Source organism: Pseudoduganella lurida (assembly GCF_007830455.1).
Taxonomy (GTDB): domain Bacteria; phylum Pseudomonadota; class Gammaproteobacteria; order Burkholderiales; family Burkholderiaceae_D; genus Rugamonas; species Rugamonas lurida.
On record NZ_VLLB01000014.1, the window covers coordinates 1 to 82,616 of the forward strand.

General features: G+C 65.0%; 91 protein-coding genes and 1 tRNA gene. 73 read left to right on the forward strand and 19 right to left on the reverse strand.

Annotated elements, in window-relative coordinates:
* Both IP91_RS24640 and rpsJ read left to right on the forward strand, forming a co-directional pair.
* Positions 1–346: EF-Tu C-terminal domain-related protein (locus IP91_RS24640; RefSeq protein WP_145653039.1), on the forward strand; the 346-nt coding region annotated here is incomplete at its 5' end.
* Between the two features lie 204 nt (positions 347–550).
* Positions 551–868, forward strand: a complete 318-nt coding sequence (gene rpsJ / locus IP91_RS24645) for a 30S ribosomal protein S10 (protein ID WP_130186563.1) — start codon at positions 551–553, stop codon at positions 866–868.
* A 105-nt stretch (positions 869–973) separates the two neighbouring features.
* Here the strand turns inward: rpsJ and IP91_RS24650 are convergent, their stop codons facing one another.
* A complete protein-coding gene (locus IP91_RS24650) occupies positions 974–1,786 on the reverse strand; it encodes a hypothetical protein (protein ID WP_145653041.1) in 813 nt (270 codons plus the stop codon).
* Between the two features lie 220 nt (positions 1,787–2,006).
* Positions 2,007–2,804, reverse strand: a complete 798-nt coding sequence (locus tag IP91_RS26575) for a PEP-CTERM sorting domain-containing protein (protein WP_229474950.1) — start codon at positions 2,802–2,804, stop codon at positions 2,007–2,009.
* Between the two features lie 390 nt (positions 2,805–3,194).
* On the opposite strand from IP91_RS26575, the gene rplC reads away from it, so the two are divergent.
* The 29 genes from rplC to IP91_RS24800 all read left to right on the forward strand — a co-directional run bounded on the left by rplC (position 3,195) and on the right by IP91_RS24800 (position 17,844).
* A complete protein-coding gene (gene rplC / locus IP91_RS24660; protein ID WP_145653043.1) occupies positions 3,195–3,851 on the forward strand; it encodes a 50S ribosomal protein L3 in 657 nt (218 codons plus the stop codon).
* Positions 3,852–3,854: 3 nt separating this feature from the next.
* Positions 3,855–4,475: a 50S ribosomal protein L4 gene (gene rplD / locus IP91_RS24665; RefSeq protein WP_145653045.1), complete on the forward strand. Its 621-nt coding sequence runs from the start codon at positions 3,855–3,857 to the stop codon at positions 4,473–4,475.
* Entirely contained in the window at positions 4,472–4,786 is a 315-nt protein-coding gene (gene rplW / locus IP91_RS24670; RefSeq protein ID WP_145653047.1) for a 50S ribosomal protein L23, read from the forward strand. The genes rplD and rplW overlap by 4 nt, the downstream gene beginning before the upstream one ends.
* Positions 4,786–5,613, forward strand: coding sequence for a 50S ribosomal protein L2 (gene rplB / locus IP91_RS24675; protein WP_145653049.1), 828 nt, complete (start codon positions 4,786–4,788; stop codon positions 5,611–5,613). Before rplW ends, rplB begins: the two co-directional genes overlap by 1 nt.
* Positions 5,614–5,622: 9 nt before the next feature.
* Complete coding sequence (rpsS, locus tag IP91_RS24680; RefSeq protein ID WP_093556914.1) at positions 5,623–5,898, forward strand: 30S ribosomal protein S19; 276 nt, start codon at positions 5,623–5,625, stop codon at positions 5,896–5,898.
* Positions 5,895–6,227 (forward strand): 50S ribosomal protein L22, encoded by a 333-nt coding sequence (rplV, locus tag IP91_RS24685; RefSeq protein ID WP_188915995.1) that lies wholly within the window; start codon positions 5,895–5,897, stop codon positions 6,225–6,227. Before rpsS ends, rplV begins: the two co-directional genes overlap by 4 nt.
* 9 nt (positions 6,228–6,236) lie before the next feature.
* On the forward strand, positions 6,237–7,025 hold the full coding sequence (gene rpsC / locus IP91_RS24690; RefSeq protein ID WP_145653053.1) for a 30S ribosomal protein S3: 789 nt from the start codon (positions 6,237–6,239) through the stop codon (positions 7,023–7,025).
* A 14-nt stretch (positions 7,026–7,039) separates the two neighbouring features.
* Positions 7,040–7,459 (forward strand): 50S ribosomal protein L16, encoded by a 420-nt coding sequence (rplP, locus tag IP91_RS24695; protein ID WP_145653055.1) that lies wholly within the window; start codon positions 7,040–7,042, stop codon positions 7,457–7,459.
* Between the two features lie 12 nt (positions 7,460–7,471).
* A complete protein-coding gene (gene rpmC / locus IP91_RS24700; protein WP_145653057.1) occupies positions 7,472–7,663 on the forward strand; it encodes a 50S ribosomal protein L29 in 192 nt (63 codons plus the stop codon).
* Complete coding sequence (gene rpsQ / locus IP91_RS24705; protein ID WP_130186549.1) at positions 7,660–7,932, forward strand: 30S ribosomal protein S17; 273 nt, start codon at positions 7,660–7,662, stop codon at positions 7,930–7,932. Before rpmC ends, rpsQ begins: the two co-directional genes overlap by 4 nt.
* A 257-nt stretch (positions 7,933–8,189) precedes the next feature.
* Positions 8,190–8,558, forward strand: a complete 369-nt coding sequence (gene rplN, locus IP91_RS24710) for a 50S ribosomal protein L14 (RefSeq protein WP_145653059.1) — start codon at positions 8,190–8,192, stop codon at positions 8,556–8,558.
* Between the two features lie 9 nt (positions 8,559–8,567).
* Positions 8,568–8,882, forward strand: coding sequence for a 50S ribosomal protein L24 (rplX, locus tag IP91_RS24715; protein WP_145653061.1), 315 nt, complete (start codon positions 8,568–8,570; stop codon positions 8,880–8,882).
* A gap of 6 nt (positions 8,883–8,888) precedes the next feature.
* A complete protein-coding gene (gene rplE, locus IP91_RS24720; protein ID WP_145653064.1) occupies positions 8,889–9,428 on the forward strand; it encodes a 50S ribosomal protein L5 in 540 nt (179 codons plus the stop codon).
* Between the two features lie 6 nt (positions 9,429–9,434).
* Positions 9,435–9,740: a 30S ribosomal protein S14 gene (gene rpsN, locus IP91_RS24725; RefSeq protein WP_145653066.1), complete on the forward strand. Its 306-nt coding sequence runs from the start codon at positions 9,435–9,437 to the stop codon at positions 9,738–9,740.
* A gap of 14 nt (positions 9,741–9,754) precedes the next feature.
* Positions 9,755–10,150, forward strand: a complete 396-nt coding sequence (gene rpsH / locus IP91_RS24730; protein ID WP_145653068.1) for a 30S ribosomal protein S8 — start codon at positions 9,755–9,757, stop codon at positions 10,148–10,150.
* 10 nt (positions 10,151–10,160) lie between these two features.
* Complete coding sequence (gene rplF, locus IP91_RS24735) at positions 10,161–10,694, forward strand: 50S ribosomal protein L6 (protein WP_145653070.1); 534 nt, start codon at positions 10,161–10,163, stop codon at positions 10,692–10,694.
* A gap of 13 nt (positions 10,695–10,707) precedes the next feature.
* Positions 10,708–11,070, forward strand: coding sequence for a 50S ribosomal protein L18 (rplR, locus tag IP91_RS24740; RefSeq protein ID WP_145653072.1), 363 nt, complete (start codon positions 10,708–10,710; stop codon positions 11,068–11,070).
* Positions 11,071–11,080: 10 nt separating this feature from the next.
* Entirely contained in the window at positions 11,081–11,599 is a 519-nt protein-coding gene (rpsE, locus tag IP91_RS24745; protein WP_107144083.1) for a 30S ribosomal protein S5, read from the forward strand.
* A 4-nt stretch (positions 11,600–11,603) separates the two neighbouring features.
* Complete coding sequence (gene rpmD / locus IP91_RS24750; protein ID WP_145653074.1) at positions 11,604–11,786, forward strand: 50S ribosomal protein L30; 183 nt, start codon at positions 11,604–11,606, stop codon at positions 11,784–11,786.
* A 27-nt stretch (positions 11,787–11,813) separates the two neighbouring features.
* A complete protein-coding gene (rplO, locus tag IP91_RS24755) occupies positions 11,814–12,245 on the forward strand; it encodes a 50S ribosomal protein L15 (RefSeq protein WP_145653076.1) in 432 nt (143 codons plus the stop codon).
* 27 nt (positions 12,246–12,272) lie between these two features.
* Positions 12,273–13,607: a preprotein translocase subunit SecY gene (gene secY / locus IP91_RS24760; RefSeq protein WP_145653079.1), complete on the forward strand. Its 1,335-nt coding sequence runs from the start codon at positions 12,273–12,275 to the stop codon at positions 13,605–13,607.
* Positions 13,608–13,621: 14 nt separating this feature from the next.
* Positions 13,622–13,840 carry a translation initiation factor IF-1 gene (gene infA, locus IP91_RS24765; RefSeq protein ID WP_005663428.1) on the forward strand — a complete coding sequence of 73 codons (219 nt, stop codon included), beginning with the start codon at positions 13,622–13,624 and terminating at the stop codon, positions 13,838–13,840.
* 32 nt (positions 13,841–13,872) lie between these two features.
* Positions 13,873–13,986 (forward strand): 50S ribosomal protein L36, encoded by a 114-nt coding sequence (gene rpmJ, locus IP91_RS24770; protein ID WP_145653081.1) that lies wholly within the window; start codon positions 13,873–13,875, stop codon positions 13,984–13,986.
* Between the two features lie 14 nt (positions 13,987–14,000).
* A complete protein-coding gene (gene rpsM / locus IP91_RS24775) occupies positions 14,001–14,366 on the forward strand; it encodes a 30S ribosomal protein S13 (RefSeq protein ID WP_093556901.1) in 366 nt (121 codons plus the stop codon).
* Positions 14,367–14,380: 14 nt separating this feature from the next.
* Complete coding sequence (gene rpsK, locus IP91_RS24780) at positions 14,381–14,785, forward strand: 30S ribosomal protein S11 (RefSeq protein ID WP_028101645.1); 405 nt, start codon at positions 14,381–14,383, stop codon at positions 14,783–14,785.
* Positions 14,786–15,042: 257 nt separating this feature from the next.
* Complete coding sequence (gene rpsD / locus IP91_RS24785; RefSeq protein WP_145653083.1) at positions 15,043–15,666, forward strand: 30S ribosomal protein S4; 624 nt, start codon at positions 15,043–15,045, stop codon at positions 15,664–15,666.
* Between the two features lie 110 nt (positions 15,667–15,776).
* Positions 15,777–16,754, forward strand: coding sequence for a DNA-directed RNA polymerase subunit alpha (locus tag IP91_RS24790; RefSeq protein ID WP_137315746.1), 978 nt, complete (start codon positions 15,777–15,779; stop codon positions 16,752–16,754).
* A gap of 132 nt (positions 16,755–16,886) precedes the next feature.
* Positions 16,887–17,285 carry a 50S ribosomal protein L17 gene (gene rplQ, locus IP91_RS24795; protein ID WP_145653085.1) on the forward strand — a complete coding sequence of 133 codons (399 nt, stop codon included), beginning with the start codon at positions 16,887–16,889 and terminating at the stop codon, positions 17,283–17,285.
* A 94-nt stretch (positions 17,286–17,379) separates the two neighbouring features.
* A complete protein-coding gene (locus tag IP91_RS24800) occupies positions 17,380–17,844 on the forward strand; it encodes a protein-disulfide reductase DsbD N-terminal domain-containing protein (RefSeq protein WP_145653087.1) in 465 nt (154 codons plus the stop codon).
* 63 nt (positions 17,845–17,907) lie between these two features.
* Here IP91_RS24800 and IP91_RS24805 read toward each other — a convergent pair whose 3' ends face one another.
* Positions 17,908–18,363, reverse strand: coding sequence for a Spy/CpxP family protein refolding chaperone (locus tag IP91_RS24805; protein ID WP_145653089.1), 456 nt, complete (start codon positions 18,361–18,363; stop codon positions 17,908–17,910).
* A 204-nt stretch (positions 18,364–18,567) separates the two neighbouring features.
* Here IP91_RS24805 and IP91_RS24810 point away from each other — a divergent pair, with 204 nt between their 5' ends.
* The 5 genes from IP91_RS24810 to IP91_RS24830 all read left to right on the forward strand — a co-directional run bounded on the left by IP91_RS24810 (position 18,568) and on the right by IP91_RS24830 (position 26,312).
* A complete protein-coding gene (locus IP91_RS24810) occupies positions 18,568–19,293 on the forward strand; it encodes a response regulator (RefSeq protein WP_145653091.1) in 726 nt (241 codons plus the stop codon).
* 26 nt (positions 19,294–19,319) lie between these two features.
* The gene (locus tag IP91_RS24815; RefSeq protein ID WP_145653195.1) at positions 19,320–20,654 is read left to right on the forward strand and encodes an ATP-binding protein; all 1,335 of its coding nucleotides are present in this window, start codon (positions 19,320–19,322) and stop codon (positions 20,652–20,654) included.
* Between the two features lie 117 nt (positions 20,655–20,771).
* The gene (locus IP91_RS24820) at positions 20,772–21,929 is read left to right on the forward strand and encodes an efflux RND transporter periplasmic adaptor subunit (protein ID WP_145653093.1); all 1,158 of its coding nucleotides are present in this window, start codon (positions 20,772–20,774) and stop codon (positions 21,927–21,929) included.
* A 13-nt stretch (positions 21,930–21,942) separates the two neighbouring features.
* Positions 21,943–25,071, forward strand: a complete 3,129-nt coding sequence (locus IP91_RS24825; protein ID WP_145653095.1) for an efflux RND transporter permease subunit — start codon at positions 21,943–21,945, stop codon at positions 25,069–25,071.
* A gap of 308 nt (positions 25,072–25,379) precedes the next feature.
* The gene (locus tag IP91_RS24830; RefSeq protein ID WP_229474952.1) at positions 25,380–26,312 is read left to right on the forward strand and encodes a hypothetical protein; all 933 of its coding nucleotides are present in this window, start codon (positions 25,380–25,382) and stop codon (positions 26,310–26,312) included.
* 5 nt (positions 26,313–26,317) lie between these two features.
* On the opposite strand, the gene IP91_RS24835 is transcribed toward IP91_RS24830, so the two are convergent.
* Entirely contained in the window at positions 26,318–27,520 is a 1,203-nt protein-coding gene (locus tag IP91_RS24835; protein ID WP_145653097.1) for an MFS transporter, read from the reverse strand.
* A gap of 123 nt (positions 27,521–27,643) precedes the next feature.
* On the opposite strand from IP91_RS24835, the gene IP91_RS24840 reads away from it, so the two are divergent.
* Positions 27,644–28,561 carry a LysR family transcriptional regulator gene (locus IP91_RS24840; protein WP_145653099.1) on the forward strand — a complete coding sequence of 306 codons (918 nt, stop codon included), beginning with the start codon at positions 27,644–27,646 and terminating at the stop codon, positions 28,559–28,561.
* Between the two features lie 3 nt (positions 28,562–28,564).
* Here IP91_RS24840 and hemB read toward each other — a convergent pair whose 3' ends face one another.
* Together hemB and yihA are read right to left on the reverse strand one after the other, a co-directional pair.
* Positions 28,565–29,578: a porphobilinogen synthase gene (hemB, locus tag IP91_RS24845; protein ID WP_145653101.1), complete on the reverse strand. Its 1,014-nt coding sequence runs from the start codon at positions 29,576–29,578 to the stop codon at positions 28,565–28,567.
* 22 nt (positions 29,579–29,600) lie between these two features.
* Positions 29,601–30,362, reverse strand: coding sequence for a ribosome biogenesis GTP-binding protein YihA/YsxC (yihA, locus tag IP91_RS24850; RefSeq protein WP_145653103.1), 762 nt, complete (start codon positions 30,360–30,362; stop codon positions 29,601–29,603).
* Between the two features lie 183 nt (positions 30,363–30,545).
* Here yihA and IP91_RS24855 point away from each other — a divergent pair, with 183 nt between their 5' ends.
* The 5 genes from IP91_RS24855 to msrQ all read left to right on the forward strand — a co-directional run bounded on the left by IP91_RS24855 (position 30,546) and on the right by msrQ (position 36,482).
* A complete protein-coding gene (locus tag IP91_RS24855; RefSeq protein ID WP_371860649.1) occupies positions 30,546–31,217 on the forward strand; it encodes a c-type cytochrome in 672 nt (223 codons plus the stop codon).
* Between the two features lie 57 nt (positions 31,218–31,274).
* Positions 31,275–33,380, forward strand: a complete 2,106-nt coding sequence (locus IP91_RS24860; protein WP_145653105.1) for a cytochrome c biogenesis protein ResB — start codon at positions 31,275–31,277, stop codon at positions 33,378–33,380.
* A gap of 33 nt (positions 33,381–33,413) precedes the next feature.
* Complete coding sequence (gene ccsB, locus IP91_RS24865) at positions 33,414–34,772, forward strand: c-type cytochrome biogenesis protein CcsB (protein ID WP_145653107.1); 1,359 nt, start codon at positions 33,414–33,416, stop codon at positions 34,770–34,772.
* Positions 34,773–34,872: 100 nt separating this feature from the next.
* Positions 34,873–35,847: a protein-methionine-sulfoxide reductase catalytic subunit MsrP gene (gene msrP, locus IP91_RS24870; RefSeq protein ID WP_145653109.1), complete on the forward strand. Its 975-nt coding sequence runs from the start codon at positions 34,873–34,875 to the stop codon at positions 35,845–35,847.
* Positions 35,847–36,482, forward strand: coding sequence for a protein-methionine-sulfoxide reductase heme-binding subunit MsrQ (msrQ, locus tag IP91_RS24875; protein WP_145653111.1), 636 nt, complete (start codon positions 35,847–35,849; stop codon positions 36,480–36,482). Before msrP ends, msrQ begins: the two co-directional genes overlap by 1 nt.
* Positions 36,483–36,515: 33 nt before the next feature.
* On the opposite strand, the gene lysA is transcribed toward msrQ, so the two are convergent.
* Positions 36,516–37,805, reverse strand: coding sequence for a diaminopimelate decarboxylase (lysA, locus tag IP91_RS24880; RefSeq protein WP_145653113.1), 1,290 nt, complete (start codon positions 37,803–37,805; stop codon positions 36,516–36,518).
* A 4-nt stretch (positions 37,806–37,809) separates the two neighbouring features.
* Entirely contained in the window at positions 37,810–38,007 is a 198-nt protein-coding gene (gene lptM, locus IP91_RS24885) for an LPS translocon maturation chaperone LptM (protein ID WP_199754755.1), read from the reverse strand.
* A 40-nt stretch (positions 38,008–38,047) separates the two neighbouring features.
* Here lptM and cyaY point away from each other — a divergent pair, with 40 nt between their 5' ends.
* Positions 38,048–38,392 (forward strand): iron donor protein CyaY, encoded by a 345-nt coding sequence (cyaY, locus tag IP91_RS24890; protein WP_145653117.1) that lies wholly within the window; start codon positions 38,048–38,050, stop codon positions 38,390–38,392.
* A 65-nt stretch (positions 38,393–38,457) separates the two neighbouring features.
* Here cyaY and IP91_RS24895 read toward each other — a convergent pair whose 3' ends face one another.
* Together IP91_RS24895 and IP91_RS24900 are read right to left on the reverse strand one after the other, a co-directional pair.
* Positions 38,458–39,978: a SulP family inorganic anion transporter gene (locus IP91_RS24895; protein ID WP_145653119.1), complete on the reverse strand. Its 1,521-nt coding sequence runs from the start codon at positions 39,976–39,978 to the stop codon at positions 38,458–38,460.
* Positions 39,979–40,048: 70 nt separating this feature from the next.
* Positions 40,049–42,373, reverse strand: a complete 2,325-nt coding sequence (locus IP91_RS24900; RefSeq protein WP_145653121.1) for a penicillin-binding protein 1A — start codon at positions 42,371–42,373, stop codon at positions 40,049–40,051.
* Positions 42,374–42,715: 342 nt separating this feature from the next.
* On the opposite strand from IP91_RS24900, the gene IP91_RS24905 reads away from it, so the two are divergent.
* The 8 genes from IP91_RS24905 to IP91_RS24940 all read left to right on the forward strand — a co-directional run bounded on the left by IP91_RS24905 (position 42,716) and on the right by IP91_RS24940 (position 51,096).
* Positions 42,716–43,792: a pilus assembly protein PilM gene (locus tag IP91_RS24905; RefSeq protein WP_145653201.1), complete on the forward strand. Its 1,077-nt coding sequence runs from the start codon at positions 42,716–42,718 to the stop codon at positions 43,790–43,792.
* Positions 43,792–44,424, forward strand: coding sequence for a PilN domain-containing protein (locus tag IP91_RS24910; RefSeq protein ID WP_145653123.1), 633 nt, complete (start codon positions 43,792–43,794; stop codon positions 44,422–44,424). The genes IP91_RS24905 and IP91_RS24910 overlap by 1 nt, the downstream gene beginning before the upstream one ends.
* The gene (locus IP91_RS24915) at positions 44,424–45,089 is read left to right on the forward strand and encodes a type IV pilus inner membrane component PilO (RefSeq protein ID WP_199754757.1); all 666 of its coding nucleotides are present in this window, start codon (positions 44,424–44,426) and stop codon (positions 45,087–45,089) included. The genes IP91_RS24910 and IP91_RS24915 overlap by 1 nt, the downstream gene beginning before the upstream one ends.
* Positions 45,086–45,619 carry a pilus assembly protein PilP gene (locus IP91_RS24920; protein ID WP_145653127.1) on the forward strand — a complete coding sequence of 178 codons (534 nt, stop codon included), beginning with the start codon at positions 45,086–45,088 and terminating at the stop codon, positions 45,617–45,619. Before IP91_RS24915 ends, IP91_RS24920 begins: the two co-directional genes overlap by 4 nt.
* On the forward strand, positions 45,616–47,775 hold the full coding sequence (locus IP91_RS24925) for a type IV pilus secretin PilQ (RefSeq protein WP_145653129.1): 2,160 nt from the start codon (positions 45,616–45,618) through the stop codon (positions 47,773–47,775). Before IP91_RS24920 ends, IP91_RS24925 begins: the two co-directional genes overlap by 4 nt.
* A gap of 202 nt (positions 47,776–47,977) precedes the next feature.
* A complete protein-coding gene (aroKB, locus tag IP91_RS24930; RefSeq protein ID WP_371860650.1) occupies positions 47,978–49,597 on the forward strand; it encodes a bifunctional shikimate kinase/3-dehydroquinate synthase AroKB in 1,620 nt (539 codons plus the stop codon).
* A gap of 3 nt (positions 49,598–49,600) precedes the next feature.
* Positions 49,601–50,731 carry a deoxyguanosinetriphosphate triphosphohydrolase gene (locus tag IP91_RS24935; protein WP_145653133.1) on the forward strand — a complete coding sequence of 377 codons (1,131 nt, stop codon included), beginning with the start codon at positions 49,601–49,603 and terminating at the stop codon, positions 50,729–50,731.
* 80 nt (positions 50,732–50,811) lie between these two features.
* Complete coding sequence (locus IP91_RS24940; RefSeq protein WP_145653135.1) at positions 50,812–51,096, forward strand: hypothetical protein; 285 nt, start codon at positions 50,812–50,814, stop codon at positions 51,094–51,096.
* A 143-nt stretch (positions 51,097–51,239) separates the two neighbouring features.
* Here IP91_RS24940 and mutY read toward each other — a convergent pair whose 3' ends face one another.
* From mutY to mutM, 3 genes are read right to left on the reverse strand one after another with little or no spacing between them, the layout of a single operon-like run.
* On the reverse strand, positions 51,240–52,409 hold the full coding sequence (mutY, locus tag IP91_RS24945) for an A/G-specific adenine glycosylase (protein ID WP_145653137.1): 1,170 nt from the start codon (positions 52,407–52,409) through the stop codon (positions 51,240–51,242).
* On the reverse strand, positions 52,375–54,294 hold the full coding sequence (locus IP91_RS24950; protein ID WP_145653139.1) for a dynamin family protein: 1,920 nt from the start codon (positions 54,292–54,294) through the stop codon (positions 52,375–52,377). The genes mutY and IP91_RS24950 overlap by 35 nt, the downstream gene beginning before the upstream one ends.
* Before the next feature lie 12 nt (positions 54,295–54,306).
* Positions 54,307–55,152, reverse strand: a complete 846-nt coding sequence (gene mutM, locus IP91_RS24955; protein ID WP_145653141.1) for a bifunctional DNA-formamidopyrimidine glycosylase/DNA-(apurinic or apyrimidinic site) lyase — start codon at positions 55,150–55,152, stop codon at positions 54,307–54,309.
* 114 nt (positions 55,153–55,266) lie between these two features.
* Between mutM and IP91_RS24960 the strand changes: the two genes are divergently transcribed.
* The 10 genes from IP91_RS24960 to ychF all read left to right on the forward strand — a co-directional run bounded on the left by IP91_RS24960 (position 55,267) and on the right by ychF (position 63,510).
* Complete coding sequence (locus IP91_RS24960) at positions 55,267–57,066, forward strand: tetratricopeptide repeat protein (RefSeq protein ID WP_145653143.1); 1,800 nt, start codon at positions 55,267–55,269, stop codon at positions 57,064–57,066.
* Between the two features lie 95 nt (positions 57,067–57,161).
* Complete coding sequence (locus tag IP91_RS24965; RefSeq protein WP_145653145.1) at positions 57,162–57,779, forward strand: outer membrane lipoprotein LolB; 618 nt, start codon at positions 57,162–57,164, stop codon at positions 57,777–57,779.
* A 2-nt stretch (positions 57,780–57,781) separates the two neighbouring features.
* Positions 57,782–58,696 (forward strand): 4-(cytidine 5'-diphospho)-2-C-methyl-D-erythritol kinase, encoded by a 915-nt coding sequence (ispE, locus tag IP91_RS24970; RefSeq protein ID WP_145653147.1) that lies wholly within the window; start codon positions 57,782–57,784, stop codon positions 58,694–58,696.
* An 86-nt stretch (positions 58,697–58,782) separates the two neighbouring features.
* Positions 58,783–58,859 (forward strand) — tRNA-Gln (locus IP91_RS24975).
* 149 nt (positions 58,860–59,008) lie between these two features.
* Positions 59,009–59,959, forward strand: a complete 951-nt coding sequence (locus IP91_RS24980) for a ribose-phosphate pyrophosphokinase (protein WP_145653148.1) — start codon at positions 59,009–59,011, stop codon at positions 59,957–59,959.
* Positions 59,960–60,119: 160 nt separating this feature from the next.
* Positions 60,120–60,722 (forward strand): 50S ribosomal protein L25/general stress protein Ctc, encoded by a 603-nt coding sequence (locus IP91_RS24985; RefSeq protein ID WP_145653150.1) that lies wholly within the window; start codon positions 60,120–60,122, stop codon positions 60,720–60,722.
* Between the two features lie 87 nt (positions 60,723–60,809).
* A complete protein-coding gene (locus IP91_RS24990) occupies positions 60,810–61,238 on the forward strand; it encodes a YeeE/YedE family protein (RefSeq protein WP_145653152.1) in 429 nt (142 codons plus the stop codon).
* Position 61,239: 1 nt separating this feature from the next.
* Complete coding sequence (locus tag IP91_RS24995; protein WP_145653154.1) at positions 61,240–61,683, forward strand: YeeE/YedE family protein; 444 nt, start codon at positions 61,240–61,242, stop codon at positions 61,681–61,683.
* A 34-nt stretch (positions 61,684–61,717) separates the two neighbouring features.
* Positions 61,718–62,290: an aminoacyl-tRNA hydrolase gene (gene pth / locus IP91_RS25000; protein ID WP_145653155.1), complete on the forward strand. Its 573-nt coding sequence runs from the start codon at positions 61,718–61,720 to the stop codon at positions 62,288–62,290.
* 128 nt (positions 62,291–62,418) lie between these two features.
* Positions 62,419–63,510: a redox-regulated ATPase YchF gene (ychF, locus tag IP91_RS25005; RefSeq protein ID WP_145653157.1), complete on the forward strand. Its 1,092-nt coding sequence runs from the start codon at positions 62,419–62,421 to the stop codon at positions 63,508–63,510.
* A 135-nt stretch (positions 63,511–63,645) separates the two neighbouring features.
* Here ychF and IP91_RS25010 read toward each other — a convergent pair whose 3' ends face one another.
* From IP91_RS25010 to IP91_RS25025, 4 genes are all read right to left on the reverse strand, one after another.
* A complete protein-coding gene (locus tag IP91_RS25010; RefSeq protein ID WP_145653159.1) occupies positions 63,646–64,440 on the reverse strand; it encodes a phosphate/phosphite/phosphonate ABC transporter substrate-binding protein in 795 nt (264 codons plus the stop codon).
* 4 nt (positions 64,441–64,444) lie between these two features.
* Positions 64,445–65,419, reverse strand: a complete 975-nt coding sequence (locus tag IP91_RS25015; protein WP_145653161.1) for a fatty acid desaturase — start codon at positions 65,417–65,419, stop codon at positions 64,445–64,447.
* 54 nt (positions 65,420–65,473) lie between these two features.
* The gene (locus tag IP91_RS25020; protein WP_158643205.1) at positions 65,474–67,786 is read right to left on the reverse strand and encodes a TonB-dependent receptor; all 2,313 of its coding nucleotides are present in this window, start codon (positions 67,784–67,786) and stop codon (positions 65,474–65,476) included.
* Between the two features lie 198 nt (positions 67,787–67,984).
* A complete protein-coding gene (locus IP91_RS25025; protein WP_145653166.1) occupies positions 67,985–68,482 on the reverse strand; it encodes a nuclear transport factor 2 family protein in 498 nt (165 codons plus the stop codon).
* A gap of 122 nt (positions 68,483–68,604) precedes the next feature.
* Here IP91_RS25025 and IP91_RS25030 point away from each other — a divergent pair, with 122 nt between their 5' ends.
* The 4 genes from IP91_RS25030 (at position 68,605) to IP91_RS25045 (ending at position 73,134) form a co-directional block, all read left to right on the forward strand.
* Entirely contained in the window at positions 68,605–70,272 is a 1,668-nt protein-coding gene (locus IP91_RS25030) for an NYN domain-containing protein (protein WP_145653168.1), read from the forward strand.
* 120 nt (positions 70,273–70,392) lie between these two features.
* On the forward strand, positions 70,393–71,244 hold the full coding sequence (locus IP91_RS25035; protein WP_145653170.1) for an MOSC domain-containing protein: 852 nt from the start codon (positions 70,393–70,395) through the stop codon (positions 71,242–71,244).
* Between the two features lie 11 nt (positions 71,245–71,255).
* Positions 71,256–72,410, forward strand: coding sequence for a GGDEF domain-containing protein (locus tag IP91_RS25040; RefSeq protein ID WP_145653172.1), 1,155 nt, complete (start codon positions 71,256–71,258; stop codon positions 72,408–72,410).
* A gap of 25 nt (positions 72,411–72,435) precedes the next feature.
* Complete coding sequence (locus IP91_RS25045) at positions 72,436–73,134, forward strand: energy transducer TonB (protein WP_145653174.1); 699 nt, start codon at positions 72,436–72,438, stop codon at positions 73,132–73,134.
* On the opposite strand, the gene IP91_RS25050 is transcribed toward IP91_RS25045, so the two are convergent.
* Positions 73,109–73,432 (reverse strand): YnfA family protein, encoded by a 324-nt coding sequence (locus tag IP91_RS25050; protein WP_145653203.1) that lies wholly within the window; start codon positions 73,430–73,432, stop codon positions 73,109–73,111. The genes IP91_RS25045 and IP91_RS25050 overlap by 26 nt on opposite strands.
* An 11-nt stretch (positions 73,433–73,443) precedes the next feature.
* Positions 73,444–75,417: a monovalent cation:proton antiporter family protein gene (locus tag IP91_RS25055; protein ID WP_145653176.1), complete on the reverse strand. Its 1,974-nt coding sequence runs from the start codon at positions 75,415–75,417 to the stop codon at positions 73,444–73,446.
* A 133-nt stretch (positions 75,418–75,550) separates the two neighbouring features.
* Here IP91_RS25055 and IP91_RS25060 point away from each other — a divergent pair, with 133 nt between their 5' ends.
* From IP91_RS25060 to IP91_RS25095, 8 genes are all read left to right on the forward strand, one after another.
* The gene (locus tag IP91_RS25060; RefSeq protein WP_145653178.1) at positions 75,551–76,549 is read left to right on the forward strand and encodes a KpsF/GutQ family sugar-phosphate isomerase; all 999 of its coding nucleotides are present in this window, start codon (positions 75,551–75,553) and stop codon (positions 76,547–76,549) included.
* Positions 76,549–77,088, forward strand: a complete 540-nt coding sequence (locus IP91_RS25065; RefSeq protein ID WP_145653180.1) for a KdsC family phosphatase — start codon at positions 76,549–76,551, stop codon at positions 77,086–77,088. Before IP91_RS25060 ends, IP91_RS25065 begins: the two co-directional genes overlap by 1 nt.
* An 11-nt stretch (positions 77,089–77,099) precedes the next feature.
* Positions 77,100–77,693: an LPS export ABC transporter periplasmic protein LptC gene (gene lptC / locus IP91_RS25070; protein WP_145653182.1), complete on the forward strand. Its 594-nt coding sequence runs from the start codon at positions 77,100–77,102 to the stop codon at positions 77,691–77,693.
* Positions 77,694–77,715: 22 nt separating this feature from the next.
* Positions 77,716–78,291, forward strand: coding sequence for a lipopolysaccharide transport periplasmic protein LptA (gene lptA / locus IP91_RS25075; protein ID WP_145653185.1), 576 nt, complete (start codon positions 77,716–77,718; stop codon positions 78,289–78,291).
* A 13-nt stretch (positions 78,292–78,304) separates the two neighbouring features.
* On the forward strand, positions 78,305–79,084 hold the full coding sequence (lptB, locus tag IP91_RS25080; protein ID WP_145653187.1) for an LPS export ABC transporter ATP-binding protein: 780 nt from the start codon (positions 78,305–78,307) through the stop codon (positions 79,082–79,084).
* Positions 79,085–79,101: 17 nt separating this feature from the next.
* Positions 79,102–80,571, forward strand: a complete 1,470-nt coding sequence (locus IP91_RS25085) for an RNA polymerase factor sigma-54 (protein ID WP_145653189.1) — start codon at positions 79,102–79,104, stop codon at positions 80,569–80,571.
* A gap of 76 nt (positions 80,572–80,647) precedes the next feature.
* The gene (gene hpf, locus IP91_RS25090) at positions 80,648–81,004 is read left to right on the forward strand and encodes a ribosome hibernation-promoting factor, HPF/YfiA family (protein ID WP_145653191.1); all 357 of its coding nucleotides are present in this window, start codon (positions 80,648–80,650) and stop codon (positions 81,002–81,004) included.
* A 268-nt stretch (positions 81,005–81,272) separates the two neighbouring features.
* The gene (locus IP91_RS25095; RefSeq protein ID WP_145653193.1) at positions 81,273–82,358 is read left to right on the forward strand and encodes an enoyl-CoA hydratase/isomerase family protein; all 1,086 of its coding nucleotides are present in this window, start codon (positions 81,273–81,275) and stop codon (positions 82,356–82,358) included.
* The last annotated feature ends 258 nt before the right edge of the window (positions 82,359–82,616 follow it).

An 82,616-nucleotide genomic window follows, 5' to 3' on the forward strand; every position in this document is an offset into this window, starting at 1 on the left:
CGGCACCAAGCGTGAAGACGTGCAGCGTGGCCAAGTTCTGGCCAAGCCGGGCTCGATCAAGCCGCACAACCACTTCACGGGCGAGATCTACGTTCTGTCGAAGGATGAAGGCGGCCGTCACACGCCATTCTTCAACAACTACCGTCCTCAGTTCTACTTCCGTACGACGGACGTGACCGGCTCGATCGAGCTGCCAGCGGACAAGGAAATGGTCATGCCAGGCGATAACGTGTCGATCACCGTCAAGCTGATCAACCCGATCGCGATGGAAGAAGGCCTGCGTTTTGCAATCCGCGAAGGCGGCCGTACCGTCGGCGCCGGCGTGGTTGCCAAGATCATCGCTTAATTTTCCAAGCCTGATCTAAAGCGGGACCGGCTGTGCTATCATGCCGGTCCCGCTTTGTTTGAGCGGTAACTGCTTCATCTGCTTTACCTGTTTTGCCTGCTTCACCGTACGGTTTCACGCTGTAGTTTCATTCTATTGTCTGTTCTTACATTGCCGGCGCTGCAGTACCCACTGAGCCCGGTTCGTTCTTTTTAAGGAATCAGAATGTCCACCCCGAATCAAAAGATCCGCATCCGCCTGAAGGCCTTCGACTACAAACTGATCGACCAGTCCGCACTGGAAATCGTTGACACCGCCAAGCGTACCGGCGCCGTCGTCAAGGGCCCGGTCCCACTGCCGACCCGCATCCAGCGTTTCGACGTGCTGCGTTCCCCGCACGTCAACAAGACGTCGCGCGACCAGTTCGAGATCCGTACCCACCAGCGCCTGATGGACATCGTGGATCCGACCGACAAGACCGTCGACGCACTGATGAAGCTGGACCTGCCAGCTGGCGTGGACGTCGAAATCAAGCTGCAGTAATCAGCACAAGCGATTCGCGCCGGTGGCCCAGCCACCGGCGATGAAAACGGGCACTTCGCATTCGCGGGTGCCCGTTTTTTTTATGGCGCCGCCGGTGCCGCGCGCTCATGCGGAGACTGGTGCGGCATCGAACGGGGCACTGCCGCTCCCTGCACGCCGGCCCCGCGCGGCCATGCCGATCACGAGCAGGCCGGCGCACAGCATGGCAGGCACCGTCGGTTCGGGAACGGCCGGCAGCGTGATCACATCCGACCAGGCGGACAGGTACAGCGAGACCAGCAGGTCACTGTCGCTCCCATTCGCATAGGCCAGCGTGAAGTCTTCGTCCAGCGTCTCGCTCGGGTCCGAACCCGGGAAGACATTGCTGGTGCGCCACAGGCTGGTCACGATATTGAAGTTCTCGTCCGCGATCTGCACCACGATTTCGTTGTACGCATCGAAATCGCGCCCCTGCTCGACGGTGCGCTCGGCAAACGTGTCGAAATGGCCGCCCACCGTCAGCACCGTGTGCGGCCGCAGCGTCAGCCAGACCAGCTGGTCCGCGAAGCCGCCCGTAAAGCCGTAGTCGCCCAGGTTGGCATGCGCGCTCGACGAGGTGGACAGGTTGCCGGGCGCGCCGCTGGTAGCGGCCGTGCCACCGGACGGACCGTACTGGACGCTCACGCTGCCGGGCCGGTAGGGATCGGGCTGCAGCTCGTCGCTCAGGCCATCTTCCGGCCAGAACACATACGCACCCAGCGAAGTCGACAGCGTGTCGACGGTGAACCCGGCGGCATGGCCGTCTAAGGGCGTCAGGTCCAGGGCGCCGAGCTGCAGGTTGGAGAGCGTTGCGGTGGCCGTGCCGGCGGCGCCGGCAGCCCCGGACAGGAGCAGAAGCAGGGACAGCAGGGTGGCGGCAAGCCGTGCAAGCGGTTTCATGGGGACCTCCAGAAGGGCGGAAGGGAGCAGGGTGGAATCGGCAATTGCGCCAGCTCATCCTATGCCCGGCGATCCCGCTACGCTTGAGGTGGCTCACCGCGCGCGCCGGAACTTTCGCGTACCGCGCCTGACGCCGCCATGACTGCCCGGCCATGGCGTCCAGTGCGGCCACGAGCCAGTGCTCCCGTGGCCGCCGGCGCCGGCGTGCTCACCGGCGCCCCTATGTGCTGTGCCGATTTCCATCGCGGCGGGTGCGGCGCAGCAGCAGTACGCCGAATCCGGCCGTTAGCATCGCGTACGTCGCAGGCTCCGGCACGGCTGCCACCGTGATGTCCGTGTAGGCCAGGAAGTTCAGGCTCACGTTCATGGCGGCGTCCCCGGGATTGGCAAAGCCCAGCGCGAAGTATTCGGCGTTCTGTGCGAAGGTCGTCGCCTCACCCCAGATCAGCGCGCTCTCGCGCGTCAGGTAGCTGGTGGTGACCATGTCGCTGTCCGTGATGTCGACCGCGGCCCAGGTGAAGACCCGGTAGCCCTCGCCCGCTTCGAGCGTGCGCGAGGCGCGCGTCAGCACGTTGCCCGAGACCGTCAGCAGCGTGTGCGGCGCCAGGGTCAGCCACAGGCGCTGCTCGCTTTCCGCGCTGACCATATTGTCCAGGCCCAGTGCCGCGCCGGTGCTCGCCTGCGCAGCCACGGTGCCGGTCGCTGCCGTCGATGCGTCGGCCACGGCTGCCGGATGGGCATGGTGGGCGGCGCCCGCGGCGAACGGCGGTGGCGTGACGATCGTGCGGTCGAAACTGCCGCCCGTGTTGCGCGTGTCGGTATAGACGATCAGGCGGCTGTCGAACGTGGCGAGGCTGAAGCCGGCAGTGCTGCCGTCGCCCGGGGTCAGGTCGACGGCGCCGAGCGTGACCTGGCCAATGCTGGCAGTGGCGGCAGCGCCCGCATGGGCGGCACCGCAGGCCAGCAGCGCCGCGGCGGAAGCAAGCGCGAACAATGCCGCGCAACGGATCCTTTTCATGAAACCTCCCGGTGAAGTGATGCACCGGCGGACGCCGGCGCCGCTCGATGCTAAGGGCGGTGCGGAAGAGGGCGTTTGATGCGGCGCGGGACGATGCGGCGAAAAAGCCGGGATTGTTTCCGGGTGTCAGGTTGGCCGGCGTACCTCAGGCAAGCGGCGAAGGGCAGGGCTGTTGCGGGTCTGACAGCACGCCTGACGCAGGGTGTTGTTGCTGCGGCGATTTTGTGCAACAGGCATCGACATACCCCGTACGTACTTGTTGCGTCAAGAGGCAAATCACAGTACACTAGCCGGCTTCGGTATAGAACCGTCTTTTTCGTTCTTACCTTTTTTGTAGTTCAATTTGTTTTAACTTAGCCCTGCCCAATCGTAGGTGGGAATGGAGAAAAAATGAGCCTTGGCCTCCTCGGTCGCAAGGTTGGCATGATGCGCATCTTCACGGACGACGGGGATTCGATCCCTGTGACCGTGCTGGACGTGTCGAACAACCGTATTGCGCAAATCAAAACTCCTGAAACGGATGGTTACACCGCTGTTCAGGTCGTATTCGGTCAACGTCGCGCTTCCCGCGTCACGAAAGCCGCTGCGGGTCACTACGCCAAAGCTGGCGTCGAAGCCGGTACTCTGCTGAAAGAGTTCCGCGTCGATGCAGCCAAAGCTGCCGAACTGAAAGCTGGCGAAGTCATCGCCGCTTCGCTGTTCGAAGTCGGTCAGAAGATCGACGTGCAGGGCACCTCGATCGGTAAAGGCTATGCCGGTACCATCAAGCGTCACAACTTCGCATCGGGTCGCCAGACCCACGGTAACTCGCGTTCGCACAACGTACCAGGCTCGATCGGTATGGCGCAGGATCCGGGTCGCGTGTTCCCTGGCAAGCGCATGACGGGTCACATGGGTGACGTCACCGTTACCACGCAAAACCTGGAAATCGCCCGCATCGATGCCGACCGTCAGCTGCTGCTGGTGAAAGGTGCCGTTCCTGGCGCGAAAAACGGTCAGGTGGTCGTCTCGCCAGCCGTTAAAGTCAAAGCTAAGAAGGGAGCTTAATTCATGGAACTCAAGCTCTTGAACGCTGAAGGTCAAGCCACGTCGAACGTTGCTGCTGCTGACACCGTCTTCGGCCGCGATTACAACGAAGCGCTGATCCACCAGATCGTGGTCGCCTATGCAGCGAATGCCCGTAGCGGCAACCGCGCACAGAAAGACCGCGAGCAGGTTCACCACACGACCAAGAAGCCTTGGCGTCAAAAAGGCACGGGCCGCGCCCGCGCCGGTATGTCGTCGTCGCCACTGTGGCGTGGCGGTGGTCGCATCTTCCCGAACTCGCCTGACGAGAACTTCACCCACAAGGTGAACAAGAAGATGTTCCGCGCCGGTCTGTGCTCGATCCTGTCCCAGCTGGCCCGTGAGGAACGCCTGGTCGTGATCGAAGACATCTCGATCGAAGCACCGAAAACCAAGCTGCTGTCGCAGAAGCTGGCCGGCCTGGGTCTCGACTCGGTCCTGATCATCACCGACAACATCGAAGAAAACCTGCTGCTGGCTTCCCGCAACCTGCCGAACGTGCTGGTCGTGGAACCGCGTCACGCAGATCCAATGTCGCTGGTCTTCTACAAGAAGATCCTGGTTACCAAAGCGGCACTGGCCAAGATTGAGGAGTTGCTGGCATGAGCGCCGTCAAATTTAGCGAAGAGCGCCTGATGAAGGTGCTGCTGGCGCCGGTCATTTCCGAGAAGGCCACCCTGGTCGCGGAAAAGAACGAACAGATCGTGTTCCGGGTCTCCCCGGATGCGACCAAGCCGGAAATCAAGGCCGCCGTTGAACTGCTGTTCAAGGTCGAAGTGGAATCGGTGCAGACCGTGAACCGCGAAGGTAAAGTCAAGCGTTCGGGCCGTTTCGTCGGTCGTCGCAACCATACCAAGCGTGCTTTCGTGTGCCTGAAACCCGGCCAGGAAATCAATTTCTCCGAGGAGGCTAAATAATGGCACTCGTTAAGATGAAGCCAACCTCCCCAGGCCGTCGCGGCATGGTGAAAGTTGTCAACGCCGACCTGTACAAAGGTCGTCCGCTGGCAGCCCTGGTTGAGAAAAAATCGAAGACCGCCGGCCGTAACAACAACGGCCACATCACCACCCGTCACATCGGTGGTGGTCACAAGCAGCACTACCGTGTTGTCGACTTCAAGCGCAACAAGGATGGTATCCCGGCGAAAGTGGAACGTATCGAATACGATCCAAACCGCACCGCGAACATCGCCCTGCTGTGCTACGCCGACGGCTCGCGCGCCTACATCATCGCCTCCAAGGGCCTGTCCGTCGGCGATACGCTGATGAACGGTTCGGAAGCGCCGATCAAGGCCGGTAACACGCTGCCAATCCGCAATATCCCGGTCGGTACCGTGATCCACTGCGTCGAAATGCTGCCAGGTAAAGGTGCCCAGATGGCCCGTACCGCCGGCGCCGGCGTCGTGCTGATGGCTCGCGAAGGTACTTACGCCCAGGTGCGTCTGCGCTCCGGCGAAGTGCGCCGTGTGCACATCGAGTGCCGTGCAACCGTGGGTGAAGTCGGCAATGCCGAACACAGCCTGCGCAAGATCGGTAAAGCCGGTGCGATGCGCTGGCGCGGTGTGCGTCCGACCGTCCGTGGTGTCGTCATGAACCCGGTCGATCACCCGCACGGTGGTGGTGAGGGCAAGACGGCCGCTGGTCGTCACCCAGTGTCGCCATGGGGCCAGCAGACCAAGGGCAAGAAGACGCGTTCGAACAAGCGTACTTCTTCGATGATCGTCTCGCGCCGCGGCAAGAAATAAGGATAAATCATGACTCGTTCATTGAAAAAAGGGCCGTTCTGCGACGCCCACCTGGTGAAGAAAGTCGAAGCCGCGCAAGCGACCAAAGACAAGAAGCCAATCAAAACCTGGTCCCGCCGTTCGACGATCATGCCTGACTTCATCGGTCTGACGATTGCCGTGCACAACGGCAAGGTGCACGTGCCGGTGTACGTCTCCGAGAACATGGTCGGTCACAAGCTCGGCGAGTTCGCGCTGACCCGTACGTTCAAGGGCCACGCTGCTGACAAAAAGGCGAAGAAATAATGGAAACCAAAGCAATCCTCAAAGGCGTTCGCCTGTCGGATCAAAAAGGCCGCCTGGTGGCTGACCTGATCCGCGGCAAGAAAGTAGACGCTGCGCTGAACATCCTGCAATTCAGCCCGAAAAAAGGCGCGGCCATCCTGAAGAAAGTGCTGGAGTCCGCCATCGCGAACGCCGAGCACAACGACGGTGCCGACATCGACGAACTGTTCGTGAAAACGATCTACGTCGAAAAGGGCCCGATCCTGAAGCGCTTCACCGCGCGTGCAAAGGGTCGTGGCGACCGTATCTCGAAACAGTCCTGCCACGTCTACCTGACGGTCGGAAACTAAGGAGCCAAGATGGGACAGAAAATTCATCCAACCGGCTTCCGTCTGGCCGTTACCCGTAACTGGGCATCGCGCTGGTACGCGGGCAACGGTAACTTCGCTCAGATGCTGAACGAAGACCTGAAGGCCCGTGTTTACCTGAAGAAGAAGCTGAAGAACGCCTCCGTCGGCCGCATCGTCATCGAGCGCCCGGCGAAGAACGCCCGTTTCACCATTTACAGCTCCCGTCCGGGCGTTGTGATCGGTAAAAAAGGCGAAGACATCGAAGTGCTGAAGTCGGAACTGACCAAGATCATGGGCGTGCCAGTGCACGTCAATATCGAGGAAATCCGCAAGCCGGAAATCGACTCGCAGCTGATCGCCGATTCGATCGCCCAGCAGCTGGAAAAGCGGATCATGTTCCGCCGCGCCATGAAGCGCGCGATGCAGAACGCGATGCGCCTCGGCGCCGTCGGCATCAAGATCATGTCGTCCGGCCGTCTGAACGGCATCGAGATCGCCCGTACCGAATGGTATCGCGAAGGCCGCGTGCCTCTGCATACCCTGAAGGCGGACATCGACTACGGTACCTCCGAAGCATCGACCACCTACGGCATCATCGGTGTCAAGGTGTGGGTGTACAAGGGTGACCGCTCCGCCACCGGCGAAGCACCAGTCATCGACGTCCCGGCCGACGAGAAGAAGCCACGCGGTCCGCGTCGCGACGACGGTAAGCCGGGCGGTCGCCCACGTCCAGGTCCGGGTGCCAAACCAGGCGCCCCAGCCGCCCGCCGCGCTGCGAAGCCGGCTGCAGCTGAATAAGCAGGAGAATAAGCATGCTGCAACCATCCCGCAGGAAGTATCGCAAAGAGCAGAAGGGCCGTAACACCGGCATTTCGCACACGCGCGGCACCGCCGTGTCGTTCGGCGAGTTCGGTCTGAAAGCTGTCGCCCGTGGTCGTATCACGGCACGCCAGATCGAAGCTGCCCGTCGCGCCATGACCCGTCACATCAAACGTGGCGGCCGTATCTGGATCCGTATCTTCCCGGACAAGCCGATTTCGAACAAGCCGGCCGAAGTCCGTATGGGTAACGGTAAGGGTAATCCGGAGTACTACGTGGCTGAAATCCAGCCAGGTAAAGTGCTGTACGAAATGGACGGCGTGGACGAAACGCTGGCACGCGAAGCGTTCCGCCTGGCTGCTGCCAAACTGCCGCTGGCTACCACCTTCGTGGTGCGCCAGGTTGGCCAATAACTGGAGTGAAATATGAAAGCATCTGAACTCCGTGGCAAAGACCAGGCCGGTCTGCAGAAAGAGCTGAACGACCTGCTGAAGGCACAGTTCGGCCTGCGTATGCAAAGCGCCACGCAACAGCTGAGCAACACGTCGCAGCTGAAGAAGGTCCGCCGCGACATCGCACGCGTCAAAACGGTAATGAACACGAAGGAAGCCAAATGAACGAACCAGTGAAACAGTCGCTCAAGCGCACGCTGATCGGTAAAGTGGTGTCCGACAAGATGGACAAGACCGTTACCGTGCTGATCGAGCGTCACGTCAAGCACCCTCTGTACGGCAAGATCATCGTGCGTTCGGCGAAATACCACGCACATGACGAAACCAACCAGGTCAAGGCCGGTGATACGGTCGAGATCGCGGAAGGTCGTCCGATCTCCAAGACGAAGGCGTGGACGGTGACGCGTGTAGTGCAAGCTGCACAAATCGTCTAAGAAGAACCGCGGCCGGGGTGTTGCACACCGGCCCGCTTCCAATTAGTTCTTGCAGGCCCGCAGGTAGTATGTAATACTTGCGGGCTTCGTTCATGTATCGCCGCTAAGTGTCTCTCCGCAGACGCGGTTTCGCGGTCAGTACTGTATGAAGGTCAAGCACCCAAACAGTGAGGCAGCAGCTTTACTGGCGGGACCAAGACTGACCGAGAGGTCCGCATTGTGTGGATTCTTCGGCTTAAGTTGGGAAAGAGAATACTATGATTCAAACTGAAAGCCGGCTCGAAGTGGCCGACAACACCGGTGCGAAAGAAGTTATGTGCATCAAGGTGTTGGGCGGTTCCAAGCGCCGTTACGCTGGCATCGGCGACGTGATCAAGGTCACGGTCAAACAGGCACAGCCTCGCGGCCGTGTCAAAAAAGGTGAAATTTATAACGCCGTGGTTGTGCGCACCGCTAAAGGTGTGCGTCGCCAAGACGGTTCCCTGGTGAAGTTCGATGGCAACGCTGCCGTCCTGCTGAACGCCAAGCTGGAACCGATCGGTACCCGTATCTTCGGACCAGTTACGCGCGAGCTGCGTACCGAGAAGTTCATGAAGATCGTGTCCCTGGCACCGGAAGTCCTGTAAGGAATCACAATGGATAAGATTCGTAAAAACGACGAAGTCGTCGTGCTGACCGGCAAGGACAAGGGCAAGCGCGGCGTAGTCACCCAGCGCGTCGATGCTGAACGCGTCGTGGTGGAAGGCGTGAACGTGGCCAAGAAGGCCGTCAAGCCGAACCCGATGACGGGCGTCACTGGTGGCATCGTCGACAAGACCATGCCGATTCACGTGTCCAACGTTGCTCTGTTCAACGCTGCGACCGGCAAGGCCGATCGCGTGGGCTTCAAGGATGTGGACGGTAAAAAAGTCCGCGTCTTCAAGTCCTCCGGCGAAGTAGTGAAGGGGTAATTGAATATGGCCCGTCTGCAAGCAGTATACAAAGAAAAAGTCGTCGCCGAACTGACCGAGAAATTCGGCTACAAGTCGGTGATGGAAGTGCCTCGCCTGACCAAGATCACCCTGAACATGGGTGTGGGTGAAGCGATCGCCGACAAGAAAGTCCTGGAACACGCCGTGGGCGACCTGACCAAGATCGCCGGCCAGAAGCCAGTGACCACCAAGTCGCGTAAAGCAATCGCCGGTTTCAAGATCCGCGAAGGCTACCCGATCGGTACGATGGTGACCCTGCGCGGCGCCCGTATGTACGAATTCCTGGATCGCTTCATCACCGTGGCCCTGCCGCGCGTGCGTGACTTCCGTGGTGTGTCCGGCCGTTCGTTCGATGGCCGTGGTAACTACAACATCGGCGTCAAAGAGCAGATCATCTTCCCGGAAATCGAGTACGACAAGATCGACGCGCTGCGTGGCATGAACATCTCGATCACCACGACCGCCAAGACCGACGACGAAGCGAAAGCGCTCCTCGCCGCCTTTAAATTCCCGTTCAGGAACTAATCGATCATGGCAAAACTTGCACTGATTAACCGTGAACAGAAGCGTGCCGACCTGGTGGCGAAATTCGCCCCGAAACGCGCCGCTCTGAAGGCCATCATCGCCGACCAGTCTGCATCGGAAGAAGAACGCTACGAAGCCCGCCTGAAACTGCAGGCCCTGCCGCGTAACTCTGCACCGACCCGCCAGCGCAACCGTTGCGCAATGACCGGCCGTCCACGTGGCACCTTCCGTAAATTCGGTCTGGCCCGTATCAAGCTCCGTGAATTCGCCATGCGTGGCGAGATCCCGGGTATGACCAAAGCCAGCTGGTAATAGGAGAACAAGCAATGAGTATGAGCGATCCTATCGCCGATATGCTGACCCGCATTCGCAACGCCCAGGGCGTCCAGAAGACCACGGTAGCAATGCCATCTTCGAAAGTCAAAATCGCGATCGCCAGCGTCCTGAAGGACGAAGGCTACATCGAAGATTTCGCTGTTGCTGAAAACGAAGGCAAGTCGGAACTGAAAATCGGCCTGAAGTATTATGTCGGCCGTCCTGTCATCGAGCGCCTCGAGCGCGTGTCCCGTCCGGGCCTGCGCGTGTACAAGGGCAAAGATGAAATCCCTACCGTGCTGAACGGTCTGGGCGTGGCCATCGTGTCGACTCCGCAAGGCGTCATGACCGACCGCAAAGCGCGCGCTACCGGCGTCGGTGGCGAAGTCATCTGCTTCGTGGCTTAAGGAGTAACACATGTCTCGAGTAGCTAAAATGCCGATCGCTGTGCCAGCTGGCGCCGAAGTCGCCATCTCCGCACAAGCGATCACCGTCAAGGGCCCGCTGGGCACCCTGACCCAGAGCCTGAACGGCCTGGTCAAAGTGGAAAACAACAACGGCACGCTGTCCTTCGACGTGGCCGACGAAAGCCGCGAAGCCAACGCGATGTCCGGTACGCTGCGCGCACTGGTCAACAACATGGTGACCGGCGTGACCAAGGGCTTCGAGAAGAAGCTGTCCCTGGTCGGCGTGGGTTACAAGGCGCAAGCCGCAGGCGAAAAACTGAACCTGTCGCTGGGCTTTTCCCACCCGGTCGTGCACACGATGCCGGCTGGTATTACCGTGACGACCCCGACACCGACCGAAGTCCTGATCAAGGGCATCGATCGTCAGAAGGTCGGCCAGGTTGCCGCCGAAGTTCGTGCTTACCGCTCCCCTGAGCCTTATAAAGGCAAGGGCGTCCGCTATGTGGACGAAGTGGTCAAGATCAAAGAAACCAAGAAGAAGTAATTAGGGGCTGACGATGGATAAAAAAGAATCTCGTCTGCGTCGTGGACGTCAAACCCGCATCAAGATCGCGCAGCTGAAAGTGAACCGCCTGTCGGTCCACCGCACCAACCAGCATATCTACGCGAACCTGATCAGCCCGGACGCTAAAGTTCTGGTGTCGGCATCTACGGTAGAAGCAGAAGTGCGCACGGAACTGGCTGGCCAGTCGGGCAAGGGCGGCAACGCCGCAGCAGCAGCCCTGGTCGGCAAGCGCGTCGCCGAAAAAGCAATCAAGGCAGGCATTACCGAAGTAGCGTTCGACCGTTCCGGTTTCCGCTACCACGGCCGTGTCAAGGCGCTGGCTGAAGCCGCGCGTGAAGCCGGTCTGAAGTTCTAAGGATACGATCATGGCAAAAATGCAAGCAAAAATGCAAAGCGATAAGCCGGATGACGGCATGCGCGAAAAAATGATCGCGATCAACCGCGTGACCAAAGTGGTCAAGGGTGGTCGTATCATGGGCTTCGCGGCGCTGACCGTGGTTGGTGACGGCGATGGCCGCATCGGCATGGGCAAGGGCAAGTCGAAGGAAGTACCGGTCGGTGTGCAGAAGGCAATGGAAGAAGCCCGTCGCAACCTGATCAAGGTGCCTCTGAAGAACGGTACCCTGCAGCACACGGTCACCGGCCGTCACGGCGCCTCGCGCGTCATGATGTCCCCGGCCAAGCCAGGTACCGGCGTCATCGCCGGCGGCGCAATGCGCGCGATCTTCGACGTGATGGGCGTGACGGACGTGGTGGCGAAATCCACCGGTTCGAACAACCCGTACAACCTGGTGCGCGCCACCCTGGACGGCCTGTCGAAAATGAGCACTCCTGCCGATATCGCTGCGAAACGCGGCAAGTCGGTAGAAGACATTCTGGCTTAAGGGGATGACCATGAGCACTATCAAAGTCAAACTGGTGAAGGGCCTGATCGGCACTCGCGAAGACCACCGCGCCACGGTGCGTGGTCTGGGCCTGCGTCGTGTCAACTCGGTCTCCGAGCTGCAGGACACGCCATCGGTACGCGGCATGATCAACAAAGTCGCTTACCTCGTTAAGGTTGTGTCGTAAGCCTCGGCTTGCGACCTGGAGAAAACAATGGAATTGAATACCATTCAACCAGCCGAAGGCGCGAAACACGCCAAGCGTCGCGTTGGTCGCGGTATCGGCTCCGGCCTCGGTAAAACCGCCGGCCGTGGTCACAAGGGTCAGAAATCGCGTTCGGGCGGCTTCCACAAGGTCGGCTTCGAAGGCGGTCAGATGCCTCTGCAGCGCCGTCTGCCAAAGCGCGGCTTCAAGTCCCTGAACGCCACGTTCAAGGCTGAAGTGCGTCTGTCGGACCTGAACAGCCTGGCAGTCGGCGAAGTCGACCTGCTGGTGCTGAAACAGGCCGGCGTGCTGTCCGTGCTGGCCCGCGACGTGCGCGTGATCGCTTCCGGTGAAATCACCAAAGCAGTGTCCATCAAGGGCCTGAAGGTGACTGCCGGCGCGAAAGCGGCGATCGAAGCGGCTGGCGGCTCGGTAGCCTGAGACGCTTAAGCTTGAACGGAGCGAAAATTGGCGACTAATCCGCAGCTTGCTAAAAGTGCCGCAGCCGGGTTCCCCTGGAACCGTCTGTGGTTTTTGCTGGGCGCTCTGGTAGTCTACCGCATCGGGGCACACGTCCCGGTGCCGGGGATCGACCCGGTACAGCTGGCCGCACTGTTCAAGTCGCAAGAGGGTGGCCTGCTGGGCATGTTCAACATGTTTTCCGGCGGCGCCCTGTCGCGCTTCACGGTGTTTGCGCTGGGCATCATGCCCTACATCTCGGCCTCGATCATCATGCAGCTGCTGTCGATCGTGTCACCGCAGATGGAAGCGCTGAAGAAGGAAGGGGAGGCGGGTCGTCGCAAGATCACCCAGTACACCCGTTACGCTACTGTCGGCCTGGCGCTGTTCCAGGCATTCGGCATCTCCGTCGCGCTGGAAGCCCAGCCCGGCCTGGTGATCGATCCTGGCATGGCCTTCCGCTTCACCACCGTGGTAACGCTGCTGACCGGCACCATGTTCCTGATGTGGCTGGGGGAGCAGATTACCGAGCGCGGTCTCGGTAACGGCATCTCCATCATCATCTTTGCCGGTATCGCCGCGGGTCTGCCGAGCGCACTGGGTGGCTTGTTCACCCAGGTGTCGACCGGTTCGATCAGTGCGATCTCCGCCATCATCATCGTGCTGCTCATCGCTGCGGTGACCTATGTGGTGGTGTTTGTGGAACGTGGCCAGCGCAAGATCCTGGTGAACTATGCCAAACGTCAGGTCGGCAACAAGATCTACGGCGGGCAAACCAGCCACCTGCCCCTGAAGCTGAACATGGCAGGCGTGATTCCGCCGATCTTCGCATCGTCGATTATCTTGTTCCCGGCCACTATTGTGGACTGGTTCGCACGTGGTGCGGACAACGCTAACCCCGTTGTGCGCTTCCTGAAAGATCTGGCTGCATCGCTGAGCCCAGGCGAGCCCATCCATGCATTGCTGTATGCCGTCGCAATCGTGTTTTTCTGCTTCTTCTACACCGCACTGGTGTTCAACAGCAAGGAAACAGCGGACAACTTGAAGAAGAGCGGGGCCTTTGTGCCAGGGATTCGTCCCGGTGAGCAGACTGCCCGTTACATCGACAAGATTTTGACCCGGTTGACCCTGGCGGGCGCCGTCTATATCACCCTGGTGTGCTTGTTGCCTGAATTTATGCAAGCGCAGTGGAAAGTGTCCTTTGTCTTTGGTGGCACCTCCCTGCTGATCATCGTGGTCGTGACCATGGACTTCATGGCCCAGGTCCAGAACTATGTGATGTCGCAGCAATATGACTCTCTGCTGCGCAAGGCTAATTTCAAAGGCGGCGTCCCAACCCGCTGAGCGATAAGGTCACCATGGCAAAAGATGACGTTATACAAATGCAGGGTGAGATTCTGGAGAATCTCCCGAATGCAACATTTCGAGTCAAGCTGGAAAATGGCCACGTGGTTCTTGGCCACATTTCGGGTAAAATGCGGATGAACTATATCCGCATTCTCCCTGGCGACAAGGTGACGGTAGAGTTGACGCCGTATGACCTGTCCCGGGCCCGCATCGTGTTCCGGACCAAGTAATTTTAGAAATCGCATCCGAAAGAGAGTGCAAAATGAAAGTTAACGCTTCAGTCAAGCGCATCTGCCGCAACTGCAAGATCATCAAGCGCAAAGGCGTCGTTCGTGTCATCTGCATCGAACCGCGTCACAAACAGCGTCAAGGTTAATCGAGGAATAACGAATGGCACGTATTGCAGGGGTTAACATCCCAAATCATCAGCACACCGTGATCGGCCTGACGGCAATCTACGGCGTGGGCCGCCCACGTGCGCAGTTCATCTGCGCCCAGACGGGTGTTCCTACCAACAAGAAGATCAAGGACCTGGACGACAGCGAGCTGGAAAAGCTGCGTGACGAGATCGGCAAGTTCGTAGTGGAAGGCGACCTGCGCCGCGAACTGTCGATGAACATCAAGCGTCTGATGGACCTGGGCTGCTACCGCGGCATGCGTCACCGCAAGGGCCTGCCGGTCCGCGGCCAGCGCACCCGCACCAATGCGCGTACCCGCAAAGGTCCACGCAAAGCCGCTCAATCGCTGAAGAAATAATCTAGGAAACTACTATGGCTAAGCAACAAAGCAGCGCTGCAGCAGCACGCGTTCGCAAGAAAGTCAAAAAGAACGTCGCTGAAGGCATCGCACACGTGCACGCCTCCTTCAACAACACGATCATCACGATCACCGACCGCCAGGGCAACGCCCTGTCGTGGGCGACTTCGGGCGGCGCCGGCTTCAAGGGCTCCCGTAAATCGACCCCGTTCGCAGCGCAGGTTGCGGCCGAAGCGGCTGGTAAAGTTGCGCAGGAATGCGGCGTGAAGAACCTGGAAGTGCGTATCAAGGGCCCGGGTCCTGGTCGCGAGTCCGCAGTTCGCGCGCTGAACAACCTGGGCATCAAGATCACCGAGATCCAGGACGTGACGCCAGTGCCGCACAACGGCTGCCGTCCACCGAAGCGTCGTCGTATCTAATACGGCACGCGCCAGATGCGACCATGGCCGGTCTTTGCTGACCGGCCACCGTTCTTCTGCATGAAAAATCGCTGGAACAGTTAATCGGAAACGGTTACACTGTCCGGCTATTTTTGCCTGTTCGCTTTCGGCGAGCCGGCATGTTGAGCCACCGTCTGACGGCTTACGCATTGGCGTATTCACATCAGACTAGCGCCTGAGCACGTCGATGCACTCGATGTGATTCCGGGGCGTCATTACTATTCAAGGAAAATACCGTGGCACGTTATATCGGACCAAAAGCAAAACTCTCCCGCCGTGAAGGCACTGACCTGTTCCTGAAGAGCGCGCGTCGCTCGCTCGATTCCAAGTGCAAACTGGACGTCAAGCCAGGCCAGCACGGCGTCAAGTCGGGTGCCCGCACCTCCGACTACGGCAACCAGCTGCGCGAAAAGCAGAAGGTCAAGCGCATGTACGGCATCCTGGAACGCCAGTTCCGCCGCTACTTCGCCGAAGCCGACCGCCGCAAGGGCAACACCGGCGAAACGCTGCTGACCCTGCTGGAAACCCGCCTGGACAACGTTGCCTACCGCATGGGCTTCGGCTCCACGCGCGCTGAAGCACGCCAGCTGGTCTCCCACAAGGCGTTCACCGTGAACGGCAATGTCGTGAACATCGCTTCGTACGCAGTCAAGACCGGCGACGTGATCGCCGTGCGCGAAAAGGCCAAAAAGCAGACCCGTATCGTCGAAGCGCTGTCGCTCGCGGAACAAGTCGGCATGCCGGCCTGGGTGTCGGTCGATTCCAAGAAAATGGAAGGCACCTTCAAGTCGTTCCCGGAACGTAGCGAAATCGCTGCCGACGTCAACGAATCGCTGATCGTCGAACTGTACTCGCGTTAATCGTCGTCAGTAGTCAAGTCGCACCGCCCGCTCTGTCAGAGCGGGCGTTTTCACTAATGCCATCAGCCTTATCGGTGTAACGAGCCGAGGGTAATGAAAAGGACATTGCAATGCAAAACAGTTTGTTGAAGCCACGTATCATCGATGTCGAAGCGCTGGGTGCCGGTCACGCCAAGGTCGTGATGGAACCGTTCGAGCGCGGCTACGGCCACACGCTGGGCAACGCCCTGCGTCGCGTGCTGCTGTCGTCGATGATCGGCTACGCGCCGACCGAAGTCACCATCGCTGGCGTCGTGCATGAATACTCGTCGCTGGACGGCGTGCAGGAAGACGTCGTTGACCTGCTGCTGAACCTGAAGGGTGTGGTCTTCAAGGTCCACAACCGCGACTCCGTCACGCTGACCCTGAAGAAGGAAGGCGAAGGCGCCGTGCTGGCATCGGATATCGACCTGCCGCACGATGTCGAGCTGATCAACCCGGATCACGTGATCGCTCACCTGACCGCCGGTGGCAAGCTGGACATGCAGATCAAGGTCGAAAAAGGCCGTGGCTACGTGCCGGGCAACGTCCGCCGCCTGTCGGAAGACACCAACAAGACGATCGGCCGCATCATCCTGGACGCTTCGTTCTCGCCAGTGCGCCGCGTGTCGTACTCCGTGGAATCGGCCCGCGTCGAACAGCGTACCGACCTGGACAAGCTGATCATCAACATCGAAACGAACGGCGTGATCACGCCGGAAGAAGCGATCCGTCAATCGGCCCGCGTGCTGGTCGACCAGCTGAACGTGTTCGCCGCGCTGGAAGGCACGGAAGCGACTGCCGAAGCACCGTCGCGTGCGCCGCTGGTCGACCCGATCCTGCTGCGTCCGGTCGACGACCTGGAGCTGACGGTGCGTTCGGCAAACTGCCTGAAAGCCGAAAACATCTACTACATCGGCGACCTGATCCAGCGTTCGGAAAACGAGCTGCTGAAGACGCCGAACCTGGGCCGCAAGTCCCTGAACGAGATCAAGGAAGTGCTGGCATCGCGCGGCCTGACCCTCGGCATGAAGCTGGAAAACTGGCCGCCTGCCGGCCTCGAGAAGTAATCCTGTCGTACCCGTCCGGCGCATGTCGTGCCGGACGATTTAACTTTAGTAACCGACCCGCGCCCGGTCCTGTTGATACAGACGCCTGGCGATCGAAGAGTTCGGATTTAAACACCTTTGAAAGGAAGTACCATGCGTCACCGTCACGGCCTTCGTAAACTGAACCGTACCTCGTCCCACCGTCTGGCAATGCTGCGCAACATGACTGTTTCGCTGCTGCGTCACGAAGCGATCAAGACCACCGTCCCGAAGGCAAAGGAACTGCGCCGCGTCGTGGAACCGATCCTGACCCTGGGCAAGACCGACACCCTGGCCAACAAGCGCCTGGCATTCGCCCGCCTGCGTGACCGCGAAATGGTTCTGAAGCTGTTCGCGGAACTGGGCCCGCGTTACGCCAACCGCAACGGCGGCTACCTGCGCATCCTGAAGATGGGCTTCCGCGTTGGCGACAACGCGCCGATGGCCTACATCGAGCTGCTGGACCGTCCGGACCCATCGGATGTCGACGCTGCACCGACCGCCGAAGAGTAATCTTCGCGCTGGATGAAAAAGCCGGGCTTGCCCGGCTTTTTCTTTGCCCCCGTTCCGCTGTACCATGGCGTCCTCCCCACCATCGGACCGCCGCATGTCCTTCCTGTCCCGCACCCTCGTCCTTCCCCTCGTCCTGTGCTCGCTGGCGTCCTCCGCCGGCGCGGTCGACGACTTCCTCGACCCGCAGGCCGCCTTCCGCTTCTCTGCCCGCATGGCCGATGCGAACACGCTGGAAGCCACCTGGACGATCGCCGAGGGCTACTACATGTACCGGGAACGCTTCGCCTTCAAGGCGGACAGCGCGCAGCTGGGTGCCCCGCACATCCCGCCGGGCAAGATGAAGTTCGACGAGACGTTCAACAAGGAAGTGGAGATGTACCGCCACAAGGTGACGATCCGCGTGCCGGTGAAAGCGGGCGGCCAGTACACGCTGGCGGCCACGGGCCAGGGCTGCGCCGACAAGGGCCTGTGCTACGCGCCGCAGACGGTGACGGTGCAGCTGTCGGCAACGGGCGAGAGTGCACCGCGCAACAAGTTCGGACTGCCTGCCGCGCGCTGAGCGACCACGCACGCAAAAAAAGGACGGCAAGCCGTCCTTTTCTAACATCACGCTGCCTGGAGATCAGCCGCGGTGACGGAAACCATGCGGACGGTCGCCGCCGCCGGCCAGGTCGAAGATCTTCTGCTGGTCGGGCGTCAGTGCCGAGTAGAAGGTATTCAGCGCGGCCAGGTGCTTTTCCTGGCGCTCGATGCGCGCCTTCGAGAACGCGATGGATTTCTCCAGCCGCTGCGGCGCCGTCAGTTCCTTGTATGCGACGTGCTCGGCGCGGCCGACGCGCGGCTCACGCTTCGTCGCTGCCAGATAGGTCTGCCATGCGCTTTCCTGCTGCGCGGTCAGCTTCAGCGCGTCATGCAGCTTCTGCTGGCGTGCCTGCATGCGCTGGGCGCCGTCGAACTTGGTGGCGGCGTAGGCATGGGTGCGCGGCTTCGGGGTTTCCTGGGCCTGTGCGGACAGCGCTGCCGCACCCATGCCGATGACGGTCATGCCGATGACGAAAGATTTACGCAGAACGTTCATTTCAGTACTCCTTCAGTGTTGGGGGATGTGCAAAGGCACCGCACGACCACATCCTCTCAACCCGATGTTTCCGCGACGTGTCGGCAGCGGCCCGTTTTGTATCGGCATGTTGGATTGCGTCGCACGTGGTAAGTGCTTACGCGATATACAAGACGATACAAACAGCCGTTGGTCTTCGCGTGGCGAAGTGGGGATAATCGGGGGATGGAGCCTACACCTAGCATTCTGATCGTCGACGACGATCGCGATATCCGCACCTTGCTGGCGGAATACCTGGAAACCAACGGCTACCGCACGCACGGCGCGGCCGATGGCACCGCGATGTGGAAGCTGCTGGACGAAACGAAGCCGGACCTGATCGTGCTTGACCTGAACATGCCGGGCGACGACGGCCTCACGCTGTGCCGCAAGCTGCGCGCCCACTCGAACCTGCCGGTCATCATGCTGACGGCGCGCAGCGAGCCGCTGGACCGCATCCTCGGCCTGGAGATGGGCGCGGACGATTACCTGCCGAAGCCGTTCGAGCCGCGCGAGCTGCTGGCGCGCATCCGCAGCGTCCTGCGGCGCAGCAATGCCATGCCGTCCGGCGGCGTCGACAAGGCCGCGCAGATCCGCTTCTCGAACTGGACGCTGGACCTGACGGCCCGCCACCTGCTCGATCCCGATGGCGTGGTCATCATGCTGTCCGGCGCCGAGTTCCGCCTGCTGAAGGTGTTCCTGGAACACCCGAACCGCGTGCTGAACCGCGACCAGCTGCTGAACCTCACGCAGGGCCGCGATGCCGATCCGTTCGACCGCTCGATCGACATCCAGATCAGCCGCCTGCGCCAGAAGCTGGGCGAGGATGCCCGCGTGCCGCAGATCATCAAGACCGTGCGCAATGGCGGCTACGTGCTGGCCGGCAGCGTGTCCGTCGAACCCCGCGCGTGAACACCTTCAAGACCTTCGTGACATCGATGACGGGGCGGGTGTTCCTCGTCCTGATGATCGGCATCGTCGCCTCCGCCACGCTGACGCAGTGGCTGGCCGTCAACGAACGCCAGCGCACGCTGGAACGGTACCGCCTGTTCCATGTGCTCGAACGCGCCGAGCAGATCATCGAGACGGCCGATGTCGTGCGGCCCGAGTCGCGCGCCCAGTACCTGGCCGTGGCCAGCAAGGGCAGCGTGCAGCTGCAGATTGCCGCGGACGCGAACGACGCGGCGCATCCCGCCACCGAATTCACCACCGCGCTCGTCGGGCGGCTGCCGGCCGATTTCAAGGTGCTGCCGCTGGCCGAGCGTCCCGAGCAGTGCAACCAGCCGCCGCGGCAGATCGGCCTGCTGCGCCCGGTCCAGCTGCGCGGCGTGTGCGAGTCCGCCAAGATCGTCATGACGGACGGCCAGGTGCTGAAGCTGTCGGTGCTGCCATCGCGCTCGGCGCCGCCCCCGGGCCACAACGAATACGCCGTGTTCGTGCCTTTCCTGCTGTGCATCGCCGTGCTGGCCTACCTCGTCACGCGCATGGTGGTGCGGCCGATGCGGCAGCTGGCGCAGGCCGCGAAGGACCTGGGCAACGACATCAACCGTCCGCCGCTGACGCTGGCCGGCGCCGCCGAGATCCGCCAGGCCAGCGCCGCGTTCAATGCGATGCAGGCGCGCATCCGCCAGTACATCGCCCAGCGTACCGAGATGCTGGCCGCCATCACGCACGACCTGCAGACGCCGCTGACCCGCCTGCGCCTGCGCCTGGAAAAGGTGAACGACGCCGACCTGCAGCAGAAGCTGATCGGCGACCTGTCGGCCATGCAGCAGATGATCCGCGAAGGGCTCGACCTGGCGCGCAGCATGGACAAGGGCGGCACGATGCAGAAGCTGGACCTGGATGCGCTGCTCGACAGCGTGTGCGCCGATGCCATCGATGCTGGCCAGAGCGTCGAGCTGAAGGGCCGTGCCGGCATGGCCCTGCTGGGCCGTCCGCTCGATGTGCAGCGCTGCCTGGTGAACCTGATCGACAACGCCGTGAAGTACGGCCAGAAAGCCCACGTGACGGTGGAGCGGCTGGCCGGTGCGGCGCGCATCCGCATCCGCGACGAGGGCCCGGGCATCCCGGCGGACCAGCTGGGCCGCGTGTTCGAGCCGTTCTTCCGGCTGGAGACATCGCGCTCCCGCGCTTCCGGCGGCACGGGACTCGGACTGACGATTGCACGCAACATCGCCGAGCAGCATGGCGCCACCCTCAGCCTGGCCAATGGCGAGGGCGGCGGCCTGGAAGCGGTGCTCACGCTGCCGGAATTTTACGCAGGGAAGTAATCAAGCCGTAGCGATTTGATGAGACAATAATCGGTCAATGCCGCCGGGCAACTGTTCAGCTGGGCTCCGTGCAGCCCAGCTGTTCGACGGAACCACATCAGTCATATAAAAAAGAAAATGAAAAACACCACCAAGGGAGTACTGCTCGTCGCGGCCATCGCCGCGGGAGCCGGCGCATGGCATGTCACGCATGCGCCGCAGGGAGAGAAGCACGCGGAAGGCAAGGGCGGCAACCGGCCGCAGGGGCCGACCACCGTCAACGTGGTGGCGCCGAAGCGGCAGGACGTGCCTGTCACGCTGCAGGCCAACGGTACCGTCAGCCCGATCAGCACCGTCGACCTGCACCCGCAGACCACCAGCACGATCGTCAAGGTGCATGTGAAGGAAGGCCAGTTCGTCCGGGAAGGCGAGTTGATGTTCTCCCTGGATAACCGCAGCGAGTCGGCCAACCTGGAAAAGGCCGAGGCACAGGTGGCGCGCGACCGTGCCAGCCTGGCCGACATCGAACGCCAGTACCAGCGCAGCATGGACCTGCTGGCACAGAAATTCGTCGCCCAGGGCGCCGTCGATACGCTGAAGAGCCAGGTGGACGCGGCGCGCGCGCTGCTCGAATCCGATATCGCCGCCGCGCGCGCCGTGAAGGTGGACCAGAGCTACACGTCGATCCGCGCGCCGCTGACGGGCCGCGTGGGCGCCATCAACGTCTACCCGGGCAGCCTGGTGCAGCTGACCACGTCGCTCACGACCGTCACGCAGCTCGACCCCATCAACGTGGCGTTCACGGTGCCGGAATCACAGCTGGCCGCGCTGCTGGACGCCCAGCGCGCCGGCAAGGTGCCCGTGCAGGCCTTCCAGAACAATTCCACCACGCCGATCGAGGGCCAGCTGTCGTTCATCGACAATACGGTCGATCCGCAGGCCGGCGTCATCCGCGTCAAGGCGCAGTTCTCCAACAAGGACACGCGGCTGTGGCCGGGCCAGTACGTGAACACGGCCCTGACGGTGCAGACGCTGAAGGATGCGGTCGTCGTGCCGCAGAACGCCATCATCAACAACACGCGGGGCACCTTCGTGTACGTGCTGGGCGCCGACAACACGGCCAAGGTGGCCAACGTGGAGCGCGTGCACGGCTTCGGCGCCGATGCCGTGGTGCGTGGCCTGCAGGGCACGGAAAAGATCATCGTCGAAGGCAAGCAGAACCTCCGCCCGGGCGGCAAGGTGCGCGTCGCCGATGCCCGCCTGGCGGGGCAGGAAACGCCCAAGGGCGTGGAATGAACGGGAGTGAACAATGAACGTGTCCGAACTCTCGATCCGGCGCCCCGTGATGGTGGTGCTGCTGTCGCTGTCGCTGATCTTCGCCGGCGTGCTGGCCTACCTGAAGATCCCCGTCGCCGCGCTGCCCAGCTATAACACGCCCGTCATCAACGTCTCGGCCGACCTGGCCGGTGCCAGTCCCGAGACGATGGCATCGTCCGTGGCGCTGCCGCTGGAGAAGCAGTTCTCGACCATCGCCGGCCTGACGCTCATCACCTCCACGAGCACGCAGGGCAATACCTCGCTGACCCTGGAGTTCGACCCCAGCATCAACGTCAACGAGGCCGCCGTGGACGTGCAGGCGGCACTGCTGCGCGCCCAGCGCCAGCTGCCGCAGGAAATGACGGACCTGCCGTCCTACCGCAAGATCAATCCGGCCGATGCGCCGGTGCTGTTCATGGCGATGAATTCGCCGTCGCTGTCGCTCTCCGAACTGAACGACTACGCGGAAAACCTGATCGCGCCGAGCCTGTCCACCTTGCCCGGCGTGGCGCAGGTCACCGTCAACGGCCAGAAGCGTTTTGCCGTGCGCATCCGCGCCAAGTCCGACCTGCTGAACGCCCGCAACCTTACGCTGGCCGACGTGCAGACGGCCGTGAAAAGCGCCAACGCCAACACGCCATTGGGCGTGCTCGATGGCCCGGACCAGACGCTGACCATCCAGGGCAACCCGCAGCTGATGAACGCGGCCGAATACCGCGACCTGATCATCGCCACCCGCAACGGCGAACCGGTGCGCCTGAAGGATGTCGCCACCGTCGAGGACAGCTTCCAGTCGATCAAGTCGTTCGGCAGCTACAACGGCGAACGGGCCATCGTGCTGCTGGTGCAGCGCCAGCCCGATGCGAATACGGTGCAGGTGGTGGACGGCGTGAAGGCGCTGCTGCCGCGCTTCAGGTCGCAGCTGCCGGAGTCGATCAACATCAGCCTCGTCAACGACCGTTCGCTGTCCATCCGCGAAGCGCTGCATGACGTGAACCTGACCCTCGGCCTGACCGTGGTGCTGGTGGTGCTGGTGATCTTCCTGTTCCTGCGCCGCGCGGCCGCCACGTTCATCCCCGCGATCACGATGCCCATCTCGCTGCTGGGCGCCCTGGCGCTGCTGTACGCATTCGGCTACAGCCTGGACAACGTCTCGCTGCTGGGCATCACGCTGGCCGTGGGCCTGGTCGTGGACGATGCCATCGTCGTGCTGGAAAATATCGTGCGCCACATCGAGCATGGCATGAAGCCGCTGCAGGCCGCGCTGGTCGGTTCGCGCGAGATGGGTTTTACGATCGTTTCGATCTCGGTATCGCTGGTGGCCGTGTTCATTCCGATCTTCTTCATGCCCGGCGTGATGGGACTGATGTTCCATGAATTCGCCGTGATCGTGGCGCTGGCCGTGCTGGTGTCGGCCGCCGTGTCGCTCACGCTCGTGCCGATGCTGGCGTCGCGCTTCCTGCCGGCCGATTCGACCGAGCACTCGGGCGACGACACCTTCATCGGCCGCCATTTCGAGCGGGGTTTCCGCGCCGTGCAGAACGGCTATGGACGCACGCTGGACATCGCGCTGCGCCACCGCTACGTGGTGCTGGCCGCGGCGATCGGCACGTTCGCGCTGACGGTCGTGATGTACACGGCCATCCCGAAAGGCTTCTTCCCCGAGGAGGACATCGGCCAGCTGCGCGTGAACACGGAAGCTTCCGAAGACATCTCGACGGCCGCGATGCTGCAGATGCAGGACCGCGTGGCCGCCATCATCAAGGCCGATCCGAACGTGAAAGACGTGGTGTCGTTCACCGGCGGCGGTAACACGGGCCGCATGTTCGTGGTGCTGAAGGAGCGCAGCGAGCGCAAGAAGATGTCCGACGTGCTGGAAGGGCTGCGCAAGTCGACGCGGCAGGTGGCCGGCATGGCCGTCTACATGTCGCCGGTACAGAACCTGCAGCTGGGCGGGCGGCAGTCGAAGAGCCGCTACCAGTACACGCTGCAGTCGGTCAGCGCCGATTCGCTGAACGAATGGGCCGAACGCTACCTGGAGCGCATGCGCGCCGACAGCGACTTCCGCGACGTCACCAGCGATTCGCAGCAGCGCGGCCTGCAGGCGACCTTGAAGGTGGACCGCGACAAGGCCAACAACCTGGGCGTGGCGCTGGGCGACATCCGCTCGGCCCTGTACCTGGCGTTCGGCGAGCGGCAGGTGTCGACGATCTATTCGTCCGCCGCCAGCTACTACGTGATCCTGGAAGCGGCCGACGAGGACCGGCGCTACGAGGATGCGCTCACCAAGGTCTCGGTGCGCAATGCGGCCGGGCAGCTGGTGAAGCTGTCCAGCTTTGCGTCCGTGGAGCGCACCGTCGGCCCGACCGCTGTCAACCACCAGGGGCAATTACAGGCCATCACGCTGGCGTTCAACCTGGCGCCCGGCGTGCCGCTCGGCCAGGCCACGGCAAAGATCGATGCGATGGGCCAGGAGTTCGGCCTGCCGGCATCCATCATCACCAACTATGGCGGCGATGCGGCCGTGTTCCAGAGCTCGCAGAGCAGCCAGGTGGTGCTGATCGTGGCCGCGCTGGCCGTCATCTACGTGCTGCTGGGCGTGCTGTACGAAAGCTTCATCCACCCGCTGACGATCCTGGCCGGCCTGCCATCGGCCGCCGTGGGTGCGCTGCTGACCTTGTGGATCTTCGACATGGACCTGACGATGATCGCCATCATCGGCATCCTGATGCTGATCGGCATCGTCAAGAAGAACGCCATCATGATGATCGACTTCGCCCTGCAGGCGCAGCGCGAGCGGGGCATGGCACCGGCCGCGGCGATCCGCGAGGCCTGCATCCTGCGCTTCCGCCCGATCCTGATGACGACGCTGGCGGCCCTGATGGGTGCGCTGCCCATCGCGCTGGGCCTGGGCGCCGGCGCCGAGCTGCGCCAGCCGCTGGGCCTGGCCGTCTGCGGCGGGCTGATCTTCTCGCAGGTCATCACGCTGTACATCACGCCCGTCATCTACCTGTTCCTCGACAAGTACAGCGGCAGCGGCCCGATGGACGACGCCGAGCTGCACGACCTGCCGCCGGATCCACCGAAGGTCGAGCTGAAGGCCGTCAACGCGGGGCATTGAGGCTGCCAACAGTCGAGCTCGTGTCCATGTCGGGGGGCTGCGCAGGGGTTTCACGGAGCACCGCTCCGCGCCTGCGATGCAGTGATGGCTTGCAAGCCATCACTCCTTCCTGACCCATGGACACGAGCCCGGCGGTAGTCGAATCGCGGGTCGATGCCTTCCGTTCATTAAGCAGGCCTGAAAACGGTGCTGCGCGGAAGTTGCCGGCGCCCAAAACCGGATACATACGGTAACATCCGTTAACCGCGCGCTCGCGTAAGCTTCCCTCGGCCCGGCAATGCCGGTTTGTGCACAGAAAACGGTTTATCTTGCTCCAGTTCAGTCATTCCCACGGTCCCGACGACGTCTGCCCTACCTGCGGCCAGTCCCTTCCGCCGGGCTATGGGCTGCAATACGGCAGCAACAAGCCCAACCGCACCGGCATCGCCATCGCCGTCGGCCTGCACCTGCTGCTGCTGGCGGTGGTGCTGATGAATCCCCAGGTCTACGTCAAGCTCAAGCCGCCCGCCAAGGAAGGCGAGATGGTGTGGATCGCGCCGCCGTCGCCAACCCCCACGCCGGCACCGAAGCAGCCGACACCGACGAAACCGACGCCGCAGAAGACCACCCCGACCAAGTCGCCGCCGAAGGAGGCCGCGAAGACCCGGCCCCGGCCGGCGCCGCAGCCGCGCACCAACCGCGAGGCGGTGACGGAACCGCGCAAGCAGGAAACCTTCACGCCGCCCGTGCAGGCCCAGCTGACGCCGCCGCCGCCCGACGTGACGGACATGTCGCAGATGGTAGCCGAAGCGCGCCGCCGCCGCGGTGCCGTGGAAACCCCGCCGGGCGACACCGCCGAGAGCGAAGACGCGAAAGCCAAGGCACGCGCCGTCGCCAACATCATGGGCGCGCAGGGCCGCAACGCGGCCGGCGAGCTGGACGATTCCGGCGGCATCTTCGACGTGAAGAACGTGTCGTTCAGCGGCGCCGACCTGAAATTCCGCGGCTGGAACGGCAACTTCAAGCGCCGCTGGCTGACCCAGGTGCACGTGGAACTGGGCGGCGAGATCGATATCGAGAATGCCGTCGTCACCAAGATGATCGAGCTGATCCGCAAGGAAAAGCCGGGCGACTTCGAGTGGGAGTCGCACCGGCTGGGCAAGACGGTCAAGATGAGTGCGCGCAAGGAATACGAACCGCAGCTGCGCGCCTTCCTGATCCAGGAGATGTTCCCGAAATACATCCGCCCGGCGGGTCGCTGACCTGATCAGGCGCGTTCCTGTGCCGCGGCGGGCGCCAGCGCCTCGCCGCACCAGTACAGCAGCGCGGCCGCCGGCATCGCCATCCCTGCCAGCAGCGCGGCGTGCCAGCCGTGGCGGGCGTACACATAGGCACCCAGTGCCGAGCCCAGCGCGCCGCCGGCAAAGAACACGGCGAAGTACAGGCCGTTCAGGCGGCTGCGCACGGCCGCGCCCAGGTTGAAGATGGCGCGCTGGCCCAGCACCAGGTTGGCGGCCACGCCCATGTCCAGCACGATCGACGCCAGCACCAGCAGGCCCAGCGCCACCGGCCGCGAACCGGGTGCCAGCAGCGGCAGCGCAAACCCCAGCACACCCAGGCCCAGCGCGACGGCCGTTGCAACCAGGCTGTGACCCGCATCGGCCAGCCTGCCGGCCACCGGCGAGGCCACGGCGCCGGCCATCCCCACCAGCGCGAAGACGGCGATGCCCGTCTGCGACAGGTGGAACAGGGGGCTGGCCAGCACCAGCGGCACGACGGTCCAGAACAGGCTGAACGAACCGAACAGGCCGGCATGGTAGGCGGCGCGGCGGCGCAGCACGGGCGTGGTGGCGAACAGCGACCACAGCGAGCCGATCAGCTTCGGATACGTCGTGTTTTCATGGGGCACGCGCTCCGGCAGCTTCGCCCGCAGCACCAGCGCGAGGCCCGCCACCAACACGGCGGCAATCCCGAACACGGCATGCCAGCCCAGGTGGTCGGCGATCAGGCTGGCCGCCGGCCGCGCCAGCATCACGCCCAGCAGCAGGCCGCTGACGACCTTGCCGACCGTGAGGCCACGCGTCGCCTCGCTGGACAGGTGGGCCGCGAACGGCACCAGGATCTGCGCCGCCACCGACGACAGCCCGATCGCCAGCGCCGCGGCCAGGAACACCCAGCCGGTGGATGCCAGCGCGGCCGCCACCAGCGCCAGCGCCGTCACGGCCAGCAGCGTGACGACCAGCCGGCGGTTCTCCAGCAGGTCGCCCAGCGGCACGATGAACAGCAGGCCCAGCGTATAGCCCACCTGCGTGAGCGTGACGACGAGGCCGGCCGCATCGGCCGACAGCCCGGTGGCCGCGGCAATCGGGCCGACGAGGGTCTGCGCGTAGTACAGGTTGGCGACGATCAGGCCGGCGGCGGCGGCCAGCAGCCGCACCATGCCCGGGGTGATGGAAGAGGTGTTCGTCATGATGAGCCTCGCTAAGATGGAATGAGGCCAGTCTACGGAACCTGCGCTGGAAGATAATCCACCAATAATCGGTCTATACTTTTCACATCATGTGTACAATTAGTCTTGAATAATGGGGCAAGAATGGACAAGATCCGCGCCATGCAGGTGTTCGTGCGCATCGTCGAGGCCAACAGCTTTACCAAGGCGGCCGAAACGCTGGGCCTGCCGCGTGCGGCGCTGACGGCCACCATCCAGAACCTGGAAAGCTATCTCGGCACCACGCTGCTGCAGCGGACCACGCGGCGCCTGTCGCTCACGCCGGATGGCGCCGAGTACCACGCGCACTGCCTGCAGATTCTCGATGCGGTAGAGGCTTCGGAAGAGGCGTTTCGCGGCGGCGCGGCGGCAAAACCGCGCGGCACGCTGCGCGTCGACCTGCCCGGCGCGGTCGGCCAGAACGTGGTCCTGCCGCGGCTGGGCGAGTTCGCGCGCCGCTGGCCCGAGCTGGCGCTGACGGTCAGCGTGACGGACCGCCTGGTCGACCTGACGCAGGAGGGCATCGACTGCACGCTGCGGGTCGGGGACTTGCAGGATTCGTCGCTGGTCGGCAGGCAGGTCGGCAGCATGCGCTTCGTGACCTGCGCCGCGCCTTCGTATCTGGCCGAGCATGGCACGCCGGCCAGCATCGAAGGGCTGGCGCAGCACCAGGGCATCGTGCATTTCTCGGGCCGCACGGGGCGGCCGTTCGACTGGGATTTCGTGGTGAACGGGGAGGTGGTGAACGCCCAGGTAAAAGGGCGCATCGCGATCAACAATGCCGATGCCAACGTGACGTGCGCGCTGCAGGGACTGGGCATCTCGCAGGCCGCCACCTACCAGGTGCGCCGCCACCTGGAGAGCGGCGCGCTGGTGGAGCTGTTCAAAGAGACGCCGCCGGTGCCGATGCCCGTCTCGCTGCTGTACCCGCAGGGACGGATGGCGGCGGCGAAGCTGCGCGTGTTTGCCGAATGGGTCCGGGAAGTGATGGAGGCCGAACCCGACCTCCGGCTGCAGGCCTGAAGCCTACAGACCCTTCAGCTTGCGCGCGATATCGATGGCGAAGTAGGTCAGCACGCCATCGGCGCCGGCGCGCTTGAACGCCATCAGCGATTCCATCATCACCTTGTCGTGATCGAGCCAGCCGTTCTGCGCGGCCGCCTTGATCATCGCGTATTCGCCGCTGACCTGGTAGGCAAAGGTGGGCACCTTGAACTCGTCCTTCACGCGGCGCACGATGTCCAGGTAGGGCATGCCGGGCTTGACCATCACCATGTCCGCGCCTTCCTGCAGGTCGCCGGCCACTTCGCGCAGCGCCTCGTCGCTGTTGGCGGGGTCCATCTGGTACTGGTTCTTGTCGCCCTTGCCCAGGTTGGCGGCGGAGCCCACGGCATCGCGGAACGGACCGTAGAACGCCGAGGCGTACTTGGCCGAGTAGGCCATGATGCGGGTGTGGATGTGGTCGCGGCCTTCCAGCGCCGCGCGGATCGCGCCGATGCGGCCGTCCATCATGTCCGACGGGGCCACGACATCGACGCCGGCATCGGCCTGCGTCAGCGCCTGGCGCACCAGCATGTCGGTGGTGATGTCGTTGATGACGTAGCCCTGCTCGTCGATCAGGCCATCCTGGCCGTGGCTGGTGTACGGGTCGAGCGCCACGTCGGTGAGGATGCCCAGCTCTGGGAAGCGTTGTTTCAGTTCGCGCACGGCGCGCGGCACCAGGCCTGCCGGATTGGTGGCCTCGATGCCGTCCGGTGTTTTCAGCGCCGTGTCGATCACGGGGAACAGCGCCAGCACGGGAATGCCCAGGCCCACGCATTCTTCCGCCACCTTCAGCAGCAGGTCCACGGAGACGCGTTCCACGCCCGGCATCGACAGCACGCTTTCGCGGCGGTTCGTGCCTTCCAGGATGAACACCGGATAGATCAGGTCGGCGGCCGTGACCACGTTCTCGCGCATCAGCGCGCGGGAGAACGGATCGCGGCGCATGCGGCGCATGCGCATCGCGGGAAACTGGGCGGAGAAGTGGGGGCTGTGCATGCTATTCCTTTCGGATCGGAGGTCAGGCGGGCTTGTCGTCCGCGGTATCGTCGCCGGCATTGCGTGAATCCGCTGCCTCGTCGCTGGCCGCATCGGCCGCCGCGGCGGGGGCGGGGCGCTCGACGTTCAGGCCGGCCAGTTCCTCGATCTTCGCCGTGGCTTCCTCGATGCCGATGCGCTTGAGCGCCGAGAACAGCTGCACGGTGAACGGGAAGCCTTCGCCTTCTTCATCCACGTAGCTGTCCAGCCGCGCCTGCGTCTGGCGCAGCACGTTCACGCTCTCGTTGCGCGTGAGCTTGTCCGCCTTCGTCAGGATGCAGTGGATCGGCTTGCCCGTCGGGGCGAACCATTCCAGCATCTGCACGTCCAGGTCCGTGAACGGGCGGCGCACATCCATCATCAGCACCAGCGCGGCGAGCTGCTCGCGCTGCTGCACGTAGTCGCCCAGCAGGCGCTGCCAGTGCAGCTTGGCGTCGCCGGACACTTCCGCGTAACCATAGCCCGGCAAGTCGGCGATCAGGCAGCGCACTTCGTCCATGTTGACGGGATCGTGCCGGTGCATCGCCACGTGCGCGCCACCCACCGAGAAGAAGTTGATGTGCTGGGTGCGGCCCGGCGTCTTCGAGGCGAAGGCCAGGCCCTTCTGGTTGCACAGGATGTTGATCGCGGTGGACTTGCCCGCGTTGGACCGGCCGGCGAACGCGATTTCCGGCACGGTGGTGTCGGGCAGGTTGCGCAGGTGGTTAACGGTCGTGAAAAAACGGGCTTGCCAGATCTTGGACATGAGGAGGGATGAGGAGAAAATTGCAACAGAGACAGGCAGTTATGCCGGGAAGCTATTGTACAATAAGGAGTTACGACCCGTAGTTCGCCGCCTATAAGCTGCACATAGGGATTTGCTGCACTGCACAGGGCGGACCGCACGACATTGCCGACATTTTATTGACTCGCTTCGTAGGGTGGCTGAATGAATCGTATGCAAAACCGCAGGTCCTCGCGCTCGATGTTCATTGCAATGGTGGTCTTCTCCGGCACGGCGTTTGCAGCAACGCCCGATGCCGCCAAGGCGCCCCCGAAAGTCGATCCGGCCAGGGGCGCCACGCTCTATGCCGATGGCGACACGGCGCGCGGCCTGCCCGCCTGCGTGTCCTGCCACGGCGCCGCCGGCAACTCCACGATCGCCGTCAATCCGAAACTGGCCGGCCAGCCTGCCGGCTACCTGTACAAGCAGCTGGTGGACTTCACGCAGCCGGCCCGCAACCAGCCGGTGATGACGCTGTACGCGAAGATGCTGACGGACGAGGAAAAGAAGAACGTGTCGGCCTATCTCGCCGCGCAGGGCCAGAAGCCGGGCGCTGCGAAGAACAAGGCCACGCTCGACCTGGGCAAGAAGATCTACCGGGGCGGCATCGCCGAGAAAAGCGTGCCCGCCTGCGCCAGCTGTCATGGCCCGGCCGGCGCCGGCAATCCCGCCAAGTACCCCCGCATCGGCGGCCAGCACCAGGACTACACGATCGCCCAGCTGGGCCTCTTCAAGGCCCACGGCCGCAACAACAGCGCCGAGATGGCCACGATCGCGCAGCGCATGTCCGACGACGAGATCAAGGCCGTGGCGGATTACGTGGCCGGCCTCAAATGATGCCGCCCGCATGACAACCCCGGCGGCCGCGTCCGCGCGCCGCCCAGCAGACAACGCATGAGCATCACCACCACCGGAATCCGTCTCCATACCCGCCGCCCGGCGCTGAACGAAGCGTTCGAACTGCTGTCCTCGATGCGGTTCGCGATCACCCTGCTGGTGATGATCGCGATCTCCGCCGTCATCGGCACCATCATGCAGCAGAACCAGCCGATGCCGAACTACGTGAACCAGTTCGGGCCGTTCTGGTTCGAGGTGTTCGCGCGCCTCGGCCTGTATTCGGTGTATGCCACCTGGTGGTTCCTGCTGATGATGGCCGTGCTGGTGCTCTCGACCTCCCTGTGCATCGCCCGCAATGCGCCGAAGATGGTGAAGGACATGCGCAGCTGGCGCGAGAACGTGCGCGAACAGTCGCTGCGCAATTTCCATCACAAGGTCGAATGGACCGTGCCGCTGGCGCCGGGCGCACTGGCGCAGCAACTGGCGCAGCGACTTGGCCACGCGGGCTATCGGGCGAAGATCGTGGAAAAGGAGGGCGGCACGCTGGTGGCGGCCAAGCGCGGCGCCGCCAACAAGTTCGGCTACATCTTCGCGCACAGCGCCATCGTCGTCATCTGCATCGGCGCCACGCTGGACTCCGACCTGCCGATCCGCTTCCAGGAAGCCTTCATGGGCAAGGTGCCGTATCCCGGCGACGGCGTGATCGCGGAGATCCCGGCGCAGCACCGCCTCGGCGTTGGCAATCTCACGTTCCGCGGCAACAGCGTGATCGGCGAAGGGCAGACGAGCGGCACCGCCGTCATCACCCGTCCCGACGGCGCCCTGATCCAGGAGCTGCCGTTCACGATCGCGCTGAAGAAATTCACCATCGATTTCTACAGCACCGGCATGCCCAAGCTGTTCGCCAGCGAGGTGGTGGCGCGCGACAACGCCACCGGGGAAACGAAGACGGCCACCATCGAAGTGAACAAGCCGTTCATCTGGCAGGGCATCGCCGTCTACCAGTCCAGCTTTGCCGATGGCGGCAGCCAGTTGAAGGTCAGCGCGTTCCCCATGCAGGGCACGGGTTCCCGCAAGTTCGACCTGGCCGGCGAAGTGAACGGCACCACGAAGCTTTCGGATGCGTACACGATCGAGTGGAGCGACTTCCGCGCCTTCAATGTGGAGAACACGGCAGGACGGGACAAGGCGCAGGATCCCCGCTCGGTGGCGCAGGGCCGGAAGCTGGACGAGACGTTCGCACAGGGCCTCGGCAAGCACCTGGGGTCGGCCGCGAAGAACCCCAACAACAAGGACCTGAAGAACGTCGGCCCCAGCATGCAGTACAAGCTGCGCGACAGGACGGGCCAGGCGCGCGAGTACCAGAACTACATGCAGCCGGTCACGCTGGACGGGGTGCCGATGTACCTGTCCGGCGTGCGTGCCAATCCGGGCGATCCGTTCAGCTACCTGCGCATTCCGGCGGACGACGAACACGGCGTGCGCGACTGGATGCGCCTGCGCGCCGCGCTGCACGATCCGGCGCAGCGCACCCGCGCTGCCAATGCGTATGCGCAGCGCATGACGCCGGCCGCGAAGGGCGCCGACACGATGCAGTCGCAGCTGGCCCTGTCCGCGCAGAAGAGCCTGGAGATCTTTGCCGGCGACAGCGCGGCCGGCGGCTACCTGTCCGTCAGCCGCTTCCTGGAGCAGGTGCCGAAGGCCGAGCAGGAAAAGGCGGCGGACATCTTCATGAAGATCCTGAACGGCGCGTTGTGGGAGCTGTGGCAGGTGGCGCGCAGCGAGGCGAACCTGGCACCGGTGGCGGCCGACGAGTCGCATGCGCGCTGGCTGCAGTTCTCGATGAACGCGCTGTCGGACAGCTTCTTCTACGGCGCGCCCGTCTACCTGCAGCTGGAGGAGTTCACGCAGGTGCAGGCTTCCGTGTTCCAGGTCACGCGCTCGCCGGGCAAGCTGGTGGTCTACTTCGGCTGCCTGCTGCTGGTACTGGGCGTGTTCTCGATGTTCTACATCCGCGAGCGGCGCCTGTGGGTGTGGATCCGCGCGGACGAGGGCAATGGCGCAGGCGCCCACGCGCTGATGGCGATGAGTACCCAGCGCCGCACGCTCGATTTCGACAGGGAATTCAACGAATTGAAGGAAAAGCTGCCGCAACCGGCGTAAGCTGGACGGACCCGGCAGCTTTTGGAGAACATCATGGACATCACGCAGAACCAGCCGGCAGCCCAGCCGCCATCCTCCCCATCCGCAAGCTACGTGGCGGCGCCCGGCTACTTCCGCCGCCTGTCCGCCTTCGACTGGGCGTTCGCGCTGGCGCTGGTGGCGGGCGCCCTGTACGCGTTCAGCCGCTTCGGCAGCTACATGGACGTGTACGAGGAAGCCATCCTGCTGCTCGCGGCCCCCGTGTTCGCGGTGCTGGGCTGGCACTGGAAGCCGGTGCGCTGGGTGATGCCCCTGTCGTTCCTGCTGGCGCTGGGGGCGATTGGCCTGTACGGCGGCGACCTGGCCGCGGCCGAGACGCGCTTCTGGCTGCGCTACATGCTGTCCAGCCAGTCCGCCATCCTGTGGATGAGCGTGTTCTTCTATCTCTCCACCCTGTTCTACTGGATCGGCCTGGTCGGGCGCTCGGCGACCGGCGGCGCGATCGGCTCGCGTCTGTGCTGGGGCGCGCTGGTGCTGGGCCTGACCGGCATGCTGGTGCGCTGGTACGAGTCCTACCTGATCGGTACGGACGTGGGCCACATCCCCATCTCCAACCTGTACGAAGTGTTCATCCTGTTCTGCCTGATCACGGCCATGTTCCACCTGTATTACGAGGAGCGCTACGCCACGCGCCAGCTGGGCCCCTTCGTGCTGCTGATCATCTCGGCGGCCGTCGGCTTCCTGCTGTGGTACACCGTGTCGCGCGGCGCGTCGGACATCCAGCCGCTGGTGCCGGCGCTGCAGAGCTGGTGGATGAAGATCCACGTGCCGGCCAACTTCATCGGCTACGGCACGTTCGCGCTGGCCGCGATGGTGGCCTGGGCCTTCCTCCTCAAATACGAGACGACGCGCACCTTGTGGATCTGGCTCGTCGGCGCGCCGCTGGCCGTCGTCGTCATCGGCAATGCCGGCGTGTACGCCAGCGGCGCGGGCGAGGGCGTGCGCGCCTCGATGTTCGTATCCAGCCGCTTCCTCGTGGTGCTGGCCGTGCTGTTCGCCGCCACCAACCTGCTGCGCCACCGCATCGCCGACCGCCTGCCGGCGGCCGAGCTGCTGGAGGACGTGATGTACAAGTCCATTTCCGCGGGCTTCGCATTCTTCACCATCGCCACCATCCTGGGCGCGCTGTGGGCAGCCGAGGCCTGGGGCGGCTACTGGTCATGGGATCCGAAGGAAACCTGGTCACTGATCGTGTGGCTGAACTACGCGGCGTGGCTGCACATGCGGCTGATGTCCGGCCTGCGCGGCCGCGTGGCGGCGTGGTGGGCCCTGGTCGGCCTGGTCGTGACGACGTTCGCCTTCCTGGGCGTGAACATGTTCCTCTCCGGACTGCATTCCTACGGCAAGCTGTGACTTTTGGAAACTTCCTTGTAAAACCCTTTAAGCCAACCGTCATCTAGCAGTTTCCGGAATCGTGTAAGGTTCGTTTCAACCTACCAATTCCGGAGCTGTCATGCTGATCAAACGTTCGCCCAACGGCATCGACCTGCCGTTTTCTTCCGAAATCACGCCGCGCCATGTGTTCGAGGCGCGCCGCGACTTCATCAAGCAGATCGCCACCGGCTCGATCGCCAGCGGCGCACTGATCGAAATGCTGTCCCGCGAAGCCTTCGCGCAAGGCACCGCGCCCAAGCTCGCGGCCAAGCGCAATCCCGCCTATTCGGTGCAGGAAAACGCCACGTCGCTGAAGGACGCCACGCACTACAACAACTTCTACGAGTTCGGCACGGATAAAAGCGATCCGGCCGAGAACGCGGGCTCGCTGCGCACGCGGCCCTGGACCGTGTCGATCGAAGGCGAAGTGAAAAAGCCGGTGACGCTCGATATCGACGCGCTGCTGAAACTGGCGCCGCTGGAAGAGCGCGTGTACCGCCTGCGCTGCGTGGAAGGCTGGTCGATGGTGATTCCGTGGGTCGGCTATTCGCTGTCCGAGATCATCAAGCGCGTCGAGCCGACGGGGAACGCCAAGTACGTGGAATTCGTCACGCTGGCCGACAAGCGCCAGATGCCGGGCGTGAACAGCCGCGTGCTGGACTGGCCGTACGTGGAAGGCCTGCGCTTGGACGAAGCCAATCACCCGCTCACGCTGCTCACCTTGGGCATGTACGGCGACGTGCTGCCGAACCAGAACGGCGCGCCGGTGCGCATCGTCGTGCCGTGGAAGTACGGCTTCAAGTCGGCCAAGTCGATCGTCAAGATCCGCTTCACCAAGGACCAGCCGCGCACCTCGTGGTACAAGAGCGCGCCGTCCGAATACGGCTTCTATTCGAACGTGAACCCGAACGTGGACCACCCGCGCTGGTCGCAGGCCACCGAGCGCCGCATCGGCGAGGATTCCTTCCTGGCCCGCAAGCGCAAGACGCTGATGTTCAACGGCTATGACGTGGCGTCGCTGTACTCGGGCATGGACCTGAAGCGGTATTTCTGATGAAGAGTGCGACCGCGCCACTGGCCGCCCTCACCGCGAAACAGATCGGCGGCATCAAGGCCGCCGTGTTCGTGCTGGCGCTGGTGCCGCTGGCGAAGCTCGTCTACCTCGTGTTCATGGGCGCGCTGGTGGAACCGCTGCAGTACATCACCCGCAACACGGGCGACTGGACGCTGTACTTCCTGTGCATCACGCTGGCCATCACGCCGCTGCGCCGGCTGGCGAAGTGGAACTGGTTGCTGAAGCTGCGCCGCATGCTGGGCCTGTACGCCTTCTTCTACGGCTTGCTGCACTTCACCACCTTCCTGTGGTTCGACCATTTCTTCGACGTGGCGGAAATGCTGAAGGACGTGGCCAAGCGGCCGTTCATCCTCGTCGGCTTCATTGCCTTCGTGCTGTTGATTCCACTCGCCGTGACCAGCACCAATGCGATGGTCAAGCGGCTGGGCGGGAAGAACTGGCTGTGGCTGCACCGGCTGGTCTACGTGATCGCACCGCTCGGCGTGCTGCATTACTGGTGGATGAAGTCCGCCAAGCACGACCTGGCGCAGCCGATGCTGTTTGCCGGCATCGTGGGCGTGCTGCTCCTGCTGCGCGTGTGGTGGGCCCGGCAGAAAGCCCAAAAGTTGCCCTGAAAATGGGGACAGACCCCATTTTTCAGGCAACATTCAGCCGATCACGCTCTCCAGCGCAAACAGCTCCGCGGGCTTCTCCCGCCGCCGCACCAGGTGTACGCGGTCGCCATCGACGATGACCTCGGCCGCGCGGCCCCGCGTGTTGTAGTTCGACGCCATCGTCATGCCGTAGGCACCGGCCGTCTTCATCACCAGCAGGTCGCCCGCTTCGACCGGCAGCTCGCGGTCGCGCGCCAGCCAGTCGCCGGATTCGCAGATCGGGCCCACCACGTCGAACACCGCGCCGGCCACCTCACCTCGCGCCTCGCGCTGCACCACCGGCTGCATGTCCATCCACGCCTGGTACAGGGCCGGGCGCGCCATGTCGTTCATGGCCGCGTCGACGATGCAGAAATTCTTCTCTTCGCCGTGCTTGATGAATTCCACCTTCGTCAGCAGCAGGCCCGTGTCGCCCACGATCGAGCGGCCCGGCTCGAATATCACCTTGATGCCCTTGCCGCCGTGCTGGCCGGCACGCCATGCGTCGATGCGCTGGAACAGGCGGCCCAGATAGTCGCCGACCGGCACCGGTGCGGCATCGCCGGCCACGCCGTAGTCGATGCCCAGGCCGCCGCCGATGTCGAGGTGGTGCAGGTGGATGCCTTCCGCCGCCAGCGTGTCGATCAGTTCGATCAGGCGGTCCAGCGCTTCCAGCAGCGGCGTGTCGTCCAGCAGCTGCGAGCCGATATGGCAGTCGATGCCGGCCACGTCGATGTTCGGCAGCTGCGCCGCCACGCGGTAGGTGGCGAGCGCATCGTCGAACGCCACGCCGAACTTGCTGGCCTTCAGGCCGGTGGCGATGTACGGGTGCGTCTTGGCATCCACGTTCGGGTTGACGCGCAGCGAGATGCGCGCCTTGCGGCCCAGCGCACCGGCCACGTCGTTCAGGCGGTGCAGCTCGGGAATCGACTCCACGTTGAAGCACAGGATGTCGTGCTCGAGCGCCAGCCGCATCTCGTCCACGCTCTTGCCCACGCCGGAGAAGATCACCTTGTGCGGGTCGCCGCCGGCCGCGATCACGCGCAGCAGTTCGCCGCCGGAGACGATGTCGAAACCGGCACCCCGTCTGGCCAGCAGGTCCAGGATCGCCAGGTTGGAATTGGCCTTCATCGCGTAGCACACGAGCGCGTCGCGGCCCGCGCAGGCGTTGGCGTAAGCGTCGAAGTTCTCCAGCAGCCGGGCCTTCGAGTACACATAGGTGGGCGTGCCGAATTCCTGGGCGATGGCGGAAAGGGCGACGCCCTCGGCGTGCAGCACGCCGTCCTGATAAGCGAAATGGGACATGTGGTTACTGTTGTGATGCGGGTGGGGTCGAAGGAACCGGGGCCGATGGCGGTGCCACGCCGGGCTTGCCGAGATCCGCGTCGGTCTTCTGCGCCTTGGCGGCGGGAGGCTTCGGCAGGTACAGGGCGCCGGTCTGGCCGCAGCCGGTGACCAGCACTGCGAGGGAAACGGCAAGGAGCGGCAACGCCAGAGTGGACTTCACGATTAGAATGGGGGCATGAAAATAACCGTGAGAGTTTAGCATGACCGAAACCGAATTCCTGGACCTGGCCGACAGCACCCTGAACGCCATCGAAGCGGCGCTGGACCGCCTGAACGATGCCGACCACCTGGACGTGGAATGCAGCCGCAGCGGCAATGTGCTCGAGATCGAATTCCTGCACAACAGCTCGAAGGTGATCGTCAACAGCCAGGCCGCGATGCAGGAGCTGTGGGTGGCGGCACGCTCGGGCGGCTTCCACTACCGCTACCTCGACGGCCAATGGATCAACACGCGCGATGGCGGCAGCGAACTGTTCGATGCGCTGTCGCAGATCGCCACCGAGCAGTCGGGCGGCGCGCCGGTGGTGGTCAGCGCGAATCCATAAGCGGCAGAAGTTGCCCGAAAAATGGGGTCTGTCCCCATTTTTCAGGCAACGTTCGGCCGATCTAGTTACCCCAGCCGGTCGTCGGCGATGTGGTAGTGGGGATCCTCGAACGCGTTCACCTCGACCATGTCCTTGGCATTGCCGAGGATTTCCAGGCAGTCCGGGCTCAGGTGGCGCAGGTGCAGCGTCTTGCCGGCCTGGCGGTAGCGCACCGCCAGCGCGTCGATCGCTTCCACGGCGGAGTGGTCCACCACCTTCGATTCGCGGAACTCGATCACCACGTGCTGCGGGTCGTCCTTCGGATCGAACAGGGCGGCAAAGCTGGCCGTCGAGGCAAAGAACAGCGAGCCTTTCAGCGTATAGACCTTCCAGCCCCGTGCATCGGTCGAGATGGCCGCACGGATCTCCTTCGCGTGCTGCCACGCGAACACCAGCGCCGCGAACACCACGCCCGCCAGCACGGCCACCGCCAGGTCCGTCAGCACCGTGATCACGGTGACGCCGACGACGATCACCGCATCCTGCCGGGGAATCCGGCGCAGCGCCTGCAGGCTGCCCCACGCGAAGGTCTTCTCGCACACCACCACCATCACGCCCACCAGCGCGGCCAGCGGGATCATCTCGATCCAGCGCGACAGCAGCACGATGAACCCGAGCAGCACGACGGCCGCGGTGATGCCGGACAGCCGGTGCCTCGCGCCGTTGTCGATGTTGATCATGCTCTGCCCGACGAGGGCGCAGCCGCCCATCGAGGCGAACAGGCCGCTCAGGATGTTGGCCAGTCCCTGCGCCATGCTCTCGCGGTTGGGCCGGCCCCGCGTATCGGTGATGCTGTCGATCAGGTTCAGGGTCAGCAGCGTTTCGATCAGGCCGATGGCGGCCAGGATCAGCGAGTAGGGCAGGATGACTGTGAGGGTTTCAAGCGTCAGGGGCACCTGCGGCAGGTGGAAGGACGGCAGGCCGCCGGCGATCGAGCCCATGTCGCCCACCGTGCGCGTCTCGATGCCCAGCGCCGCCACCAGGCCCGACACGGCCAGGATCGCCACCAGCGAGGCCGGCACCGCCTTCGTCAGCCGGGGCAGCAGGTAGGTCACGGCCATCGTCAGCACCACGAGTCCGAGCATCGTCCACAGCGGCGCGCCCTGCAGCCACTGGCCGTTCACGCGGAAGTGGCCGGACTGGGCGATGAAGACGACGATCGCCAGCCCGTTGACGAAGCCCAGCATGACGGAGTGCGGCACCATGCGGATGAACTTGCCCAGCCTGAACGCGGCAAACAGCAGCTGGAACACGCCCATCAGGATCACGGCCGCGAACAGGTATTCGGCACCGTGCGTGACGACGAGGCCCGTCATCACGACGGCCAGCGCGCCGGCGGCGCCGCAGATCATGCCGGGCCGGCCGCCCAGTGCCGACGTGACGAGGCAGACGATGAAGGCGGCGTACAGGCCCGTCAGCGGTCCCACGTGGGCCAGCAGGGCAAACGCGATGGCCTCCGGCACCAGGGCCAGGGACACGGTGATGCCGGACAGGAGGTCGGTGCGCAGTTGGGCAGGGGAAGCGGGGGAAGCAGGGAGCAGAGGCATTGCAGTCGCAATCATGTAAAAAGGCCGCGCCACCGCAGCAGGTGCGGTGGCGCGGCCCGGTCCGAAAAAATCAGAACAGTTCGTTCTTGACGGCGTCGCGCGCCTTTTCCTCTTCCGGCGTGCCGCGGGTGGCGCCTTCCAGGCTCTCCACGCCCACGCCCGGCGGGTTCTCCGCGTAGTAATAGTCGCCGTTGGCGGCGATGATGCCTTCCGGGACCGCACGCTCCTCGACCGGGATCGATTTCAGGGCCTTCTGCATGTAGCCGATCCAGATCGGCAGGGCGAGGCCGCCGCCCGTTTCGCGGTTGCCCAGGTTCTTCGGCTGGTCGTAGCCGATCCAGGCGATGCCGACCAGCTTCGACTGGTAGCCGGCGAACCAGGCGTCGATCGAGTCGTTCGTGGTGCCCGTCTTGCCCGCCAGGTCGGGGCGCTTGAGCATCTGCTGCGCCTTCGCGGCGGTGCCGTAGCGGGCCACGTCCTTCAGCATCGAGTCCATCAGGAAGGCATTGCGCTCGTCGATCACGCGGTTGCCTTCGGTGCCGGCGCGGTCCGGCGCGGCCTGGGACAGCACGCGGCCGTTCGCATCCGTCACCTTCGAGATCAGGTAGGGCGTGACCTTGAAGCCGCCGTTGGCGAACACGGAGTAGGCGCCGGCCATCTGCAGCGGCGTGACGGCGCCGGAACCCAGCGCCAGCGTCAGGTAGGGCGGGTTCTTGTCGGCCTCGAAGCCGAAGCGCGTGGTGAACTCCTGGCCATATTTCGCGCCGATCTTGTGCAGGATGCGGATCGAGATCATGTTCTTCGATTTCGTCAGGCCGCGGCGCATCGACATCGGGCCTTCGTAGCGGCCGTCGTAGTTCTTCGGCTCCCAGGCCTGGCCGCCCGTCTGGCCGGCGTCGAAGGAGATCGGCGCATCGTTGATGATGGTGGCCGGCGACAGGCCGCGCTCCAGCGACGCCGAATAGATGAATGGCTTGAACGAGGAGCCGGGCTGGCGCCACGCCTGCGTGACGTGGTTGAACTTGTTGCGGTTGTAGTCGAAGCCGCCCACCAGCGCGCGGATCGCGCCGTCTTCCGTGCTGGCCGACACGAAGGCCGACTCGATCTCCGGCATCTGCGTGATTTCCCAGTCCTTCTCGTCCTGCATCACGCGGATCACCGCGCCGCGGCGCACGCGCCGGTTCGGCGCCGCCTTCTCGGACAGCCAGGATTTCGCCATCGCCAGGCCGTTGCCGGTGATGCTGATCTCCTCGCCGGCTGCCGTCATGGCCGTCACCTTGGTCGGCGAGGCGGTGAGCACCATGGCGGCCACGATATCGTCGCTGTCCGGGTGCTCGGCCAGTTCCGTCTCGATCACTTCGTCGGCTTCCGAGCGGTTGCGCGGCAGGTCCACATAGGCTTCCGGGCCGCGGTAGGGATGGCGGCGCTCGTAATCCATCACGCCCTTGCGCAGCGCCAGGTAGGCGGCGTCCTGGTCGGCCTTCGTGATCGTCGTGAACACGTTCAGGCCGCGGGTGTAGGTGTCTTCCTTGAACTGTTCGTAGACCAGCTGGCGTGCCATTTCGGCCACGTATTCGGCATGCACGCCGAACTCGCTGCTGTCCGTTTTCACCTTCAGCTGTTCCGCTTTTGCCTGTTCATACTGCGCCGGCGTGATGTAGCCCAGCTGCGCCATGCGCTGCAGGATGTACTGCTGGCGCGTGCGGGCGCGCTTCGGGTTGACCACCGGGTTGTAGGCCGATGGGGCTTTCGGCAGGCCGGCCAGCATGGCCGATTCGGCGATCGTCAGGTCCTTCAGGGGCTTGCCGAAATAGATCTGCGCGGCGGATGCGAAGCCGTAGGCGCGCTGGCCCAGGTAGATCTGGTTCATGTAGACCTCGAGGATCTGGTCCTTGGTCAGGTTCTGCTCGATCTTCCAGGCCAGCAGCGCTTCATAGGCCTTGCGCTTCAGCGTCTGTTCGCTGGACAGGAAGAAGTTGCGGGCCACCTGCTGCGTGATGGTGGAGGCGCCCTGGCGCGCGCCGCCCGTGGCGTTGTGCACGGCCGCGCGCAGGATGCCCCAGTAATCGACGCCGCCGTGCTCGTAGAAGCGGTCGTCCTCGATCGCCAGCACGGATTTCTTCATCACGTCCGGAATATCCTTGAAGCGCACCAGGTTGCGGCGCTCCTCGCCGAACTCGCCGATGAGCACATTGTCGGCGGAGTAGATCCGCAGCGGCATCTTGGGGCGGTAATCGGTCAGCGTGTCGAGCGACGGCAGGCTGGGGTAGGCCAGCGCCAGGCCGAACACGACCAGCAGCACGACGACGAGCACCAGGCCAACGAGGGAGCCGAGCGCGAGCAGCAGCAGGTTTTTCGGGGACTTGGGCTTCTTGGCGGTGTTCGGGGCAGTCATGCGGGGCGGCTTCCTTAATTTAGTGCAAGCATTATAAGTCAGTGCTCCCCCCGCGCGCGCACCCGCAGGCTGGCAGGGTCATGACACAAAATTGGCCGTGAGTAACGAAACAACTGTCTTGCCGGGCCAGCTATACAGAGTGAAAACTGTGTGGTTTCTGGCGCACATCAATACGGGCGCACGGCACAGAAATACCTTTACAGTTGCTCTGTGGAATTGCTAGCATCCGTCCTGCTGTCGCGCCTTTTGCACCTAAGCGACGGTTTTCAAAGGATTTTTTTCCAAAAATGCAAATCACCATGGTGCGGCCGACGGGCCGCGCCACCCGGGAGCGTTCGAATGATGCCTGACCTGAAGTCCCTGTTTGGCGCTGCCGTGCCCCCGATGGTGGGGCTCGACATCAGCAGCTCCGGCGTGCGCCTGGTCGAACTGACCGATGCGGGCAAGGACGGCATTCGTGTCGAACGTTGCGCGGTCGAGCCCCTGCCGCGCGGCGCCGTTGCGGACGGCAATATCGAAAACCTGGACCAGGTGGTCGATGCCGTGCGCCGGCTGGTCAAGAAGAGCGGCACGCGCGCCCGCAACGCGGCGCTCGGCATGCCGTCCACCGCCGTCATCACGAAGAAGATCGTGCTGCCGGCCGGCCTGTCCGAAGAACAGCTCGAAGTCCAGGTGGAGTCGGAGGCGAGCCAGTACATCCCGTTCGCGCTCGATGAAGTGAGCCTGGACTTCGATGTCATCGGCCCCGTCGCCAGTTCGCAGGACGACATCGAGGTGATGCTGGCCGCCGCGCGCCGCGAGAAGGTCGAGGACCGCGTGGCCGTCGCCGAGGCGTCCGGCCTGAAGGCTTCCGTGATGGACATCGAATCGTATGCGGCGCGCGCCGCGCTCGACCGCGTGACGGCGCAGATGCCCGGCGCCGGCGCGGGCCAGGCGATCGCGCTGTTCCAGGTGGGTGCCTCCGTCACGCAGTTTTCCGTGATGCTCAACGGCGTGACCGTGTACGAGCGCGAGCAGCCGTTCGGCGGCAACTCGCTGACGCAGGACATCGTGCGCGCCCATGGCCTGGCGTTCGAGGAAGCGGAAGCGCGTAAAAAATCGGGCGACCTGCCGGCCACCTATGCCACCGACCTGCTGCAGCCGTTCCTGGAATCGGCCGCGCTGGAAGTCACGCGCGCCATCCAGTTCTTCTTCACCTCCACGCCGTACACCAAGATCGACCAGATCTTCCTGGCCGGCGGCTGCGCGATGCTGCCCGGCCTCCTGGACATGATCGCCAGCCGCACGCGCATTTCCAGCGCCGTGCTGTCGCCGTTCAAGGGCATGCAGCTGGCCCCGGGCGTGCGCGAACAGCAGCTGCGCGCCGACGCGCCCGCCTACCTGGTAGCGTGCGGACTGGCCCTGAGGAGGTTCGGCTGATGGTTCGCATCAATCTGCTGCCGCACCGCGAGGAAAAGCGCAAGCAGCGCAAGAAGGCGTTTGCCGCGTTGATGGTGCTCTCCGGCCTGGCCGGCGTGGCCATCGTGCTGGCGGTGGGCGGCTACAACGCGCGCACCATCGCCGTGCAGGAACAGCGCAACCGTGTGCTGCAGGAAGCGAATGCCGCGCTGGACGTGCGCATCGCCCGCATCGCCACGCTCAAGCAGGAAATCGAGGCGCTGAAGGCGCGCCAGCAGGCCGTGGAAGACCTGCAGGGCGACCGCAACCAGCCCGTCTACCTGCTCGACGAACTGGTGCGCCAGACGCCGGCCGGCGTGTACCTGAAAGGCTTCAAGCAGGATGGCCAGCGCGTGACCGTGGACGGCTACGCGCAGTCGCAGGAGCGCGTGTCCGAGCTGCTGCGCAACCTGGCCGGCGGCTCGCCGTGGCTGGAGCGCCCGGACCTGATCGAGGTGAAGGCCGGGGTGATCGGCCAGGCGAAGAACCCGCGCAAGGTGGTGGAATTCTCGCTGGTGGTCGGCATCAAGCGCCCGCGCGACAAGGACGACTCTTCTGACCAGCGCGAGGAAGCCGGCAAGCCCGGTTCCGCGCCTCCGAGCAAGGCAAGCTGATGGCAACCGACGTGAAGGACCTGACAGCCGGCCTGGCCGCGCAATTTCGCGGCCTGAACGGCGTGCATCCGGGTCAGTGGCCGCTGGCGCCGCGCATCCTGTGCGGCATCGGCGTGGCACTGGCCGTGGTGGTGCTGGGCTATTTCGGCTACTGGAGCGGCCAGTTCGAGGAACAGGATGCCGGCGCCGCCCAGGAGCAGCAGCTGCGCGACCAGTACCGCCTGAAGACGGCGCAGGCGGTCAACCTGGATGCGCTGACGGCGCAGAAGGCGCAGGTGGACCGGTACGTGGTGCGGCTGGAGAAGCAGCTGCCCAGCAAGGCGGAAATGGCGGCGCTGCTGTCGGACATCAACCAGGCCGGCGTGGGCCGCGGCCTGCAGTTCGAGCTGTTCAAGCCGGGCCAGGTGGTGGTGCGCGACTACTACGCCGAACTGCCGATCGACATCAAGGTGACGGGCGACTACCACGACCTGGGCGCGTTTGCGGGCGACATGGCGAACCTGCCACGCATCGTCACGCTCAACAATATGGAGCTGGTGACGAACAAGGATGGCGCGCTGACGCTGAATGCGGTGGCCAAGACGTTCCGCTACCTGGACCAGGAAGAAGTGGCGGCGCAGAAGCAGGCCGCGGCCGAGAAGAAGAAAAAGGAAGGGAAGAAATGAAGAGCTTGAGCGCTGCCGCGCTGTGCTGCGTACTCTTCCTGTCCGGCTGCGGCGACCGCGACGAACAGGAAGTGCGCCAGTGGATGAAGGAAGTCGATGCCACCACGCGCGTGGCCGTCAAGCCGCTGTCCGAACCGAAGACCTTCGTGCCGTTCGCCTATGCGTCGGCCGGCCAGCCCGACCCGTTCAACCCGAACAAGCTGCTGTCGGAGGGCGAACGGGCCCGCCCCGGCACGGGCCTGGCGCCCGACACGGGCCGCCGCAAGGAATTCCTCGAGGGCTTCCCGCTCGACACGATGAAGATGGTGGGCACGCTGCAGAAGGGCAGCGCCATCTTCGCCCTGCTGCAGATCGACCGCGCCGTGTACCAGGTGCGCGCCGGACAGCGTCTTGGCCAGAACTACGGCCGGATCACGGCCGTTACCGACAGCGCCGTCAATGTGACGGAAACCGTACAGGATGCGAGCGGCGAATGGGTCGAACGCGCGGCAAAACTGGAACTGCAGGAAAGCAAGGAGAACACACAATGAGCGCCACCGATACCCTGCGCCGCTGCGGCGCCGCGCTGGCGCTGGCCTGCCTGGCACTACTGCAGACGCCTGCGCGAGCGCAGCAAGGCAACGCGATCGAATCAATCACCGCCAACCAGCAGGGCGCGAACGTGATCGTGCGCATCGCGCTGAACCATGCGCCGGACAAGGCGCCGCTGGGCTTTGCCATCACCAATCCGGCCCGCATCGCGCTCGATTTCGGCAAGACCGCCAATGCCACCGGCAAGACGTCGCAGGAAGTGAACCTGGGCGACCTGCGCAGCGTGAACGTGGTGGAGGCGGGCGACCGCGCGCGCCTCGTGCTGAACCTGAAGCGCACACTGAATTACGCCACCGCCATCGACGGCAGGAACGTGATCGTGACGATCGACGGTTCGGGCGGCACCGCCACGGCCCTCGACAGCCGCGGCCTGCCGGTGACGGCGCCCGCTGCCACTACGGCCGCAGCATCGGTCACCGCACCGGTCAGGGTGGCCGGCAAGCCCTCGCTGAAAGGCATCGACTTCCGCCGCGGCAGCGAAGGCGAAGGCCGCATCATCGTCGACCTGCCGAACAACCAGGTGGCCGTGGATGTGCGCCAGGGCCCGAAAGGCGTGACCGTCGACTTCCTCAGGACGGCCATGCCGGAAGCGCTGCGCCGCCGCCTCGACGTGACCGATTTCGGCACGCCCGTCACGCGCGTCACCACGTCGCCGCAGGGCGACAACGTGCGCATGCAGATCGAGGCGAAGGGCCTGTGGGAGCAGAGCGTGTACCAGAGCGACACGCAGCTGGTGGTGGACGTGAAGCCGATCAAGGAAGACCCGAACCGGCTGGTGCAGGGCACCCAGGGCTACCGCGGCGAGAAGGTGTCGTTCAACTTCCAGAACATCGACGTGCGCGCCGCGCTGCAGGCGATCGCCGACATCTCGGGCCTGAACATCGTCTCGTCCGACAGCGTGACGGGCAGCCTGACGCTGCACCTGAAGGAAGTGCCGTGGGACCAGGCGCTGGACGTGGTGCTGCAGGCCAAGGCGCTGGACATGCGCAAGAACGGCAACGTGATCTGGATCGCGCCGAAGGAAGAGCTGCTGACCAAGGAAAAGCTGGAGCTCGAGCAGCGCGCCCAGATCGCCGACCTGGAGCCGCTCAAGTCCGAGATCTTCCAGCTGAACTACCAGAAGGCCGAGGCGTTCAAGATGGTGTTCGGCCTGGATGGCGGCGGCGACGTGAAGAACCGCATCCTGTCCAAGCGGGGCAGCGCGATCATCGAACCGCGCACCAACCAGCTGTTCGTGACCGACATCCCGTCGCGCCTGGAGGAAGTGCGCAAGCTGATCGCCAAGACGGATATCGCCACCAAGCAGGTGCTGATCGAGGCCCGCATCGTGGAAGCCAACGACGGCTTCACGCGCAACCTGGGCGCCAAGCTGGGCTTCGCCGATTTCAAGGGCACGAACGGCGGCAATCACGCCCTCGTCAGCGGCAACATGACGGGCGCCGGCCAGCTGACCGGCCAGGTGGAGATGACGGATGCGACGAACGACTTCGGCAACACCCAGTTCATCAACCTGCCGGCCGCACCGATCAATGGCGTGGCGGCGGGCAGCCTGGCCGTGTCGCTCTTCAATTCGGCCGCCAACCGTTTCCTGAACCTGGAACTGTCGGCGCTGGAAGCCGATGGCACGGGCAAGATCATCTCCAGCCCGCGCGTGGTCACGGCCGACAAGTCGCCGGCCATGATCGAGCAGGGCCTGGAGCTGCCGTACCAGGTGGCCACCAGCAGCGGCGCGACGTCGATCGTGTTCCGCAAGGCCAACCTGCGCCTCGAGGTGGTGCCGCAGATCACGCCGGACGGCAATGTGGTCATCGACGTGGACGTGAACAAGGACAGCGTGGGCGCCGAAACGCGCGCCGGCTTCGCGATCGACACGAAGCACGTGAAGACCCAGGTGATGGTGGAGAACGGCGGCACCGTGGTGCTGGGCGGGATCTACCAGCAGACCGAACGCACCACCATCTCGAAGGTGCCGCTGCTGGGCGACGTGCCGGTGCTGGGCTACCTGTTCAAGAACACCAGCCGCACCAACGAGAAGACCGAACTGCTGGTGTTCATCACGCCGAAGATCGTGGCCGACAAGCTGTCGTCGCGCTGACCGGCCGGATATCGTCACATCGGGGACAGGCACCTATTTTCGGGCAACACAGGTGTTGCCCGAAAATAGGTGCCTGTCCCCTTTATAGTCCACTTTATACACGCCGGTTCCCTTTCAAAGGCCCCTTCGCGCGCACGGTTTACAATGCTGGCACATGAGCTAATCCGAACACGCGATGCAGAACGTATTTTTGGTAGGACTGATGGGCGCCGGCAAGACGACGATCGGCCGCCTGCTGGCGCGCAAGCTGGGCCTGCGTTTCGTGGATTCCGACCACGAGATCGAGGCGCGCACCGGCGCCACCATCCCGTGGATCTTCGAGATCGAGGGCGAGCCGAGCTTTCGCCGCCGTGAAGCGGAAGTGATCCGCGACCTGTGCGGCCAGCAGGGCATCATCCTGGCCACCGGCGGCGGCGCGATTCTGAATCCGGAGTCGCGCGCGCTGCTGCGCGAACGGGGCACGGTCGTCTACCTGCGTGCCAGCGTGCCGGCCATCCTGTCCCGCACCAGCCACGACAAGAACCGCCCGCTGCTGCAGACGGCCGACCCGCGCGGCAAGCTCGAAGCGCTGCTGGGCGAGCGCGAACCGCTGTACCTGGAGATGGCGCATCTCGTCGTCGATACGGGGCGTCCTAACGTACAATCGATGGTCCAGATCATCATCAACCAGCTGGACGCGCTGGCCTGCCAGGCGGCGCCGAACTGTACCACCCATGCGGAACCCTCGATGAACGAACAAACCAATATCCTGCTGAACGTGGAGCTGGGCGAGCGCAGCTATCCGATCTCGATCGGCCCGGCCGTGCTGGACGATCCGGCGCTGCTGGCGCGCCACGTGGGCGGCCGCAAGGTGGCGATCGTCACCAATACCACGGTCGCGCCGCTGTACCTGGAACGCGTGCAGGCGCCGCTGGTCGCCGCCGGCAAGGAAGTCATCACCGTCGTGCTGGAAGACGGCGAGGAGTTCAAGAACTGGTCCAGCCTGATGCAGATCTTCGATGCGCTGCTGGCCAACAAGTGCGACCGCAAGACCACGCTGGTGGCGCTGGGCGGCGGCGTGATCGGCGACCTGACGGGCTACGCGGCCGCATCGTACATGCGCGGCGTGGACTTCATCCAGGTGCCCACCACCCTGCTGTCGCAGGTCGACTCGTCCGTCGGCGGCAAGACGGGCATCAACCACCCGCTGGGCAAGAACATGATCGGCGCGTTCTACCAGCCGAAGGTGGTGCTGGCCGATACGTCCACCCTGCAGACGCTGCCGCAGCGCGAACTGGCGGCCGGCATCGCCGAGGTGATCAAGTACGGACCCATCATCGACGAAGCGTTCTTCGCATGGACCGAAGCGAACATCGGCAAGCTGGTCGCGCGCGACAAGGTGGCGCTGGCCTACGCGATCGCCCGTTCCTGCGAGATCAAGGCCGATGTGGTGCGCCAGGACGAGCGCGAAGGCGGCCTGCGCGCCATCCTGAATTTCGGCCACACGTTCGGCCACGCCATCGAGGCGGGCATGGGCTACGGCGCCTGGCTGCACGGCGAGGCAGTGGGCTGCGGCATGGTGATGGCGGCCGACCTGTCGCACCGCCTCGGCTACATCGATGCGTCCACGCTGGAGCGCATCCGCAATGTCGTCGCGGCGGCCGGGCTGCCCGTCAAGGCGCCGGACCTGGGCACCGACCGCTGGCTCGAGCTGATGGAGGTGGACAAGAAGAACGAAGGCGGCGCCATCAAGTTCATCCTCGTCAAGCCGCTCGGCACGGCGGTCGTGACGACGGCGCCGCACGAGGCGCTGCTGGCCACGCTGGCCGCCTGCACGGAGTAAGCCATGGAAGAAACGCTCGCGCCCTATGCGGCCCATTCCGACGCGGGGCGTGGCCGCCGCGTCGCCGAGACGCCGCACGCATCGCGCAGCCAGTTCCAGCGCGACCGCGACCGCATCATCCACAGCACGGCGTTCCGCCGGCTCGAATACAAGACCCAGGTGTTCCTGAACCACGAGGGCGACCTGTTCCGCACCCGGCTGACGCACAGCCTGGAAGTGGCGCAGGTGGGCCGTTCGCTGGCGCGCAACCTGCGTTTGAACGAGGACCTGGTGGAAGCGATCGCGCTGGCCCACGACCTGGGCCACACGCCGTTCGGCCATGTGGGCCAGGATGTGCTGAACGAATGCATGGCGGACCACGGCGGCTTCGAGCACAACCTGCAGAGCCTGCGCGTGGTCGACCACCTTGAGGAGCAGTACGGGTCTTTCGATGGCCTGAACCTGATGTTCGAAACGCGCGAAGGCATCCTGAAGCACTGCTCCGTCACCAATGCCCGGCTGCTGGGCGACGTGGCGCAGCGCTTCCTCGACAGGACGCAGCCGTCGCTGGAAGCGCAGCTGACCAACCTGGCCGATGAAATCGCCTACAACAGCCACGACATCGACGACGGCCTGCGCTCCGGCCTGATCACCATCGCGCAACTGGAGCAGGTGGATTTCTTCGGCCGCCTGTGGCGCGACGTGCAGGCCACCTTTCCCGGCCTGACGGGCCGCCGCGCCATCTACGAAACGCTGCGCCGCCTGATCACGGCGCTGGCGGACGACCTGATCGTCACGTCGCAGGCGCGCATCCTCGATGCCAACCCGCAGAGCATCGACGACGTGCGCGCCGCGCCGCCGCTGATCCGGTTCTCGGACCCGCTGCGCAAGGATGCGACGGAACTGAAGCGCTTCCTGCGCGAGAACCTGTACCGCCACTACAAGGTCAACCGCATGCGCCTGAAGGCCAGCCGCATGCTGCGCGAGCTGTACGACGCGTTCACGGCCGACCCGCAGCTGCTGCCGCCGGATTACCGCGATCCGGACGGCGATGGAACGAAGCAGGCACGCCGCATTGCCGACTACATCGCCGGCATGACGGACCGCTATGCGATCCAGGTACACAGCCGCCTGTTTTCCCTCGAAGAACTGTGAGTGCGCGCAAGCCCGGCCAGTGATTCGCTTGACCTTTGCCGCCGCTTGGACAAGGCTGATGAAGGCAAGGAGGAGCGATCATGAGCGAGGAATGCACCATGGAAGAACAGTCCGAAGTTTCCCATCACCACGGCCAGCCGAACGGCAACGAACGCCGGCTGGCCGCCGTCGAGCGCGATGTGGCGGTGATCCGTTCGAACTACGCCACGCGCGAGGATGTGGTGCGGTTCGAATCGAAAGTGCAGGACCGCCTGTCCGGCATCGCCAGCCACGTCAACGAAATGGAAAACCGCCTGGTACGCTGGATCTTCGGCACCTTCGTCGCGCTGGCCGCCGTGGCCTTCACGGCCGGCAAGTTCATGTAGTTCAGCTGATGTCGTCCAGCGCATGCAGTTCGGCGCATGCAGTTCGCGCATGCAGATCAGTTCACGCAGATCAGTTCATGCAGATGAGTTCACGCAGATGAGTTCAGGCAGATGAGTTCAGGCAGGCGGAACCTTCCTGCCTTTCAGAACATCCTGCCCTGCGCAGCCGTCCCCAGCAATTCCACCAGCAGTTTCTTCACCGGCGCCGGCAGCGCCGCCTCGCCGATCTTGCCCACCTCCAGCCAGACGTAGCGCCCGTCCGCCGCCAGCGGTGCGCGCTGCGCCAGCCTGACGAGAAGCGGCACGATCTGCAGCCGGTAATGGGTAAAGCCGTGAACCACCACATTGAGCCGCTCGCGCGACTCCGCCACGCCGAACGGCAGCAGCGCGCGTCCCACGCCTTCCTCGTCCACCTGCGGATATGCGCCATCGTCCGCAGCCACATGGCCGGCCACTTCCGGCAGCGACAGCAGGCCGCCCCAGATGCCTGCACCGGGCCGCTGCTCCAGCAGCACCTGGCCTTCGTGCACCACCAGCAGCATCGTCGCGTGCTTTTCCGGCGTGGCCTTCTTCGGCTTGCGGACCGGCAGTTCGGCGACGCGGCCCGTCGCATATGCCACGCAGCGCGACTGCATCGGGCAGCGCGGGCAGTCCGGGCTGCTGCGCGTGCACAGCGTGGCGCCCAGGTCCATCAGGCCCTGCGTGTACGACTCGATGTCCGCCTCCGGCAGCAGCGCTTCGGCACGCCGCCACATCGCTTCCTCGGTGCGGCGCTCGCCGGGGAAGGTATCGATGCCGAACACGCGGGCAAACACGCGCTTCACGTTGCCGTCCATGATCGCGGCGCGCGTGCCGTAGGAGAAGGCGGTGATGGCCGCCGCCGTCGAGCGGCCGATGCCGGGCAGGTCGGCCAGCAGTGCCGGGTCGGCCGGGAACACGCCGCCGTATTCGGCCACCACGCGCTGTGCGCACTTGTGCAGGTTGCGGGCGCGCGTGTAGTAACCGAGGCCGCTCCACTGCGCCATCACGTCTTCCACCGGCGCCGCGGCCAGGTCGGCCACGGTGGGGAAGCGCTCCAGGAAGCGCGCGTAGTAGGCCAGCACCGCGGCCACCTGCGTCTGCTGCAGCATGATCTCGGAAAGCCAGACGCGGTAGGCGTCGCGGGTGTTCTGCCAAGGCAGCGTGTGCCGGCCGTGCTGCTTCTGCCAGGCGATCAGCGCCGCGGAAAAGGTGGGGTCTGCGTAGGTCGTCAACTCGGTGTGCTGCAAGGTGTTCTTTCTAGGCTGCGGCCGCGAAGTCCGTGTGGATCGCATGGCCGATGGCGTCCGCCAGCGCGGACAGCCGTTGTTTCTGTTGTTCCAGCGCCGCCCCCGAGGCCTCGAACGCGTCGATCTTCTGTTCCAGCGTGTCGGTGGCTTCGTGGATGCGCGCGATCGAGGTCTGGCGGTGCTTGAGCTGCTCGCGGTACTGCCGGATCTGGCTTTCCAGCGGCGCCATGACGACCTTCAGCCAGCCTTCCGTTTCCGCGTTGGCCGCCTTGAAGCAGCGCTTGACCTGCGAGGCGATGGTGTCGAAGAAGCGCTCCATCAGTACCACGCGGCTGGTGGTGAGCAGGGTGGCCGTGCCGAACTGCTTCTGGTAGATGGCTTCCACGCCGGCGATCTCGGCGCGGTACTTGGCCAGCGCGAAGGTGGGCGGCAGCGTGATGGCCAGGCCGTGTTCGGCCGAGAAGCGGCGGTACATCGCATCCATCATGCCGTGGATCTCGGCGATCTTGCGGTCCGATTCCTCCAGCTCGGCCTGCACGCTGGCGAAGAACACGCGCACCGCGTCGCGCAGGCCGCTGGAGAAGTGGCTGCGCGCCATCGCGCCCCGTACCTGCAGCACGTGGTCGCGCAGCACGTCCATGCCCAGGGTGCCGTACAGCTCCGTGGACAGGCGCGTGAACACGGCACGCGTCGCCTGCAGGCGGAACAGGCTCGCATCGAATTCCTTTTTCTCGCCTTCGACGCGGCGCGCCATGTGGGCGATCACATTGCGGTTCTTGCCGCGCAGGCTTTTCAGCTCGTGCAGCTGCTCGACGATGCCGCGCAGGCGGGCCGCCAGCATGGCCTGCTGTGCGCCGTCCAGCGCCTGCAGGTCCTCGGACAACCGCTTGCGCACGATGTCCATCTTTGCGGGAATCAGCTCGCCGAACAGCGCCCGTTCCAGTGCGCCGATGCGGCTGCGCTCCAGCAGGTCCGCGTCGTGCGTGATCTTCGCCAGCAGCGCCTTGTGCGCCGAGACGGGGAACACCTGCCGCTCGGCCACGCCCAGCAGCTGCGCCGCGTGCACCTGCTGGCGCGCGATCTCGGCATCGACTTCGGCGGCCGGGCGCAACGCATCCCACATGCCGTCGATCTTGTTCAGCACCACCATGCGGCCGGCCCCGGCGCCGATGTGCTCGCGCCACACCTCGATATCGCTTTTCGTCACGCCCGTGTCGGCGGCCAGGATGAACAGCACCGCATGTGCATGCGGGATCAGGTTCAGCGTCAGCTCCGGCTCCGTGCCGATCGCGTTCAGGCCCGGCGTATCGAGGATCACGAGGCCCTGCTCCAGCAGCGGATGGGGGAAATTGATGATGGCGTGGCGCCAGCGCGAGATCTCCACCATGCCGTCCGCCGTGACGGTACCGGCCAGGTCCGGGTCCTCCGGGTCATACAGGCCGTAGCGGCGCGCCTCGTCGACCGTGGCCTGCCGCGTTTCGCTCACCTGGCGGAACACGTCGTGCATCGCGCCGGCCGAGGTCACGTCCAGCGGCAGCACGGTCCAGGCGCGCGGGTCGTCACGGTAGTCGCTGGTGGAGAGGTTGGCGGCGCGCGTCTCGATCGGCAGCAGGCGGATCGACGGGGGCCGGGCGGGATCGTACAGCAGCTCCGTCGGGCACATCGTGGTGCGGCCTGCGGCGGAGGGCAGGATGCGCTGGCCATAGCCGGCAAAGAAGATCGCGTTGATCAGTTCCGACTTCCCGCGCGAGAACTCGGCCACGAAGGCCACCGACAGCTTGTCGTCCGCCAGCCGGGCCAGCGTGCGGTCGATGCGCTGCGCCGTGGCCGCGTCCAGCAGGCCGGCCGCATCGACACCGCCGCGGTAGTTGCGCAGGGCCGCCGCCACGCCCTGGCGCCACGTGCTGTACTGTTCGAGATCCCTGACCATATCGGCTGCGCCTTATTTCTGGCAATTCACACAGTAGAAGGTGGACCGCTGTCCCTGCTTGATCTGCCGGACCGGCGCGCCGCACACGCGGCACGGCAGGCCGCCGCGGTTGTACACGAAATACGAATTCTGGAAGTAGCCCGACTGGCCGTTGACGGCGATGAAGTCGCGCAGCGTGCTGCCGCCCTGGACGATGGCTTCGGCCAGCACGTCGCGGATCGCCTGCGCCAGCTTGTCGTAGCGCGCGCGGCTGACGCGGCCGGCCGGCGTCTTCGGATTGATCCCGGCGCGGAACAGGCTTTCCGAACAGTAGATATTGCCCACGCCGACGACGATGTCGCCCGCCAGCAGGGCCTGTTTCACGGCGACGGAGCGCCCGCGCGTCTTCCTGAACAGCAGCTCGCCCGTGAATTCCGGCCCCAGCGGCTCCACACCCAGCCCGCGCAGCAGCAGGTGCGCATCCAGTTCGCCTTCCTCCTTCGGGTGCCACAGCACGGCGCCGAAGCGGCGCGGGTCCGTCATCCGCAGGATCTGTCGTCCATTCGGCTGCCCCTGCGGCCCATCGACCACCAGGTCGAAGTGATCGTGCTTCTGCACCGGCGTATCGGGCGGCAGCACGCGCAGGTGGCCGCTCATGCCCAGGTGGATGATTAGCGTGCCGTGCTCGAACTCCACCAGCAGGTACTTGCCGCGCCGGCCCGTGGTGACCACCGTGCGGCCGGCCAGGATGTCCGGCAGCAGCGCGGGGAACGGCCAGCGCAGGCCGGCGCGGCGCAGCACCACCTCGCGCACCGCGCGGCCTTCCAGATGGGGCGCGACACCGCGCCGGGTAACTTCGACTTCCGGTAGTTCTGGCATAGGACGAATCGGGATAAACGGGGGCACCGGCGATGCCGTGAAACCATACTTCGTTACACCTGCAAACCTGCGCAGGCGATGGGTTGGGCGTAGAATCGGGGTTTCACCACTCGGATGCATCCCTTGAAAAACGCACTCGCCATTGTAACCCTGACGGCCCTGCTGTCCGCGTGCGCTGTCGCGCCACACCACCAGTCACCGGCCGGGCAGGGCGACGGGATGGCGTCCGGTGCGGGAGAGGGCAAGGCGGGCGCCGATTCGATCGCCGCCGCCCTGCCTAAGGAAGACAAGCTGCCGGCGGTGGAACTGACGAGCGACCTGTTCTACAAGCTGACCAAGGCCGAGCTGGACTTCAAGAGCGGCCAGTGGCAGAGCGCCTACGTGTCGATGATGGTGCTGGCGCAGCAGACCCGCGATCCCCGCCTGGCGCGCCGTTCCGCCGAAATGGCGCTGGCCGCCAAGCAGGGCAACGAGGCCCTGGCCGCCATCCGCCTGTGGCGCGAGCTGGCCCCCGAGTCGGACGAAGCGGTGCAGTACTTCCTCGGCTTCGCCGTGCTGGGCGACGACCTGACCGAATCGGAAGCCATCTTCGTGCAGCGCCTGGGGGCGGCGCCGGTGCCGGCCCGTGGCCTGGTGATGTTCCAGATGCAGCAGTACCTGCTGCGCGCCAAGGACAAGACGGCCGCGCTGGCCCTGATGGACCGCGTGCTGAAACCCTATGCGGACATGATGGAAAGCCACCTGGTGCTGGCGCAGGGCGCGTATGCCGCCGAGGACCGCGAGCGCGCGATGCGCGAGGCGAAACGCGCGCTGGAACTCAAGCCAACTTCCGAACTGGCCGCGCTGACGATGGCGCAGGTGATGGGCGACGCGGATGCGGCCGGCCAGCTGTTCGCCAGCTTCCTGAAAGCGAACCCGCAGGCCCGCGAAGTGCGCGCCGCCTATGCCCGCCTGCTGGTGGAGCAGAAGCGCTACGACCAGGCGCGCGCCCAGTTCCAGGCGATGCTGAAGGACCAGCCGGACAATCCTGGCACGCTGTACGCGCTGGGCATCATGTCCCTGCAGGCCGGCGATCCCGCTGCGGCCGAAGCCCATTTCCGCCGCTTCGTCGAGGTGCTGGAGGCCAGCACGGAGGGAGAGCGCGATCCGTCGAAAGGGCTGGTGCTGCTGGCCCAGATCGCCGAGGAGCGGGGCGACTTCGATGGCGCGCTGGCCTGGCTGGACAAGGTGAGCAGCGACGACGAGCGCCTGTACCTGACCTCGCGCCTGAAGCGCGCCTACCTGACGGCGAAGAAGGGCGACCTGGAGCGGGCCCGCACGATGCTGCGCGAGATCGCGGCCGTCGATCCGGCCGAACAGGCGGAGGTGGCGCAGACCGAGGGGCAGCTGCTGCGCGACGCCGGCCGCGGCGAAGAAGCCTACCAGCTGCTGGCCGATGCCGTGCAGCGCTTCCCGGAAAGCCCGGACCTGCTGTACGACTTCGCGCTGGCCGCGGAAAAGCAGGGCAAGCCGGACGAGATGGAAACCGCGCTGCGCAAGGTGATGGCGGCCGTGCCGGAAAACCACCACGCCTACAACGCGCTGGGCTACTCGCTGGCCGACCGCGGCGTGCGTCTCGACGAAGCGCAGGCGCTGATCGGCAAGGCGCTGCAGATGGCGCCGGGCGATCCGTACATCATGGATTCGATGGGCTGGGTGCAGTTCCGGCAGGGCAAACTGAAGGAAGCGGAAACCATCCTGCGCCAGGCCTACGCGCTGCGCAGCGATGCGGAGATCGCCGTGCACCTGGGCGAAGTGCTGTGGCAGCAGGGCCGGCGCGACGAAGCCCAGAAGCTGTGGCGCGAAGCCCGCACCAAGGACCCGAAGAACGACGCGCTGCGCGACACGCTGGCGCGCCTGAACACCAGCCTGTAGAAAATGGGGACAGACCCCATTTTTCAGGAAATTTTTTTGACAGGGACGGACCCTGTTTCCAGGACCCGCTTCATACCACTCACAACAAGGACCGCATGATCAAGGCCCGCGCATTCCGCTTACCGGTATTCCACGTACCCTTCCTTGCCGCCGTGCTGCTGGCCGGCTGCGCTACCGTCCCGTCCACCCCGCCTTCCTCTGCACCCGTGGCAGCCTATGCCGACAGCCTGCAGCTGGAAGGCCGCCTGTCCGTCAACTATGTCCGCGCCGGCAAGCAGGAATCCATCTCCGGCAAGTTCGCCTGGCGCCAGGATGCCACCCGCACCGATGTCACGCTGTCGTCGCCCCTCGGCCAGGCGATCGCCACGATCGCCGTCACGCCAGGCCAGGCCGTGCTGAAGGAAGGGAACAATCCGCCCCGCACGGCGCCGGACGTGGATGCGCTGTCCACCCAGGTGCTGGGCTGGCCGCTGCCGGTGTCCGGCCTGCGCGACTGGCTGCAGGGCTATGCGGTGGCGGAAAACGGCCAGCGCGTGGCCGCCAGCCCGGCGCGGAACACGCTCACCACGCGCGATGGCTGGCAGCTGGAATTCGTGTCGTGGCAGGACGGTGCCACGCCGAAGCCGCGCCGCATCGATGCGCGCCGCGGTGCCGGCGGCGACATCGAGGACATCGCGATCCGCATCGTCATCGACGATTCCGCCGCGAAGTAATCATGGACACTCTGAAGAACTGCCCCGCGCCGGCCAAGCTGAACCTGTTCCTGCACGTGACGGGCCGCCGCGCCGATGGCTACCACCTGCTGCAGACGGCGTTCCAGCTGATCGACCGCGCCGACACGCTCGATTTCACTTTGCGCGAGGACGACGCCATCCGCCGCGTGACGGCGGTGCCGGGCGTGCCGGAGGAGGGCGACCTGATCATCCGGGCCGCGCGCCTGCTGCAGCAGGAAGTGCTGCGCCGCACGGGCGCGCTGCCGCCGGGCGTCGACATCGCCATCCACAAGCTCCTGCCGATGGGCGGCGGTCTCGGTGGCGGCTCGTCCGATGCCGCCACCACGCTGATGGCGCTGAACGCCTTGTGGAAGGCGGGCCTGTCGAAAGACGAGCTGATGGCACTGGGCCTGCCGCTGGGCGCCGACATCCCGTTCTTCATTTTCGGCGCAACGGCGTTCGCGGAAGGCGTGGGCGAGGCGCTGCAGCCGGTCGCCGTGCCGGACGCCTGGTATGTCGTCATCGAACCGGGCGTGCAGGTGCCCACGGCCAGCATTTTTACATCGGACCATTTGACAAGGAACACGCCCGCCGTCATAATGGCGGACTTTTCCGGGCACTATGCCGAGCAGGGCAGTACGCTGCGGCAGTTTGGAAAGAACGATTTGCAACAGGTGGCCACCCGCCTGTTCCCGCCGGTAGCACAGGCGGTCGAATGGCTGGGGGCTTACGGCGATGCCAGGATGACTGGCTCCGGTGCATGCGTGTTCTGCGCGTTCCATAGCGAAGAACAAGCCGACGCGGTACTCGAATCCTTCAATGCCCAGGCATTGAGTGCTACAGTACCTTCTACCTGGAAGGGGTGGAAAGCGAAAGCCCTGCAAGAGCATCCGCTGGGTGTGGTTATTCCACTCTGAAAGTTGCGAAGCGTAAAAAGATTTGGCGTAACGTTGGTTTGCTAGTATAATGCTCGCCATCTGACGGAACGCAGTCAGTCAAGTGTAGGGGAATCGCCAAGCTGGTTAAGGCACCGGATTTTGATTCCGGCATACCAAGGTTCGAATCCTTGTTCCCCTGCCACCAATTTCCTCGGTCTGTCGATGCGCAGGCATCCAGCCGAGAAAAACAAAAAATGCCCCTGCCGAGCCGGGGCTTTTTTATTCCGGCGTTTTATTCACACACTGGCTTCATGCCGGTGGTATTTCAGAGCTTACCTTCCTGGGACTCCCATGGCTTACGAAAACCTGATGGTTTTTACCGGCAACGCTAATCCGGCGTTGGCAGAAGGGGTCGCGAAAAATCTCGGCATCCCTCTCGGCAAAGCGGTCGTTTCGAAGTTCTCCGACGGCGAAGTAATGGTCGAGATCAACGAGAACGTCCGCGGCAAGGACGTCTTCGTACTGCAATCGACCTGCGCGCCCACCAACGACAGCCTGATGGAACTGATCCTGATGGTCGATGCGCTGAAACGCGCCTCCGCTGGCCGGATCACCGCCGCCATCCCGTATTTCGGTTATGCCCGCCAGGATCGCCGTCCGCGTTCCGCCCGCGTGGCCATCTCCGCCAAGGTCGTCGCCAACATGCTGGAAAGCGCCGGTGTCGAGCGCGTCCTGATCATGGACCTGCACGCCGACCAGATCCAGGGCTTCTTCGATATCCCGGTCGACAATATCTACGCTTCGCCGATCCTGCTGGGCGACCTGCAGAAGAAGGATCACCAGGACCTGCTGGTGGTCTCGCCGGACGTGGGCGGCGTGGTCCGCGCCCGCGCGCTGGCCAAGCGCCTCGGCTGCGACCTGGCGATCATCGACAAGCGCCGTCCGAAAGCCAATGTCTCCGAAGTGATGAACATCATCGGCGACGTGGAAGGCCGCAACTGCGTGATCATGGACGACATGGTCGATACCGCCGGCACGCTGGTGAAAGCCGCCGAAGTGCTGAAGGAACGGGGCGCCAAGAAAGTCATCGCGTATTGCACGCACCCCGTGCTGTCCGGCCCGGCCATCGACCGCATCACCAATTCGTCGCTGGACGAACTGGTGGTGACGGACACGATCCCGCTGTCCGAAGCCGGCAAGGCCTGCGGCAAGATCCGTCAGCTGACCTGTGCACCGCTGCTGGCCGAGACGTTCAAGCGCATCATCAAGGGCGATTCCGTGATCTCCCTGTTCGTGGACTAAGCAGCCACGACGTACCGAATCACAGGCGGCGCGACCGGATTTCTGGCGCGCCGCCAAAGTTTTTTCCGGGGGCAGCACAGCGCCGCCGGTTTCCGAGGATTCCTGGTCGCGGGAAGCCTCTTAACATGGGATGCGAATCCCAGCTCTTTTGGAGTATCAAATGAAAGTTGTTGCATTCAAACGCGAACTGCAGGGCACGGGTGCGAGCCGCCGCCTGCGTATTTCCGGCCAGACCCCTGGCATCATCTACGGTGGCGCCGAAGCCCCGGTGACGATCTCCCTGGACCACAACGCGCTGTACCACGCGCTGAAAAAAGAAGCGTTCCACGGCTCCGTGCTGGATCTGGAACTCGACGGCAAGGTACAGAAAGTCCTGCTGCGCGACTTCCAGGTGCACGCATACAAGCAACTGGTGCTGCACGCTGACTTCCAGCGCGTCGACGCGAACCAGCCAGTGCACGTCAAGGTGGCACTGCACTTCGAAAACGCCGACGTGTCGCCAGCCGTCAAGCTGCACGGCGCAACGATCAGCCACGTGCTGAACGAAATCGAGATCTCCTGCCTGCCAGGCCAGCTGCCGGAATTCATCACCGTCGACCTGACGAACATGGATGTTGGCACCTCGCTGCACGCATCGGCCCTGACGCTGCCGGAAGGCGTGACGATCGTGACCCACGGTTCCGATCTGACGATCGCTACCGCATCGATCCCGGCCGGCCAGGTGGCTGCCGAAGCCGCCGCAACGACCGAAGAGAAGAAGTAATCTTCCCTTCGCCGTGATGAAAAAACCCGCTTCGGCGGGTTTTTTTTCGCGCGTAGAATCGTCGATGGACCTTGTCGGGAGATTGCCATGGCCATCGACTGGATACACTTCACGCCGCTCGCTGCACTGGCGGGCGGCCTCCTCATCGGGCTGGGCGCGGCGCTGCTGCTCCTGTGCGACGGCCGCATTGCCGGCGTCAGCGGCATCCTGGGCGGCCTGCTGCGCGCCGCACCGGGCGAGCGCATCTGGCGGCTCGCCTTCCTTGGCGGCCTGCTGCTGGCCGCGCCCCTGTGGCGGCTGTTCACGCCGCTGCCGGCCGCGCTCCCGGTGGCCGATGGCGTGCTGCTCGTCGCGGCGGGGCTGCTGGTCGGCGTCGGCACCCGTGTCGGCAGCGGCTGCACCAGCGGCCACGGCGTGTGCGGCATCGCCCGCGCGTCGCCCAGGTCCATGACGGCCACCGCGCTGTTCGTCGCGGCCGGCGTCGCCACCGTCTTCCTCATCCGGCATGGAGGCTGACATGAACCACTGCATTGCACTGCTGGCCGGCCTGCTGTTCGGCATCGGCCTGATCCTGTCCGGCATGACGAACCCGGCGAAGGTGGCGGCGTTCCTCGACGTGGCCGGCGCCTGGGATCCGTCGCTGCTGCTGGTGATGGCGGGCGCGATCGGGGTGGCCACGCCCGCCTTTCGATGGGCCGCGCGCCACGAACGGACGTGGACGGGCGCGCCCATCCGCCTGCCGCCGGCGCGCCGCATGGATCCGCCGCTGGTATTCGGCAGTCTCGCCTTCGGCATCGGCTGGGGCATCTCCGGCTACTGTCCCGGCCCCGTGCTGGCGTCGCTGACGATCGGCGGTGCCGGGCCATGGATCTTCGTCGCCGCGATGGTGGCGGGCATGAGTGTCTTCGAACTGGTGGAATGGTGGCGGCGCGCTTTTGTTTCGCGTGAAAGTCCGGGATAATCCGCGTCTTTACATGCAGACTGTACAGCGCCCCATGACCATCCGCCTGATCGTCGGCCTCGGCAACCCCGGGGCCGAGTACGAGCAAACCCGCCACAACGCCGGCTTCTGGCTGGTGGACAACCTCGCCGGCGGCCGCCTGCAGCGCGAAACCCGCTTCAACGCGCTGGCCGCGAAGACGTCGATCGGCGGCAGCGAAGTGTGGCTGCTGGAACCGCAGACCTACATGAACCGCTCCGGGCAGTCGGTCGGCGGCCTGGCGCGCTTCTTCAAGATCAATCCGGACGAGATCCTGGTCGTGCACGACGAGCTGGACCTGCCGCCCGGCGTGGCCAAGCTGAAGAAGGGCGGTTCGTCCGGCGGCCATAACGGCCTGAAGGACATCACGGCGGCGCTGGGCACGCAGGACTACTGGCGCCTGCGCATCGGCATCGGCCACCCGCGCACGCTGAACCTGGCGCAGAACGTGGCCGACTTCGTGCTGCACCGCGCGCGCCGCGAGGAGCAGCTGCTGATCGACGAGGCCATCGAGAAAAGCCTCAAGATCATCCCCCTCGCGGTGGCCGGCAAGATGGCTGACGCAACGATGCAACTGCACACGAATTAAGCCCGTCCGGCTTGCCGCGGGACCCGCCGGACGGACCGGCACGGGCCCCGGCGCGCTATAATGGCAGACATTTTCCGCAACGGGCAGGGACCTTCTCCGGCGGGCGTAATCATTCAACAAGGAATTCCATGAGTCTCAAATGCGGCATCGTCGGCCTGCCGAACGTCGGCAAATCCACCCTGTTCAACGCGCTGACCAAGGCCGGCATCCCGGCCGAGAACTACCCGTTCTGCACGATCGAACCGAACGTCGGCGTCGTCGAGGTGCCGGATCCGCGCCTGAAGCAGCTGTCCGAGATCGTCAAGCCGGAGCGTATCGTCAATGCGATCGTCGAGTTCGTCGACATCGCGGGCCTGGTGGCCGGCGCCTCGCAGGGTGAGGGCCTGGGCAACCAGTTCCTGGCCCACATCCGCGAAACGGATGCGATCGTCAACGTGGTGCGCTGCTTCGAAGACGACAACGTGATCCACGTGGCCGGCAAGGTCAGCCCGCTGGACGACATCGCCGTGATCCAGACCGAGCTGGCGCTGGCCGACATGGGCACCGTCGAGAAAGCCATCCACCGCGAGAACAAGAAGGCCCGTTCCGGCGACAAGGATGCCGTCAAGCTGGTGGCCGTGCTGGAGCGCGTGCTGCCGGCGCTGAACGACGCCAAGCCGGTGCGTGCACTGGGCCTCTCGTCGGACGAAATGGAACTGATCAAGCCCCTGTGCCTGATCACGGCGAAGCCGGCGATGTACGTGGCCAACGTGTCCGACACGGGCTTCACCAACAACCCGCTGCTGGACCAGCTGACCGCCTACGCGGCCGAGCAGAATGCGCCGATCGTGGCCATCTGCGCCGCCATCGAAGCGGAAATCGCCGACCTGGACGACGCCGACAAGACGGAATTCCTGGCCGACATGGGCATGGACGAGCCGGGCCTGGACCGCCTGATCCGCGCCGCCTTCAAGCTGCTGGGCCTGCAGACCTACTTCACGGCCGGCGTGAAGGAAGTGCGCGCCTGGACCATCCACATCGGCGACACGGGCCCGCAGGCGGCCGGCGTGATCCACACCGACTTCGAACGGGGTTTCATCCGCGCCCAGACGATCGCCTTCGACGACTTCATCACCTACAAGGGCGAAGCGGGCGCGAAGGAAGCGGGCAAGATGCGCGCCGAGGGCAAGGAATATGTCGTCAAGGATGGCGATGTGCTGAACTTCCTGTTCAACGTCTGATCGATTTCGGGATCCGCTGGATCCCGCCCTCGTGCAAAAGCCCCGGTCTTCGCTGGACCGGGGCTTTTTCGCGTCCGGGAAATGCAATGCCCGTCACAGCCACTCGCGGGATTGTTGTCGAATGGTGTCGCCACGCTAGCGCAGCGCCGGGTATCCCAGCGCTGCCGCTTCCTGTTCCATCCGCCCGATCCGTGCATAGTCCGCGTCATCGCGGTGCACGAAACCCCTAATGCGCAAAGGCGCCAATGCCTCGCACAATGCCGGGCCAGGCGCCAGCAGCGCCGCGCGCAGGCACTGCACGACGGCTTCCGGCACGGCCTTGCTGGCGACCAGCGGCAGGCCGGGCGAGGCCGCAGTAAAGCCGAGCGTAACGACATCTTCGACGCTGGCGGGATCTTCCTCCTGCAAGTACGCGAACGTCACGCAGTCGATGGCTGCGATGTCCGCGGCACCCTCGCGCACCAGGCGCAGGCTGGCCGCATGGCTGCCGGACCATGTCACGTCAGCGAAGAAGCGGCCATCGCGGGCCAGCGGTGCGACGGCGTGGCGCAGCGCGTTCATGCCGCTGTTCGAGTGGACATCGTTGACGGCGGCGGCGCGGCCGCGCGCATCGGCCAAGGTGGCGATGCCGCTGCCGGTGCGCGCCACGATCACGCTTGAATAATCGCTACCCGCGCAGCCGGACACGTCGAAGCAGGGCGTGGCGAGCAGCGTCACATGCGAACGCAGCGCGGTGATGTAGGGATAGCCGCAGGTCTGCGACAACAGCAGGTCGGGTTCGCGCCAGATGTCCGGCAGCGCCGCATCGCGCACGATGTCGACAGGCTCGCCCACATCCGCCTGGACCAGCAGCGCCGCCAGGAACGTCTCGTACGCCAGCCGCAGGCGGGACGAGACGTTGTACATCGGCAGCGCAGCAAGCCAGGTCATCGCGTCACTCCGGCATGTGCGGGTGCACGGGCGCATCGACCGGGCGGAACGCGTGCCTGCGCAGCAGGTGGCCGTAGCCGTGCATGTGGAAGCCGCCGCTGCGCGCGTTGTAGTCGGCGCGGCGTGCGCGGTAGATGCGGGGCAGCAGGTACCACGGCAGCGAAGGCAGGTCGTGGTGCACCAGGTGCAGGTTATTGTTCAGGAACAGCAGGCGCAGCACGGGGCCGGCCTCGTTCAGCACGATGCGCTGCTTGTGCTCGGTGGCCGGGCGGTGCTCGCAATACGAACGGATCATCGTCAGCGATTGCGCCGGATACGAGATCGCCAGCAGGTACCACAGTGGCGGGATGCCGAAGCTGCGTTCGACCCACCACAGCAGCACCGCCAGCATGCCGAAGTGGCCGAGCCACATGGGCACGTTGCGCCAGTCGCCACGCAGCGGCTGGCGCACGGCCTCCACCAGCACGGTGGCGATCGAGATGGCCGGGCCCACCAGCATGCGGCCGATAAAGGTATTGTTGAACCAGTAGAGCTGGCGCAGCGGCCCGCTCATGCCCGCCCACGCTGCCGGCGACACGTAATAGCTTTCCGTGTCCAGCGCCGGCATCGTCAGGTGAAAATCGTTGTGGTGCTTCAGGTGGCTGTCGCGGTACAGGCGGTAGGGATACCAGACCGCCAGCGGCGCCCAGCCGAACAGCCGGTTGACCGCCGGCCAGCGGGTGGGGTGGCCGTGGATCAGCTCGTGCTGCAGCGACATGTACCAGGCACACCACCAGATCATCAGCAGCGTGGCGGCCGGCGTGCCCAGTTCATCCCAGTAGACCAGCGTGGCAACCCAGCCGCCATAGATCGCCGCGATCAGCAGCCAGGTCGGCCATTCGGCACGCCACACGGGCCGGGCACGTTCGGCCGCCACCTGGTGGCGCTGCGCGTCATCCAGGTATTCCGAGCGCCCCTTCGACAGGCGTGCGTCGCTCATCCGGCATCCGCGGGACAAGCGCGTCGCACGTGGCGAAAGGGCGCGTGCGGCATGTCAGAAACGCGCCTTCACGCGCAGGCCCACGGTACGGGGACGCACCATGTACAGCGTGTCGCCCGGCTGGATGGCGATGGTGTTCGGCGTGATGTCGCTCACCTTCGCGCCGTTCGTCAGGTTGGTGCCGAACAGGCCCACTTCGTAGCCGCCCGTGCGGTAGGTCAGCGTGGCATTGACCGTGTTCGACGACGGAATCTCGGCATAGCTGCCCTGTTCCCTGGCGAAGTTGGTGTACGCCTCGCCGCGGTGCGCATAGCTGGCCGACAGGCCGATTTCATCGTTGTTCGGCAGCGGAATGCTGTAGCTGGCGGTGGCGCTGGCGGCGAACTTCGGCGCATACGGCACGCGCGCGCCGGCCGGGATGTTCTGGGCGGCGATGCCCGTCTCCACGCGGTCGGTGGCGGTGGCGTGGTTCAGCGACGCGTTGATGCCGATCGATGCATGGCGCGTGATCTTGAACGCGCTTTCGATCTCCAGGCCTTCGCTGCGGATCTTGCCGGCGTTCTGCGTGAAGTAGTAGGTGCAGGGCAGGCGGTTGAACACCTGCACGTCGTCCCAGTCGATGCGGTAGGCGCTGGCGTTGAACGTCACGCGGCGGTTGAACAGCACGTTCTTCGAGCCGATTTCATAGTTCCACAGGCTGTCCGGCGCAAAGGTGGCCGGGGCATTGATGCCGCAGAAGTTGAACGGCACCGGCTGGTTGTTGCCGCCGTAGCGGAAGCCCTTGCCGGCCGATGCGTAGATCGTGTGGTCGTCGTCGATGCGGTAGGCCGCGGCGAAACGGGGATTGCTGCCGTGCGCGCTGGCGCTGCTGCTCGCCAGCGCGGGCACGCCGGTGGGCGATGCCGGAGTGGCGTTGGCCAGGTTGCCGAACAGGCCGGAGAACTTCAGGTCGAAGTCCTGCGTGCCGCGGAACAGGCGCAGGCCGGCCGTCAGGTCCAGCTTGTCCCACAGCGTGTAGGTGGCTTCGGCAAACACGGCCACCTGGCGCGAATCCACGTACTGGCGGCCGGAGAAGTAGTTGTCCGGCGTGGACGCCAGCTCGTTGACCTGCGAGTCATAGCCTGGGAAGTTGCGGGTGGCCGCGTAGCGCGCATCGAAGCCCGTCGTCGGCTGGTCCTGCAGCGTGTCGCGCGAACCCTTCTCGAAGAAGGCGCCGGCCGTCCACTTCAGCGGGCCACTGGCCTTCGACTGCAGGCGGAACTCCTGGGCGAAATCGGTGACCTTGTTGCCGATCGTGTAGGCCGACTGCATCAGCGGATCCTGGCCGCCGAAGATGAAGGCGGTGGCCGGATACTGGGCGGAGGTGACATACAGCGTGTCGCGGTGCAGGTAGGACGTGGACGAGATCAGCTTCGCCGTGCCCAGCTCGTAGTTGACGGTCACGTTATACAGCTGCAGCTTGTCGTTGCCCACTTCCGGCAGCAGCGCGATGGTGGTGTAGGGCGCCAGGCCGGCGTAGGCATCGTTGATGCCGCCCTTGATGTTCGAGGCGGTCGCGCTGGCGTCGATCAGCAGGTCCGGCGTGGCCTGCAGGCGCAGCGCGGCGCGGCCCTGGTTGGTCGACACGCCATTGGTGGTGCGGCCCGTGAGCTGGTTGCGGATGAAGCCCGAGTCCTTGCCCGTGTAGCCGGTCAGGCGCAACGCCAGCGTGTCGTCCTTGATCGGCACGTTCACGCTGCCGCGCAGGTTGTGGTTGTCGCCGCCGAAGCCGGAGGTGCGCGAGCCCACCGCCTCCACGGTGCCGAACAGGTCGTTGAATTCGGGCTTCTGCGTGATCTGGCGTACCGTGCCGGCCATCGAGCCGGCGCCGAACAGCGTGCCCTGCGGGCCCTGCAGCACCTCCACGCGTTCCAGGTCCAGCACCTTCAGGTCCGGGTTGGCGGATTTGAGCGTGACGGGCATCTCGTCGATGTACACCGCCACCAGCGACGCATCCTGCACCTCCGACGGCACGATGCCGCGCACCACCAGGCCGCGCATCGTGATGTTGTTGACACCCGTGGCCTGCTGCTGCACCGTCATCGCGGGCACCAGGTCGGCGATGTCGTTCAGGTTGCCCAGGCCGTACTTGCTGAGGCTTTCCGGCTTGATGACGGTGATCGCGGCCGGCACCTTCTGCACGTCGACGGCGCCGGTGCGGGTGGCGGTGACTTCCACGCGTTCGATCTGTTCGGATGTGTCGGTGGTTTGCGCGGCAGCTTGCGGGGCGGATTGCGGGACAGGGTCGGCGGCCATCGCCAGTGGCGCCGCGAACGCGCCGGCAACCAGCGCCGCCAGCGTGCGAAGCGCCAGGGGATGCTTGTTCATCAGTTTTCCTTGGATTGTTATCGGTGCGCGTCTTGCAGGGAGGCGAGATCGCCGCCGGCGCATGGTACGCGAGGCGGCTGCCGGATGGCGCCTGTCATGGACGAAGTATAGAGGGGCGGCCTTATGCTGAATACGAAGATTCGGTACTTTCCTTATGCGGAATCTGCGCGAGGTTTTGCATGGCCTGGGTGACGACAGTTACTGCTTGCCTTCCGACTCCCGGATTGCCTTCGCAAAACCGTCCATCAGCGCATTGGGCACGGCCAGCGACAGCTGGTAGTGCTCGATCAGGAAGCCCTGGCCGGTAATGCGCAGCACGCCGCTCGCCTGGCAGATGCCCATCTGCGTATCGAGCTGCTCGTCGAACCACGCATAGCGGCGGTCCGGCGCGAAGTAGACGTTGCGCTGGCGTGCCTTGAAGGCCCAGGCCTTGCCGCTGTCGAAGTATGGTTTCGCCCATGCCTTGAACTGGTCGCGCGTCCATACCTCGCTGCGGTCCGTGCCGATGTACACGCCCTGCGGCGCGATCTTGTCGAAGTAGGCCGGCCGCGTGTGTGCGGCATCGTCGTGCCAGCCGTCCAGGAAGGCATTCACCTGCCGGGTGAGCGCGGCAGTATCGGCGCCGCTCGGCTGCGCGTGGGTGGCGCCGCCAAGCAGCAGCGTGAACAGGGTAACGAGGACAGCCAGTGACTTCATGGGTTTTCTCCGGTGGGGGCGAGCGGCAAGGATAACCCGGCCGTTGCGCGAACAGCCATGCAGTGCGGTGCGGCCCGATGCTGCCTGTATAATCGGCGCCTTCACTTCAACCCAAGAGACTCATGGCTTCTTCCAACGATAATGTCAGCATGGCGCTGTTCTGTGATTTCGAGAACGTGGCGCTCGGTGTGCGCGACGCGAACTACGAAAAATTCGACATCAAGCCCGTGCTGGAACGCCTGCTGCTCAAGGGGAGCATCGTGGTCAAGAAGGCCTACTGCGACTGGGACCGCTACAAGGCGTTCAAGGGTTCCATGCACGAGGCGAACTTCGAGCTGATCGAGATTCCGCACGTGCGCATCTCCGGCAAGAACTCGGCCGACATCCGCATGGTCGTCGATGCGCTCGACCTCTGCTACACGAAGGCGCACGTCAACACCTTCGTCATCATCTCCGGCGACTCCGACTTCTCGCCGCTGGTGTCCAAGCTGCGCGAGAACAACAAGAAGGTGATCGGCGTGGGCGTCAAGGATTCCACGTCAGACCTGCTCGTGGCGAACTGCGACGAATTCATCTTCTATGACGACCTGGTGCGCGAAAGCCGCCGCCAGCGCCGCGACGTGCGCGACCAGCAGCAGGCGCCGAAGCGTTCGCCGGAAGAGGAAAAGAAGAAGCGCGAGGAGGGCGACAAGCGCCGCACCGAAGCCGTCGACATCGCCTTCGAGACCTTCGATGCGCTGATCACCGAGCGCGGCGACAGCGGCAAGATCTGGGCCTCCGTGCTGAAGGAGGCGATCAAGCGCCGCAAGCCGGACTTCAACGAGGCCTACTACGGCTTCCGCACGTTCGGCAACCTGCTCGAGGAAATGAAGGCGCGCGGCCTGCTGGAATTCGGCCGTGACGAGAAGTCGGGCGCCTATGTGTACCGCAGCAGCAGCGCGGCCGCGCAGGCCGCCGCCGCCGAACAGTCCGACAGCGACGTGACGGCTGTCGAGCCGGTGGCAGCCGCTCCCGCACATGCACCGTCGCAGGATGGTGCCGAGAAGGGCCGTCGCGGCCGTGGCAATCGTGGCGGCCGCAATCGCCGCAACGGACCGGAAGCGGTGGAGAACGCCGCGCCGCAGGAAGTGGCGGAAGAGGTCTCCGGGCAGTCGAACGACCGCGAGGAGGATGACGAGCCGAACGTCCGCCCGCAGAACGAACGCGAGCTGGACGACGCCACCCCGGCCACCGCCGACCTGGAAGACGACGAAGTGGCGGTGGCGCTGGAATCGGCCGCGGCCGACTACGCCGCCGAGCTGGCGTCCGCCGAGCAGGCGCTGGAAGAGATGGCCCGCGAAGTGCGCGAAACGCGCCGTGCCCGCGCGGCGGCAGCGCAGCCGACGATCGCCGAACAGCTGGCTGCCCTGCCGCAGGACGACGAGCCGGCAGCCGAGGCGCCAGTGGCCGAAGCAGCCGAGCCGGCAGAGGAAGCCGAACCGGCGGACGCTGCACCCGCGAAGCGCAGCCGCACCGGCGCCCGCAAGACGGCCGCTGCCAAGAAGCCGGCGCGCACCAGCAAGGTGGCGAAGGCGGCCGCCGATGCCGCCGAGGCGGTCGATGCCGTGCTGGCAACGCAGCCGGTGGCAGAAGCCCCGGAGGCCGCAACGGAGGTCGTAACCGAGGCCGCCACCGGAGCCGAGCCGGAAGCCCCTGCCGTACCGGCGAAGAAGGCGCGGGCCAGGACGCCATCGCGCAGCAGCCTGCCACGCAAGCCGAAAGCCAAGCCGCAAGGCGACAGCGAAGGCTGATACCCCCGTTGTAGCCACGTGACGGGCCGGCCGATCGACTGCCGGCCCCGTCGCCGGCAATTTACTGCCGGTCCCTTTGCTGCCATACTGCACGTCACAAGAACATTTGGCGGCACGTCCATGGCTATCCTGTCCGACATCACCCTGTACCCGATCAAGTCCTGCGCCGGCATCGCGCTGCGCGAAGCCACGCTCACGCGGGCGGGCCTGATGACGGAGGGGATCTACGACCGCGAATGGATGGTGGTCGATGCCGATGGCAATTACCTCACGCAGCGCGAGCACCCGAAGCTGGCGCTGGTCACGCCGCGCATCAAGGCGAACACGCTGGAGCTGCGCGCGCCCGGCATGCTGCGCCTGGAAATTCCCCTCGGCCTGCCCGATCCGGAATCCGCGCCCGCACGCACCGTGCTGCTGTGGGACCTGTCCTTGAAAGCCTATGACTGCGACGACCTGACGGCGGCGTGGTTCACCAGCTTCCTGGGCCTGCCATGCCGGCTGGTGCGCTTCCATCCGGAAGCCCAGAACCTGGCGAACATGAAGTGGACGGGCGGCGTGGAAGCGCCCACGCTGTTCTCGGACGGCTATCCGGTACTCGTGATCGGCGCCGAATCGCTGCGCGACCTGAACGAGCGGCTGCACAAGGCCGGCCGCGCGCCGCTGCCGATGAACCGGTTCCGGCCCAATCTCGTGGTCGACGGCCTGGGCGCCTACGAGGAAGACTACATCGATACCTTCGACTTCGATGGCGCCGTGCTCAAGCCCGTCAAGCCCTGTCCGCGCTGCCCGATGCCCTCGGTCGACCAGGCCACCGGCACGTTCGGCCCGGACCCGCTGGAGATCCTGCAGTCCTACCGCGCCAAGCCGGAAGTCGATGGCGGCATCTGCTTCGGCATGAACAATATCCTGCTCGAAGGCGAAGGGCAGCGCGTCCACGTGGGCCAGCAGGTCGGCGCCGAGCTGGCTTTCTGAACGGGCGGCCGATGGCGCACACCCTGTACAAGGCTCCCACCGTGGAAGAACTCGCCGCGGACAACGCGGCGCTGCGCGCGCGCATGGCCTACATGCTCGAACAGGCCGAATGCAACCACGCGATCATGATGCGGCACCAGGCGTTCGACCTGGAGATCGTGGGCGCGGCCAGCTTCCCCGACCTGGTGGGCACCATCTTCCGCGCGCTGCCCGTGATCTCGGAGCTGCAGAGCGTCACGCTGTCGCTGGTGGACGAGGATGCCGATATCCGCACGGTGATGGAGCGCCTGGGTGTCGATTTTGCCGCGTTCCCGGACCTGCTGTTCGTGCGCGGCATCGGCGAGCTGGGTTTCGACCTGGGCACGCGCACCGCGCAGTCGGCGGCGCCGAAGCCGCTGCTCGGCATGTTCGACCCGGCGGGCCACACGCGGCAGTTCCCGCAGGGGCCGGCGACACCCGTGGCGCGCCTGCAGAGCGTGGCGATCGTGCCGCTGCTGCGCAATCGCCGCATCATCGGCAGCCTGAACCTGGGCAGCGCCGATCCCACCCGCTTCACGCCCAGCCTGGGCACCGATTTCGTCGAGCACATGGCGTCGATCATCGCGATCTGCCTCGAGAACGTGATCAGCAACGAGATGCTCAAGTACATCGGGCTGACCGATTCGCTCACCGGCGTGTACAACCGCCGCTACATCGACCGGCGCCTGCTGGAAGAGATCGGGCGGGCGCGGCGCCAGGACTACGACATCTCGTTCATGTACATCGACATCGACCACTTCAAGCGCGTCAACGACACGCTGGGCCACCAGGGCGGCGACGAGGTGCTGCGCGAGGTGGCCCACCGCATCAAGGGCGAGCTGCGCCTGTCCGATGCGCTGGCCCGCTTCGGCGGCGAGGAATTCGTGGTGCTGCTGATCGATGCGGACCTGGACAGCGCCGCCTTCGTGGCCGAGCGCATCCGCATCGCCATCTCGGCCTCGATGATCGCGCTGGCACGCGGGCTGCAGGTGTCGATCACGGCCTCGGTGGGCGTGGCCAGCCTGGCCGGCGCCAGCGACGGCGCGCCCGAAGCGGCGGCCCAGGAACTGATCGCCCATGCGGACGAGGCGCTGTACCAGGCCAAGGCCGGCGGGCGTGACCGGGTGGTGCGCTACAGCGCCCACTGAACCGTATCCAAGGAGGCTGCGCGCCATGGCATCACCCACAACCCTGCGGCTTGCCGCCGCCTCGGCACTGCTTGCCGCCACCGCCCATTGCGCCGCGCAGGACGGGGCGCAGGTGCAGGAAAAGCAGGGGCAGGCGAAACCGGTGCCGGGCAGCTGCGGCAAGCCGGAGTGGCCGAAGGAGGCGCTGCGCTTCGAGCAGGAAGGCGAAGTGACGCTGGGCTTCCTGGTCGGCGAACAGGGGACGGTGCGGGAGTCGAAGGTCGTCACCTCCAGCGGCTTCCCGCTGCTGGACAGCTCCGCGCGCACCGCTTTGGGCAACTGCCGCTTCACGCCGGCCACCGAAGGCGGCAAGGCCGTGGCGGCATGGACGCAGATGAAGTTCGCCTGGACGCTGACCAAGGCCGCACCCACCGCGCTGGAGCGGACCTATGCCACGGGCGGCACGGACATCAAGGAAATGGTGGCCGGCATGGCCGACCGGGGCGAGGCGCCGGCGATCGTGGAACTGACGAAGGCAGCGGTGCGTGGCGACGCGGCGGCGCAGTCATGGATGGGCGCGCGCTACGCGGCGGGCAAGGACGTGCCGCGCGATGCGCTGGCAGCCGCCACCTGGTACGGTAGGGCGGCGGCCGGCGGCGACAGGCGCGCCGCGGCCAGCCTGGCGCGCCTGCAGGAGGCCGAGCCGTCGCTGGTTCCCGCTACCCCCGCGGCTGCAGCGCAATGACGGCCATGCCGGCCAGCGCCAGCACGGCGCCGGCCGCATCCCAGCGCGTCAGCGCGATGCCATCCACGTAGCGCAGCCACAGCAGCGCCACGGCGATGTACATGCCGCCATACGCGGCGTAGGTGCGGCCCGCTGCGGTGGGATGCAGCGTGAGCAGCCAGGCAAACAGGATCAGCGACAGCGCCGCCGGCGCCAGCAGCCAGGCGCTGCGGCCGCCCTTCAGCACCAGCCAGGGCAGGTAGCAGCCCACGATCTCGGCCAGCGCCGTCAGCGCGAACAGGCCCGCCACCCGCAGCATTTCCACCCCGTTCAATCGAGCAGCAGGGCTTCGGCCCTGGCCACCACCTGCGCGCTGCCGCGCAGCACGATCACGTCGCCGGCCGCCAGCAGGGTGTCCGGCGTGATCTCGAGCCGGTTCCTGCCGCGGCGGATGGCCGTGACTTCCGCTTCGTCCGTGTCCACCTCGGCCAGCGGCTTGCCGACGGCGCCGGCGCCTTCCGGCAGCGTGACCGTGTGCAGGCGCGCCATCTCCGCATCGTCGCCCACGTCGCTGATGCCGTGGAAGTAGCCGCGCAGCGAGGCATAGCGCTCCTCGCGCGCGGCCTGTACGCGGTGTACCACGCGGCGCAGCGGCACGCCCAGCATCACCAGCGCGTGCGAGGCCAGCATCAGGCTGCCCTCCATCGATTCCGGCACCACCTCGGCGGCACCGGCGGCGCGCAGGCGGTCCAGGTCCGAATCGTCGTGGCTGCGCACGATCACGGGCAGCGTGGGCGCCAGTTCATGTACCAGGTGCAGCACCTTCAGCGCGGAAGGCGTGCTGGCGAACGTGATCACGATGGCGCTGGCGCGGTAGATGCCCGCCGCCACCAGGCTTTCGCGCCGGCCCGCATCGCCGTAGGAGACATGCGCGCCGCCCGATTGTGCTTCCTGCACGCGCGTGGGATCCATGTCCAGCGCGTGGTAGTCGATGCCTTCCTCGCGCAGCAGCGTGGCCAGGCCCTGGCCGCTGCGGCCGAAGCCGGCCACGATCACGTGCTTCTGCGTGGACATGGTGCGCGCCGCGATCTTGGTCAGGTTCAGCGACTGCATCATCCATTCGTTGCTGGAGAACTTCAGCACCAGCCGGTCGGCATGCTCGATCAGGAAGGGCGCGGCCAGCATCGACAGCACCATCGCCGCCAGCACCACCTGCGTGACGAACGGGTCGACCAGCTGCACGCCGCCGGCCACGTTGAGCAGCACGAAGCCGAATTCGCCGGCCTGCGCCAGCCCCAGGCCGGTGCGCATGGCCACGCCGTCCGAGGCGCCGAACAGCTTGGCCAGGCCGGCGATCAGCGCGAACTTGAGCAGCACGGGCAGCACCAGCAGCACCAGCACGAGCCACCAGTTGTCCAGTACCACGCGCACGTTGAGCAGCATGCCGATGGTGATGAAGAACAGCCCGAGGAGCACGTCGCGGAACGGCTTGATGTCTTCTTCCACCTGGTGGCGGTATTCCGTCTCCGAGATCAGCATGCCGGCCACGAAGGCGCCCAGCGCCAGCGACAGGCCGGCGCGTTCGGTGATCCACGCGGCGCCCAGCGTGATCAGCAGCAGGTTCAGCATGAACAGCTCCTGCGACTGGCGCTTGACGACGATGGTGAACCAGCCGCGCATCAGCTTCTGTCCCAGGAACAGCAGCAGCACGAGCACCAGGATCGCCTTCACGGCGGCCCAGCCGAGCGTGACGAGCAGGTTGTCCGGACTTTTCGCCAGCGCGGGAATCATGATCAGCAGCGGCACCACGGCCAGGTCCTGGAACAGCAGGATGCCGATGATCTTGCGGCCGTGTTCCGCTTCGAGCTCGAGACGCTCGGTGAGCATCTTGACGACGATCGCGGTGGACGACATGGCCAGCGCGCCGCCCAGCGCCAGCGAAGCCTGCCAGGTGATGTGGATGTAGGACGGCAGCAGGTAGGCGATCAGCCAGCCGAACACGATGGTGGCGACGATCGTCAGCACCACCTGCGCGAGCCCGAGGCCGAACACGTCGCCCCGCATCGCCTTGAGCTTGGGCAGCGAGAATTCCAGGCCGATGGAGAACATCAGGAACACCACGCCGAATTCGGCCAGCGCGTGGGTCGAGTGGTTGTCGCTGGCCAGGCCCAGCGCATGAGGGCCGATCAGGATGCCGACGGCCAGGTAGCCGAGCATCGGCGGCAGGTGCAGCATGCGGAAGGCCACCACGCCCAGGACGGCACTGCCAAGCAGCAGCAGGGTCAGTTCAAGCGGGGAAAACACGGGGCTCCGCCGGTGGGTACGGCAGTGGGGAAGACGGCAAGCGCTGGCGGGAGACGGTTCGTAACATCTGGCAAGTTTTTTGCTTTCCCAATTCGGCTATACTTTCGGCATGAGTGTAACATTCGGAAAAACAATGCTGAAAGCCTTTGATACAACAACTGCCGGCCGCGCCCTGCAACTGGCGCGCGAGGCGCTGCAGATCGAGGCCGATGCGCTGGTGGCGCTGCATGCGCGCCTGGCAACCGACGAAAGCGTGGGCAAGGCCGTGTCCCTGCTGCTGAACTGCAAGGGCAGGGTGGTGGTCTCCGGCATCGGCAAGTCCGGCCACATCGGCCGCAAGATCGCCGCCACGCTGGCCTCCACGGGCACGCCGGCCCTGTTCGTGCACCCGGCCGAAGCGGCGCACGGGGACCTGGGCATGGTCACGCCGGATGATGCGTTCATCGCGATCTCCTATTCCGGCGAAAGCACCGAACTGATGGCGATCCTGCCGGTGGTGAAACGCATGGGCGGCCTGGTGATCTCGATGACGGGCAAGCCGGACTCGAGCTTGGCGCGCCTGGCCGATGTGCACCTGGACGTGTCGGTGGCGAAGGAAGCCTGCCCGATGAACCTGGCGCCCACGGCATCGACCACCGTCACGCTGGCGCTGGGCGACGCGATCGCCGTGGCGCTGCTGGACCTGCGCGGCTTCAAGGAAGAAGACTTCGCCCGCTCGCACCCGGGCGGCGCGCTGGGCCGCCGCCTGCTCACGCACGTGCGCGACATCATGCGCACCGGCGACGCCATCCCCGCCGTCACCACGGCCACGCGCCTGCCGGACGCGCTGCTGCAGATCACGCAGAAGGGCATGGGCATGACGGCGGTCGTCGATGACGATTACCACGTGGCCGGCGTGTTCACGGACGGCGACCTGCGCCGCATGATCGACAAGGTGCAGGATTTCAGCCAGGTCGTCATCGGCGACGTGATGCATGCGAACCCGCGCACGATCGGGCCGGACCAGCTGGCCGTCGATGCGGTGGCCGTGATGGAAGAGCACCGCATCAACCAGATGCTGGTCGTCGACGACGGCGGCAAACTGGTGGGCGCGCTGCACATCCACGACCTCACCCGCGCGAAGGTGATCTGATGGCCGCGCAATTTGACGTGCAGAACTTGGAACGGGCCGCGAAAGTGAAGCTGTTCATCTTCGACGTGGACGGCGTGCTGACGGACGGCAGCCTGCACTACGGCGCCGAAGGCGAAGCGTTCAAGACCTTCAACGTTCACGACGGCCTGGGCATCAAGCTGCTGCAGGAATCCGGCGTGCTCACGTCCATCATCAGCGCGCGCCGCTCGCCGCAGGTGACGGCGCGCGCGAAGGACCTGGCGATCGAGTTCGTGCACCAGGGCGGCCACGACAAGCTCACGCCGTTCAAGGCGCTGCTGGCGCAGTTGAACCTCAGCGAAGAGCAGGTGGCGTTCATCGGCGACGATGTCGTCGACATCCCGATCCTGTCGCGCGTGGGCTTCGCCATCGGCGTGCCGAACGGCCGGCCGGAAGTGCTGTCGCGCGTGCACCATGTGACGGCACATGCGGGTGGGCGTGGCGCCGTGCGCGAGGCCTGCGAATTCGTCATGCGCGCCCAGGGCACCTACGACCGCGTGCTGACGCAGTTCCTGGGCTGAAAGGAGACATCATGCGCAACCAACGTGTCGCCCACCGCTACCGCCTGTCCATCGGCATGGTCCTCGCGCTGTTCGCGGCGCTGGGCAGCTTCTGGCTGGTGGAACTCTTGAACCGCTCCGGCGACGAGATGCAGGCCGGGATCAAGATCGACGAGCCCGACTACATCGTCGAGGGCTTCTCGTTCGTGCGCATGACGAAGACGGGCCAGCCCAGCTACATCATTTCCGGCGACCGGCTGACGCACCATCCGGCGGACGACTCGTCGGACATCGACAAGCCGGTGGTGCGCAGCCTGGGCGCCGAGCGCGCGCCGATGGACATCCATGCCGAGAAGGCGCGGGTGGACCAGGACAACACGCGCGTGACGCTGACGGAAAAGGTGCGCATCCACCGCGCCGCGCAGGCCGGGTCGCAGGAGATGCGCCTGAACAGCGAGGCGCTCACCGTGTTCCCGGACGAGGACCGCATCGAGACCGACCAGCCCGTGCAGGTGCAGGTGGGCGATGCGACGGCCACCGGCACCGGCCTGCGGGCCAACAACGCCACCGGACAGATCAACCTGGCGGGGCGCGGTACCCTGGTGGTGCCGCCGCGTGCAAGATAACAGCATCCATATAGGAATCGAGATGAAGAAGATCATATTGTCGGCAGCGCTTCTGCTGGGCGTGGCGGGCTTCGCCGCCGCCGAGAAGGCCGACTCGTACCAGAAGACCGAACTGAAATACGGCAAGCTCGATATCGACGACGTACGCCAGATCTACACGGCGACGGACGACGTGCAGGTCACGCGCGGCACGCTGCTCATGAAGGCCGACAAGGCCGTCGTCAACTACACGCCGGAGGGCTACCAGATCGTGACGCTGACGGGCACCGGCAAGAAGGTCACGTTCCGCCAGAAGCGCGACGGCGAAGGCGACCAGTGGATGGAAGGCGAGGCCGACCGCATCGAATACGACGAGCGGGCCGAACTCGTGAAGCTGTACTCGCGCGCCAAGATCCGCCGCCTGGAAGGCAAGAAGCCGAGCGACGAGGTGGAAGGCGAATTCATTTCCTACGACAGCCGCAAGGAGTTCTTCAGCGTGCGCAACACGAATACGGGCGTCGACAAGCCGGGCGCGGGTCGCGGCACGATGATCATCCAGCCGAAGCGCGTGGAACCTGCCGGCGCCGCACCGGCTCCGGCACCGACGGGCGGGCAATAGGATGGCGGCCACGATGGCAGAGACCAGGCAAGGGGCCGCCCAGGTGGCGGAAGGCAGCACGCTGATCGTGCGCGGCCTGCAGAAGAGCTACGGCAAGCGCCAGGTGGTGCACGACGTGTCGCTGCAGGTGGCGTGCGGCGAGGTGGTGGGCCTGCTCGGGCCGAACGGCGCGGGCAAGACCACGTCGTTCTACATGATCGTGGGGCTGGTCGCCTCCGACGCGGGCACCATCGACATCAGCGGCACGGACATCTCCAGCCTGCCGATCCACCAGCGCGCCACGCTCGGCCTGTCCTACCTGCCGCAGGAAGCCTCCGTGTTCCGCAAGTTGACGGTGCAGGACAATATCCGCGCCGTGCTGGAAATCCAGCGCGACGAGAACGGCAAGCGGCTGTCGAAGGCGCAGATCGACGAGCGGCTGAATGGCCTGCTGGCCGACCTGCAGATCGAGAAGCTGCGCGAGAACACGGCGCTGTCGCTGTCCGGCGGTGAACGGCGGCGCGTGGAGATCGCGCGCGCGCTGGCCACCAATCCCCGCTTCGTGCTGCTCGACGAACCGTTCGCCGGCGTCGATCCCATCGCCGTCATCGAGATCCAGCGGATCGTGCGTTTCCTCAAGGAGCGCGGCATCGGTGTGTTGATCACGGATCATAATGTGCGGGAAACGCTCGGCATCTGCGATCGCGCGTATATCATCAACCAGGGCAGCGTACTGGCTTCCGGCCGGCCCGACGACATCATCGCCGACGAATCGGTACGCCGCGTCTATCTCGGTGAACACTTCCGCATGTAACTTGCAACCAGGCGCCCATGAAACAGTCTTTGCAGCTACGCACCTCGCAGCACCTGGCGCTGACTCCCCAGCTGCAGCAGTCGATCCGGCTGCTGCAGCTCTCCACGCTGGAGCTGCACCAGGAACTCGAACAGCTGCTGACCGATAACCCGCTGCTGGAGCGGCTCGACGATCCGCTCGACCGTTCCGTGCGGCTGCTGGGCGATGGCGCCATCAACCAGGCGCCGGCCACGCCGGACGCACCGGCAGAGAATGCGCCGCCGCAGGAAGGGGCCACGCCGGCCGAACCGGAAGCCTATGATGGTGCCGGCGACAGCAACGAAGGTGGCGCCGACAGCGACTGGAGCAGCGCCGGCAGCGGCAAGGGCCCGGACGATGATGATTCCCGTCCCCAGCTCGAAGCGGGCGGGCGCAGCCTGCGCGAACACCTGATGGAGCAGATGCGCGTCACCGTGCAGCCGCCGCGCGACCGCGCGCTGGTGGAACTCATCATCGATGCGCTGGACGACAACGGCTACCTGGAAGAGAGCCTGGAGGAGATCCACGCGCGCCTGCCGGAAGAGCTGGAGATCGATGCGGACGAGCTGCGCACGGCCCTCAAGCTGCTGCAGAGCTTCGACCCGGTGGGCATCGGCGCGCGCGACGCCTCCGAATGCCTGGCGCTGCAGATCCGGCGCATGCCCGGCGTGCCGCTGGTCACGCGGCGCATGGCGCTGTGCATCGTCGAAAAACACCTGCAATGGTTCGCGCAGCGCGACTTCAATAAGCTGAAAAAGGCGCTCGACTGCGACGACGAAGACCTGCGCGAGGCCCAGGCCGTGATCCGCCAGTGCAATCCGCATCCGGGCGCCGCCTACGCGGCGGACGTGTCAGACTATGTCGTACCCGATGTGGTGGTGAAGAAAGGGCGCAACGGCTGGATCGTCACGCTGAACAATGACGTGATGCCCCGCCTGCGCGTCAACGCGCTGTATGCCAGCCTGCTGAAGCAGGGCAAGGGCGAAACGCAGATGAATGCCCAGCTGCAAGAAGCAAAGTGGCTGATCAAGAATATGCGCCAGCGTTTCGACACGATCCTCCGGGTAGCGCAGGCCATCGTCGAGCGGCAGAAGAACTTTTTCTCGCACGGGGCGGTGGCCATGAGACCCCTTGTACTGCGTGAGATAGCTGATACACTGGGCCTGCACGAGAGCACGATCTCTCGGGTAACCACTCAGAAATACATGCTGACCCCGCATGGCATGTTCGAGTTGAAGTATTTTTTTGGCAGCCACGTCGCCACCGAAGCGGGCGGTGAAGCCTCTTCCACAGCGATCCGTGCGCTGATCGTGCAATTCACAGGAGCCGAAGACCCGAAGAACCCTTTATCCGACAGCAAGATTGCGGACATGCTGGGTGAACAAGGCATGGTGATTGCGCGGCGCACAGTTGCCAAATATCGCGAAGCATTGAAAATTCCCCCTGTCAGCCTCCGCAAGTCTCTGTAAAGACCTGGGTTCCTCTGCGCCGCCCCTCCACGGGCGGACTCCGCATGAACCTGCAATATCTTCTTTAGGAGTGTGTATGAATCTGACCATCAGCGGACACCACATCGACGTCACCCCAGCCATTCGCGAATACGTGCAGAACAAGCTGGAACGCGTGAGGCGCCACTTCGATCAGCTGATCGACGTAAGTGTGATCCTGAGTGTAGATAACCTCACCGAGAAAGAGAAAAGGCAGAAAGCCGAAATCAACCTGCGCATGTCGGGGAAAACGGTGTTCGTCGAAAGCGCCGCACAGGATCTGTATGCAGCCATCGACACGCTGATCGACAAGCTGGACCGCCAGGTCATGAAGCACAAGGACAAAGTGCAGAACCACAACCATGAGTGCCTCAAGCACCTCGCCGAGATCGAGACACCGGCACCGGCCGCATGATGGCCGCCTGATGGGCACATGAGGCAGGCTGCAAGAATACAAGGGCGCGCAAGGCGCCCTTTATTATTGGCGCTGTTCCGCGGCCGTTGGACGTTTTCCGCACCCGTCAGCACGATCGTTCGGCCGCTGCGCCCGCTCTCCGTTCCATGCGGAATGGCACCTCGCGTGCAAAGGCGCGATCCTACGCCGCACTGTCCCTGCCTGTTCGCGGCACCCGGCGCGCCGTGCATGGCCTAGAATGGGGCCATAACAAAGATCCGGAGACACCATGAGCGAACACGTGCACACGAAGGTCCGCAACGGGACCGGCTTCATCACGCTCGACCGTCCGAAGGCGCTCAACTCGCTCACGCTGGAGATGCTGCGCGCGCTCGCCGGCACGCTGCAGCGCTGGCGCGACGACGAGGCCATCGCCGCCGTCGTGCTGCGCAGCGCCACCGACAAGGCCCTGTGCGCGGGCGGCGACATCCGCTTCCTGCATGCCGCCGGCAGTGCCACGCCCCGCAGCGGCAGCGCGCTGCTGGAGGATTTCTTCACCGAGGAATACGCGCTCAATCACCTGGTCCACTGTTTCCCGAAGCCCTATGTGGCGCTGATGGATGGCGTGGTGATGGGCGGCGGCATGGGCATCTCGCAATGCGGGCCGCAGTCCGGCGTGCGCATCGTCACGCACCGCACGCGCATGGCCATGCCGGAGGTGAACATCGGCATGTTTCCGGACGTGGGCGGCAGCTATTTCCTGTCGCGCGTGCCGGGCCGGCTCGGCATGTATCTGGCGCTGACGGCATCGGCGATCGGCGCCGCGGATGCGCTGTATTGCGGGCTCGCCGACCATTACCTGCCCGAAGCCGAACTGCCATTGCTGGCGGACCTGATCGGCTCCACCTCCGGCGCCGGCCTGCGGGAGGCGGTGGGGCTGTTCGCCCGCCCGTCCCGCGAGGATGCCGGCCCTTCCGAACTCGCGCAGCACCGCGAGCTGATCGACCTGCACTTCGGGCAGGACTCCGTGGCCGCGATCGAACGTTCGCTGCGGCGCGACGATCATCCGTTTGCGCAGCGCGCGCTGGCCGCCATGCGGCAGCGTTCCCCCATGATGATGCGCGTGACATTCGAGATGCTGCAGCGTGGCGCCACGCTGGGCATCGCAGACTGCCTGCGCATGGAACGGGGCCTGGTGCGCCGCACGTTCGAGCACGGTGACGTGATCGAGGGCGTGCGCGCGCTGGCGATCGACAAGGACCAGGCGCCGCGCTGGAACCCCGCGTCGCTCGAAGAGGTCACGGACGAAATGGTGGCGCGGTTCTTCGAGCCGGTGTGGCCCGCGTGGGCGCATCCGCTGCGGGACCTGAAGTAAGCCGGCAGATTTACAGTCGATGAAGTACCGCCGACGTTTGCGCACCGGGGGCTGTTCCCGGTAAGTGCTGGCCCAGGCGTCAATCGCTGGCGTTGGCCAGGGGACTGACCCCAGCCTTTCGCTTGCGTGACGACTGCCCCAGCCCTGCTCGCGATGGCGCAGACGGGGTTTCGGCGAGCGCAGCTCGTTGCCGCCGCAGCAGTGCGCGCCTGCCAGCGCGCACTCCTTGCACATCAAGCTTGTTCTCTGTGGCGCAGG

What these genes read in the sequence shown, in the direction of transcription:
- rpsJ (WP_130186563.1), top strand. Translation starts at nt 551, where the DNA reads ATGTCCACCCCGAATCAAAAGATCCGCATCCGCCTGAAGGCCTTCGAC.
- IP91_RS24650 (WP_145653041.1), bottom strand. Translation starts at nt 1,786, where the DNA reads ATGAAACCGCTTGCACGGCTTGCCGCCACCCTGCTGTCCCTGCTTCTG.
- IP91_RS26575 (WP_229474950.1), bottom strand. Translation starts at nt 2,804, where the DNA reads ATGAAAAGGATCCGTTGCGCGGCATTGTTCGCGCTTGCTTCCGCCGCG.
- rplC (WP_145653043.1), top strand. Translation starts at nt 3,195, where the DNA reads ATGAGCCTTGGCCTCCTCGGTCGCAAGGTTGGCATGATGCGCATCTTC.
- rplD (WP_145653045.1), top strand. Translation starts at nt 3,855, where the DNA reads ATGGAACTCAAGCTCTTGAACGCTGAAGGTCAAGCCACGTCGAACGTT.
- rplW (WP_145653047.1), top strand. Translation starts at nt 4,472, where the DNA reads ATGAGCGCCGTCAAATTTAGCGAAGAGCGCCTGATGAAGGTGCTGCTG.
- rplB (WP_145653049.1), top strand. Translation starts at nt 4,786, where the DNA reads ATGGCACTCGTTAAGATGAAGCCAACCTCCCCAGGCCGTCGCGGCATG.
- rpsS (WP_093556914.1), top strand. Translation starts at nt 5,623, where the DNA reads ATGACTCGTTCATTGAAAAAAGGGCCGTTCTGCGACGCCCACCTGGTG.
- rpsC (WP_145653053.1), top strand. Translation starts at nt 6,237, where the DNA reads ATGGGACAGAAAATTCATCCAACCGGCTTCCGTCTGGCCGTTACCCGT.
- rplP (WP_145653055.1), top strand. Translation starts at nt 7,040, where the DNA reads ATGCTGCAACCATCCCGCAGGAAGTATCGCAAAGAGCAGAAGGGCCGT.
- rpmC (WP_145653057.1), top strand. Translation starts at nt 7,472, where the DNA reads ATGAAAGCATCTGAACTCCGTGGCAAAGACCAGGCCGGTCTGCAGAAA.
- rpsQ (WP_130186549.1), top strand. Translation starts at nt 7,660, where the DNA reads ATGAACGAACCAGTGAAACAGTCGCTCAAGCGCACGCTGATCGGTAAA.
- rplN (WP_145653059.1), top strand. Translation starts at nt 8,190, where the DNA reads ATGATTCAAACTGAAAGCCGGCTCGAAGTGGCCGACAACACCGGTGCG.
- rplX (WP_145653061.1), top strand. Translation starts at nt 8,568, where the DNA reads ATGGATAAGATTCGTAAAAACGACGAAGTCGTCGTGCTGACCGGCAAG.
- rplE (WP_145653064.1), top strand. Translation starts at nt 8,889, where the DNA reads ATGGCCCGTCTGCAAGCAGTATACAAAGAAAAAGTCGTCGCCGAACTG.
- rpsN (WP_145653066.1), top strand. Translation starts at nt 9,435, where the DNA reads ATGGCAAAACTTGCACTGATTAACCGTGAACAGAAGCGTGCCGACCTG.
- rpsH (WP_145653068.1), top strand. Translation starts at nt 9,755, where the DNA reads ATGAGTATGAGCGATCCTATCGCCGATATGCTGACCCGCATTCGCAAC.
- rplF (WP_145653070.1), top strand. Translation starts at nt 10,161, where the DNA reads ATGTCTCGAGTAGCTAAAATGCCGATCGCTGTGCCAGCTGGCGCCGAA.
- rplR (WP_145653072.1), top strand. Translation starts at nt 10,708, where the DNA reads ATGGATAAAAAAGAATCTCGTCTGCGTCGTGGACGTCAAACCCGCATC.
- rpsE (WP_107144083.1), top strand. Translation starts at nt 11,081, where the DNA reads ATGGCAAAAATGCAAGCAAAAATGCAAAGCGATAAGCCGGATGACGGC.
- rpmD (WP_145653074.1), top strand. Translation starts at nt 11,604, where the DNA reads ATGACCATGAGCACTATCAAAGTCAAACTGGTGAAGGGCCTGATCGGC.
- rplO (WP_145653076.1), top strand. Translation starts at nt 11,814, where the DNA reads ATGGAATTGAATACCATTCAACCAGCCGAAGGCGCGAAACACGCCAAG.
- infA (WP_005663428.1), top strand. Translation starts at nt 13,622, where the DNA reads ATGGCAAAAGATGACGTTATACAAATGCAGGGTGAGATTCTGGAGAAT.
- rpmJ (WP_145653081.1), top strand. Translation starts at nt 13,873, where the DNA reads ATGAAAGTTAACGCTTCAGTCAAGCGCATCTGCCGCAACTGCAAGATC.
- rpsM (WP_093556901.1), top strand. Translation starts at nt 14,001, where the DNA reads ATGGCACGTATTGCAGGGGTTAACATCCCAAATCATCAGCACACCGTG.
- rpsK (WP_028101645.1), top strand. Translation starts at nt 14,381, where the DNA reads ATGGCTAAGCAACAAAGCAGCGCTGCAGCAGCACGCGTTCGCAAGAAA.
- IP91_RS24790 (WP_137315746.1), top strand. Translation starts at nt 15,777, where the DNA reads ATGCAAAACAGTTTGTTGAAGCCACGTATCATCGATGTCGAAGCGCTG.
- rplQ (WP_145653085.1), top strand. Translation starts at nt 16,887, where the DNA reads ATGCGTCACCGTCACGGCCTTCGTAAACTGAACCGTACCTCGTCCCAC.
- IP91_RS24800 (WP_145653087.1), top strand. Translation starts at nt 17,380, where the DNA reads ATGTCCTTCCTGTCCCGCACCCTCGTCCTTCCCCTCGTCCTGTGCTCG.
- IP91_RS24805 (WP_145653089.1), bottom strand. Translation starts at nt 18,363, where the DNA reads ATGAACGTTCTGCGTAAATCTTTCGTCATCGGCATGACCGTCATCGGC.
- IP91_RS24810 (WP_145653091.1), top strand. Translation starts at nt 18,568, where the DNA reads ATGGAGCCTACACCTAGCATTCTGATCGTCGACGACGATCGCGATATC.
- IP91_RS24815 (WP_145653195.1), top strand. Translation starts at nt 19,320, where the DNA reads ATGACGGGGCGGGTGTTCCTCGTCCTGATGATCGGCATCGTCGCCTCC.
- IP91_RS24820 (WP_145653093.1), top strand. Translation starts at nt 20,772, where the DNA reads ATGAAAAACACCACCAAGGGAGTACTGCTCGTCGCGGCCATCGCCGCG.
- IP91_RS24825 (WP_145653095.1), top strand. Translation starts at nt 21,943, where the DNA reads ATGAACGTGTCCGAACTCTCGATCCGGCGCCCCGTGATGGTGGTGCTG.
- IP91_RS24835 (WP_145653097.1), bottom strand. Translation starts at nt 27,520, where the DNA reads ATGACGAACACCTCTTCCATCACCCCGGGCATGGTGCGGCTGCTGGCC.
- IP91_RS24840 (WP_145653099.1), top strand. Translation starts at nt 27,644, where the DNA reads ATGGACAAGATCCGCGCCATGCAGGTGTTCGTGCGCATCGTCGAGGCC.
- hemB (WP_145653101.1), bottom strand. Translation starts at nt 29,578, where the DNA reads ATGCACAGCCCCCACTTCTCCGCCCAGTTTCCCGCGATGCGCATGCGC.
- yihA (WP_145653103.1), bottom strand. Translation starts at nt 30,362, where the DNA reads ATGTCCAAGATCTGGCAAGCCCGTTTTTTCACGACCGTTAACCACCTG.
- IP91_RS24855 (WP_371860649.1), top strand. Translation starts at nt 30,546, where the DNA reads ATGAATCGTATGCAAAACCGCAGGTCCTCGCGCTCGATGTTCATTGCA.
- IP91_RS24860 (WP_145653105.1), top strand. Translation starts at nt 31,275, where the DNA reads ATGAGCATCACCACCACCGGAATCCGTCTCCATACCCGCCGCCCGGCG.
- ccsB (WP_145653107.1), top strand. Translation starts at nt 33,414, where the DNA reads ATGGACATCACGCAGAACCAGCCGGCAGCCCAGCCGCCATCCTCCCCA.
- msrP (WP_145653109.1), top strand. Translation starts at nt 34,873, where the DNA reads ATGCTGATCAAACGTTCGCCCAACGGCATCGACCTGCCGTTTTCTTCC.
- msrQ (WP_145653111.1), top strand. Translation starts at nt 35,847, where the DNA reads ATGAAGAGTGCGACCGCGCCACTGGCCGCCCTCACCGCGAAACAGATC.
- lysA (WP_145653113.1), bottom strand. Translation starts at nt 37,805, where the DNA reads ATGTCCCATTTCGCTTATCAGGACGGCGTGCTGCACGCCGAGGGCGTC.
- cyaY (WP_145653117.1), top strand. Translation starts at nt 38,048, where the DNA reads ATGACCGAAACCGAATTCCTGGACCTGGCCGACAGCACCCTGAACGCC.
- IP91_RS24895 (WP_145653119.1), bottom strand. Translation starts at nt 39,978, where the DNA reads ATGCCTCTGCTCCCTGCTTCCCCCGCTTCCCCTGCCCAACTGCGCACC.
- IP91_RS24900 (WP_145653121.1), bottom strand. Translation starts at nt 42,373, where the DNA reads ATGACTGCCCCGAACACCGCCAAGAAGCCCAAGTCCCCGAAAAACCTG.
- IP91_RS24905 (WP_145653201.1), top strand. Translation starts at nt 42,716, where the DNA reads ATGCCTGACCTGAAGTCCCTGTTTGGCGCTGCCGTGCCCCCGATGGTG.
- IP91_RS24910 (WP_145653123.1), top strand. Translation starts at nt 43,792, where the DNA reads ATGGTTCGCATCAATCTGCTGCCGCACCGCGAGGAAAAGCGCAAGCAG.
- IP91_RS24915 (WP_199754757.1), top strand. Translation starts at nt 44,424, where the DNA reads ATGGCAACCGACGTGAAGGACCTGACAGCCGGCCTGGCCGCGCAATTT.
- IP91_RS24920 (WP_145653127.1), top strand. Translation starts at nt 45,086, where the DNA reads ATGAAGAGCTTGAGCGCTGCCGCGCTGTGCTGCGTACTCTTCCTGTCC.
- IP91_RS24925 (WP_145653129.1), top strand. Translation starts at nt 45,616, where the DNA reads ATGAGCGCCACCGATACCCTGCGCCGCTGCGGCGCCGCGCTGGCGCTG.
- aroKB (WP_371860650.1), top strand. Translation starts at nt 47,978, where the DNA reads ATGGGCGCCGGCAAGACGACGATCGGCCGCCTGCTGGCGCGCAAGCTG.
- IP91_RS24935 (WP_145653133.1), top strand. Translation starts at nt 49,601, where the DNA reads ATGGAAGAAACGCTCGCGCCCTATGCGGCCCATTCCGACGCGGGGCGT.
- IP91_RS24940 (WP_145653135.1), top strand. Translation starts at nt 50,812, where the DNA reads ATGAGCGAGGAATGCACCATGGAAGAACAGTCCGAAGTTTCCCATCAC.
- mutY (WP_145653137.1), bottom strand. Translation starts at nt 52,409, where the DNA reads ATGCGATCCACACGGACTTCGCGGCCGCAGCCTAGAAAGAACACCTTG.
- IP91_RS24950 (WP_145653139.1), bottom strand. Translation starts at nt 54,294, where the DNA reads ATGGTCAGGGATCTCGAACAGTACAGCACGTGGCGCCAGGGCGTGGCG.
- mutM (WP_145653141.1), bottom strand. Translation starts at nt 55,152, where the DNA reads ATGCCAGAACTACCGGAAGTCGAAGTTACCCGGCGCGGTGTCGCGCCC.
- IP91_RS24960 (WP_145653143.1), top strand. Translation starts at nt 55,267, where the DNA reads ATGCATCCCTTGAAAAACGCACTCGCCATTGTAACCCTGACGGCCCTG.
- IP91_RS24965 (WP_145653145.1), top strand. Translation starts at nt 57,162, where the DNA reads ATGATCAAGGCCCGCGCATTCCGCTTACCGGTATTCCACGTACCCTTC.
- ispE (WP_145653147.1), top strand. Translation starts at nt 57,782, where the DNA reads ATGGACACTCTGAAGAACTGCCCCGCGCCGGCCAAGCTGAACCTGTTC.
- IP91_RS24980 (WP_145653148.1), top strand. Translation starts at nt 59,009, where the DNA reads ATGGCTTACGAAAACCTGATGGTTTTTACCGGCAACGCTAATCCGGCG.
- IP91_RS24985 (WP_145653150.1), top strand. Translation starts at nt 60,120, where the DNA reads ATGAAAGTTGTTGCATTCAAACGCGAACTGCAGGGCACGGGTGCGAGC.
- IP91_RS24990 (WP_145653152.1), top strand. Translation starts at nt 60,810, where the DNA reads ATGGCCATCGACTGGATACACTTCACGCCGCTCGCTGCACTGGCGGGC.
- IP91_RS24995 (WP_145653154.1), top strand. Translation starts at nt 61,240, where the DNA reads ATGAACCACTGCATTGCACTGCTGGCCGGCCTGCTGTTCGGCATCGGC.
- pth (WP_145653155.1), top strand. Translation starts at nt 61,718, where the DNA reads ATGACCATCCGCCTGATCGTCGGCCTCGGCAACCCCGGGGCCGAGTAC.
- ychF (WP_145653157.1), top strand. Translation starts at nt 62,419, where the DNA reads ATGAGTCTCAAATGCGGCATCGTCGGCCTGCCGAACGTCGGCAAATCC.
- IP91_RS25010 (WP_145653159.1), bottom strand. Translation starts at nt 64,440, where the DNA reads ATGACCTGGCTTGCTGCGCTGCCGATGTACAACGTCTCGTCCCGCCTG.
- IP91_RS25015 (WP_145653161.1), bottom strand. Translation starts at nt 65,419, where the DNA reads ATGAGCGACGCACGCCTGTCGAAGGGGCGCTCGGAATACCTGGATGAC.
- IP91_RS25020 (WP_158643205.1), bottom strand. Translation starts at nt 67,786, where the DNA reads ATGAACAAGCATCCCCTGGCGCTTCGCACGCTGGCGGCGCTGGTTGCC.
- IP91_RS25025 (WP_145653166.1), bottom strand. Translation starts at nt 68,482, where the DNA reads ATGAAGTCACTGGCTGTCCTCGTTACCCTGTTCACGCTGCTGCTTGGC.
- IP91_RS25030 (WP_145653168.1), top strand. Translation starts at nt 68,605, where the DNA reads ATGGCTTCTTCCAACGATAATGTCAGCATGGCGCTGTTCTGTGATTTC.
- IP91_RS25035 (WP_145653170.1), top strand. Translation starts at nt 70,393, where the DNA reads ATGGCTATCCTGTCCGACATCACCCTGTACCCGATCAAGTCCTGCGCC.
- IP91_RS25040 (WP_145653172.1), top strand. Translation starts at nt 71,256, where the DNA reads ATGGCGCACACCCTGTACAAGGCTCCCACCGTGGAAGAACTCGCCGCG.
- IP91_RS25045 (WP_145653174.1), top strand. Translation starts at nt 72,436, where the DNA reads ATGGCATCACCCACAACCCTGCGGCTTGCCGCCGCCTCGGCACTGCTT.
- IP91_RS25050 (WP_145653203.1), bottom strand. Translation starts at nt 73,432, where the DNA reads ATGCTGCGGGTGGCGGGCCTGTTCGCGCTGACGGCGCTGGCCGAGATC.
- IP91_RS25060 (WP_145653178.1), top strand. Translation starts at nt 75,551, where the DNA reads ATGCTGAAAGCCTTTGATACAACAACTGCCGGCCGCGCCCTGCAACTG.
- IP91_RS25065 (WP_145653180.1), top strand. Translation starts at nt 76,549, where the DNA reads ATGGCCGCGCAATTTGACGTGCAGAACTTGGAACGGGCCGCGAAAGTG.
- lptC (WP_145653182.1), top strand. Translation starts at nt 77,100, where the DNA reads ATGCGCAACCAACGTGTCGCCCACCGCTACCGCCTGTCCATCGGCATG.
- lptA (WP_145653185.1), top strand. Translation starts at nt 77,716, where the DNA reads ATGAAGAAGATCATATTGTCGGCAGCGCTTCTGCTGGGCGTGGCGGGC.
- lptB (WP_145653187.1), top strand. Translation starts at nt 78,305, where the DNA reads ATGGCAGAGACCAGGCAAGGGGCCGCCCAGGTGGCGGAAGGCAGCACG.
- IP91_RS25085 (WP_145653189.1), top strand. Translation starts at nt 79,102, where the DNA reads ATGAAACAGTCTTTGCAGCTACGCACCTCGCAGCACCTGGCGCTGACT.
- hpf (WP_145653191.1), top strand. Translation starts at nt 80,648, where the DNA reads ATGAATCTGACCATCAGCGGACACCACATCGACGTCACCCCAGCCATT.
- IP91_RS25095 (WP_145653193.1), top strand. Translation starts at nt 81,273, where the DNA reads ATGAGCGAACACGTGCACACGAAGGTCCGCAACGGGACCGGCTTCATC.